Annotated in this window: 100 protein-coding genes (1 of these 100 running past the window's edge); 42 read left to right on the forward strand and 58 right to left on the reverse strand. The window is 41.7% G+C overall.

Translation table 11 applies throughout. The features are described 5' to 3' along the window. From L1286_RS12450 to L1286_RS12495, 10 genes are all read right to left on the reverse strand, one after another. Nucleotides 1-2,674: beta strand repeat-containing protein (locus tag L1286_RS12450; protein WP_235407379.1), on the reverse strand; the 2,674-nt coding region annotated here is incomplete at its 3' end. Then, nucleotides 2,674-3,858: a TIGR03032 family protein gene (locus tag L1286_RS12455; RefSeq protein WP_235407380.1), complete on the reverse strand. Its 1,185-nt coding sequence runs from the start codon at nt 3,856-3,858 to the stop codon at nt 2,674-2,676. The genes L1286_RS12450 and L1286_RS12455, both read right to left, overlap by 1 nt. A 59-nt stretch (nt 3,859-3,917) precedes the next feature. Then, complete coding sequence (locus L1286_RS12460; protein WP_235407381.1) at nt 3,918-5,042, reverse strand: S8 family peptidase; 1,125 nt, start codon at nt 5,040-5,042, stop codon at nt 3,918-3,920. Between the two features lie 40 nt (nt 5,043-5,082). Then, a complete protein-coding gene (locus tag L1286_RS12465; protein ID WP_235407382.1) occupies nt 5,083-5,631 on the reverse strand; it encodes a phage tail protein in 549 nt (182 codons plus the stop codon). 14 nt (nt 5,632-5,645) lie between these two features. Next, complete coding sequence (locus L1286_RS12470; protein ID WP_235407383.1) at nt 5,646-6,173, reverse strand: phage tail protein; 528 nt, start codon at nt 6,171-6,173, stop codon at nt 5,646-5,648. 15 nt (nt 6,174-6,188) lie between these two features. Then, a complete protein-coding gene (locus tag L1286_RS12475; RefSeq protein ID WP_235407384.1) occupies nt 6,189-6,737 on the reverse strand; it encodes a phage tail protein in 549 nt (182 codons plus the stop codon). Between the two features lie 29 nt (nt 6,738-6,766). Continuing rightward, nucleotides 6,767-7,072 (reverse strand): DUF6916 family protein, encoded by a 306-nt coding sequence (locus L1286_RS12480; protein WP_235407385.1) that lies wholly within the window; start codon nt 7,070-7,072, stop codon nt 6,767-6,769. Between the two features lie 57 nt (nt 7,073-7,129). Beyond that, nucleotides 7,130-7,642 (reverse strand): GNAT family N-acetyltransferase, encoded by a 513-nt coding sequence (locus L1286_RS12485; protein WP_235407386.1) that lies wholly within the window; start codon nt 7,640-7,642, stop codon nt 7,130-7,132. 42 nt (nt 7,643-7,684) lie between these two features. Next, nucleotides 7,685-8,299: an aspartyl/asparaginyl beta-hydroxylase domain-containing protein gene (locus tag L1286_RS12490; protein WP_235407387.1), complete on the reverse strand. Its 615-nt coding sequence runs from the start codon at nt 8,297-8,299 to the stop codon at nt 7,685-7,687. A 5-nt stretch (nt 8,300-8,304) separates the two neighbouring features. Further along, nucleotides 8,305-9,024 carry a hypothetical protein gene (locus L1286_RS12495; protein ID WP_235407388.1) on the reverse strand — a complete coding sequence of 240 codons (720 nt, stop codon included), beginning with the start codon at nt 9,022-9,024 and terminating at the stop codon, nt 8,305-8,307. Nucleotides 9,025-9,580: 556 nt separating this feature from the next. Between L1286_RS12495 and L1286_RS12500 the strand changes: the two genes are divergently transcribed. The 7 genes from L1286_RS12500 to L1286_RS12530 all read left to right on the forward strand — a co-directional run bounded on the left by L1286_RS12500 (nt 9,581) and on the right by L1286_RS12530 (nt 19,118). Further along, nucleotides 9,581-13,432, forward strand: a complete 3,852-nt coding sequence (locus L1286_RS12500) for a TOMM system kinase/cyclase fusion protein (protein ID WP_235407389.1) — start codon at nt 9,581-9,583, stop codon at nt 13,430-13,432. A gap of 10 nt (nt 13,433-13,442) precedes the next feature. Further along, nucleotides 13,443-14,930: a hypothetical protein gene (locus tag L1286_RS12505; protein ID WP_235407390.1), complete on the forward strand. Its 1,488-nt coding sequence runs from the start codon at nt 13,443-13,445 to the stop codon at nt 14,928-14,930. Next, nucleotides 14,927-15,172 (forward strand): hypothetical protein, encoded by a 246-nt coding sequence (locus tag L1286_RS12510; protein ID WP_063369451.1) that lies wholly within the window; start codon nt 14,927-14,929, stop codon nt 15,170-15,172. The genes L1286_RS12505 and L1286_RS12510 overlap by 4 nt, the downstream gene beginning before the upstream one ends. Before the next feature lie 20 nt (nt 15,173-15,192). Next, entirely contained in the window at nt 15,193-16,119 is a 927-nt protein-coding gene (locus L1286_RS12515; protein WP_235407391.1) for a hypothetical protein, read from the forward strand. A gap of 166 nt (nt 16,120-16,285) precedes the next feature. Next, complete coding sequence (locus tag L1286_RS12520) at nt 16,286-16,963, forward strand: hypothetical protein (RefSeq protein ID WP_235407392.1); 678 nt, start codon at nt 16,286-16,288, stop codon at nt 16,961-16,963. Next, a complete protein-coding gene (locus L1286_RS12525; protein WP_235407393.1) occupies nt 16,947-18,386 on the forward strand; it encodes a hypothetical protein in 1,440 nt (479 codons plus the stop codon). Before L1286_RS12520 ends, L1286_RS12525 begins: the two co-directional genes overlap by 17 nt. A gap of 126 nt (nt 18,387-18,512) precedes the next feature. Next, nucleotides 18,513-19,118 carry a hypothetical protein gene (locus L1286_RS12530; RefSeq protein WP_235407394.1) on the forward strand — a complete coding sequence of 202 codons (606 nt, stop codon included), beginning with the start codon at nt 18,513-18,515 and terminating at the stop codon, nt 19,116-19,118. Here L1286_RS12530 and L1286_RS12535 read toward each other — a convergent pair. After that, complete coding sequence (locus L1286_RS12535) at nt 19,115-19,996, reverse strand: LysR family transcriptional regulator (protein ID WP_235407395.1); 882 nt, start codon at nt 19,994-19,996, stop codon at nt 19,115-19,117. The two genes, L1286_RS12530 and L1286_RS12535, sit on opposite strands and share 4 nt — an antisense overlap. 105 nt (nt 19,997-20,101) lie before the next feature. Between L1286_RS12535 and L1286_RS12540 the strand changes: the two genes are divergently transcribed. From L1286_RS12540 to L1286_RS12555, 4 genes are all read left to right on the forward strand, one after another. After that, complete coding sequence (locus tag L1286_RS12540; RefSeq protein WP_235407396.1) at nt 20,102-21,304, forward strand: MFS transporter; 1,203 nt, start codon at nt 20,102-20,104, stop codon at nt 21,302-21,304. Further along, complete coding sequence (locus L1286_RS12545) at nt 21,280-21,810, forward strand: GNAT family N-acetyltransferase (RefSeq protein WP_235407397.1); 531 nt, start codon at nt 21,280-21,282, stop codon at nt 21,808-21,810. The genes L1286_RS12540 and L1286_RS12545 overlap by 25 nt, the downstream gene beginning before the upstream one ends. A gap of 165 nt (nt 21,811-21,975) precedes the next feature. Continuing rightward, nucleotides 21,976-23,928: a methyl-accepting chemotaxis protein gene (locus L1286_RS12550; RefSeq protein ID WP_235407398.1), complete on the forward strand. Its 1,953-nt coding sequence runs from the start codon at nt 21,976-21,978 to the stop codon at nt 23,926-23,928. A 231-nt stretch (nt 23,929-24,159) separates the two neighbouring features. After that, nucleotides 24,160-24,516, forward strand: a complete 357-nt coding sequence (locus L1286_RS12555) for a ribosome recycling factor family protein (protein WP_235407399.1) — start codon at nt 24,160-24,162, stop codon at nt 24,514-24,516. Between the two features lie 489 nt (nt 24,517-25,005). On the opposite strand, the gene L1286_RS12560 is transcribed toward L1286_RS12555, so the two are convergent. From L1286_RS12560 to L1286_RS12575, 4 genes are all read right to left on the reverse strand, one after another. After that, on the reverse strand, nt 25,006-26,055 hold the full coding sequence (locus tag L1286_RS12560) for a hypothetical protein (protein ID WP_235407400.1): 1,050 nt from the start codon (nt 26,053-26,055) through the stop codon (nt 25,006-25,008). Nucleotides 26,056-26,062: 7 nt separating this feature from the next. Next, nucleotides 26,063-27,118, reverse strand: coding sequence for a hypothetical protein (locus L1286_RS12565; protein ID WP_235407401.1), 1,056 nt, complete (start codon nt 27,116-27,118; stop codon nt 26,063-26,065). Nucleotides 27,119-27,415: 297 nt separating this feature from the next. Continuing rightward, nucleotides 27,416-28,459 (reverse strand): GGDEF domain-containing protein, encoded by a 1,044-nt coding sequence (locus L1286_RS12570; protein WP_235407402.1) that lies wholly within the window; start codon nt 28,457-28,459, stop codon nt 27,416-27,418. A gap of 246 nt (nt 28,460-28,705) precedes the next feature. Then, on the reverse strand, nt 28,706-29,485 hold the full coding sequence (locus L1286_RS12575) for a helix-turn-helix domain-containing protein (RefSeq protein WP_235407403.1): 780 nt from the start codon (nt 29,483-29,485) through the stop codon (nt 28,706-28,708). Nucleotides 29,486-29,599: 114 nt separating this feature from the next. Here L1286_RS12575 and L1286_RS12580 point away from each other — a divergent pair, with 114 nt between their 5' ends. The 3 genes from L1286_RS12580 to yiaA are packed head-to-tail and all read left to right on the forward strand — an operon-like array spanning nt 29,600 to nt 31,239. Further along, nucleotides 29,600-29,947, forward strand: a complete 348-nt coding sequence (locus L1286_RS12580) for a hypothetical protein (RefSeq protein ID WP_235407404.1) — start codon at nt 29,600-29,602, stop codon at nt 29,945-29,947. 12 nt (nt 29,948-29,959) lie between these two features. Then, nucleotides 29,960-30,775, forward strand: coding sequence for a DUF2145 domain-containing protein (locus L1286_RS12585; protein ID WP_235407405.1), 816 nt, complete (start codon nt 29,960-29,962; stop codon nt 30,773-30,775). 2 nt (nt 30,776-30,777) lie between these two features. Further along, nucleotides 30,778-31,239, forward strand: coding sequence for an inner membrane protein YiaA (gene yiaA, locus L1286_RS12590; RefSeq protein WP_235407406.1), 462 nt, complete (start codon nt 30,778-30,780; stop codon nt 31,237-31,239). Between the two features lie 34 nt (nt 31,240-31,273). Here yiaA and L1286_RS12595 read toward each other — a convergent pair whose 3' ends face one another. Then, nucleotides 31,274-31,699, reverse strand: coding sequence for a GNAT family N-acetyltransferase (locus L1286_RS12595; protein ID WP_235407407.1), 426 nt, complete (start codon nt 31,697-31,699; stop codon nt 31,274-31,276). Nucleotides 31,700-32,351: 652 nt separating this feature from the next. After that, complete coding sequence (locus L1286_RS12600; protein ID WP_235407408.1) at nt 32,352-32,831, reverse strand: nuclear transport factor 2 family protein; 480 nt, start codon at nt 32,829-32,831, stop codon at nt 32,352-32,354. A 127-nt stretch (nt 32,832-32,958) separates the two neighbouring features. On the opposite strand from L1286_RS12600, the gene L1286_RS12605 reads away from it, so the two are divergent. Beyond that, nucleotides 32,959-33,369 (forward strand): winged helix-turn-helix transcriptional regulator, encoded by a 411-nt coding sequence (locus L1286_RS12605; protein WP_235407409.1) that lies wholly within the window; start codon nt 32,959-32,961, stop codon nt 33,367-33,369. Here the strand turns inward: L1286_RS12605 and L1286_RS12610 are convergent. Both L1286_RS12610 and L1286_RS12615 read right to left on the reverse strand, forming a co-directional pair. Continuing rightward, nucleotides 33,366-34,433: a Kelch repeat-containing protein gene (locus L1286_RS12610; protein ID WP_235407410.1), complete on the reverse strand. Its 1,068-nt coding sequence runs from the start codon at nt 34,431-34,433 to the stop codon at nt 33,366-33,368. The two genes, L1286_RS12605 and L1286_RS12610, sit on opposite strands and share 4 nt — an antisense overlap. 132 nt (nt 34,434-34,565) lie before the next feature. Next, entirely contained in the window at nt 34,566-34,955 is a 390-nt protein-coding gene (locus tag L1286_RS12615) for a thiol-disulfide oxidoreductase DCC family protein (RefSeq protein ID WP_235407411.1), read from the reverse strand. 241 nt (nt 34,956-35,196) lie between these two features. Here L1286_RS12615 and arsH point away from each other — a divergent pair, with 241 nt between their 5' ends. Further along, nucleotides 35,197-35,940, forward strand: a complete 744-nt coding sequence (gene arsH, locus L1286_RS12620; RefSeq protein WP_328284215.1) for an arsenical resistance protein ArsH — start codon at nt 35,197-35,199, stop codon at nt 35,938-35,940. A 47-nt stretch (nt 35,941-35,987) separates the two neighbouring features. After that, entirely contained in the window at nt 35,988-36,602 is a 615-nt protein-coding gene (gene sigZ / locus L1286_RS12625; protein ID WP_235407412.1) for an RNA polymerase sigma factor SigZ, read from the forward strand. Between the two features lie 176 nt (nt 36,603-36,778). On the opposite strand, the gene L1286_RS12630 is transcribed toward sigZ, so the two are convergent. Beyond that, nucleotides 36,779-37,072: an ArsR/SmtB family transcription factor gene (locus L1286_RS12630; RefSeq protein WP_235407518.1), complete on the reverse strand. Its 294-nt coding sequence runs from the start codon at nt 37,070-37,072 to the stop codon at nt 36,779-36,781. A 105-nt stretch (nt 37,073-37,177) separates the two neighbouring features. Between L1286_RS12630 and L1286_RS12635 the strand changes: the two genes are divergently transcribed. Next, complete coding sequence (locus L1286_RS12635; protein WP_235407413.1) at nt 37,178-38,092, forward strand: permease; 915 nt, start codon at nt 37,178-37,180, stop codon at nt 38,090-38,092. A gap of 474 nt (nt 38,093-38,566) precedes the next feature. On the opposite strand, the gene L1286_RS12640 is transcribed toward L1286_RS12635, so the two are convergent. Together L1286_RS12640 and L1286_RS12645 are read right to left on the reverse strand one after the other, a co-directional pair. Beyond that, complete coding sequence (locus L1286_RS12640; protein ID WP_176716731.1) at nt 38,567-38,734, reverse strand: hypothetical protein; 168 nt, start codon at nt 38,732-38,734, stop codon at nt 38,567-38,569. Between the two features lie 55 nt (nt 38,735-38,789). Then, a complete protein-coding gene (locus tag L1286_RS12645; protein WP_235407414.1) occupies nt 38,790-38,987 on the reverse strand; it encodes a hypothetical protein in 198 nt (65 codons plus the stop codon). 364 nt (nt 38,988-39,351) lie between these two features. Between L1286_RS12645 and L1286_RS12650 the strand changes: the two genes are divergently transcribed. After that, nucleotides 39,352-40,545, forward strand: a complete 1,194-nt coding sequence (locus tag L1286_RS12650) for a CobW family GTP-binding protein (RefSeq protein ID WP_235407415.1) — start codon at nt 39,352-39,354, stop codon at nt 40,543-40,545. Between the two features lie 98 nt (nt 40,546-40,643). Here the strand turns inward: L1286_RS12650 and L1286_RS12655 are convergent, their stop codons facing one another. The 16 genes from L1286_RS12655 to L1286_RS12730 all read right to left on the reverse strand — a co-directional run bounded on the left by L1286_RS12655 (nt 40,644) and on the right by L1286_RS12730 (nt 62,118). Then, nucleotides 40,644-41,927: a sensor histidine kinase gene (locus L1286_RS12655; RefSeq protein ID WP_235407416.1), complete on the reverse strand. Its 1,284-nt coding sequence runs from the start codon at nt 41,925-41,927 to the stop codon at nt 40,644-40,646. Beyond that, complete coding sequence (locus L1286_RS12660) at nt 41,924-43,249, reverse strand: sigma-54-dependent transcriptional regulator (RefSeq protein WP_235407417.1); 1,326 nt, start codon at nt 43,247-43,249, stop codon at nt 41,924-41,926. The genes L1286_RS12655 and L1286_RS12660 overlap by 4 nt, the downstream gene beginning before the upstream one ends. A 78-nt stretch (nt 43,250-43,327) precedes the next feature. Continuing rightward, entirely contained in the window at nt 43,328-45,760 is a 2,433-nt protein-coding gene (locus L1286_RS12665; RefSeq protein ID WP_235407418.1) for an ABC transporter permease, read from the reverse strand. After that, entirely contained in the window at nt 45,757-46,491 is a 735-nt protein-coding gene (locus L1286_RS12670) for an ABC transporter ATP-binding protein (RefSeq protein WP_235407419.1), read from the reverse strand. Before L1286_RS12670 ends, L1286_RS12665 begins: the two co-directional genes overlap by 4 nt. Nucleotides 46,492-46,505: 14 nt before the next feature. Continuing rightward, nucleotides 46,506-47,762, reverse strand: coding sequence for an efflux RND transporter periplasmic adaptor subunit (locus tag L1286_RS12675; protein WP_235407420.1), 1,257 nt, complete (start codon nt 47,760-47,762; stop codon nt 46,506-46,508). Between the two features lie 261 nt (nt 47,763-48,023). Beyond that, nucleotides 48,024-53,966: a DNA repair ATPase gene (locus L1286_RS12680; protein ID WP_235407421.1), complete on the reverse strand. Its 5,943-nt coding sequence runs from the start codon at nt 53,964-53,966 to the stop codon at nt 48,024-48,026. An 88-nt stretch (nt 53,967-54,054) separates the two neighbouring features. Beyond that, the gene (locus tag L1286_RS12685) at nt 54,055-56,157 is read right to left on the reverse strand and encodes an SPFH domain-containing protein (RefSeq protein WP_235407422.1); all 2,103 of its coding nucleotides are present in this window, start codon (nt 56,155-56,157) and stop codon (nt 54,055-54,057) included. 159 nt (nt 56,158-56,316) lie between these two features. Next, entirely contained in the window at nt 56,317-56,922 is a 606-nt protein-coding gene (locus L1286_RS12690) for an OB-fold-containig protein (RefSeq protein ID WP_235407423.1), read from the reverse strand. 61 nt (nt 56,923-56,983) lie between these two features. After that, nucleotides 56,984-57,304 carry a hypothetical protein gene (locus tag L1286_RS12695; RefSeq protein WP_235407424.1) on the reverse strand — a complete coding sequence of 107 codons (321 nt, stop codon included), beginning with the start codon at nt 57,302-57,304 and terminating at the stop codon, nt 56,984-56,986. A 5-nt stretch (nt 57,305-57,309) separates the two neighbouring features. Further along, entirely contained in the window at nt 57,310-58,002 is a 693-nt protein-coding gene (locus tag L1286_RS12700) for a PspA/IM30 family protein (RefSeq protein ID WP_235407425.1), read from the reverse strand. A 14-nt stretch (nt 58,003-58,016) separates the two neighbouring features. Next, nucleotides 58,017-58,427 (reverse strand): YjfI family protein, encoded by a 411-nt coding sequence (locus L1286_RS12705; protein ID WP_235407426.1) that lies wholly within the window; start codon nt 58,425-58,427, stop codon nt 58,017-58,019. A gap of 490 nt (nt 58,428-58,917) precedes the next feature. Continuing rightward, nucleotides 58,918-59,508, reverse strand: coding sequence for a GNAT family N-acetyltransferase (locus tag L1286_RS12710; RefSeq protein WP_235407427.1), 591 nt, complete (start codon nt 59,506-59,508; stop codon nt 58,918-58,920). Between the two features lie 73 nt (nt 59,509-59,581). After that, nucleotides 59,582-60,328 carry a hypothetical protein gene (locus tag L1286_RS12715; protein ID WP_235407428.1) on the reverse strand — a complete coding sequence of 249 codons (747 nt, stop codon included), beginning with the start codon at nt 60,326-60,328 and terminating at the stop codon, nt 59,582-59,584. A gap of 86 nt (nt 60,329-60,414) precedes the next feature. Beyond that, nucleotides 60,415-60,567: a hypothetical protein gene (locus L1286_RS12720; RefSeq protein ID WP_235407429.1), complete on the reverse strand. Its 153-nt coding sequence runs from the start codon at nt 60,565-60,567 to the stop codon at nt 60,415-60,417. Between the two features lie 526 nt (nt 60,568-61,093). After that, complete coding sequence (locus L1286_RS12725) at nt 61,094-61,333, reverse strand: hypothetical protein (RefSeq protein WP_235407430.1); 240 nt, start codon at nt 61,331-61,333, stop codon at nt 61,094-61,096. 227 nt (nt 61,334-61,560) lie between these two features. After that, nucleotides 61,561-62,118 (reverse strand): hypothetical protein, encoded by a 558-nt coding sequence (locus L1286_RS12730; protein ID WP_235407431.1) that lies wholly within the window; start codon nt 62,116-62,118, stop codon nt 61,561-61,563. Nucleotides 62,119-62,542: 424 nt separating this feature from the next. Here L1286_RS12730 and L1286_RS12735 point away from each other — a divergent pair, with 424 nt between their 5' ends. The 3 genes from L1286_RS12735 (at nt 62,543) to L1286_RS12745 (ending at nt 64,997) form a co-directional block, all read left to right on the forward strand. Then, nucleotides 62,543-63,037 (forward strand): SRPBCC family protein, encoded by a 495-nt coding sequence (locus L1286_RS12735; RefSeq protein ID WP_235407432.1) that lies wholly within the window; start codon nt 62,543-62,545, stop codon nt 63,035-63,037. Nucleotides 63,038-63,073: 36 nt separating this feature from the next. Next, a complete protein-coding gene (locus L1286_RS12740) occupies nt 63,074-63,928 on the forward strand; it encodes an AraC family transcriptional regulator (RefSeq protein ID WP_235407433.1) in 855 nt (284 codons plus the stop codon). Nucleotides 63,929-64,085: 157 nt separating this feature from the next. Then, entirely contained in the window at nt 64,086-64,997 is a 912-nt protein-coding gene (locus L1286_RS12745) for an SDR family NAD(P)-dependent oxidoreductase (protein WP_235407434.1), read from the forward strand. Between the two features lie 790 nt (nt 64,998-65,787). Here the strand turns inward: L1286_RS12745 and L1286_RS12750 are convergent. After that, nucleotides 65,788-66,852, reverse strand: a complete 1,065-nt coding sequence (locus L1286_RS12750) for a hypothetical protein (protein WP_235407435.1) — start codon at nt 66,850-66,852, stop codon at nt 65,788-65,790. A 483-nt stretch (nt 66,853-67,335) separates the two neighbouring features. On the opposite strand from L1286_RS12750, the gene L1286_RS12755 reads away from it, so the two are divergent. Together L1286_RS12755 and L1286_RS12760 are read left to right on the forward strand one after the other, a co-directional pair. After that, nucleotides 67,336-67,647: a hypothetical protein gene (locus tag L1286_RS12755; RefSeq protein WP_235407436.1), complete on the forward strand. Its 312-nt coding sequence runs from the start codon at nt 67,336-67,338 to the stop codon at nt 67,645-67,647. 380 nt (nt 67,648-68,027) lie between these two features. Next, nucleotides 68,028-68,426, forward strand: a complete 399-nt coding sequence (locus tag L1286_RS12760) for a hypothetical protein (protein WP_235407437.1) — start codon at nt 68,028-68,030, stop codon at nt 68,424-68,426. A 62-nt stretch (nt 68,427-68,488) separates the two neighbouring features. Here the strand turns inward: L1286_RS12760 and L1286_RS12765 are convergent, their stop codons facing one another. Beyond that, the gene (locus L1286_RS12765) at nt 68,489-68,935 is read right to left on the reverse strand and encodes a DUF1353 domain-containing protein (RefSeq protein WP_235407438.1); all 447 of its coding nucleotides are present in this window, start codon (nt 68,933-68,935) and stop codon (nt 68,489-68,491) included. Between the two features lie 814 nt (nt 68,936-69,749). Here L1286_RS12765 and L1286_RS12770 point away from each other — a divergent pair. Next, nucleotides 69,750-69,935, forward strand: coding sequence for a hypothetical protein (locus L1286_RS12770; protein ID WP_235407439.1), 186 nt, complete (start codon nt 69,750-69,752; stop codon nt 69,933-69,935). A 67-nt stretch (nt 69,936-70,002) separates the two neighbouring features. On the opposite strand, the gene L1286_RS12775 is transcribed toward L1286_RS12770, so the two are convergent. After that, complete coding sequence (locus L1286_RS12775) at nt 70,003-70,188, reverse strand: hypothetical protein (protein ID WP_235407440.1); 186 nt, start codon at nt 70,186-70,188, stop codon at nt 70,003-70,005. Nucleotides 70,189-70,417: 229 nt separating this feature from the next. On the opposite strand from L1286_RS12775, the gene L1286_RS12780 reads away from it, so the two are divergent. After that, nucleotides 70,418-71,803: a PQQ-dependent sugar dehydrogenase gene (locus L1286_RS12780; protein ID WP_235407441.1), complete on the forward strand. Its 1,386-nt coding sequence runs from the start codon at nt 70,418-70,420 to the stop codon at nt 71,801-71,803. A gap of 412 nt (nt 71,804-72,215) precedes the next feature. Here the strand turns inward: L1286_RS12780 and L1286_RS12785 are convergent, their stop codons facing one another. From L1286_RS12785 to fabI, 4 genes are all read right to left on the reverse strand, one after another. Further along, entirely contained in the window at nt 72,216-73,514 is a 1,299-nt protein-coding gene (locus tag L1286_RS12785) for a methyl-accepting chemotaxis protein (protein WP_235407442.1), read from the reverse strand. Then, on the reverse strand, nt 73,508-74,035 hold the full coding sequence (locus tag L1286_RS12790) for a hypothetical protein (RefSeq protein ID WP_235407443.1): 528 nt from the start codon (nt 74,033-74,035) through the stop codon (nt 73,508-73,510). The genes L1286_RS12785 and L1286_RS12790 overlap by 7 nt, the downstream gene beginning before the upstream one ends. Nucleotides 74,036-74,149: 114 nt before the next feature. After that, nucleotides 74,150-74,629, reverse strand: coding sequence for a MaoC/PaaZ C-terminal domain-containing protein (locus L1286_RS12795; protein ID WP_235407444.1), 480 nt, complete (start codon nt 74,627-74,629; stop codon nt 74,150-74,152). 3 nt (nt 74,630-74,632) lie between these two features. Next, entirely contained in the window at nt 74,633-75,397 is a 765-nt protein-coding gene (gene fabI / locus L1286_RS12800; RefSeq protein WP_235407445.1) for an enoyl-ACP reductase FabI, read from the reverse strand. A 294-nt stretch (nt 75,398-75,691) separates the two neighbouring features. Here fabI and L1286_RS12805 point away from each other — a divergent pair, with 294 nt between their 5' ends. Then, nucleotides 75,692-76,393, forward strand: a complete 702-nt coding sequence (locus tag L1286_RS12805; RefSeq protein ID WP_235407446.1) for a TonB-dependent receptor domain-containing protein — start codon at nt 75,692-75,694, stop codon at nt 76,391-76,393. A 355-nt stretch (nt 76,394-76,748) separates the two neighbouring features. Then, nucleotides 76,749-77,453: a porin family protein gene (locus tag L1286_RS12810; protein ID WP_235407447.1), complete on the forward strand. Its 705-nt coding sequence runs from the start codon at nt 76,749-76,751 to the stop codon at nt 77,451-77,453. Nucleotides 77,454-77,502: 49 nt separating this feature from the next. Here L1286_RS12810 and L1286_RS12815 read toward each other — a convergent pair whose 3' ends face one another. Beyond that, on the reverse strand, nt 77,503-78,336 hold the full coding sequence (locus tag L1286_RS12815) for a mechanosensitive ion channel family protein (RefSeq protein WP_235407448.1): 834 nt from the start codon (nt 78,334-78,336) through the stop codon (nt 77,503-77,505). Nucleotides 78,337-78,601: 265 nt separating this feature from the next. Between L1286_RS12815 and L1286_RS12820 the strand changes: the two genes are divergently transcribed. The 3 genes from L1286_RS12820 to L1286_RS12830 all read left to right on the forward strand — a co-directional run bounded on the left by L1286_RS12820 (nt 78,602) and on the right by L1286_RS12830 (nt 82,638). Next, entirely contained in the window at nt 78,602-80,677 is a 2,076-nt protein-coding gene (locus L1286_RS12820; protein WP_235407449.1) for a c-type cytochrome, read from the forward strand. A gap of 175 nt (nt 80,678-80,852) precedes the next feature. Beyond that, entirely contained in the window at nt 80,853-81,311 is a 459-nt protein-coding gene (locus L1286_RS12825; RefSeq protein ID WP_235407450.1) for a hypothetical protein, read from the forward strand. 217 nt (nt 81,312-81,528) lie between these two features. Next, complete coding sequence (locus L1286_RS12830) at nt 81,529-82,638, forward strand: GGDEF domain-containing protein (protein WP_235407451.1); 1,110 nt, start codon at nt 81,529-81,531, stop codon at nt 82,636-82,638. Between the two features lie 54 nt (nt 82,639-82,692). On the opposite strand, the gene L1286_RS12835 is transcribed toward L1286_RS12830, so the two are convergent. Next, nucleotides 82,693-82,902, reverse strand: a complete 210-nt coding sequence (locus tag L1286_RS12835) for a hypothetical protein (protein WP_235407452.1) — start codon at nt 82,900-82,902, stop codon at nt 82,693-82,695. Between the two features lie 231 nt (nt 82,903-83,133). Continuing rightward, nucleotides 83,134-84,045: a GlxA family transcriptional regulator gene (locus L1286_RS12840; protein ID WP_235407453.1), complete on the reverse strand. Its 912-nt coding sequence runs from the start codon at nt 84,043-84,045 to the stop codon at nt 83,134-83,136. Between the two features lie 125 nt (nt 84,046-84,170). On the opposite strand from L1286_RS12840, the gene L1286_RS12845 reads away from it, so the two are divergent. The 3 genes from L1286_RS12845 to L1286_RS12855 all read left to right on the forward strand — a co-directional run bounded on the left by L1286_RS12845 (nt 84,171) and on the right by L1286_RS12855 (nt 88,166). Next, complete coding sequence (locus L1286_RS12845; protein WP_235407454.1) at nt 84,171-84,695, forward strand: cysteine hydrolase family protein; 525 nt, start codon at nt 84,171-84,173, stop codon at nt 84,693-84,695. A gap of 859 nt (nt 84,696-85,554) precedes the next feature. Continuing rightward, entirely contained in the window at nt 85,555-86,634 is a 1,080-nt protein-coding gene (locus tag L1286_RS12850; protein WP_235407455.1) for an esterase-like activity of phytase family protein, read from the forward strand. A gap of 650 nt (nt 86,635-87,284) precedes the next feature. Next, nucleotides 87,285-88,166: a hypothetical protein gene (locus L1286_RS12855; RefSeq protein ID WP_235407456.1), complete on the forward strand. Its 882-nt coding sequence runs from the start codon at nt 87,285-87,287 to the stop codon at nt 88,164-88,166. A 282-nt stretch (nt 88,167-88,448) separates the two neighbouring features. On the opposite strand, the gene L1286_RS12860 is transcribed toward L1286_RS12855, so the two are convergent. The 3 genes from L1286_RS12860 to L1286_RS12870 all read right to left on the reverse strand — a co-directional run bounded on the left by L1286_RS12860 (nt 88,449) and on the right by L1286_RS12870 (nt 90,558). Then, nucleotides 88,449-88,709, reverse strand: coding sequence for a hypothetical protein (locus tag L1286_RS12860; RefSeq protein ID WP_235407457.1), 261 nt, complete (start codon nt 88,707-88,709; stop codon nt 88,449-88,451). A gap of 753 nt (nt 88,710-89,462) precedes the next feature. Beyond that, nucleotides 89,463-89,984, reverse strand: a complete 522-nt coding sequence (locus L1286_RS12865) for a hypothetical protein (protein ID WP_235407458.1) — start codon at nt 89,982-89,984, stop codon at nt 89,463-89,465. Nucleotides 89,985-90,162: 178 nt separating this feature from the next. Further along, nucleotides 90,163-90,558 carry a hypothetical protein gene (locus tag L1286_RS12870; RefSeq protein WP_235407459.1) on the reverse strand — a complete coding sequence of 132 codons (396 nt, stop codon included), beginning with the start codon at nt 90,556-90,558 and terminating at the stop codon, nt 90,163-90,165. A 202-nt stretch (nt 90,559-90,760) separates the two neighbouring features. Between L1286_RS12870 and L1286_RS12875 the strand changes: the two genes are divergently transcribed. The 5 genes from L1286_RS12875 (at nt 90,761) to L1286_RS12895 (ending at nt 93,674) form a co-directional block, all read left to right on the forward strand. Continuing rightward, nucleotides 90,761-91,027, forward strand: coding sequence for a RebB family R body protein (locus tag L1286_RS12875; RefSeq protein WP_235407460.1), 267 nt, complete (start codon nt 90,761-90,763; stop codon nt 91,025-91,027). A gap of 463 nt (nt 91,028-91,490) precedes the next feature. Further along, nucleotides 91,491-92,141, forward strand: coding sequence for a DUF2589 domain-containing protein (locus L1286_RS12880; protein WP_235407461.1), 651 nt, complete (start codon nt 91,491-91,493; stop codon nt 92,139-92,141). A gap of 72 nt (nt 92,142-92,213) precedes the next feature. After that, entirely contained in the window at nt 92,214-92,708 is a 495-nt protein-coding gene (locus L1286_RS12885) for a DUF2589 domain-containing protein (RefSeq protein ID WP_235407462.1), read from the forward strand. 23 nt (nt 92,709-92,731) lie between these two features. Further along, on the forward strand, nt 92,732-93,442 hold the full coding sequence (locus tag L1286_RS12890; RefSeq protein ID WP_235407463.1) for a DUF2589 domain-containing protein: 711 nt from the start codon (nt 92,732-92,734) through the stop codon (nt 93,440-93,442). Nucleotides 93,443-93,452: 10 nt separating this feature from the next. Then, complete coding sequence (locus L1286_RS12895; protein ID WP_235407464.1) at nt 93,453-93,674, forward strand: hypothetical protein; 222 nt, start codon at nt 93,453-93,455, stop codon at nt 93,672-93,674. Nucleotides 93,675-93,724: 50 nt separating this feature from the next. Here L1286_RS12895 and L1286_RS12900 read toward each other — a convergent pair whose 3' ends face one another. After that, nucleotides 93,725-95,632 carry an alpha/beta hydrolase family protein gene (locus L1286_RS12900; RefSeq protein ID WP_235407465.1) on the reverse strand — a complete coding sequence of 636 codons (1,908 nt, stop codon included), beginning with the start codon at nt 95,630-95,632 and terminating at the stop codon, nt 93,725-93,727. A gap of 187 nt (nt 95,633-95,819) precedes the next feature. Next, on the reverse strand, nt 95,820-97,631 hold the full coding sequence (locus L1286_RS12905; protein WP_235407466.1) for an RICIN domain-containing protein: 1,812 nt from the start codon (nt 97,629-97,631) through the stop codon (nt 95,820-95,822). A gap of 364 nt (nt 97,632-97,995) precedes the next feature. On the opposite strand from L1286_RS12905, the gene L1286_RS12910 reads away from it, so the two are divergent. Continuing rightward, a complete protein-coding gene (locus tag L1286_RS12910; protein ID WP_235407467.1) occupies nt 97,996-98,781 on the forward strand; it encodes a class I SAM-dependent methyltransferase in 786 nt (261 codons plus the stop codon). Between the two features lie 57 nt (nt 98,782-98,838). Here L1286_RS12910 and L1286_RS12915 read toward each other — a convergent pair whose 3' ends face one another. From L1286_RS12915 to L1286_RS12930, 4 genes are all read right to left on the reverse strand, one after another. Further along, nucleotides 98,839-100,218 (reverse strand): hypothetical protein, encoded by a 1,380-nt coding sequence (locus L1286_RS12915; protein WP_235407468.1) that lies wholly within the window; start codon nt 100,216-100,218, stop codon nt 98,839-98,841. Nucleotides 100,219-100,539: 321 nt separating this feature from the next. Beyond that, nucleotides 100,540-103,047: a GH92 family glycosyl hydrolase gene (locus tag L1286_RS12920; protein ID WP_235407469.1), complete on the reverse strand. Its 2,508-nt coding sequence runs from the start codon at nt 103,045-103,047 to the stop codon at nt 100,540-100,542. Between the two features lie 192 nt (nt 103,048-103,239). Continuing rightward, on the reverse strand, nt 103,240-107,376 hold the full coding sequence (locus L1286_RS12925; RefSeq protein WP_235407470.1) for a hybrid sensor histidine kinase/response regulator: 4,137 nt from the start codon (nt 107,374-107,376) through the stop codon (nt 103,240-103,242). An 818-nt stretch (nt 107,377-108,194) separates the two neighbouring features. Beyond that, on the reverse strand, nt 108,195-110,228 hold the full coding sequence (locus L1286_RS12930; RefSeq protein ID WP_235407471.1) for a S9 family peptidase: 2,034 nt from the start codon (nt 110,226-110,228) through the stop codon (nt 108,195-108,197). 402 nt (nt 110,229-110,630) lie between these two features. On the opposite strand from L1286_RS12930, the gene L1286_RS12935 reads away from it, so the two are divergent. Continuing rightward, nucleotides 110,631-111,158, forward strand: a complete 528-nt coding sequence (locus L1286_RS12935; RefSeq protein ID WP_235407472.1) for a TerB family tellurite resistance protein — start codon at nt 110,631-110,633, stop codon at nt 111,156-111,158. A gap of 59 nt (nt 111,159-111,217) precedes the next feature. Here L1286_RS12935 and L1286_RS12940 read toward each other — a convergent pair whose 3' ends face one another. Continuing rightward, the gene (locus tag L1286_RS12940) at nt 111,218-112,984 is read right to left on the reverse strand and encodes a S41 family peptidase (protein ID WP_235407473.1); all 1,767 of its coding nucleotides are present in this window, start codon (nt 112,982-112,984) and stop codon (nt 111,218-111,220) included. A 677-nt stretch (nt 112,985-113,661) separates the two neighbouring features. Here L1286_RS12940 and L1286_RS12945 point away from each other — a divergent pair. Then, a protein-coding gene (locus L1286_RS12945; RefSeq protein ID WP_235407474.1) for a hypothetical protein crosses the window boundary here: on the forward strand, nt 113,662-115,343 show its 5' portion. Its footprint extends 139 nt past the window's final position; only the first 1,682 of its 1,821 coding nucleotides appear in the window; its start codon is at nt 113,662-113,664; the stop codon falls past the right edge of the window.

The raw sequence follows: 115,343 nt of genomic DNA on the forward strand, positions 1-115,343 counted from the left end.
CAATTCCTGATAGCGCAGTAAAATCACCGTCACCTGAGATAACAATCGTTTCAGTGCCTCCTGCGGTAATAGAACCACTAAAACCCTGATGTTGCGGTACGGTCATCGTAACCGATGCCCCCGTAGCGAGAGACAAGTTGGTGACATTTGAAATGGTTGCGCCACTGATATCCGCGCCATTAGACATGTTCAATGTATCTGCAACCGTACTATTTGCCGATATGGTCCCCGTGTACGTCAAAGTACCTACATCAAATGTCACTGCATCCGTTGCACTAGTCGCCGTGACTGAATGTCCAGCTGCAGAGATTGTCACCGTTCTGCTATTACTAGAATCATCTCCGAGCACAAAATGCTCTATGCCAGCTACAGTAGATACGCTTCCATCCCCATTCACAGTGATGGTCTCTGTACCAGCGGCTGTTACAGTACCCGAAAACTGTGATAATTGAGATGCACTAAAAGTTGCTGACGCACCACTGGATAACGTTAAATTCTCAAACCCAGAAACCGTGGCGCCTGAAATACTGCCGCCATTCCCTACAGACAAAGTATCCGTCCCTGCCCCCCCAGTTAATGTACCGACCGCAGTGATTGTACCCACATTAACAACATCGTTATTGCCGCTGCCCGTCACATTTTGCGGCGCAGCGCCTAATGTAAATGTATTCCCAACCGACAGAATATATGATTCAATGGCCGCATTGCCCGTTAAGCCATCTGTTGCAGCAGAAACCGTGATCGTATCTGTGCCTGATGCCGTCACAGAGCTAAAATTATCATGCTGTGCTTCTGTCATCGTCACGGAAGCACCAGAAACGAGCTCTAACACTTCAATATTGGAGACAGTAGCCCCGGCTATATTTGCGCCGTTTGAGAGCTGCAAGGTATCTCCTGTTCCCGCCCCAGTGTTTAACGTACCGGTGGCTGTGAATGCAGCGACATTGACCGTATCATTACTACTGCTACCTGTGACATTTTGCGAGGCACTGCCCAAAGTCAACGTCATCGCAGCACCTAGCACATAGGTTTCAATGTCAGCATCCGCGGTCAATGCCGCATCACCGTTTGCACTAGCAATGGTGAACTGATTGGTACCCACCCCATTTATGGTAGTGAAAGACTCATGCTGCGTCTCACTCAGTGTGAGGTTGCCGTTATTCGCTGCGTCTAATGTCTCAAAATTCGTAAGTGAAGTGAGCCCGCTGATATCCACGCCATCAGAAACATTCAGGGTGTCGGTGCCCCCTCCACCATCTGCAGTTGATCCAGTCGCATGGGACGTTTGCGCTATCGTTAGCGACTCGTTTTCACTGCTAAAGGTGATTGATGGATTTAAATTAGCCCCCGTTGTTGTGTTAAACGACGCTGCTGAGGATGTCGTCGATGTCACATTTGTGACACTTACCGTTGAAGTGCGAGATACGCTGTTGTCCGTGCCGTCATTGACAACCACAGTCACTGTTCTTGCCGTTGTGTTTGGCGTGGATGAGGTATTGTTATACGTAATGGCATCTAAGAATGTTTGAACTTGGCTCAGTGTCGCCGTTGCGCCAGTAATCGAAATGGTATCTTGCAAAGTAATGTCAGAGGCACCACTTATGCCATTCAACGCATTTTGCGCAGACGCAGTCACATTTAATCCCTCTGACGCACCATCTTGGTCATTTGTCAGCGACACGGTGATGGCTTTTATGGTATCCGATTCAGCATCTGTAACGCTGGCACTGTTGGTGATACCAACTCCACCACTTCCCTCTGAAAATGCTGATGCGCGATTATTCCCCCCAGCGGCTGTATCTAAATCAACGACTGGCGCAGTATTTGCGGCCGTCACCGTAGCCCCAACATTAAAAGTATAAGTCCCCTCATTTGGGTCATTACTCGTAATAGTAACGGTGGCGGTAGGCGAGCCCACTGTCGTTGGGTCAAGCTGAACCACAAAGGTCGTGCTGGTCACGCCATTGAGAGAGCTTGATCCAGGCTGACTTGAGATAGAAAAATCACTAGACGCCGAAATGCTTACCAAAGGCGAACCACTCAAAGTGAGTGTAGAAGCGGCAATTACATTTTCTATGGTAAACGTACGTGTGAAGTTACTTCCACCCGTTTGGTGTGAACCAAAATTCGTATGATTACTGGCACTTAAAGCCGTTGTTCCTGATGTAATTGATTGACCGTTCCCCTTTAAGTTAATATCGGGATCAGGTGCAGCCGCGGTACAATCATCTGTATCGGGATACCAAACACCTGGGCCTGGTCCCGCCTCACAACTGGCTTGACTGCCATAGGCCGTGGTACAACCAAAGCTCACTTGGCAAGAAGCTGCCAGCTCTTTCGCAATGCTTACCTCACCATTGATTTGTGTAGCCTGTATACCGCCACTTTCAAGGAGCCCCTGCTCAGCTAGAAAAGCTAGCGTCGCTGATTTAGCATTATCCGCTATGATTTCAACGTTAGTTTGTTTTTCTATATCAAACGCCGCTGACGTTGACTCACCTGTCGATGATAAACGCTGAAAGTCAGTCTCGTTGCCAACTTTGATGGAGTTTAAAGTCGGTACTTCATGCGCAGCCTTAAAATAACTATCGGTAATATTCGGCGAAGGCTTCGCAGCCACAAGCGAGGGGATCATTACACCTAATATTGACGTCGCCATATCAAGCTTTTTCATTACAGTACCTCCTGATTGTAATCATACAAGTGCGCAGAGATTGCATCATCGCCACTTATCAATTCGGGATAAGTAGAGTTTGGGATAATGCACAAGTCATACAGCTGACTCACATCACCTTTGAACGTCAACTTGGATAACACACTGCCGTTGTGTTTATTAATGATCCATACACCACATACGGTATCGCGCTCAGTATGCGACGCGGCTAAGGGAATAGTGCTAAGGGTTTTCGAAGCACGAACATGGCTCGTCGCAACTAACATCAAGTCGCCATAAAAGGCCAAACCACGCGTAAAGCCTGGTAGAGTTACAACCGTCGACTGTTTTTTTGTTGCAGGGTCAAAGCTGACGACTTCACCACATCCAGAGTTGCAAAAATAAACAACGCCATTATGACATCTGGGTGAGTGCGGCATCGAAAGTCCATCAAGCACGATTTCATTTGTTTCCACATCCATCAAAGTCCCATTGAGCGCTGTTCGCCATGAGTCTTGCTGATCTTTAGTATTAAAAGTAGTGACATATCGTGGTTTACCATCAAGCATCGCCATGCCATTTAGGTGGCATCTATCTTCAGGTTGCAATTCGCTGATAAAGTGAGGCTTCCAACGAGCCGTGAAACCGTTCTCGGAAGACAACGTCGCCAAACATGAGAAGCTTGAATTAACCACCCATAAACCTTCGTCTCCCCATGCAATATCGTGGGTATTTAACGTTCCCGTCGTAAGTGAGGAGCGCTCTGTAAACAAAACATCACACTGTTTAATCGCATTGATTTGTTCGCTTCGCAGCTGCTTAAAAGTCGTTGTATCACGCTGCGCATCGCGCAGCTTACTCGCAAGAGTATCAAGGTCATCGAGGCTACCACTCACCACACTGTTGCGTGACATGCCACTTGCTTTAAAGTTAACGATGCGGTTGACTGTACTTACCAGAAGCCTATTGTCGCTGACACTCAAGCCCATGGGTCTCACGAACTTTTTAACGCTACAATTAAGTGCGTCAGCTTTACTTCTTAGCAGCATAACGGCATGAGATTGATAGCTCGAAACGGCCAAAGAAACCCCCAACGCTTGGAGGATTTTAGGAAAGTTCTCGCTATACTCACTGGCAAAATCTAAATTGACGAAGTCCCGTTCGTCGCTTGTGCTTCCGTAGCCTTGTTCCTGATACCCTTGCATGTCTTTACTCCTTAGCGAGTAGCTGCTGACAGCTACCCAACAATCAAACAAGCTTTATTTTAATTTTTATTTATTAGTCCAATCTCACTGCTTGAGAGACCACACCCTAACAAGTACGAAATTTCCCCTGTCACCATGGCTGCGGCAGAGGAAGTACCACTTTGCACTATATGCGTGCTCGTTTTTTGTGATGAAAAGTTGGCTGGCGCATATACATCAACGCACCGGCCATAATTTGAATAAGCCGCGATGCTCCCATCATGGGACAATGCCCCCACTGTTGTAACCCCTTCGATCTCTGATAGCTTGTTCGCTGCACAAGCATCTTTACCATGATTGCCCGCAGACACCACCACATAAGACACCCCGCCATGCGTCAAACCATCTCGAATAACATTTCTCAAGAGCTGAGAAACAAACGGCAAAGTCCAGCTGCTGTTAATTACGTCCACATTCATTTTTTGAGAAACACTAAACGCTAAAATCATCGCTGAATTAAGCGTACTAGCTTGGCGAATGGCAATTAACTCCGCCACTGTTTGTGTGTTGGGGCCATATTTGGACAAAAGTTGATTGGCAATCACCCCAGCGACCATATTGCCGTGCCTGCGCACGTTACTTTGATCATTGATCGCGGCCTGTTGCCGATCAGCATCATACTCGAGTAATACTTTAAATACTGAGAGGTGCGGCTTCGACAAATCAAAACCATCATCAATCACGGCAATCCGTTTAGCTGTTGACTTAATTTCACATTGTGTTGTTTTCAAGCGCGCAATATTTAGTTTTGGGGTGTTTTGTGCGTCATGTTTGAAGGGCTTTGTCGTCGTTCGCACAATTGCGAAATCTGGCTGCACAGCCATAATATGCGGCAAGCTTTCTATGAGAGAGTAACTTTTAGAAAAAGAGTCTGAAAACTTTGATATTAAAACAACTTGGCTGTCTTTGAGCTGCGCAAGCACTTGCACTTTCCCCATTTTTTTTAGGCTATCAAGTACATGCTTTTGGTTTTTCGGGGTTTGAACAATAATTTTGCCATTTAGATAAAACTGAAACCCGATATTGCTATCATATATATTGCTCTGATTTGAGGGAAATAATTCAATCGACTGTGTATGGTTTTTAAAAGTAATAAAAGGCACATGGGAGTTATCTTGTGCGACAACTCCCAGACTTAACAGCATAAAGAAACACCAAAACAGTTTCACTCCCTGCACATCCCTTTTAACTTCGCGGTGGGAAAATACCATCTATACAAATACAGAACTGTACTGCTAAATATGGCTGTCTATTTTCGTGTGCTTGATTTTGACCATTGCTCAACACCGCTTGTGGATTAAGGTAGATATTCGATCCACCTAAATCATCTGACGAATAGACCCGAGCAACCCCCCCGGTTGTGGCTCTAGCAGCAGAGAGTAACCCGGTGCCATTTGACCTATCAACCAAACCATCTTTGATTGTTTTTCCTGCGTACAACTCGTGGGTGTGCGAAGGTAGCTGGCTTTCCATCAGCACCACATCAGGCAAACCCACTCTGTCACCCAAATCCCCTGGAGACAGACCCGGTCCAGTACCAAACATTGTTGGGCTGCGACCTTGTAAGTCTGGCATTTGCATGTTTGTTTGACCATTGCCACCGTACGTAGTACCAATTACAGCGAACAACGCCTGATTTTGAGAAATATCAACAAATTGCCCGTCACAGAATGTATAACCAACGGGAGCGAAGGTATAAGGCAGCATATCAACCTGACCAATAAATGGATCCATTTTCAGTACTCCTTTTAGTTACGAGACGGGTATAAACCGTTCATACAAATGATAAAACCTAGATATAGCATAGGCATTCTATTTTCGTGCGGTTCGTCACCGCCTGTTGTGCCTATGGCGCGACTACTGAACGGGTTAGTTTCTAACCCTGCGGTTGAGTCAGGTAAAAAATGCAATTCACTCCCGACATAAGATTGCCCATGTACCGGAGCTTGCAACTCTGAAGTCGCACTGGTGACTTGCACTGTGTGACTATGTGCTGGTAATTGGGCTGTTGACAAAACAACCTGTTCAATCCCAAAACGCTGACCCAAAACCCTATTTGTCAATCCAGGTCCTTGGCCATCTCCCACAGGGATGCGTCCGCGCATATCTGGTAAACCATAAGTACTGCGACCATCGCCGCCATAATTAGACCCCAATAAGCTAAACAAAGATTGATTGTCAGTTATTGCTTGTAACTGGCCTGCACAGTATGACCAGTGGTAGGGAGAATAAACGCCTGCAAACATGCGAATTTCCCCTAAATATGCATCACTCATATTCTGCTCCTTTGCTTAGTTTCTTGGCGGGTAGGCACCATTAAGTGCAATAATAAAGCCGATGACGGTAGTCGGTTGCATATTGGTATGCGGCGCATTTGACCCCACTGTGCCAATACTCTGAGAAGACAACGTATCTAATCCCCCTGAGTTGTCTGCGTAAAACTCCTTCACCCCCGTAGGAAACTGTGTATTTGCGGTCGATATTGTGTAACGAGCAGTTGGGTTTGAGTTACTAAAAGGCAAAAAACTATCGCCTTCTAACGAGTTAACTTGGAAGTCATGATTATGCCCCGTTTGCGCATTGGTCAATGTCACGTCTTCAAAGCCACTTTTCTGACCCTGTTGAATAATGCCATATTTACCTTGATAGACAGGTGCACGCCCGCGCATATCAGGCAAACCAAAATTGGTGCGTGCATCACCGCCAAACGTATCTCCGAGTAATGAAAATAAAGCTGGGTTGTCATTGACGGCGATGAGTGCGCCGTTACATGCCGCCCAGTGAACTGGTGGAAAGTTAAAGGCAATCATTTGCATCATGCCTAAATAGGGATTAACCATAAAAACCACTCCTTACTTTTGACTTGGGTTTAACCCACTTCTCGATTACGTTGACGAGAAATAATAATCTGATACTTATCAACATCATGTATGCTCATAAACATCGGATACTCACCAAACGCGCTGTGCTTAAACAGGTAATTATCTTGAGGTAGTTGGTTTTTAGGATCTCCAAGCAAAGAAATACTAAAAGAGGAAAACTCTTCTGTATCAATTCTGCCTTTTTCAACTTTAGTGATCGCTAGCTTTCCAACGCGCTGCTCACTTTGTATAGAGAATACGTCGATCTCTTCACCCACCAACGAATGCATTAGCTCTTGTGTGACTTTTTCCATTAATTGCCGCTCTTTATGTTTTGATTAACCAAGGTTCTGAACAATGACAGAACCGAATTAAACGCCTACGATGCGCTTCATCGCTGGGGGATACCAAATCATTAATTCATAGGGAGGCTGAACCTCTGAGATTTGGAAACCAAGTTCTAAATACAAGCGTTTAACGCCCAAATTATGACTCAAAACAGATAAGGTTAATGGCACCGCCGATTGCGCAGCACAGTGTTGAAACGACTGAATAATTGCTCGCCCAAAACCATGTCCTCTAGCGGCGATTAAAAAGCCAATGTCAATCAAACGAATTTCATTATGGCCAAAATCTAATGTCGCTTTACCTATGGATTCTCCATGCTTTTCAATAATGAAGTACATGGCGTTGGGGTACTGAGCACCATAGCCTTGGGTTTGCGCTTTCAGTTGCATATCAACAATTGATTCAATAAAGTCACGCTCGCCATCAATACACTGCAAATCCTGTCTTACTTCTCTGTGCAGCTTTTCAATAAATGGTTTATCGCTCGCTGTTGAAGGGCGAATATGAAGCCCCTCTGGTATGGTAAATTGCACCATATTCCTTATCCTCTTTTGTGCATTTATTGAGTATACGCAGCTTTAAAATTTTTGCTCGGAACTTTTTATGATACTTTCCAGCCAATCTTCTACTTTACAGTCAATAACTAGATTAATTCTTGATTCGGCGCCCAAATTGACAACGCTGTGTTCTAAATGTGCATTCACATACCAAACATCGCCATGCATCATCGGTACTTTTCGACCATCAACAGTAAAGTCAACATCACCAATACCACTGATTGGGATATGAATTCTTGCTTCACCGTATTCCATTGAAACCTGATGATCATTGTGCGGCAGTATGTTGCTTTCCCCTTTCAGTCGCATCAGCCTGACTGACTTGAGTGGGCATTGAAACTGTGCGAGGAAGTTAACCAATGAGGGTAGACTTTTCATTATCGGCAACGGAACAAAGTCGGCGTTGGTTTGCTCAATTGAAAAACATTGCAAGATAGGATGTGCTTCTAGGTGTTCCTCCTTACTATAAAGCGGCAGTACATCCCAAGAGCCGCTGAAGCAAGCTTGATTGACATGCATATGCCACTGCGCGTCACACAACTTTTCTATTTCTGCTCTGATAGGTTCGAATGCAAAGCTCATAGGCAACTTAGCAAACGCGATAGGGTTGTCAAAGTGACCTAATTCTTTCCCCATATTCCTCAACCCACAGGCTTTCCATACACATCAAAGGTATAAACAATATCTCTGAACTTGCCACCCAATATACGAATTGTTTGATATCCATCAATAGATTCCAAGTTCGCTTGTTTGCCAAATGTTCTAGGCGCATAGCTAAATTGATAGACGCCTTGGTCATCAAACACTTTTACGTTGTTTGAGTAGCCATTTAATATATGGACTAGACCTCTATCATCCAACGTAATTGATTTAATACCACTCAACTGTTGGGGTAATTCAATACCAAACTCGCCAAATATATTTTGTATATGTCCATTAAAGTCGATTGTATAAATTGAGTGTGTATTCCCGCTCACGACAAAGATTCGTTGGCGCTTTTCGTCGACTGCAAAATCTTTAATATGGCCGATAACGGATGGGACGGGTATTGCGCCGACTTGCTCACCGACGCGATTAAATATTAAAACTTCTTTTGAAAGTTCAAACAAAATATAAGCTTGATTTGCATAGCGCCTAGCGATTACGGGCTTCAATGTAACTTCTACTGGCGTATTTTGAGGGCTCGATATTAATAAAGTAGGAAACTGAGATTGTAGTTGACGTAAATCATCACCCGACAACCTTTGAGTGTGGCGTTCTAATCTCGTTCCATTTGACTGGGCCCATAAGTACGCAGATGAAAAAAGCGAACTTGTTGCGCATACAGATACCGATGACTTTAAAAATGAACGACGTTCCATAACTTACCCTGCATCTTCATTAAACGACCGAATCGATTATTACAAAATACAAAACAATAATAAATTACACGAGATTACACCAAACCATATCACTATTTAATTGATGGTAAATTTATTACCCAATTAACATTTCGCAATCCATTTGGCTAAGCATACATGGCAACCCTTTTATATACATGGCAACAATTTACAAAATCACAACCATACAGAGTATTGGAAAAAACTTGTTTACATGCTCGATACAACCATGTATATCTAAAAAATAGTTAGCACCACAGACGACAAGGGATTGGAGCAATATATTCAATAATTTTGAAATATAGAGCGTGTAAAATTCTTTTACTATTGCTTTTTCACCAGCTATTTAATACCAAAATTTAGGACAATTAATGTTGCACCATTATTTCTTACTAGGTCAAAAATCGTATATTTTTTCGATGTCAAATTAAATAGAACTTGCCATCGTCATCTTTTAAAAAACGATGTAAGATCCGCACAGGCTAACAATAACAACCGTATTCTGGCAGCAGATAAATAACTCGAAGAAACAATTATCATGTCACTAACTCATTTTTCTGACCCATACATAGAAAACCGCTTCGACTCGACTCAATACGAGCTACTTTATAAAATTGGGGAAGGTGGTTTCGGCAAGGTATATAAAGCGAGAAATAAAAATACTGACCAAACTGTCGCCATTAAGTTTTTGGCGTTAGAGCCACATTTGGAAGACGCTAAAAAGAAGCGATATATTGAACGCTTTAAACGCGAAACAGCATTAAGCGGCCAATTAGAACATCCGCATATTGTTAGGCTACTTGATAAGGGACAGGTTGATGAGCACTTACTATTTGGCGTTTTTGAATATGTAGAAGGGCAATCTTTACGAGAGTATTTAATGCAAGAAGGCGCATTAGATGCTGTCAACGCGACAGATATAATGCTGCAGGTATTAGACGCATTAATTCATGCTCATAAAAAAGGCATTATTCACCGAGATATCAAACCTGCCAACATTATGCTTTCCCAGTCAGGGGCGAAGACGCATGCCAAGATCTTAGATTTTGGTATCGGCACACTTACTCAAGAGAACCGACACCAAGACTTTTCAACGATTACCCTAACGCAAGAAACAATCGGCACCCCTTCATACAGCGCGCCCGAGCAGCTAAGAGGTGAACCAGCCTCAGAGAAAACTGATTTGTACGTATGGGGACTGGTGCTTTTAGAGTGTTTAACAGGTATGCCAGCGGTCACAGGATCCAGTGTTGCATCGATTTATCACAAACAGCTGAGCGATGTACATATTCCTATTCCGAGTGCACTTTTGGGCCACCCACTGTCGGGGTTATTACGTCGAGTTTTACAAAAAAATGCCACAGAGCGTGTGATTTCTGGTCAAGAGATATTTTCAGAACTCAATTTGATGAATGTCTCTAACTTAGTCGGAATTTTAGCTGATGTTCAAGCCCAACATGGCTACGACGACAATACGGTTGTATTAAGAAATGATGACCCAAACAGTCCGCTTGCGCATGACTACACCACACTCACAGAGCGCAAACAAATTACCGTACTGGCACTTAGGTTGAGTGCCAAACGACTCAATGATGGCGCCAAAGATTTAGATATCATAGATACACTTTTCAAATCCCAACGTAACCACTGCATTGATATTGCCACACGATTTGGCGCATATCATGTCGGAAACCTCGCAGATACAATGCTGTTTTATTTTGGCTACCCAGTTGCCAGCGACAATGATACAAGGTTGTGTGCTCGCACCGCGCTTGAGGTAATTAGTGAGCTTTCAAAGCGCAATGCATTAATGCAAGAAGCCCACGGAATTCAGCTTAATGCACATGTTGGAATTCATTCGGGTATTTTTGTGACATACGCAAATGCAGTGCCTGAAGGGAATGTTGCCAATACAGCAATGGCACTCGCGCGCCTTGCTGGCGAGCGCCAAATTTTGTGCTCTGCGGAGTCTCGTTCTATCTTAGAACCCTACAGCGATTTTGACTATTACGATAATATTCAAATTGGTTTATCTTTTGAGCAGCATACTATATACAACCTCAAAGGTGAAAAACGCATAGAAGCGTTTGGTTTTATGCGTGGAACCAAAACCAACCATAAATTGATAGGTCGTCAATTAGAGTTAGATAAAACACTGTCTGTCATTAACGGGGAAAATAACACTCGCATTGCACATATCTATGGCGAAGCGGGTATTGGTAAATCTAGATTACTACAAGAAGTAAGAGACAATGCCAGTAAATACCAGCACTTAGTCGCGCAATGTTTACCGGAACACCAAAATAACGCACTCTACCCTATTCTAAATTTAGTTAGGTACCTATTTAATATAGACGCGCTGAAAAGCGAGGAAGTCGCCCAAATAATCAAAGGGCTATTAGCGTCGCATGTAGATTCTCAAGACACAGATACTATATTGCCAATTATCTTAGTTTGGCTAAACTTGGAGCTGCCAGAAGGCGTTGAGCCATCCTCTTTATCTCCTGATGTGCAAAAACAGTGGTTGTTTAATGGTTTGTCGATCCTACTGATGACAGGGTTAAATAGTATTTTTGACAATAAGCTTTATATATTCGAGGATATTCACTGGGCAGACCTAACCACGCTTGAGTTTATTCATTATTTTGCTACCCAGTTGAAAGGTGGCAATGTCATGATCAACACATCTCGACAAAAAGCGCCAGTATCACTAGCGCCACTATCTCTACTCGAAATAGAACTAAGCAAGCTAACCGCGCAAGCTACAACCGATTTCATCGAGCAGCTATTCGATTGTCAAAAAGTTTCCAGCCGAGTAAGTGATATACTTGTCAACCGAACAGATGGAATCCCATTGTTTATCGAAGAGCTTGTTGCCATGTTGAAAGAGAAGAACCTCGTTCAAGATTTCAAAGGTGTCATTAACTTTGTAAGTCCAGATAAACTAGACCAAATTCCAAGCAGTTTGAGAGAGTCATTACAACAAAAGTTCGATAACCTACTACATGCAAAAGAATCAGCCCAGCTTGCCGCGTCTATTGGTAGAGAGTTTGATTACGATTTTCTGAGAGCGGTTTCACCACTTAGTGATGATCAACTTCAAAGCGATTTGCAAGAATTACTTCAAAAAGGGCTCATTGTTCATCAAAGAAGAGTCAAAAGCGATAGTTACATCTTTAAACATGCATTGGTGCAAAATGCAGTTTTAGATTCCCTGCAGCCAGATTCTAAAGTGCACTTATTTAGCGCTTTGGTCAAAGTGCTCGAGGAAGAAGCTTATACAGAAATTGCTAACAAAGTACCAAATGTAATGAGGGCGAAATATTATATCGGTGCAAATCAATATGAACCCGGTGTCACGCTCATGGCTACTAGTGGAGTTGAGCATAATCAACGAGGCGCTCACTTAGAAGCATTGAATATTTTTTCACAAGCACAAAGTATTTTGGACAATGCCGCGCTAGATAATATTAATTTGCACGCACAGGTTCATTTGGGACTAGCAACCTCATTGTCTTCAACAAGGGGGTTTTCAGATCCTGACGTCGCTCACCACTACAACCAGCTTTCGCAGCTTAATTTAGAAGCAGCAAATATTGAGTTACAAGTGGCTTCTTACTTTGTCAGTGTTGTATTTGGTATTGTGACCTGCCAGCACCAACTCGCTTGCGCACCTTTAGAAAAGCTCTCAAAGATTGCTTTCTCTGACCCTGATAAAGCTTATTTACAAGCGCCTGCTTTGTTCATGCAGGGCCAAATGGCCACAGTACAAGGAGATCCTAAACAGGGCTTAATAAAACTCAAGCAGAGCTTAGAATGTTTGGATATCGACTATAAAACTTATTATCAATCTTTGATTTCTTATGACTTAGAAACAGCCATTTTAATCTACGGCGCACTCAATGCCTTACAAACTGGTGAAATAGCACTTTGTGATGAGTGGCTAGAAAGATCTTTAAATTTGGCAGTAGATAGTAAGCATCCACATTCCATTTCACACAGCTTAACCCGGGCTGCTCAGGTCGCAATTTTACGCGATTGTCCAAAGGAAGCTTTAAATTATTCAGAGCGAGCGTTAGCCATTTCAGAACAATATGGTTATCAACTCTGGATTGCATTTGCTAAATGCTTCAAAGGGTGGGCCATTGCCAAAGTTCAAAAAGATGCCGAAAGTCTTGAATTATTTAATCAGGGTACTGGCTTTTTAGATGCGGTTGGCCTTAAGTCTCACAAAGCTTGGCTGACTACTTTACTCGCAGATATACACCACACATGTGGCCAATCCGATCTCGCAAAAGAAAAGCTACAACAAGCAGAAACTGAATTCGAACAGCTCGATGAAGCACTCTACTTTGAAGAGTTTACGAAGCTACACCGTCAAATAATTTAGCAGGGATTTCATGAACAACCTAATAAGAAGCGCCTTTGCTGCGTGTGCCTTTTTGTCTTTGAATGTGGCCGCTTTTGTCCAAAACAGTACCGTCACAGAATTGCAAAATGAGATATCAAATTTAAAACAAAGTAGTCAAAGCCGGTTTGCTCATTATGAGCATACCAATGCACAGTCCAGATTCCCAAACGTGAGCCGTCAATTCATCTGTCCTTACGGCGACGGGCAGAAGTTATATGACCTCATTAATACTTATAATCAAAAACTAAATGACATCAATGATCTGGCAACACAAACCCAAGTTGTTGAACAGTTGCGTCAATTTGAGCGTGAAATTATGGAAATTTCCGCTTGGGACTTATTTCTTTCTGCAAACAGAAACATCAATGCTTCAACGACTGATTTAGCTGGCGTTTTAAAACACGATAAAAACTATGTGCCGCAATGGGGCGCATGGCTACATGACCACAAAAATAACGAACAACTCATTGATAAAACTACGCTACAGCTAACAGAACAAGCAATTGCTGATAACAAGTGGATATGTGAAGGTGACTGCCTTTCTAATGAACTTGATCTAGAGTTGTTCTCAAAAGAGTCAAAAGTGCTGGGTGGAGGCGTCTTGGTCGATCAAGCTGGTAACCCCGTGTTTTATGAAAGCCGCGCAAATGGGCTGCTATACCAGAATTTACAAGAGGGAAATCAATACAGTGTCCCTATGTTTTTCCCTTTAGGCCAATGTACAGAGTTCATTGATATCGGTTTGCAAGTAGATGGTGTAGTTGGAAAAAAACAAAACATTGAACCAGTACTAACGGTCAAGCTCGCTTGGAAAATATTGACTAATAAAGATGATGAAGACAGGTACTTCACCATCGATAATGTGTCTGTAAATATGGCCGGCAAGGCTCATAAAGTGACACTGGGCATGGTGGGAATGCATGTCGCAATAAAAGAACAAAGACAAGTGCAGTGGCGCTGGACTACTTTCGAACATATAGACAATCTGTACGAGCCAGATCAAGGTAGTACTAAAACGCCCAGTTTCTACAACCCTAAATGTACTGACTGCTGTGAAAATATGCTGCCGGCTGATTCAACTCAACCAGCCCAATTAACGCGAATCGAACCGCTGCAACCTTCAACCATATCTCTAAACGAACGGGTTCAAAAGTTACTTGGAAAATATGACTCTAAATTACAGTATTACAAGTTGGTTGAGACTCAATATACCAGCTTAGTCGCACCATCGATCACTAAGTTCTATTTAGAGCGCACTCCGAATGACGCTAGAAACGCAGTGTTGGAACCATTTGTCGTACCTTCAAAGCCTTCATGTAACAACATTAGCAAATACATCGTCCCGATTCATTATCCAACAACGGGCTGTATGGGGTGTCATAAATATGCAGAATATAAATCTAAAAGTGGGAAGCTTTTAAACGCTGACTTTACTTTCATTCAACCATTAAACCTAACAAAGGAAACGAAAAAATGAGCAACAATAATGTCGACTTCGCTTATGCGGTTATTCACAATATTGACAATGCGACTGAAGACTTCAAAGCAAAGCCTGAAATTTTGATGGCAAAGTTTGAACTTGAAGACGATGCAAAAGCTAAACTGCGTGAAATTGGCCTAGCTTGGAGTAACGGTCAAACTGAAGCAGTTGCGCAAGGTTGGCAAGAATTTGCTTCTGAGTTCATCGGTCCAGAATTAACAGCGTCTATGCGTTGGTAGAAAATTAGGTGGTAAGTAAAGTGTCAAATGTTTCGAATAATGTAACTCTCGTTTTGGAAAACTTAGGATATTCACCTGATGCAATATCCAGCGTACTTGAAACTGTGAAAAACAGCAGACAACTGCCAACAAGTGTCTATTTAGAAACAAGATTAGATGGCTCCGAAACTATTGACGTGACCACCTGCCACCATTTCAGCCAAGACTGGTCAGAATCCATGATAGATTCTGACCTTATTGAAAGTTTAAATTCACTACCGATCAAACATCGTCCTACACATATATGGCTTGAATACGATGAAGCTCAGCTTAGTCTCCAGAGCCCGGGTGTACATTTAACACCTTATAAAGATAACCTAGACTGTCTGGCCGCACTTTATGAAATTCTATTTAGAAGCCCTGAATCGTCACCTATTTTTGATATAGAACTTGTTAACTCAACAGCCAAAATAAGACATATATCAAAGCTGGTTAGAGCGGGAAAATCACACCTAAAAATGCATGTGAAAACGACCACAGCACAACTTAATCAGATTTTATTTTCTCTGGGCTGGCACGGTGACTATGCGCAACTAGAGCGTGTTATTAGTAACTTAGAAAGTCTTGAGCCGGCTATTTTACAACACTGTATATATGCTGATCTGGCATTTTGTGGGGATGAATTAAGCCCTCGGTTAGGGTTGTACTTGTCGAATAAAGAATACCCGCAAATGAGTAACCAACAAATGTATGACACATTTATTGCGCTTGCTGACAAGTTCCCTCATGACAAAAGCACGCATGCAAAATTTGTAAAATTACTCAATGACACCAATCGACATGAATTTATTTGTGATTATAAACTCATGTTAGACGACCAAATCGAGCAAAAAGCCTATTTTTGTATTCAAAAAGACACGCAACAAGAGGTATCTGTGTTTGCTGATTTACTCAAAAATGCGCTTTAACATTTCTTGCAAGCCATTGTGAGCACATATTAACTATTTCATTCACTCGATTGGTGACGTCGTGGTGGGTACACATTGACACCATCAAAAAATAGGGCAAAGATTAACCTCAAGCAGTTATTAACAATAGCAACACCCCGAAAAAAGAATGTATAAGGATATAAACATGAAATTCAAACACCTCGCGTTTGGTCTATCTGCACTGTTGGCAAGCCACTTAGCTATTTCACATGAACAAATGGGCATAACGCAAAGCAATAAGCTTGGCCTGATGCAGTTACTTTACAACCAATCAGCTATTCCAGAATTGAGAAAATCTACAAACGAGTTGTATAGCAAGTTAAACTCCGATAAAGATGTAGCAAATCACTTACTTGTTGACTACTACATGCCATATTCGGCGTATTCGGCACATGATCAAAATGCAGGGATTGATGAGAGCTACGGAAAATTTCTCGTAAAAATCAGCGGTCATAAAGACGCTGAACACCATGTTAGCGAGCACCTTGGGAAGGTGGCTTTCTCCACCGCTCTGTCTTCTAAAACAGCTTCAAATACCATATTTAACATGGATGTCGCTGATTATGGACCTGACTTAGACAATGGGCAAAGGAAAGCACTCGTATTTGCACTTTGGGAGTTATCTTTCAACGATGAACTACGTGGTCGATTATTGAAGACTGAAGGAACTTCAAATAAGGCTACGTTATTATCTACGATAGAAGTAAATGGCTACTCTTTGGACTCAACATCTTCGTCTTGGATAGCACAACAACTGCATACGGGGTCTAAGGGTCAATTAGAAAACTTCCTAGGTTACAATTTATATGCTGCAACTTGGTAGTTTATTACTGCTCTTTGTAATAGCGTTTAGCTGCTCAGCAGCTAAACCATTGCCAAACCATCAACTGCCCAGTGTGAATTGCATAGATTATGCTTCCGTCACAAAAGTACCGAGCCCTTGTTTTCCTGCCGCGATTGGCGGGGGTCAGATAGGCAACGACCAAGGGTTTTTAACCTACTCACTTAAACAGTTTTATGCCATCAATTGGCCAACAGCAGAAGGCAAAACGATAACCAACCCAATTAATCTGAGCCTAAGCTACAAACCATTTTGGTTTAATTGGCCGAGCTATAATGCCGCTGATCGCGACTTTTACTTGCCGTCCGATAACAAGCGCATTCGAAAGTTTGTAAATGAGCATTGCTTTGGCTCAAATTTACCCCCTCAATTTCATACATTGCACGAAAATACACCGTTGCTCGTTGTATCTGCCTCTAAAAACCCTCAAGGTCAGGTGCTCTACGACAGGCAAAAAAAGCCCATTTATTATAAGACACATGTTAATTCAGCTGCTTTTCACACGATTACCCGCTCATCTGACGATATTCCACTAAGGCTACCTACAGGCTCAGAGCGTGCTTCATCGCAAAAACGCGGGGCTATCGTTCTTAAATCAGCATGGAAATTGGTGGATAGAAAAGATCCACACACTTACATCACAACACCAGCTTTGATTGTCTCTAGGCAGTCAAAATACAACTGTGTCCTAAAAGAACTCGCACTGATAGGCCTTCACGTCGCCAGTAAAATGGCTCCTTTAAGGTACAGCGAACGCTTTTACCAATATACAGATGCAACTAAGCGGACATTGTTAACTGCATCTTCTTGGTCTTGGGCTACATATGAGCACAAATTTAATGCACCAACAATCCGTGATTTAACAGACTTAGATTCAAGTAAAAGCACCTATTGGTCTCTCTTTAATACTGAAAATGTTGACTTCAATACAGCAAAAAAAACCTGCTTTAACAGTAATGGTGACTTCGATATAAACCTAAAAGCACAGGCTGCTTGTATCTTTAACAACCCTTTACTGTCCAACACCGCTATAACAAGATTAAAGCAACAAAACCGAGGTATTAAGATGGAAGACGTATCATTAGCGTCTTGTGAAAAGTGCGTGGCGTTAGATAAAAATGGAAATTATGTTAAGCAATGCGATTACTTAGACAATACGGCTTGCAAGCCTGTATTTGATGCAAAAAATAGCTCATACAAACACTTACAGATACTAAGCAACTACATTTTAGGAGATGTACAATGGGTCGACTCCAGAGGTGTGCCTAGGCCAATTGTAAATAATCAAGGTGAAGCATTATTGAGGAATACAGCAGTAGAGCCATTCACGTTAGACTCAAATTGTGTTTCATGCCACACAAGTGCACAAGCAGGTGATTTTATGTTCTCTTTAGTGAACCGTTAAATTAGTTACGATCACGGTAACATCACATAAAAATTAGAATTTGGGACATTGTTTATTTTTTCAGCCTCTCCTTTTATTCATTTAATTATGCCAAAATAACGCCAGACCAGCATATAAGGACAATATATGAAAAAGATTCTTTGCCTAATTACGAGCTTGGGTTTACTAAGTTCTGTTAATCTTGCACACGCTGATGATTCAGGGTTCGGCGTCTCCGTGTTTGGTGGCTACTCGACTAATCATGACCTGACAACAAGCAAAAACTTCAAAATAGACCTTGAAGACAACAGTCATTTCGGTTTTTCTGCGGACCGTATCGTTAACAATACGCGATACGGACTGTTTTACAGCTTTAATGAAACAGAGTTTGCAGATAACGCTGTTGCTAAAGTCGATATGGAATACTTGCTATTTCAGAGTGCAATAGAGAGGCCAATTAGCCAGGACCTGAATTACTACGTTGGTGCTCAAATTGGTGTAAATAGAGTAACGCCAAACTTCGCAGAATCAGATGATTTCTTTGCTTCAGGCCTATTTACCGGTGTTGATTACTCAGTTGGTGCGGGCTTCCATGCATTTACAGAGTTACGCTGGATGGCAACCATCGTGAAAAACTCATCCTCTGTCGTGTGTGATGATGATCCGCAAACGACCGATAACTGTATTTGGCATTTTGATGGTGACGTATTAAACCAGTTTCAGCTAAGTGCGGGCATTAACTACCGCTTTTAACTGCCTAAACTACGTTTCAACTCATCAATAAACAACCGCGTTTTATATGGAGTGAAGCTCGTGTTTGGGTAATACGCCCAAAGTTGCTTCACTTCAGATCTTAAGTTTGGTAACACTGGAACAAGCGCGCCCTGCTTTATTTCTCTTGCAACGTATCGCGGTGAGATAAAAATCAACCCCATCCCCTGAACTGCCGCTTTCATCATGGCATCCAAGTGATCAGACACAAAGTTATAATTATTGAAATCAAATACCGTCCCATCCTCTAAGATTATGCCGCCTTTTTTTTGATAATAATTACTGAGCAGCATTCTATGCGATGCTAAATCGGCTACCGACTTTATTTCATCACACTGCGACAAATAACTTGGCGCACCAAATAACATCATTTGGAAATCAATCAACCTAGTGCCTTTATGGGCAACCGAGTCAAACTCTTCATGGTATCGTGTGATGACTAGGTCATGCTCCAAGTCGGGTGGTGCACCTGGAGTCAATACATTTAAGTGAATCGTCAAATCAGGATATTGCTCTAAAAAACGTTTGATATTTGGCATTAAAACACTGCTGCCTATTGCTTGAGTCGCGGCAATTTTTAACGTGCCTTGCGGCTTTAAATCGCTGCCTTGCGCTTGCTCCAACATATCATCGAACTGGCCAACCCAAAGCCGTGCGTTGGGGAGAAATTGTATGCCATTTTCGTTCAAACTCACCTGTCTTGTAGTTCTTACAAACAGTGTTTGACCCAGCTGTTTTTCCAACCAATCAATTCTCTTACTCATAGCCGATGCAGAAATTCCCACAATATCAGCCGCTTTCGTAAAGCTTTTCATGTCTGCCAACACAACAAAGCTACGAACAGCACTCAACCAGTCCATATTATTTCCTATTAAGAAAAAGTCTTTTAATTATTACCTTATTTTTAGGACATTAAAAGCACGCTATATTAGTCCGGTCTTTTGCAATGGTCACCTTGGAGAGCCATGAACAGGTACATCGCCTTAGCTGCCTTATTAACCGCTTGCTCTCAGCTTGCCAGTCAAATTTTTATGCCTGTCTTGCCGGATATTGCAGACAGTTTGTCCTTATCCGCTGGTGCCAGTCAGGCAATCATTATTAGTTTTTTTCTATCTTTGGGATCTGCGCAATTGCTTGTTGGACCTCTGTGTGACAAATACGGAGAACGACCAATATTTGTCACAGGCCAAGTCATACTCATAATTGGCACTGGGATTTGTGCTTTAGCTCAAGATCCCAACAGCTTTATGGTTGGACGCGTATTACAAGGTGTGGGCTGTGCAGCACCGATTTTAGTTAGCCGTGCCGTATTATATGCGTGTTTTCAGGGAGCAAAGCTGCATAGCGCAATGGGCACGCTCGCTATTTCAGCAAGCGTAGTCGCACTGACAACGCCATTAATCGCAGGTACACTGGCCGAGCAATTCTCTTGGCAAGGCATGTCATTTGTTTTAATTGGTTTTTACATCTGTATCTTTATCTTTGGTCTAGCCGTCTTTCCAAAGCCTGAGAAAAAAGTCGTATCACTGCGCCCTAACGCCTTGATAATATCGTATAAAAATATTGCAAAAAGCCCTGCCTTTATTCCCGTTGCGTCTCTAAAGTGGGCACCCACATTTTTGTATTTAACCTTACAGCTCTATTTACCTTTTTTCTTGCGCAACGAATTTGCTTTTACCTCAGAGCAAATTGGTCAAGCGATGATGATTTCTATGTCTGGATTGTTGATAGGGTCAACACTTGCCAAATTTATGCAAAAGCGCACGCATCATTTGCAAATCGCTATTTACTTGTGGCCAGCACTGCCAACCAGTGCCCTGACCTTTTTATTACTTAGTGAACATGTATATGCTGTTATTTTTGCTCACTGCGCCATCATGTTTATTTTTGGTAGTTATTTCCCAAGTTATATGTATTACGTTGGCTATTTTTATAAGTCTCGTTCAAGCACTGCCAATGCTCTTGTTGGCGCTACCGAATTGCTTTTATTTTCGAGTATTGCATGGGCCGCCAACCAGTACTTGATTTCTGGCCCTGAATCCATTGCCCTGTTGACAGCGGGGTGTGCATTCTTTGTTCTGGTTTGTTTAAGGGCGCTTAAAAAGTTAAGCAATATAAAAATTGCGCATAAAGGAGATGAGTTATGCAATTCGAAACAGCACGGTTAATCATTAGGCCACTCCAATATGACGACTTGAATGATGTATATGAGTCGCGAAAAAACCCAGAAACATCAAAGTATATTGGACCCCCAGCATCACGTAAAGAGGCCGAAAAGCGGATTGAAGAAGCGTTATTACCATGGCGTGAAACCGATCACCACAGATTGATGCTCGCCATTATCTGTAAAACAACTCGCCAATTTATCGGCGAATTAGTCTTCAAATATGTTCATAAAAACTGCAATATCGGTGAAATTGGGTATCGTCTCAGTTCACAGCACATAGGAAAAGGATATGCATTTGAAGCGACTCACGAGTTCATTCGATGCTTATTCGATAGATTTTCGCTCAATAAAATTAACGCAATTTGCGCTACCGACAATCAAGCTTCTTGGCAGCTGATGGAAAAGCTCGGCATGAAAAAAGAGGGACTGTTAAGAGAAAATATGTATTTACACGGCCAATATCAGGATAGTTTTATTTACTCGATACTAAAGCGAGAGATGCAATAATAGATAAAAATGTACACCTGTTTGCATGGTTTTACTTAGATTGAATATCTTTAAACTAATCATCTATTTGGTGCTGTCTATTCTGGTTAAATTCTTTTAAACTCAATTACACAGGTCACAAAACAACATCTATACTGTTTAAGAGCTATGTAGTTGGAGGCATCTATGAGAATGCGACAGAAGCTGATCGGCAGCTTTGTACTAACAGTCATTATTCCTATTCTTGCAATATCAATAATGAGTATCACCCGCACTAAGCAGGAGTCGAACACCAGCTTTATTGCAACCTCTGATAATGAAATCAGACAGGTTGAAAACGCGTTCATTTTATTCTTCGACCAAATGAAGAACAACGCACGCTTTTTGGCGCAAAGCCAAGCGGTAGTTAATGTTGCCGAAGATACTACGACCTACTTTGGTGATGAAAAAATGATGATGCCAGAGTCCTCTGGAGACGAAGAAGCCGCCATATTCAAACTATTCGAAAGCTTTGGCGTTACTCATCCGGAACTATTGTTTGTTTATTTGGGGACCGAACAAGGTGGGTTTATTCAATACCCAGCAGAGCCACTAGGTGGCTATGACCCAAGAAAAAGACCTTGGTATCAAGAAGTTACGCAGTCTTCATCCGATGTGGTGATCACAGAACCATATCAAGGGGTAACTGGACAAGCAATGGTATCAATTGCAACGGCAATTAAACGCACAGGTTCGCTTGTGGGCGTACAGTCTCTGGATGTCACATTGGCCACGTTGACCGACATCGTCAGTAATATTCGGCTGGGCCAAACTGGTTACCTGATGTTGTTGGATGGCAATGGCACCATTTTGGCCGACCCTAAAAACCCCGACAGTAACTTCAAAAATATTACCTCTTTAAGCGGGGCTAAATACCAAGCAATCAACCAAAACTCTGATGATGCACTAATCCATATTGATACTGGGGACAAAATTCTTCAAGCGAGAAGGTATCACTCCAAAGCCTTAAACTGGACATTTATCGCGCTAATTGAAGAAGATGAGATTCTCTCTTCAGCCTATGCCATGTCTTACAACATAGGGATTATTTCAATTGTAATGCTGGTGCTATTCGTATTTATCGCTATCGCGCTGGCAAACAAAATCGTTTACCCCATCGAAATGGTCTCAGATGGACTCAAAGAAATTGCCCAAGGTGAAGGTAACTTGTCGAAAAGATTAAAGGTAATAGGGAATGATGAAATAAGTGAACTTGCTTCATGGTTTAATCAGTTTTTGAACTCTATCAACGGACTGGTTCGTGATATAAAAAGTAATGCAAGTAACCTAAACGCCCAAGCACAGCAATCCCATGGCAGTGTTGATGAAATTCGTAGCCAATGTCATCACCAAGCCAGTACGTCTCAGCAGACAGCAGAGCATACGCAAGCTATGGAAAATATGGCCATGACCGTTAACGACAATTGCACGCAAGCACTGCATGAAATTTCAAATACGGACGATCATGCAAAGCAAGGTAACGCACTCATACAAAATACGGTAAGCCAGGTCGCAACACTCAATGACTCTCTCGATAGCTCGGCCAATGCAATGAATGAACTGGAAGGACAAAGCAAAGACATCACAAATATTCTGGAAGTAATTAGAACCATCGCCGAGCAAACCAACCTACTCGCGTTAAACGCTGCCATTGAGGCTGCGCGAGCGGGAGAACAAGGCCGTGGTTTTGCTGTTGTCGCAGATGAAGTCCGTACGCTGGCGCAACGTTCACACGACGCCACGCAAGATATCGAAAAAGTACTTACAAAACTGACTGACCAAACTCGCGCAGTGTCAAAACACATGACGTTGAGCGTAGAAGAGTCGAAGACAGCGATAGAGCAATCTGAACAAGCCCATCGGGCATTTGAAGAAATTGCTGCATCCATTGAAAGAGTGAAGCCAATCATTGCCAATATATCCGACCAAGCGGAGCAACAAGGTACCTACGCAAGTGATAGTAAGACACAAATTGAAGGTATTAATCAATCTATACACCAAGTCAGTGGTTCTGCGGATTCTCTATATGACGGCGCTAAACAATTGGTTAAATTTGCCAACAACCTTGACGAATTGGTTGGGCGATTTAATGTGGACTAGAGCCAAGTATTAACAGCGCAAAAATAAAGCAGTTGTTGTGGCCATAACTTGGCCGCAACAACCAGTGACCGGCATTATGTGCAATCACTCAGCATGCGTAGCCTGCATAAAAACCATTTGAGCACCTATAAGCGATTCATAAATATTTGAAATCGCCTGTAATTAAATACAACGACCCCATTGAACACTTGTTTTGATAAACTGTTCGCTAAATTTGTCATGAATGCCCATATGTTTGATATTCAATTAAATAGTTTTATTCGCCGTGTTGAACAGGCAAACGAATTTAAAGCCCTGATAAAATCGTCAGGTGCTCAATTAAACCGAAAAGGTCGTTCACGACACTGGCGGCTAGCTGGCAACTGGTCACAATTTGAATTCATTATTCATCATGCCCAACTACGCGATGAGCCGAGCTGGCAATGGGTGATTGCGCAATTGAGTGAGTATAAACCTAAGCCCAATATGGCGGATTTAGTGGCGATAGTAAGGCACAACCCAACTATCACACTACAACAGCTCATCACCGAAACTGATTGCACGCTGGTCGAAGCCAGAAAGGCTTTTGATATTGTGGCGTGGGAATAACAATTACATCTAACGATTTATAATTAAATCAAAGCCTTATCCACAAGACATACTGACCATCAATGAGAGGGCAGAATCGTCATGCATTTACCCTGTTTGACGTGATTTGCCCGCCATTCTATCTCGAATAAGCTCAGAAGTTACCGAATGCAAATAGTGACACATGTAAGTGGAATGGATAAATTTGAACCGCATCACCGCGCGCAACTTCGTCAAGGTTTGCAATATTGATAAAATCACTTTTTTATGACTGCACACTTTTTTGTTGTTACTTCAGTCAAACTGATACGCACTGACTTCAAATCCCAAATAACACAAATTAATTATGATGAAATGACAGGCATAGTGCGGCGCCAAAGTGCGCTTCTAAAGTATGTCAGCCCAACCATCTAATGACCTTAAAAGAAAAGCAGCAACTCTTACAATGAAAGCATCAGACCCACTACCAAACACTTTATAACACTCACCCGTATATTCAGAACGGAATGGTTACTCTTTAGCACCAGCTAACTTCTCCAAAAATGCCAAACTCGCCAACTCTTTTTCATCCGGTGTGTATGGCGCCCGATCTAGTTGTGACATATCAACTCCCAATAGAGGCGCTTCCATGATATCGCTGGTGCCATAGCGAGTCCCTTCCCCAGGGATAGATGACATCCGCTCTACCACAAATGTTTTCAAGTTGAGTGCTTTGGTGTTCTGCGGTATCACGCTTTGGTGTGCTTTAAGTGTGATTAGCTCCAAGCCAGATCCCAATTTACTTTTACTCACTAAATGAGCCAGCGGCACGTCGCCCTCATAAAGATTGGCTCGCACACGATAAATGCCAGCCTCTTGAACATCCAACTGCAATGAAATCAACAAATCACTTTGCTCAACACGCGTACTGACCACGCTAAGCAAGCGCGCACTTGGCTGCAAATATTTTGCATGGGCAACCAAAATAACTTCTTCGCCATTAATATCAGCAGTGGCTTTAATGCTGATGTCGCCGACAGGTAAATGTATCGCTGTCAGTTTTGCTTGAGCACGCCCGCCAATCATATGCATTTCAGTGCTGTGAAGCACTTTCTTTGCGCCAACGATACCTACGTGTAATTGCGCACTTTGAATATCCCCCCCTTCTAAACTGACTTCGACAGATTCTGGTTTAATATACCTAAATTTGTTTAAAGACAGAGAGACAGATTGTTCTTGCCCAATTAAAGGGGTAGACACAGGGATAAATTTATTAGGATGAAGCCTATCCTCATCATTGGCGGTGAGCGGTTGTGAGTATGGTGCAAACTTCAATGACTCACGAAAACCAATCGCTATATTCTGAGCCGCCGTTTCTACTTGCATTTTTTCAATGGGGTCATTTTGCGAGTCTTTCACTTCTTCAGATACAATCACTGCTGGAGCCAATTTGGGCGAAGGTGCCATCAGTGTCACTTCTTTCTCCATCATGGACTCTGCGCTTACTTCAGGCGTCATTGAAAGCCAGATGAAAAGTGCGATTAACGCACTTATCATCATTGATAAAACCAGAATTCTCATGATTTTATTACTCAGGTAAAGCTGCAAACATCAATGCAGACATACTGTTGTTATCCGAATGACGTACATAAGTGTATTGCTTTTTCCAAAGCCAGAAGCCTTCATTTTTTGTGTAAGTATCAAAAGCAACGCGCTTGTTTGGTGCAATATCAATGGCAGTATTCGCCGCTGTGACCTTCCCTTTCGCATTATCAATGATAATAGAAAGATGGTCATAGTTGTCGCTCATAAGCATCGGATAGTGGTAAGGTAAAAAGTGTCTAACCCCTTTGTCCTGCGTACCGACTTTGCCATCAGTGGCAATATTCAAACTGCAGCTGTCAAAAGACCCAGCCTGATTGGCACCACATGCAGAATGTGTTGCAACAACACTGTCGTCTTTACCGGGTAAAAACAACTTCGTTGCACCTAAAAATAAATCGCCATCGGCAACAAAACGTAGTCTTGGTGTGCGGCTATCAGGAAAGCTGGCAATTTGGCGGGCATTATTGACTTTTAAATCATTCAGCACGCCGAGCGTTTCACCAATTGAACGCCCTAACCACGCTCTAATTGCCGCTTCTGTCAGTGGGTTAGATGCGCCATTTGCAACATTCACAGCGACATCTGCAAGTTCACTGCCACCACCAGCGCCAGCAACATCAAATGTAGCCACAATATTCAAAGGTTGCAGCCCTGCATTCTCTAGCCAGTTTGCTTGATTATCAATAATATATCTCGCGATCAAGTCGCCTGTTGAATGAGTTAAAAAAATACAGCCAGAGGCACATGTTCCCTGCTCTGACATTTTTTTCAATTTAGGCCAAAGATAATCACTGGCAATCTTTCCTTCGACTCGTTCGAAGGAAGGCCAATCAATGCGTTCATCAGCTAGGGCGCCCCAATAGTCCGCCCAGTAGGACTCTGCGTCGCTTTCTAATTTGCCTGAATCAATGGTAAACAGCTGCTGAGCTTGAAAACCATGGATCAAAACAGTCTTATATGCTTTTGCTTTAGTATGCGTACTTACGCACAGTATCGTTACTAAAAAACTAATAATGAGTATGTGGTTTGGTAATTTCACTATTTATGCTCCTATTGTTGTATCCAATACGCCAACACACAACATAACTTCGTGTTCAACTCATCAAGGTTTATCAAGTAAATACTCAAAAATCAAACTTTATAAACAATTTTGTTACGTATTTATTAACTAAAATGCATCTAAAGTTTATGAAAAACTGGTCTAATGTCTTGATTTATAGATGTATAAAATTCAACCACCCAAAGTCCTAATCGGGTACTTTAATTTTGAAATATAATGGCAGAAAGGTTAATTTAGGGCCTCCGAGAGGTGAGAGGCCGTGTGAGAGTGAAAAAATTAGCCCGCAACTTCTACGCGATTACGACCATGTGATTTGGCCAAATAAAGTGCACGATCAGCACATTCAACCAAGCTGTGCCAGCTCATTTCTTTACCGTAGAGTGCAATACCAAAACTTGCAGTAATATGCTTTAAAACTTCGCCAGATTCTTTGTCTTTAATAGATAACTTTGCTACATCCTGCCGGATTTTATTTGAAAACCCAACCGCCTCACTAATGCTAGAGAACGAGATTAAGATGCAAAATTCTTCTCCGCCGTAACGGTATGCCTGGCCCGTCGTTTCTGTATGAAGCCTCAGTTTTTCAGCCACCTTTCGTAGCACGTCGTCGCCACGTTGGTGCCCAAATTCGTCATTGAACTGTTTGAAATGATCAATATCGATAAAAATCATTACTTTTTGAAACGAGCTGGGCTCATTGCAAAACTTAACAATGTCATCGTCAAACTTGCCTCTGTTATAAAGCTCTGTCAGCTTGTCAGTGCTTGCTTTGGCTTGTGCGTCACACAAAGTTTCTTGCAGTTGTTTAATTTCACTGTATGCGACTTCTAATTTCTTTTGAAAACACAGCGCATTATGCTGCATCACAATAGATTCTTGCGTGAGTTTCGACACGTAGTTGAGTACGTCATTGTAAATCTCTGGACCCGCTTCAACATTCTGCTTTTTTAGTTGGTGTAAACCAACATGACATTCTGATAAAACAGCGGAAAAGTCCTCAGAACGGCTTAGTGTGTTATTTATCTCAACCTCTACAGTGCTCAGAGTGTCTTTGACCAAGTCTGACATCTCATGAAACAGTGCCAAGTCTTGCTCACTGAGAAATTCATCAAACAATGCTTTTGCTTGCTCAGGAGGGCATGTACTGTGCTCTGCAAGTACTTGTTCTAATTTCTTATTTAATTCAGGTTCTTTTCCCAAAACATAACAATACCAGATCGCATAATTCATTGGCGATAATGGTATTTGGTACTTAACCATAAAAGGTACAGCTTGTTTTAAACAACTTGCCGATTGAGCAAAGGAGCTATTTTGTTCCATAAGAGACCCATCAAGCCGTTTCGCGCAAAAAACGGCATGTATTATTAATTTTTGTTCTGCATTGAGAGCCAATAAATTCAATACTAAATAATTAGAAAAAATTAATCAATCCTGTTTTTTACACTCTAATAACAATGGCTAACCACATGAAAATTGCATACGAATTAAGTACAAAGAATTACGTAAGAATAATTTATCTATACCTTTTCAACATAAGCCCCCATTAAAGGAACTGCTAGTTGCATTTTATTCAACAAAAGGCGATGCATCATTTTCAGGCTCTAGATCGGGGGAGTTACGCAGCATGCTTTTAAACTGACCTAACTGCCAAGGTCTCATTGCCAACAGCAACCCGACACCTTGCCGTTTGTTTAATGGCAACTTTATATCTTGCTCGTTCAGTTGGGCCACCTCTTTTGTAAGCTGCTGCAATCGACGTTTGATAGTGGCTATGGTGGCATCGCTATAACTGCCTCTTAAATAAAACCGATAACATTCCTCTTGGTTAAAGTCTCCTTGCAAGAACTTGCCAATGACTTGTTGTTCAATATAGCGTTCAAGCGGACCGCCCGGGATCCAATTAAAGTCCTGCGCAATTAACAATTTATAGTTATTGTTAGGGAGCAACTGAATCATACTTAATTTATCAAGCCGCGCCATTAGTCGAACACATTCCAATTCCTCAATACAATATTGAGAAATAATGTCTTCAAACAACCAACCATCTCTAACACATACCGCAACTAAGAATAACTTGGGGTTATCCATAAGTTCTTGCTCTTGTTGTACAGTAAGCTGGCTGATTTGCGCTTGCTGCGTTTGAGAAATGTCGAATAAGTCACAGAGTGTAAGCTGCAATAACTCACACATGCTCTCCAGCTTTTGCAAAGAGAACTGTTCATTAGAAAACATCCGTTTGACGGAAGCTTCACTTAACTGAAGGTGCTCAGCAACATCTTTATAGGTCAGTTTTTGCTGCTTTAGTAATTGCTTAATGGTGCTTGAAACGAGTGGGATCTGACTCATAGTATTATATTTTGATACCTTTGGTTTCTAATATTAATACAAATTATCTTTTGGTATACAACTCCGTCCAGTTTGTTAGTTTAGTTTCCATCAACGAGAAATTGGAGTTTTCAGATGTTCAAACAAAAGTTAAAACATACATTCACAATCAGCATGACGTTATTCGCTATGCAGGTGGCGCCACAGAGTATCGCCTCTGATAATGCATCAAACGCAAGCCATCATGCCAGTCAGGGAAGTAAATACAGTGCGTTAACAATCGGTGATAGCGCAGTCGCTGGTGCTCAAGTATCAACAGCAGTTGTCGCGGTCCCTCTGGTCATCTCAGGTGGATTAACAATGAGCGCCGGATCTGCAAGTGTCTCTGCTGCTGAATCTATAATGGACTCTGCAAGCAACCAACCGTTACCAATTTGCGAAGAGGTCGTTATCGCAGGTCCTCCTCCTTCAGCATCACTGTAAGGAGCCATCGCCATGCGTAAACTTTTATTTATTGTACTCGCGGCACTGTCGCTGAAAAGCGCTCAAGTCCATGCTGGCAGTACACAAACTGGTGAACCTAAATTTCAACCCAAAGAAATTGCACATTTTGCTAAACAGGTTGAACGCTATAGTGCAGCTAAACGTGCCCATGTATTTATCATTGCCAGGGTGGGACAACCTCAAGACTCTTTGCCAAAAGGGGTCGAATTTACGCATGTCGCCTTAGCTGTTTATTCTCAAATAACAATGGCAAACGGGGAGAAAAAGCCCGGCTATGCTATCCACAATTTATATCAATTGCACGATGACCCAGCCAAAAGCAGCTTGATTATCGATTACCCAACAGATTTTTTCTGGGCGGTTGAAGAATTAAAAGCAGGTATTGCGATTCCTACGTTAGCCGTACAAAAACAGCTGTTAGACGCTATCAATGATGAGGTACCAAAAAAAGTGCATAACCCACGTTACTCACTGATCGCAAACCCATTTAATAACCAAAGGCAAAATTGCACTGAGCATACACTCAATATCATTAATGCAGCCCTATACAAGACAACCGATATGGCACAATTAAAAGCAAATACGCAAGCTTATTTCGAAGCACAGTCACTGTCTGTCAGTCCATTTAAGCTATTTTTGGGCAGTGTTTTCAGAGATGAAATTTACAAAAAGGACCATAAGGGCGCAGTTAACATCGCGACTTTTACAACCATTAAAAACTACTTGGCAAAGCACAACTTACTCGCACATTCAGCGATTATTACACCCGATATGCTACTCAATGCTCAGAATTCACAGGAGATGTAATCATGGAACAATCAAGCAACTCACTTTATATACCAAGTAAAGCCTTTAGTATCGCGTCAGTCGCCGTCTTGATAATCGGCATCACTACCTACATGGTTGGTCTATTTAATGCGAAAATGTTATTGAATGAAAAAGGTTACTACTTAATCGTATTGATGTATGGGTTATTTTCGGCTGTGTCATTGCAAAAAAGCATCCGTGATAAACAAGAACACATCCCGACTTCAAAGGTTTATCATCTTCTTTGTATGATATCCACCGCTGCGGCAATCGGATTGTTAGGTGTTGGGCTATTTAACGCAGATCTGCTGCTCAGTGAGAAAGGGTTTTATGGTATCGCCTATTTAATGAGTCTTTATGCTGCGGTTGCAGTACAAAAAAATATCCGTGACAAAGCAACTTTAAAACAAAACATGCCTGAAGAAAGTACCGTTCTCAATACTGATACCATGGACAAAGAATAAATACGGGGTTGGCTAACCCCATAGCTGACTGTCATCACACGCACTTCATTATGGACTTGCCACCCTCTATGGCTGTGCGTGTAAATCCATTCTTTTCATACAACCCCACCAAATGAGATTCGCACTTTAAATAGAGTGGTTGCCAGTTAAGACTTACTGATTTCTTTTTCGCATACTGGACTAACGTGTTAGATATCCCCAACCCTCTATACTGCGCATCGACATACACGCCATCAAGCCATGCACATCCTTGTTGATACTTTATCTCCGCAGCCCCAACAGGGTTACCATCAAGGCACACATAAAACCCAACCTTGTTATCTGTTGCCGTGACGAGTGCCAAAACTTCGTCATAACTTGCCCCTTCTCGATGCCTATCCCATTGCTCAAAATACCATTTTGCTATTTGTACAGCGTCTTGATGACACGGTGTTATTTCCTTTACTTCTATATGTGGCATAACCTATTTCCAGTGACAACGATGTTTATACATTGCCTAGTGAACTAATCCGCTTAAAGTTTGTCCGTATTGTACAATTGTACCTAAATTTAAGGGTTGTCAAAAAGGATAAGTATAAAGATATTCGATTGGGTGGACTTTTCGGTAAGCTTAAAAAGAGAAACGCGCTCGTGAGAGCGCGTGTTCAGTGCCGTGGCGAAGGGGTAGACTCCGACTGCGCTTAGCGCATTTCAAACCCTTCACGTATTGAAACGTCACAAACGGGTTGTCGGATCACTACCTGTGCATTTTATTCTGTACGCATTCGCTGACCAACCATGCCCAGGTTCCTAAAACTTGAAATAATGCACAAAAGTATTGAACAAATGACTGATAATGCTTGTCTGAGATAGTCGAGCACTATCACACGAGATTATCAAACTTTCACAGACAGTAAGGAAAAATAAAAAGTGAAAAGTAAAGTTAAAAAGATACTTACATATTCAATCACTACGGTCATTCTGCTGGGCGCTGCTTTGTATGCTTCAATGGAAGAATACCAAAAAGACAACTTATCACGTTTTCTAGAACAGGCGGTTGCACAGAGCTGACATGCAACCTGATTTATTCTTGTGGTGATACTATTAGGCTATTCGTATCACCACGCTTATCTTTAAAACACACCGTTTGAGTTGTTAACTTTACCGCCAGCAAAAAGGTTGTACAACCGCATCGACAAGTCGAGCGCCTGAATCGAATCCCAATGCTCTACGAGTTTTCCATCAACAACCTTCCACGTGTCAATGATGTTCATCCCCCTAGAGTCATCGCCCCGATGTTTCGCTTTTAACGTGGCGTGAGAATGGACAATCACATGATCACCATCCACAAAGACATGCTTAACATCGTAGCTAAATTCCGGTGCGAGTTTTGTAAAGTCGCGCAATGTGGTAACAACGCCCGAAATACCGTCAGCCATACTTCTATTGTGTTGCTTATAGATGTTTTGGCTATAACGTTCAATGATCAAATCGAAGTTGTGGTCGTTCATCAGTAACTGCACAAACTCAATCACCGCTGTGGCTTTTTCGATCTGAGCGTCACTCCAGTGCGGTTTGGTCAATGTTTTAATATCAATGTTCGGTGTCTGCATTTGGCTATCCAATTCTTTTTTGCGTATCAATCGCGCGCACATTTAACTTTTAAAATGCAAGTTAAATTATTTGATTGCAAAATGCAAGTGAATTATGATGGGAAAATAAATATCGAAGAGACACACTATGCCAACACGCTCGCAATGCCCTATCTCCAATGTGCTAGATCATGTAGGAGACAAATGGAGTTTACTCATTATCAGAGATCTCATGTTTTTCAATAAACACGCTTATTCAGATCTTCAGAATTCAGATGAAAAAATGGCGACCAATATCCTATCCAGTCGATTAGAAAAGTTAGAGGGCGATGGGCTCATCAGTAAAAGAGTTGACCCAAATGATAAAAGAAAAAAAGTGTATCGCCTTACGCCTGCAGGGGTTGATATGTTACCCATTTTGATTGAAATGATTGTATGGAGTAGTAATCACGCACCAGATCTCAATATCCCCACAGAGCTTGTCGCCAAAGCGCGAAGCGACCGCGCTGGCTTGATACAAGATTTGACATCAAGATTGACGGCGCAATTGAATACTTAGCGAATGGTTAAACGCTCGACAATGGCGGTTGTGCCTGTGGCTCCCGCTTCTACAGCGCCACCTAAAAGATAGATCTGTTGGTCGAGTGATACGGCACCAAGCCCATGGCGCGTCGAAGTCATGGGCACACGCGCTGTTGACCAAACATTCGCTTTTGGATCATAACGCCAAATTTGGTCAAAAGTGCGAGTTTTCATTTCTCGTTTACCGTCTTCCTTCCCCTCAAACGTGTACTCCTCACCACCAAAGACGTATATTTGCCCATTCATGTGTGCACTAGCAAGCCCTGCACTTGCTTGAGGCATGGACGCTAATTGGTCCCATTTATTTCGCGTACTATCATATCGCCACACGGTATTTAAATTTTTAAAATCCTGCGCATTGACCCTTCCCCCCATGACATACCAGTGATTGTCGACGACCACCGAGGCTGCTGAATTACTCGCTATGGGAAGCGGCGCAGCTTTGTGCCACTGACCTGATTTCAGTACCCAATGCGCGCTCGTATCAATCAACTTTCCATCTCTTTTCGTACGACCACCAGCGACATGAATTTGGCCATCAATCACGCCATAAACGGATTCTCCCATTGGGATCGGTAGCTCAGGTCCTTTATGCCATGCCCCATCAACGTCATTCAGCACGAATACCGAAGACTTTATCTGCCATGGATCAGATTTGATGGCATTAAAACCTCCGATTGCGTATAGCTTACCGTGATTTACAATCAAGCCTAAATGGTGACGTGGTTCAGGCAGGGCTGGGCCACTTTTCCAGTTTTGTGCATTTTGATCAAATATATACGTCTTGTCTGACGCGGTAAGGTGAGCAAGCACTGCCTGCCCTTCTTGAGCCTGCTCAAAAGCGCCAGCCACGACTATTTTGTCTTTGTACACTGCGGGATAAACTTCTTGTAAGGGTACTGGTAGCATCACACTAAGCTGCCAATGTAGTCGCTCAGCATCCGAATTTTGAGCGACGCGCTTGCTGTCTGATGTGCAGGATTGGAGCGCAAAACAAGCCAAACTGATAATGACGAACTTAAAGATGTGCTTGATAGACATGACTATCCCAATAAGCGAAAATATTTCACCGCAGTTAAGCATATCCACTTAACTTAAGTTCTTACTATTTTCTTACGTTTACCTGAAATAGCTTTTGTCCAACAAAATTAATTATTTAGCTAAAAAGTCAAATCAATCACGACGACAGACACCGCTTTCACAACGTGACTTGCCTGTAAGCCAATACGAAATCCGATATCGGTTTTTAGCAAATACTAGGTATAGTTTATCCGCGACGGGCCTTAAGACAGGCCAACGTAGCGGTGCATATAACCACCCCATACCCACCAATTGCCACGCTTTATGTGTCACATCAAGTCCCAACAACAGGTCCCCATCTTTATTGAGCGCATGTAAAATTGTGTTTGCCTTGTTTGGGTCTATGTTCGGATAGCGCGCGAACTCTTCTGAGTAAATGTCTACAGTTTTAATACTTCCTTTTTTATCCTTGCGTGTCAGCGCTGCCATTTCTTTAACGCAAAGTGGGCATGTGCCGTCATAAAATATTGTGAGTTCACTCATACTTGCTTCCTATACTTTGGTGACTGATACGCGATTGCGCGACAATCAGATCACCACTAATAACGACGCATCCAATGCCCCGTTAGATTGATAACACATACTTTAGACTATGCCAGTATCACAACCACGCGTCCACATAACTTAGCGACTGGCACACTACGATTTTAAAAAGTTGATGATTTATTTCGTCCTTTTTTATATCGGCGCGTCTTATTGAGTGTTATTAACTTAGGAGACGTATATGAATTACCTGAATAGTGCCGAATTTAACCTTCTTCCACCGACAATGCCGCAGAGTACTCACAAGCCTCGAGTATTAATCTTGTATGGTTCACTTAGAGCGCAGTCCTACAGTAAGAAAACGGCAATGGAAGCAAAACAAATACTGACTCATATGGGTGCTGAAGTAAACATGTTTGACCCGACAGGCTTGCCGCTTTTTGACAACGGCAATAGTGCCCAGCATAAAAAAGTGCAAGAGCTTAGAGAGCTGGTTAATTGGTCAGAAGCGCAAGTATGGAGCTCGCCCGAGTTGCACGGCAATATGTCTGCGGTAATGAAAAATCAAATTGATTGGATCCCATTGTCTTTGGGCGCAGTTCGCCCTACACAAGGTAAAGTACTGGCGGTGATGCAGGTCAGTGGCGGTTCTCAAAGTTTTAATGCCGTGAACAATATGCGAATTTTAGGTCGTTGGATGCGAATGCTGACTATTCCAAACCAGTCTTCAATTGCCAAAGCAATGAACGAGTTCAACCCAGATGGCACGATGAAAGCCAGCCACTTTAGAAACCGGGTTGTAGATGTGATGGAAGAACTAATGCGATTTACATATCTAACCAGAGACAGTACACAATTTATGGTTGACCGATACAGTGAGCGCCAAGTAGCGCAACAAGCCCAGATTAATGACAGTAAAGGCTTGGCTGATATATTAGAGTCGCCACCAAAAGCCAAACCGGCTTCTCGGGCTAGATGCTGCTAAACTAGGCTGGCAGCATGCTTTTTTGCTGCCACTTTTGAGATGACGATATGACTATTGAACAAATTTGGGCACAGTACAGACAAAGTTTAAAAGCATTTTTGCACACAAAAGTCGCAAATCCAGAAGACGTCGAAGATTTACTACAAGACGTATTGCTTAAAACCCATTTAGCCATTGAAAATCTGCACAACCCAACCAGTGTAAAAGCGTGGCTGTTTCAAATTGCACATAACACGGTCATGGATTACTATCGAAAAAGTGGCACAAGCCACACCGCGCAACAAGAAATAGCTTGGTACAAAGAAGAAGAGCGTAACATTAAAAAAGAGCTCGCAAAGTGTATCAAACCCTTTATCCAAGAACTGCCCGAACACAGTGCTTTTCTTCTTGAAGTCATTGAATTAGAGGGGAAGACACAAAAGCAGCTGGCAAATGAAATGGATGTCAGCTATTCCACTCTCAAATCTCAAGTCCAAAAAGCCCGAAAAGAGCTGCACGATGTGTTCAATGCCTGCTGTCAATACGATATCGATAAGCAGGGCAACCTGATTGAATACCATAAAAAACAGCTCAAAGACATAAATTCATCAAGCCATGTTAACGAAGAAATTGATACGCTCAGAGAGCGTAAAGCCAATTGTACTGACTGTGGTCGACGCTAATTTAGCAAGTGAAAAACTGACATACTAAATAGTCATGTTATAAGGTTTAATGCAAGCAAGCCTGAAAAATCTCTTTTTTAGGTAAACAAACAAAAGTCTGTGCATTCTGCACAGCCCCTAACAAAGGGTAGAGGCACCATAAACCTTGCAAGCATTATGCTTAATAGACACACTGGTTATTTGGTTTCGTCAATGCAACACTCATCTTGTAAAAAAGATATGACAGACAGTAACTTATCGTATTCAACTGAACAGTATAACACGCGACCTTCTCTTTGTTGCTTTATCAAACCAGCGGATACCAGGCTGGAAATATGATGCGACAACGTTGAGTTTGGAATACCTAATTCATCTTTTAGGGTTCCTACACTCACGCCTTTTTCGCCTGCTTTTACTAGTCTTTTAAAAACCAGTAACCTAGTTGCATGGCCTAACTCTTTAAATGCCTTAGCTATTTCTTCAATTGTCATAATCATTGTTCTCCAAAAACATTTCGATAATACTAGAAATATATTGACACGTCCAATAACACGCCCTAACATTTCCACATTACTAGAAATATAGGATTGTTAAATATGTCTATAAACCAAGAAATGATAGTCAGTACTATCAACATGTTTGCTTTTTTAGCTGTAGAACTCACCCTACTCTTTTTACTTATTAGTTATGTCGTTGGCGTTTTGCAAGCATACATACCGCCTGCAAAAATACAGAGCATCTTGAGCAGTAAAAAAGGTAAAGGATACTTTATTGCTGGCTTTCTTGGCGCAATCACGCCATTTTGCTCATGTTCTACGATCCCTTTTTTAAAAGGACTGCTTCGCGCCAAAGCAGGGTTCGGAACGATGATGGTTTTCTTATTCGCCAGTCCTTTACTTAACCCGATTATTATTGGGTTGTTTGCGATTACATTTGGTGTAAAAGTCACGCTGTTTTACTTTGCGATAGCAATGGGAGTTTCAATTATTGCTGGAATAGCACTTGAAAAGCTCGGATTTGAAAAATATGTCAAACCCGAAGCGTATGTTGAACCCGATAAAAAAGGATGTGGCACGACTTGTGGAAACAATGCTCAACCTGAAAATAGATGGTTAAAAATTTGGATAAGTACTTGGAAAGATTTTAAAAAGGTACTGCCCTATTTATTCGGAGGTATCGCGTTAGGTTCTCTTATTTATGGCTTTATGCCAACTGAGTTTGTCGCGAGCGTAGCCAGCGAGAATAACCCATTTGCGATTCCTTTTGCGGCAGTGATTGGCATTCCACTATATATAAGAGCTGAAGCAGTCATTCCATTAAGCGCTGCATTGGCAGAAAAAGGAATGGGGCTCGGAGCGGTGATGGCATTGATTATAGGAAGTGCCGGTGCAAGTTTAACGGAAGTGATACTACTTAAGTCAATTTTCAAAAATAAAATGATCTGGGCATTTCTATTTGTGATTCTATCTATGGCGATCAGCGCGGGTTTTTTATATCAGTATCTCTTTTAATTTCGATAAACGCGCTCTTTCTGAGCGCGTTAAAAGTATGAGCGAGTCGTAAAAAACTCAAAGTTAAGAGGTATTTAAAAGCCCATGACATGCCATGAAAAAAGAAAACAATAAATACACAGCAAACTTATCGATACACCAAGGACAACCGCAGATCTATGACCTCTCATCAGTCTTGGCGCGTTTACTACCCCTCTCGTACAAGAAAAAGTACACAGTAAAACACCAATTAGTATGAATAGATCCGTCGCACTCTTCTCAACTAGATAAAAGGGACATCTTGTGCCCATAGACCACTTTGTGGCGAAGAAAATAGACTAATCACATCACTAATCAAAGTTGCCATAGCTTGCGAAGCATTGAAATTTTCATCGCTCACTTTAGTCATAAACATCACAAGCAACGACATTGTCGCCGAGAGCGAACTTAGTAACTTCCAATGTGTCTGATTAAACGCAGTTAAAACTTACTTATCTAACTTGCACTCTTTTTTCGGCCAAACAGCTTTAACCAAAATGCGCCTTCAAACACAAATCCAAGAATAATAAAACCAAAAAGGCCCGCGCTATTTCCATAGCTATACGCACTAATCGCGCAAATCAATAACACCAAAGCAATTAATATTCGATATACAACACTCATTGTTCATTTCTCCCTACTTACATAAACATCAGTTTATATCAGATATACGTTATTATCATACATATGCATGCAATTGCGCTGCAAACTCTTTTGGCAACTCAAACACGCGAAATTGTCCGTCAAATTGACACTTAAACTTTGACCTGTTCATTTTTACAATACATAGCGACGTACGCTGTCTATCAGTAGGTAAATCATCATGAGGGGACCAGTGACAGTCTTCTATCGGGTAGCAAATATGAAACATGCTCATGTATTTCTCCTTTAAGTGTAATCGTGCTCCAAGATCACACTTTGCGGTGAACTAAAGCTAAAATACAATTTCGTAGTATTACTAAAGTTTGTCCACGGTTTATAAATTTCAAGTCTTGCAAAGACAGTGAGTGATGTTAGATTCGCGTACAAACTAACAATATTAATGTGAGATAAGCCCCAGACACTGAAAATACCAATTAAGCAAAAATGTAACCAAACAAAATAGCTTTCCAAACTACAGATATATCAACTTATGTTATAACATATCAGTTTTTAACCCATTCCAATCAAACACCAACTCGTGTCTTTTGAACATTCTGTTTTTCTAAGAAACCGGTTTTTGGTGTGATAAGGTAAAGTTGATGTCAATTCCAGTTACAATCTTGCATGGATTTTTAGGCTCAGGAAAAACCACACTGCTGCGAAGCCTCTTGGCACAGTCAGCTAAAAGTGGTGTCATACCAGGTGTCATTGTCAATGATATGAGTGAGCTTGATGTAGACGGTGTCCTGATCAAAAATACAGAAGTCTTCGACGATGAAAGTAACCATTTTTTTACCATTAGTGGACACAGTATCAGCAGTGCAAAAGGCCTAAAGGCACTAAAACCAGCGTTGAAGACGCTAAAAAAGGAAGTACACCCACCGTGGCTCCTCATTGAAACTTCAGGCAGCAGCCACCCCCTCCCTTTAATTGAGTTTTTTAAAGGTAACAAAGACTTTGCTTTAAAAGGGGTTGTGACACTGGTCGATGCCACTTGGCTCAAAGATGATTATCAGTTTGCTCAATCCTTGGTGCCAAAATGGCAAGAAAACTTAAGTAATCAAGTACGTGGGATAGAAAACTTACTGGTAGAACAAATCTTGTTTTCAAACCAAATATTTTTAACCAAAACCGATAAGCTCACAGACAAAGCTGTAGAGCAGATCGCACAAGCTATTCACCCGATTAACCCTTACGCTGCCATCTCAGCGACAGCTTGGGGTAATATGGACGTGGCACAATTTCATCAATTTCCTGACTACAACTTCTTTTTAGTTGAACAGCTACTTTCTGAGCTTCGCAGTACTGTTAACGCCCCCCTTACGCTCTCAGGTAAAGAGAATCAAAAAATAGTCTCCAAAGTGATTCGTGACGATAGGCCATTTCACCCGACCCGCTTATGGGAGGTGTGTCACCAGCACCTTACACACGGTGTATTTCGCAGTAAAGGGTTCTTTTGGTTACCTACACGAGATGACATGTCTTTGCTTTGGAGCCAAGCAAATGGCAGTGTCGGATTAGAAGTTATCGGCTTTTGGCGTGCACCGATATTAAAAGACGAAACACAAGATCTTGAACAAGCGCACTATGATATCCTTAAAAAGAAAATCGATAAGATCGATAGCCGATTTGGCGACAGACGTTGTCGTCTCACTGTCATAGGTCAAAAAGACGAAGCGTCGAGCTTTGTAAAAGCCTTAGAAGCCTGCTTTTTAACCGAAGAAGAGCTCAACTTTTGGCGAAATGGCGGCTCTTTCGAAGATCCATGGCCAACGAATGTAGCCAAAGTTTAACGCACTTTTGACGACACACGCATCAACCGAGCAGGGCTGAATTGAAACAGCACTGCTTGAGACGCCATTTAATCTGACCAATCATATTTCGTTCAACATTATATCGGTAAGCATATCCGCGCAACTGCGCCCTGCTTGTCTTGACGGTTTTCGAGTGTCAATTCTCCAGCTTGACCACGCACAATTTCGCGACTCAAGACCAATCCAATACCATTGCCTTGCTCTTTAGTAGAGTAAAACGGCACAAACAAGTTATCAGATTGACTCACGCCATTACCATTATCAATGACATCTAAACACCAATACGTGTCACTACGACCAATTGCCAAAGTTATGTCACTTTCTCCAGCAAGCGCATTCGCTTGCTCTGCATTCTTTACCAAGTTCAACAATGCTTGTTCAAGTTGTTCCACATCACAATAGATAGATGGCGTCCCCTCAAACAAACGCTGAACGTTCACCTTTGGAAATAAAGCCTGCAATCTATCACTTAATCCAGCGACACAAGTAGACACCTTATGAGGCTTGGGTAATTGCGACAACTGAGAATAACTGGCCACAAACCCAAGTAAGTGCTCTGAGCGCTTTTCTATTACGTCTAGCATGGTATCTCTTAACTCTATTTCGCCTTGCACAGGAAGCGCTTTAAGAGATTGGGCCATTGAGTATATTGGCGTAAGCGAATTTCTCACTTCGTGATTCAGCACGCGCACGAGCTTCTGCCATGCCTCTTGTTCATTGCGCCTTAGGGAAAGCTCAATTGATACGTATACCATTAAATGGTATTTTCGCCCACCTCTGTACAACTCATGTTCAACCACTTTAAAACGCTGATTTTTATGATTCACCTGCCATTTGCCATTGTTTCGCTCTAATTTAAGTGCATGAATATCACGCCCGGCAATTTCAAAGCCTTCATAAAACTCATTGGCAGCCCCGTTAAAGTGGTAAACTTGGTAGTGGTGATCAAGCACTAATATGGGTAGCTCCAGCTCATTGATAAAGTCAAAGACAAACGCTTCATTTTGCGCATACTCGTAGCGTTTGTTTTGGATCCGTTGCGCGATTGTTTTTAAATCACTTTTTAAGTTCGCAATACTACCTTGGCGATATTGTGCCAACTGCCATACTGTAAATTCCTCGTTGGCGATGCTGTCGAGCTGCACAGCAATTCGGGCAATTGTATTAAAGACACTTTGATACGCTTTGTATAACGCAATTACACTGGGGAGTAGTATTACCATCACCAACGTCAACAATTCTAGCCAGTCCAAAGTAAAATAAAGAGAAACGCCAATCACCATTATTGCAACCGTGATTATAGGCACAACAAATAACTTAATCAGGTTTGCCTCGAGTGAATGAGATGAAAACCTCATCATATTTCTTTCACTTGAATATTATACTTTTCAATTCGGCGATATATGGCTGACTTACTCAATCCTAAAAACTCGCCTGCTTTGACTACATGCCCATCAAAATGACTGATGGCCTTGGCAATGAGCTTTTGCTCGGCTTCTTCCAAACTCATTAATGGTAACGCACCCGATTCTTCCCCATGATTGTCGAGAACAATGTCATGCGCATCTATGGTATTTGCGTCTGCCATTATCACGGCACGCTCTAACACATGAGACAGCTCTCTGATATTACCTGGCCAGTGATACGCCAACAATTTATTACAAGCCTGTTCACTTAAAGTCAGTGCCGTTAATCCATATTTTTTAGTATGTGACGCCACAAAAAAAGCCGCAAATTCAGGTAACTCCGAAAGGCGAGCGCGCAAGGGAGGAAGCTCAATTACCAGCGTATTCAATCTAAATAGTAAGTCCCGACGGAAAGTGCCTTGTTCAATGAGTTTATTTAAATCTGCATTAGTTGCAGATATGATCCGAGCATTACTCGTGAGTGTGGCAGAGCCGCCAACTTCTTCATATTCACCACTTTCGAGTACGCGTAACAACTTCGCTTGCAACGCTATCGGCAGGCAACCCACCTCATCCAAAAAGAGACTTGCATCATGTGCTAGGGTAAAGCGTCCTTTTCGGTGGGCTTTGGCATCTGTAAATGCCCCTTTTCGATGACCAAACAACTCACTTTCGAACAAGTTTTCAGGTATCGCCGCCATGTTAATGCTTACCATAGCTTGAGCGTTGCGCTGACTATGCTGATGAATATAGGCTGCTAGCATGCTCTTACCTGTCCCATTTTCACCCGTGATCAACACATTGGCATTCGTTTTGGCAATACGCCGAGCTTTTTCAAGCAGCTGCTTATTATTCGTTTCAAAAGCAAGAGGAGACGTTTCACTTTTATTATTGTTGGCACTAACCAGCGGCAGTAGTTTCTGAACCGACTCTAGTAAACGGGTGTTTTTCCATGGCTTCTCGATAAAGTCACATGCCCCATACTGCATCGCTTGAACAGCCAAATCAATTTTTGCCCAAGCGGTAATCACAACAACTGGAATGGAATAATTCAACGATTTTAATTGCGTCAAAAACGCCAGACCTTCCTGTCCCGAAGTCGTGTCTTGACTGAAATTCATGTCCAGTAATATCAGGTCAACATGATTCTGCCTGATGGACGCAATGGCAGAGTCAGGGTGATCTGCTTCAATACAACGATAGCCATGAGATTCCAACACAATACGTGCACTTAAACGCACGTCAATTAAATCATCCACTATTAAAACTGTTTTCATATTTCCTTACTGACTCTGTGATTTCAGCGGTCGGCCCTATAAAGCAGAGATACATCTCAGTACCTCTGCAGTCGTATTTTATTCCTGACGTAGTGACGCCATAGGTTTAGCCCGCAGGACTTTGCTCATTGGATACAAAGTTGCAAACAAAGCAAACCCCAATATACCAATACACACTCCCGATAACCATAATGGATTGAGCAACATATAGTCCTCAACTTGCTTTCCAAACAACCGATAACCTAATACACACAAAATCACCGCGAAGCCAAATGCAGCAGCAAGCGGGACGATGGTATCTTGGTATAACTGTTTATAGAGTTTTTTGTTTTTCGCACCCAGTGCCATGCGAATACCCAGCTCATAACGTCGCAGCCCCAAGTTATAGCTCAGTACCCCATAGATACCAATGCCAGCTAAAAGCAGGGTAAATAATGCCAACATGATGCATAAGTTTCGTGTGATTCGCTCCATGTACGTCATTAAATCGTATTCCTTTTCGAAGTCTGTTAGCCGCCACAAGCCTGCTCGTTCGTCTACGGTATGTGCAGCTTGGAAAACGAGCTCGCGATTGAGGACTTTGCCTTCTTCCATTTTTACAATATACGGAAATGCATAAGCCTGCGATGCCCACCAGAAGTGACGACCTCGATGTTTGCCAAATGATTTCGGGTGGTTAAAGTTTTCAGTGATCCCAACCACTTCCACAGGGTTATCAGGATCAAAACTTAAAAACTTTTCACCTAATAAACTACCACCGGGTTTCAGTAGGTCGTTAACGGCTTTAGTCACTAAAAACTCGTGTTTCTCTCCTCGCAGTGCCGCTTCACTAAAAGTACGCCCTTCAATGATCTTAAGGCCCGTCATATCAAAGTAATCTTGTCCAACCCACGCTTGTGGAATAAACACGCTTTCTTTACCTGACATATCTGTGACCGTACTAGCACGAATATTGTATTCTACGGGGCTCCCACCATGACCTACCTTGGTAACACCATCGATTTGATAAAGCGCTTGTCGATATAACTCTATGTATTTATACCGCGCGCTTAATTCCTCATCTAATCCAGGCACATAAATTTGCACCGCATATAAATTATCTATGTCACTACCCAGTGGTCTGTGAAGCGTTTCAAGACTTTTACTTAACACCATGGTTGAACCAATCACTAGACAAGAGGCCACAAATAGCTGCACCGCAATCATGACTTTGACAGTTTTACCGCTAATCTGGCTCACTGCACCTTTGCCTGAAGACTGAACTTGAGACCTTAACTGCGAGAAATTAATTAGTCGGCTCGAAACCCACGCAAATAGCCAAGCAAACACGACACAACATAATAAAGCACTCACTAATACCATAGAATCAAGCGACAAGCTGGACACCAGTGGCAAAAATCCCATGCCTAACGATTTAAAAAGCTTGATGCCCCACGCCGCCAAAAAGAGGGCGATGACAACAGACAACACCATAAGCACTGATGTCTCTAGTAAAATACTTTGAAATATCACTCGGCGTTTAGCGCCAAGCACGGCTTGCAATGCAAGTTGCTTGTGCTTTACCACAGCGCGTGAGACGAATAAATTGCTGACATTAAGCAGTGCAATTAAGACTAACCCCGTCACCCCAGCAAACAGTAATATTGCCAAATAATTATTGTCACCCAACTCCGCCTTTCTAAAACTCGTGACAATGGGCACCAAGTCCACAATATTTGGAAACGCCGCTTTCCATTGGGCTTTTATTGCAAGCAACGATTGATGTAATTGTACTTGTGCGGAACTATTCGTCTCCCCTTCTTTTAACACACCCACTAATTTGAGTGTGCCAAAAAGATTGTACCAGGGGCTTGGGTTTTCTTCGTTGTAGTAACGATTATCTGCACTGAATTTAAACCAAATTTGCCCTTTACCTTTGTTAAACATAAAAGGGTCACTAAAGCTTTTTTCTGCAACACCAACAATGGTGAACTGCGCCTCATTGGTCTGTATCGTCTTCCCAATTACCGTACTTTCACCGTCGAAATATTTTTGCCAAAAGTTATAAGCGATCACCACTTCTTGTCGCTTTTCACCCAAATGACTCACAGCTTCAGTATGTCTGCCGAGTAGGATAGGCATTTTAAACAGCTCATAGTATTCATCTGACGCAAAAGTGACTTCAACCTTAGGCTGGCCAGGCAAATTCCTGATAATTTTTTGCCCTGAGACAACCGCCGCGGCCTTTTCAAATACTTGATTATTTTTATACCAGTGCTCTATAGATTGGAAGCTTTGATATCCAGGGCTATTATTATCCTCATAGACATTGTCTTGCTCAACAATCACTAAACGCGGTTCATTTTCGACGTTTAGCGGTTTAACAAAGTAACTGCTAACAAGACTCATCACGACAAAGAAACACGCCAACGTCAGTGACAAGGTTAGAATAATTGCACTGGAAAACCCTTTTGCCTGTCGTAGTGACTGAATAGCCAGCTTCAATTGATTGTTGAAACGGATTAAGTTCATAACACCTCCTCCGCTTGGTAGTCTTTGGCTCGTTGATCTACAGATTGGTCCTGCAGTACTGCACCATCTAACAATTTAACTTGTCTCTTCGCGTAGCCTGCGTAGCGCGGGTCGTGAGTTACCATACAAATGGTCGTGCCTTGTTCATTTAAGCTGTCTAAAATTGCCATGACGGCATCGCCATTTTTTGAATCTAAGTTACCTGTTGGTTCATCCACCAACAAGATACTTGGTTTTCCCGCTAGCGCCCGAGCAATGGCAACCCGCTGCTGTTGACCGCCAGACAGTTGATTAGGCTTATGCTGTGAACGGTGAGCAATTTCTACTTTTGACAGTGCTTTATTCACTCTGTCCGCGATTTCTTGCTGACTCAACGACTCTTCACGATAGATTAAAGGTAGGGCAACGTTGTCAAATACACTCAACTCATCAATTAAGTTAAATGATTGAAATATAAAACCGATGTGTAGATTTCTGAGTTCAGCCAACGTGTCCATGTCAAGGCTTTGCGTATCCACGCCTTCGATTTTATAGCACCCTTCGGTAATATCGTCGAGTAGTCCCATCAAACTTAAGAGAGTCGATTTTCCACAGCCTGATGGGCCGCTGATTGCCACATAATCGCCTTGATGAATACTTAAACTAATATCACTCAGTGCCTGTGTTTCGACACCGCCACTGACATAGACTTTTGATACATTGATTAACTCGATTACAGGTGTGTTAGCCATGATTGATTCCTTTATTACTGGTGATTTATTGTTATTTGCGCGAGATGTTTAAAATCAGACATATCCGAAATTACGACGTGCTCGCCGGCCTTGACACCTGATCGAATTTCGATGGCGTTGCCTGCGAGTTTACCAAACTCCAATTGAGTTTTAACTAGTTGATTTGTGTCGGGGTTGAGAACAAACATTGCGCTACTGCTCAGCTCAGAGACATAACTGGGCTTTTGTATAGAAAGTGCTGATGCACGTTTTTCAGTGAGCACTTTACCTTCTATAGATAGCGCTGGCCGCGCGTTATCCGGCAGCGCTCCTATCAATTCGAGCTCAACTAAGATGCGCCCTTCTCTGACCACTGGGTCAATTCGATTGACCTTTGCACTGACTTCTCCACTGAAGGTATTGATCGTCCCCAGCTGCCCTATTTCGATTCGACTTGCTTGTTTCTCAGGTACATGTAGATCAGCTAATAACGCTCGCTCGCTGCCAACTAAGGCCAGAGGTGCACCAATTTGCACTGATTGTCCTTGTTCGATATTTACTTCCATCAGCATGCCATTAATGCCCGCTCTTACTTGTAACTTGTCAACATCGTCTTTGGCTGCCTGATAGCTCAACTCCAGTTCATTTATTAATTTTCGCTCAACATTCAGTCGCTGAGCATGTAATGCTCTAGTTTGTTCTAGTTGCTGTTTGGCAAGTTCAACCCGCTCACTGAGCTGCTCCACCGCCAGCTCAGAGCGACGATGGTCTAATGTTGAAACTATCCCACTGGAGATCAACTTTGCTTCTGCTTCCTCTCTTAATTGCGCGTTAACAAGCTCGCTACTTAATAATGTTAGCTGTCCTTGTAAGGACAAAAGCTCACTTTTTTGGCTCAGATTTAATGCTTCAAAACTTGCAGTTTGCCTTGCCAATGCCAATCGGCTGCGCATCAGTGCCTGCTGTAGTACTGGATTTGATAAACGCATGATGATCGAGTCAGAGGTCACACGGCTGCCGGGTAACAGCAAAACCTCCTCGACTTGGGCTAGTCGACTCGAGGTAATAAACCGGCTATTTTTAGAACGTAAATGGCCAAACCCCGACACAACCAATTCCAAAGGACCACTTTGTACTTGCGCAAATACTAAGTCACGCTGCTCTACACTTTCCTCACGAAGATCTGTAAATGCAAATGCGACAAATACCACGATACTCGCTAACCCGACAACGCCTTGCTTGAAAGGCATTGCTCGCTTATTACTTTTTGCTATTGAGTCTTTGATTTCCATACTCGCCCTTACTAATCAAAATTTAAAGGACAAGAGCGAAATGCGTACCAAAATGTAAGCACCTGTTTTTTATATTGTTTAAGTGTTTTTAAATCCGTTTTTAATCCCATATATGGGACTAATAAATAAAAATGGGAAATACACAGGCCGTGAGAGGACGAGAAAATTCAAACGCCGATACAGGCGTTATCATTTACTTTAATGTGGCTTTACATACAAAAAAAACCGGCTAAAGTGCCGGCTTTTTTATTTCCTAATGCGTTAAAGCATATATGGATTATCCCCACCTTGAGCTGGGGGTTGACTGCCTGATGGCATACGCTCTATGCGCGCAAGGCGCTCCAAGATAACATCCACCTTGCGGCCAAGCTCGGGGCCGAGCCCATTTGGCTCGTTGGCACTGGCAATCAACTGAGGCAGCGTGCTATTGACTAGTTCACTCAACGCAACCGCGACCTCATCACTTGGCGTAGATTGACGCGCATTGGCAATTTCACTCACCTGCGCAATCTGCACTGCTAACTGCTCTAACGCCGTGCTGTGCACTTGCGCTTTAGTCGAAAACGCTTGCTGATTTTCTTTAAGCACATTGACTAACTGCGACTCAAGTGTACTTTGAGACTGCGCTAATCGTTCGGTCAATGCCATGATGCCCTGCTGTGTCCCTTGCTGAGACGCGACATCTTGTAAAGATTCATTGATTTGCAGTAGCAAGTCTGCTTGCTTTGCTTGGTGCTGAGCAGGGTTTTGCGCTTCATGTAGACGGGCTATTTTAGCCAACTGTTCAATGATACTCTCACGAACAGTTTCTTGCTTTTTAGCATGCTCAACCTGCGCCTGTTGCGATTCACACAGCTTGTTCAATGCATCACTGACTTTAGATACCGCCACAGAATGTGCCTGTTGCGTATCCGCAACATCCACCTCTTTTTGTTTTGCTTGCTCCACTTGCACTTGCTGTAGCTCTGACTGCTTCGCTAATGCTTGAGACACCTGATTCAGTTCACTACCTAGTCGCGTGAATAGTGCTTCTTGCTTGTCCATCGCATGCTCAGCACTGTGCACTTTTTGTGTGAGCGATTCGCTGTGTTGATTGCCTAACAATTCAGTCAACTTTTCAAATGACGTTGTTAAAGGTGAATACTGAGTACCTCTATCGAGTGTTTTGGTAAGCGTCTCTATGCTTGGCTTAAGATCTTGAGTTTTCACCGTACTCGTCAAGCTTTCGAGTAACTGAGAATAATCATGACTCAACTGCTCTTTATCTAACTTTGTTGCGATACTCGACAATGACGCATTTAGCTCGCCTAGTTGCTCAACGGCTAACAATACTGGGCTACCCGCATCATTTGCCCTATTTAACAACGCATAGTCCGCTAAAATTTGCGCCCACCTTGTGCGTTCTTCATCCGTTAATGTCTCCCTTAGCTCAGCCAGCTTCAGTAAATTCTCTTCACTGCCTTTACTTAAGGTTTGCGCTTCACCGCGATAGTGATCTTGAATAAGATTTTCAAGTTCCACTTCATTCATCGCAGCGACCACCTTTTCCGCCATCTTATTCATGTTACGGTAGCTCCCCTGCAACTTGAATGGTGGCTCAGTTCGGTAATCGTCATCTTGCGCTGCTGAAGCGATGTATTGCGCATTGACTTTCAACACCGTATTTCTGATGGTGATCAGTTTTTGTAACACTGAGACGATTTCATTGGCCTGCGCTTGGGAGTAATTGTGCTCAAGCTCATTTAAAGAAATGTCTTCCCCTTCACTGATCCTAACTAGCTTATATAAGTCCGCCATATTGCGGTTCGCTAAAGGCGCCAACACCGGATTGGAAGTCAGTGCATTTTCAATGAAGCTCATTGCAAATTCCTGCTCACACCCAGACAGCGTATCGCCCAAATTATATATATCGGCACGGTTCGCCAACATGTCTGGAATTTTAAAACTTTCACCCGATTCGGTGTACGGGTTACCCGCCATCACGACAGCAAACTTTTTACCGCGCAAGTCATAAGTTTTGCTTTGCCCATTCCAAACGCCGTCAATGCGTCTTGAGCCATCACACAGAGAGATAAATTTCTGCAAAAACTCTGGGTTGGTATGTTGAATATCATCCAAGTAGAGCATGACATTATTGCCCATCTCAAAGCTCTGATTGATTTTCTCAATTTCTTTTGCAGCCGTGGCATTAATCGCTTGCGCCGGATCCAGTGAAACCTGATCGTGGCCAATAGACGGACAATTCACTTTAACAAAGGTCAACCCCAACCGGTTTGCAACATATTCTATGAGCGTCGTCTTACCATAACCCGGGGGTGAAATAAGCAGTAACATCCCCATCAAATCGGTTCGCTTATTGCTGCCTGACGCACCAATTTGCTTGGCGAGGTTGTCTCCAATAATTGGAAAATACACTTTGTCGATAAGTTGATTGCGAACAAATGAGCTCAGCGGTCTTGGCTTAAATTCATCTAGCTGTAGACGCGCTTTCTGCTCCACCAGAATCTCAGATTTAATTTCATGATAATGCGTAAATCCAGCAACATGCTGCATCAGATAATCTGACGTTCGAGCGTAAAATTCTGAATAATCCAGCGTGAGTGCTTGTTCATCAATTCTACTATGCTGCCCAAGCAGCCCATTAATAAAGTTTGAAATAGCGACGTCTTGAGCAACAAACTTGGCAACCTTAAGGTGTTGTAAGAGTAATACGTTCGCCGCTTCAAGCAAAACATCTTGAGCAATTTCGGTATTGGAAGCTTGCTGCAGCCCATAGGCATTTAACCAGCTGGCCATCATAATCGCTTGCTCTTGTATACATGCGAGCGTATTCAGTGTCTCATTGAGAGAGTTGGTGAACCCTTTGGTTTTGGCCACACTCGTAAACTGCTCTGATACTTTTTTAACTTTATCAGACATTACAAAACAGACGTCTTTTTGCTGATTTGCGAGTTCTTTAACTAGGTACTCTGCGCTCAAATTAGCAGAGAGCTTAGGTAAGTAAGCCAAGTACTGTACTAATTGTGTGCGCGCAAAGGCATCAATTTCAGTGCTCAAAGAATCTACGAGTTGGGCTTGGAAACGCGTATCTCCGAGCATGCGAGACATTAATTCAGCTTGCTTTGATTGTTCTGTCCACTTGGCCTGTATTTGGGGCTCAATTTGGCAGAAAAACAAGTGTGCAACAATACGCGCTGAGCTGGGGTAAATAAGCAGTCCCAAGGCTTTCTTTTGCCCCAGTAAGTTACTCAAAATCATCGCTGCATCATGATCATGAATGCCTTTTTCATAGCCTTCCTGATAGCGAGGTTCAGCAAATTTTTGCACCAGAGGCAAAATGCGCTCTTCTTGGATTGCCGTCTCGAGTTCAGTAAAAGTCAGACTATGCTCTGCCTCATTCGCAGCTTTTAATACTTGGGCTGCTAAGAACTCGCCCCGATAAATATCGTGGTTTTCAGAAACTAAGTTTTGCTGCCAATAAGGGCGATAAGTGAGTAGTTTTTCCCGAATCTGTTTGTCTTGAATTGACTCGAAGTACTCCGTGCCAGTCAAATGGAACATCAAGTCTTCATCACGAGGTAGCAAAGTAAGGTCTAGCAACTGTTTGTTCACACCAAAACTGTGTTTACCAATTTTGACCGAGTTTCCACCATCACTATATATATCCTGCTTATCTCGCAGTGAACGTATGCCTTGATCTTTACACGCTTTCAGTTTCGCTTGGATGTCGTCCGCTTTGATCTCATCGCCCAGCTCTTTGAGTTCTTGAGTCAAACTGCGCAACTTGCTGATCATCGGATCCGATGCAAAATAGCTGTTGATCTCATCTATCTCAGCAAAGCTTTGAGCGCGTCTAGTTACACCTTGAAGAATTCGCTCTGCGGCATTTGCAAGGTTTAGCGCTCTGCGCTGCCTTTCATCAATCAGTTGCTGTTTGTGCGCTTCAAAACTTTCATAAACATCATCACGCTTAGCCATGATTTCAGCGAGATATTCATCGTATTCGCTAAATTGTGACTCCAACTCTTCGAGTTGGATCAGCAAACGTGACAGCTGTTCATCACATTGCTCTGGTGTACGTGCATTGTTTAAGCTGCTGGTAATACTTTGGCTGAACAACTTGAAACGAGCCGCGAATTCGGCCTTGGCTTCTACGCTACCTAAGCTCTTTCTGCGAATTTCGATACTGGCTTTGGCTCGATTGACCAGCGCATAGACTCCACTGACATCTTCTAAGATTTGAGTCCTAACTCGGCTGTCATCTATTTCAAGATCTAGCATTGTGTGATTGAGCAGGTCAAGCTCTCCACCCAGCGTATCAAGTGCTTCCAAAAAGCCATTTAATTCAGTGACACTGTCACTTTTTTCGCTCAGTTCAGTCAGCTCATCTAACTTTTCGTGATAGGGCGCCAATGCTGTATCTTGCTGCAAGAACTGCGCAGTTGCCTGGCTTAAATCAAGTGTTTTTTCATCCAACTGCTGTTGCAGTTCACCAAGCGCCTCAAGATTAATATACTTAACGTCTTCGAGGCTAATAATCTTGCCTTTGAGCTGTTTTAAGGACTCAAGGCCGGTGACAAATTCGGTGGCAAGTTTAAAGCTATCTGGACGTATTTCTTTGGTGATATCTTTATACTGAGCTTGAATATCCGCCAATGCTTTTTTGGCAGTCTCTTGAATTTGACTTACTTTTTCAAATTCATCCAGCACTTGCTCTGAGGTTTCAAAGATTTCATGAAGTTGCCCATTGAGTGCAGAGAAGTCGCTTTCCACCAACCAGTGATATCTGTCCAATATACTGCGCGTGAGGGAGATAAGGCTTTCGTAGTGCGATACGTTCGGGTTTTGTTCACTGATCGCTTTACATACACTGTACAGGTCTGAGATCCCGCGGACCAAATCTGGGTTACCAATCTTGCCCAGCATACTTGTCGGCGTCGGAGCATTGGCCGCATATTCGACAGAGCAAAATGGGCTATCCCAAACCTGAATCGGGTGTACACGCTCAGCTTCTTCTTTTTCAGCTTTGAACGTAATAGTCAAACCATCATCATATACGCCGTAGCCATGACAATAAATCGGATTTTGCAGGTTTTTCTCAATAAGGTTGTACGCAAACAGCGCGTAACGACCTTCTGTTGGTTCATAAAAGACGTACAGTACATCTTCGCCGTTAGGCGACTTGATTTGTTTATGAAACTCTAAATTTTCAATTTGGTCATCAAAATGCCGTGTTTGTCCAGACTGCAAATAGTAGCCACCCGGATAGATCACCCCATGATCGTCGGGCAACTGCACACACGCATCTGAAATTGCATCTTGGCGAATCACCTTTTGAGTAATGCAGTTGAAAATATAGTGACGCCATACTTTTTCTCGATATGGTAGCACCTTCAGCAGAATGATTTCACCCAGCTGCGCATACTCAACGTCACAATCTGCCAGCGATTGATTTTTATCATCGACGGGGTCAGCATAGATCCCTTCGCCACTTTCTGTGTTGCTCTCAATTTTAATGGTTAAGTCGCCACCAACCGTTTCAACAAAAACACGGTCAAGAATATTAATATGTGGGTGGCGCCCTTCCACATGATCAGAGCGATCGGTCTTTATCCATTCAAAATCATAATCTTGATTGCCCTTGATATCTCGCTCACCACGGTTATCAATGTAATCTAGGGTATTATCCGCAGCGATTTCCCAACGAAATACTCGTACATCAGTGAGCTTATCGCCAATCTGAAATACAGCGAACAATTTACCATTTTGCTGATATAAGTGTTGGAGGTGCGTTTCTTTGTAATACGTATAAAGCTCTTCAAAATCGCGTAAAAAGCGATTATCAGTCAGAAACTTTGTTTCACTCGGGTAGTCTTCAACTTCATAGTGGTCATCCTGATAAACCAGTTTTTGAACACTAAACACATCGCTGACATGAATATTTTTTTTGAGACCTAAGAAAACGTTGTAGGCAAATATCAATTTATCGCCAATGAGTACGATATCACGAGGAGTACAGTTATGTTCGGTTCTTACTCTGGCACGCCCTTTTACTTTGATCTCGGTGCTGCCAAATGTGTCGATTCGGTTTTGATTTAAGGTGTCAATGTCTTTGCGAAGCTGAGCACCTGAGTTGCTCAATCGGCGCTTGATTAGGTCGTAAGAGCCTTGCTCAAGTGCGGCATTGTTTGCAGAATCCGTCATAGTTTACTGTCCTGTTGTACACGGAGGGTAAATGGAAAGGTAAGTTGGGTGTGCGTTTGGCCGCACACCCAGAATACGTCTGCTGAGTTTATTCTTGGCCTTCTGACTGACCAACAGACTTGGCGTTACCATTTAAGGTGTTGCCTAACATCGCCAATAACTGTTGTTTTTCAGCGTCTGAAGTATTGCCTAGTTGCTGAAAAAACTTGCTCATTGCGACGTTTTTCATTGTCTCTGACGACACATTTGCACCACTTAACACCCCTTTCAAATCATCCATGATGTTTCTTTCACCGGCTAGGTGATCTTTAAATAACGTTTGTACTGTGTCACTTTCACCCACGAGTCCGTCAATTGATTTACCTAACGTGATTGCCTTCATAAACTGGTTAAAGAATTGACCGTCACCACCCATGATATTGATATCTGCATTGCCTAACGTTTTCGCTAAGATCTCAGATTGGTGTGCAGCAATTTCTTTCTCTGCTTCTAATTTAGCCAGCGTTAGCTCTTTTTGTTGATTCAATTTCAGCGTAAAGCCTTCATAATCTCTCGCGTCCTTGTCCATCGCATTTAGCGCTTCAAGCTTCTCTTCAAGACCTTTCGCTTCGGCTGTCATACGACGCTCTAACGTAATCGCCTCGGCTTCACCTTGTTTCTCGATTGACTCAGCCATCGCCGTTTGCACTTCGGCTTCTGCAAAGCCAATGTCTCGCTTGCCTTTCGCCTCTGCCGCCAGTTTTTGCTCTAGGACTTGTGCTTCAGTTTCACCTTGCTTTGCATTTGCTTCAGCTTTGGCTTTGATAACTTCAGCTTCAGCCAATCCAGAAGCCGCTTTTTCAACTTGCTCAGCTTCTGCAAGGATCTTCTTCGACTCGGCGCTTTGGTTAGCAATACGTAGCTCTGCCTCGGCCATTTTTTCCAGTTCACGTGCCTTAAACTCAGCTGCTTGTTCTTGCGCTTTCGCTGCTTCAATATCTTTTACAAGCGCTTCCTCAGCTTCAGCTTTCGCTCGAATAACAATGGCTTCTTTCTCACGCTCGGCAGCTGCCAGCGTTTGAACATCTTTGATACGCTCTTGCTCTTCAGCTACGGTTTTCTCAACCGCCACTCTGTCACGCTGTACCTCAGCGATTTCTTTACGCTCAACTTCTAGCGCTTTTTCTTTATTGATGCGCATGATTTCAGTTTCTTTCTCGCGCTCAATCACCTCGATTTCGCGAGAACGGGCAACTTTTTCTTCTTCGATTGCAAGTACACGTAGCCGGTTTTGTTCAGCAATATCAATCTCACGCTGTTTGTTTTGCTCTGCAATTTCAAGCGCTTCGTCGGCTTTAAGTCGCGCATCTTCTGCTTTCATGCGTTCTTCTTGTTTAACGCGCTCAGCTTCTGCCGACTCTCTCGCACGTACAGTTTCAATCTCACGCTGCTGCTTTGCTTTGGCATCTTCTTTTTGACGCTCAATTTCTAGAGATTTCTCAAGCGCAGCTTGATTTTGAATTTCGATTTGTGCTTGTTCGTCACATTTTAACTGATTAGTTTGAACATTCTGCTCAGCTGTTTTCTCTGTAATACGACGAATACCCTCAGCATCTAAGATATTGTTTTCATCCAATTTATGAATAGAAGTTTGCTCCAAGTAATCAATGGCCACGTCTTCTAACGTGTAGCCCGATAGGTCCTGACCAATCACTTCTTTAATCGCGTCTCTGAATTCGTTACGATGAGTAAATAGCTCTTCAAAATTCATTTGTTTACCAACCGTCTTTAACGCTTCAGAGAACTTTGCTTCAAATAGCTCTTGGAGGGTTTCAGGCTGAGAAGCACGGGCACACCCAACTTGTTTTGCAACGCGTAGAATATCTTGCTTGTTTTCGTTTACACGGATATAGAAAGTAATGGCAATATCCGCACGAATATTATCTTTACAAATTAGGCCACTATTTTCTCTGCGCTCTAACACCATACGCTTAGTAGAAATATCCATGACTTCCATTTTATGAATCACTGGATAAACGATGCCTCCCGTGGTGGTTACATCTGGCTCATTCTTCATCTTGTTAATGATTAGCGCATGTCCCTGGTCAACTTTTCGATAAAACTTACCAACGATCAAAATCATCGCAAATATAACGGCGATTGACACTCCAACAACTGTTAAAATAGGTCCTAGATTATCTAAAAATTCCATGTGTGTTCCTAACTAATATATTGATTTCCCGATGTGACATTACACTTAGCTGTTTTCACCAAAGCGAATGTAATGCCAATAATAATTAATTTTGTTGTAGTCCAACTGAGACCACTGTTTTTGATGACGCCTTGTGGCGATTACTATCTTATTGATTTATTACCAAGGCTTGACCACCACCACATAGCTATTTCGCAACTCATCATGTTCGATTAACAAACCGGCATCCCCAATTGAGAATTCATTTTCCTCTTCACAACGTACTTCAATTAACTGCTCGGTTCCTTGGAACTGTACTTTTGCTTGTCCAAAATTAGCGGTGACTTTGCTGGTTGCAATCACACACTCAAGTCCAATAAATTCACTTTTAGACGCGGTTTCTTTACTATCAAAAAAGCGTCTCAGGGGCTTTACGAGCATCGCCGTAAGTGGTATCGAGATCACAAAACAGCCAAACATCACCGCAGCACCAAGCAAATAAAAGACAACCCCTTCACCAAGTACATACTCAAATAGCTGGTGAGAATAAAAACTAATCACCCAACTAATTAGGATCACCAGACTGATCGAGATTGTCAGTGGTACGCCACCAAACCCCATCTGAAACAGGGAGTCAGCACCATCAGCTTCAATCTCAACATCTCCTTCGAACATATCGATATCCGCAAAACCCAACAATGCAATGCACCAAAAGCCAATGACGATAAGCAGCAACGTTGTAAATACAACGGTGGGGAAAGTAAAAATGGTATTGAGAAAGTCCATAGTTTTCCGTATACCTCCAATTATGTGTACCGGTTGCGTTTATTAAAATGGTTAAACGCACTTATTTTGAGTCTGTAACGTGCTTAATTAGTAGGTCGGCAACTTTTTGTTTCACCAAGCGTTTGTCAGCATCTGGAATATCGAATTGCTGAGCTAACAAAGCGATCTCTTCATCACTCAAGTTAAAGCTCAGCCTTTGACGCGTTTTCTTCGACTTAACTTCGAGCCCTAAGATCCGGCGGATCATATCTGAGGGAGTAAGCTCTTCATCAATCGCACTTTTTTTAATGAACTTCTGTACTTCGGAGCTCAAGTCAAAAGCAAGTTGCGTCGCACGAACGGCTTTTTCTTGCTTTTGCCAAGCACTTTTATTATCAGTCATAGCGGTTAGTTACTCTGCTTCGCCTTGATACGCGCAAGAATGTCAGCACTTTTCGCAGCATCATCACCGATTCCAGCTGCGCGCATTTTATCATGCAACGATTTATCAGCATTTTCGTCCGCCAATTGTTGCGCTGCATCCAGCTGATCTTGTTTATCCATTTGACGCTGCTTGATACGCTCTAGAGACTGCTTTGCAGACGCCATCGCGGAGTCACCTGCAAGCATATTATCGTTAACAGCCATTGTCGCTTTTTGTACACTTTCAGTGGTCTTGACCATACTGAGTTGACGCTGGTTCTCAACAATGGTTTTTTCGGCAAGCTTTATCTGCTGTTTAAGTTTCGTGACATGGGTCGTAAAAGTACTCAGCACCTGTTGTTGCTCAGATTTTTTCTGTTCAAACTCGGCTATCTTTCCCGCAATTTCTAGTGCCAGTGTCTCTTCACCTTTTTCTAAAGCTTGGCCAGCGTAGACTTCATGCTTCTCTATCTCACTATCTAGCGACTTGATAGCTCGTGTTGCTTGCATTTCTTTAGCCATGACTTCTGTCAGGCTGCGTTTAGCGTCGGACAAAGCCGTTTGAGCGTCTCTTATCTCTTGTTCAAAAATGCGAATAGCATTGGCATCTACGATGTTTTCACCCACTTCATTGACACCGCCTTTCACTGCGGTGAATAACTTTTTAAAAATACTCATTGTGAATACTCCTTTTATTCAGTCAAGTAATCGCTAATAGCCTCTAAAGCGTCTATTGAATTTGCTGATAACGTGATGATTTCATGACTTAATTGTTCGATGGTTGAACTTGTCGACAACGCGCCAAACACAGCATATCTGTCGTCTATCTTTGCGAATGCACTCAGCGGCATCGGCACGTTTAAACGTAATAAAGTGTCATTTAACTCTGCGTGTTTATCCGTGTTGATTTCAGCTTCAGAAAAGAGATAGCAAATACATAATATTTGTTCATCAGTACGCGTCACGAAGATCGGTAGCTCGTCGTTACCGTCTACAATAACTTGAAGGACCTCTTGACCTACGTGGTTGATAAAAAAAGACTCGAAACTTGATCCCTCAGTTTCATACTGAGACAGTTTTAATGAAAGCTCATTCAATTCCATGTAAGAAATTCCTTATGTCCGTTAGCGTATTATAATGGTTCAATTACGCTGTATTGATTGTATGAGTTATGGATACACTTTGCCCAGCAAGACATATTATGTCAACTATGCTTTCTCATTTTAATTGTAAAAAACAGTTCAAAATACAATCCGATATACACTTTAAATCATTAAAATCAATAACCTAATAAAACTTAATGAAAGTATTCATTTTTTGAAATTTCACTTCTTAATTAAGAAAGATAAGCACAACTTCATCACATTAGGCGGGGATAACACCTATAAATCGATGGGCTAAAAAAGATTGATAAACGTCCAAGCCCAAGTTTCTACGCACTTTTTGTTCAGTAAAACAGAATGACTTTGCTTCTATATAGTAGGGATCCAGCAACTTTGATGGCCTTGCATCGGTGTTGAAAGGTTTTCGTTGAAACGGCCCTCGCTCATTTTGACTAGGGCCTTGTGTTTAGCTATTTAAAATTCTTCCTATTTAGACTCTATTCGCTAATTTAGCAAGCAAATGATTTTTAACAGTTGGCCATTCATGGGCCAAAATAGAATAGACAGCGGTGTCTCTTATGGACCCATCACGCATAATTTGATGGCTGCGCAACACACCATCTAACTTTGCGCCCAAACGCTCTATGGCTGCTCGAGATGTTTGGTTGAAATAATGGGTTTTAAATTCGAGCGAAAGCGCCTCACTTGATTCAAACAAGTACTTCATTAGTAAATACTTACATTCCGTATTGACGGCGGTTTTCTTCACCGAATTAGCATACCAAGTGTACCCAATGGATGCTCTGCGGTGCTGGGCTTTTACATCATAAAATCGCGTTGTACCCACAATTCTCCTGTCAGCTTTCGTTCTCACCACATATGCAGGTTGCCCATTTTTTGCGGACTCCACTGCTGTTTCAACATATTTGTACATGCCCTCGGGTGAAGGTACCGACGCATACCAAAGCTTCCAACTTTGACCATCTTGAACCGCACTCACCAGAGAATCTGCATGCGCTAACTGCATTGGTTCAAGCAAGACAACATCCCCTTCTAAGGCAACACTTTTTAGCCACGTCATTTTTATCCCTCTTACGACCACTCACAAAGTCAATTTAAAAATAGCCTTGTATAATACTTGATATTGAACGCCGTCATGCTCGGACACGACGTTTGATCGTCCTCTTTAGCTGTTTATCTTGCTGTGCAAAGCGAGACTGGTAAACATATTCATACAAATCTAAATGTCCACCTTCGCCCAACTGATATTTTGTATAATTCAAAATGGTATTGAGGTACGTTTTGGTGTTCACATGCGCTTGCCATCGTTCATTTCTTAACATGTCGTAATCGTCTTTGCATTCATCGCCGATAATACGTTTAACATCTGAAATTTCTGCAACTTTAACCGCAGAATCATGTGAAATCCTAAGCCGTGTTTCGCGATTGTTACTTTCAAAAAGTCGGTGCTCTCCACACTGCATAGCGAGCTCATCAACATCTCTCATCAAAATCGTATTCAGACACCTAAGTACCTGAACTTCAATTAGCTCAAACAACGCTTCGACAGACTCACCAGAGTATTTGGCGAGCTCTTCAAGGAGCAACGCAAAAGCATCGCTATACAGGGTATCTTTCTCTAGTGTTAGACCGTTGTCAGGGTCATCAATGATTAAAAACTCGCATAAACGCTGAGTGCAAGTTGGGAGCATATTTGCAAGTTCACCCACACCAGGACAAGAACTCAAGAACTCAATAAACCCACTTTTAAATATGCATCGATATTTTGACGGTGCTTCGTAACAGACCTCGACGCTATAGCTGGATTTCAACTCTCTTTCAATACCCCGCCCAAGCGCAGTGACTTGTTCACTCACTTCAAAACAATATTCATTGTTCACGACAACAAATTCCTATGTCTTTATACTATAAAAAAGCGCCCTTTAGGCGCTCTATCTCTTCATCATTACCAATTAGAAAGGCTTACTTAGTGGCAGCGTGCAAAACTCGTGCAGCCCGCTGCGGTATTAAAACCGATTGTGTTTCCACCACCTGCAATTTCCTTTGTTTGGCCTTTTACGAGGGATTTGTTGTTTTCAGATAGTTTTTTGATATTTTTCTTATTGAATGATAGCTGCATCGTTCGCTCCTTTTTTATTTTTATTAAGCTACTTTATAAATCTAATACCTACCGTCCAAAATGTAAACAAAAAGTTCATTTTGAAATATCGATTTACTGTCATCAAATATAGATGAATTTATATGCATTTAAAAAGTTAATTCTACATTTTATGGAATGTCAAATACAATGATATATTACAATATATAACCAAATTATATATGGCACATTTTTATATACTTACCCTATCCATAGATAACTGATAAATATAGAGAAAAATAATAAAATACTACTAAGTGGTGAGAAAACTCAATTTACGCCTTAGTAAGGGTAAAACAAAGAGCTGGTCGTTCGAGATCTAATTATAACCCCTATCAAAAGAGGCTTTTAAGCAATGCACCATTCTTAAAGCAGTGCATTTAACCCGATATTGCTATACATGTCTTCCTAGCGAGATCAGGTTACCGCTCCATAAAACCAAGCAAGCCATTGATACAACCATACAAAAATGACGTAACTTGCTACGAAAAAACATTAAGAAGGTTGCTTAATTCAGCAATGCAAAGCGCAAGTTATAAACGCCTTCAGTTACCTCTTCTACTTCGATAGAGGCAGAATTTCTATACAAATTCAGTTCCGTAAGCAGCTTAATGCGATCTTGCTCTGACACAGAGTCTTGATCAACCAGCAAAGTGGCATTGATATGGTGCTTATTAATGTCTGTACGTTCACCAATATCTGTAGCGTATTCGTCAAAGTTTATTTGCTCAATTAATTTTTGGTCCATAGCATGTCTTTATTGCAAGTTACTAAACAACAATAACTATATAAAAGTCCTTTATTTCCAACTATTACAAAGTATTACACGTGAGTAAAAAATAGTCTACAAACAATTACTTCCGGTTAAATACAGCCTAACTCACACAAAATTGCTAATATTAAATTCTCTATGTAATAACATTGTCGAATGTAGTTTGATTAAAGAAATATAAAAAGAAATTAAAAATCATACTGTTACTTGGTAATAGTATTTTTAGTATGCAACTCAGTTTTAATGATTTCATTTGTTTGTGGTAAAAAATAGAGTAAAAGTGCAAGATGCGGCGCGCCACTTTGATGCACAGACTCGAAAGTAATGCGTACGATATCTCGGTTGAAACTTCGCTCAACCAACACCACTGTCTCGGAGCCTTTATTATCTACAAACCAATCGACTTTTTCTTTTAATTGAGCAAATTTCAATGAGAACCTTAACCCCAACTTATTGGGAGCATGATAAATGCCAAAATAATTGGCTAGCGCCAATACTTTAGATTGTTCTTCATCATCAAGGTTGTCCGCTTTGAGAGGAGGTTTGCTGGCTTTATCTTCACAACTATCGAAGCCATACATGAGTACCGTGAACTTAAGTGCTGTTTTTTGCTGGCGAATGTGATATCCCCTGCAAATTGAGTACTCTGAAACAATAGGCAAAACATCAATCGCCACCTCGTGACCACTGAGCCGAAGCTCTAAGCCTTCAGAGTCATTGCTTATAAAATTCAGAAGTAACAAGAAAGTAGCTGACCACATTACCTTTTTTGCCGTTTTGACGCGTAAGCAAGTGACAACCTTGTTGCTTGGTTTAAGGTCAAGATAAGATTAAATTCGTCTTTATGTCAGTGTATTTATAATGCGATAAAAAGCAAGTAACGGATAAGGCCTTAACGCCGATATTACGTCATCAATAAACCTATCATGCGAGACGCATTTGAACCCAATCATGCTGACAGCGTGTCTCTAGACGTATTGTTCGTCAGCTAATTAAGACCCGTGACAATCACCTAGCCCCCCAGCACGTCACTTTACTCAACATCTCCAAGTCACCTTGGTATTATGCCCCTCAATCGGCTGAACTTAAAAAGGGTCAATACAGCAAAAAATATCAAAAAAAGCGTGGCGCGTTTATCTAAAGTAACCACATCAAAACAGCCACACTCAGAGAAGAGAGTTACTTATGAAAATCACTAAAAAAGTCGTAATCAATAAACCAGCAGAACAAGTTTGGGACCTTGTCGCAACCCAATTTGACAAAGCGTATCTTTGGATGGGTCCTATTCCAAAATCTGTCGCCGTGGGCAAAGGGCATGGATTATCTGGTGCCCCCATGGAAGGCCGAATTTGTGACCTCAGCGAAAACCCCAATGGCGCTAAAGTGAAAGAGGTGATCACTGAATATAATGACGCTATGAAAACACTCGCTTTTGACGTACTACCGGTGAATAACCCTAAAATCGTCCCGATCAAACAAAATCATGTGAAGATGACAGTACGTGTGATCAGCACTAACAAGTCTGAGGTGATCTGGACCGCTGAGCCACAACTTAAAGCGCTTGCTTATCCGTTTTACCCGATACTAAGGTTGGTCTTTCCGGTTGCATTTGGCAAACTACTCACTGGGCTCAAAGAGTATGCAGAAAAGCATACGCTCAGAAACACGCAAGCAGCCTAATCTATTGGCAACGATGAAATTAACGAGGGTATTGAGATGGATCGCTTTTTAAAGAGTATTGAATATATAGAAGCACATATAAATGAAAAAATCAGTGTGCATCAAATCGCTACGGCCTCTCATTATTCAACGTACCATTACAGTAGGGTATTTAAAGCATTGGTTGGAGATACACCCAAAGAGTATTTGCGCAAACGACGTTTAACCATGGCAGCCAAAAGATTACTTACAGACGACGTGGGTATTTTAGAGCTCGCCTTGGAATGCCAATTTGAATCACAAGAGGCTTTTACTCGCGCATTTAAAGCATTATTTGACATGACGCCAGCGCAGTATCGAAAAATTAACGAGCCCTTTCGGCTGCTTTATAAAAAACCATTTAATGGAGATGACTTACACTTTTTACAAAACAATATCAGCATGGAACCAGAAATTATCTCTCAGCCGGCCATGAAAATTGTTGGGATCGCCACTCAGTATGATGATGGAGATTTAAGTTTGCCCAAACTATGGTCAGGGTTTCGACCATACCGAGATAAAATTCCCAACCGGGTCGGCAGCGATTTTTTCGGCATTTATGAATGTTACGAAGAATCAGAGGAAGTAACACGATTCGTTTATATTTGTTCAGCACAGGTTGAGAACTTTGATAATGTGCCTGAAGGCCTTATTACTCGTGAGCTTGAGGCACAAACTTACGCACGTTTTACGCATATAGGCCCTCTGTCAAAGTTAGAGGATACATTGCGGTATATTTGGGGTAGCTGGTTACCCAAAAGTGCTTATGAGTACGCGGACAAGCCGGATTTCGAACTTCTGCCTGCCAGTTTCAATGATGCCGATCCCAATAATAAAATTTACTTAAATATACCAGTTACTTTAAAAGCCTGATTCGTTCAGGCTTTTTATCGAGCTTCACTCAATTTATCTCGTTCCCCTCTTTAGCTTTTTCAATAGATAGCAAGAAATATCAAAAAACGGCACTGGCAATCCCCTACTATTACCCCATCCGCAAGACCTCGTTTTAAAACATATTAAAGGTGAAACAATGATTAAGCGCGTATTAATAACCGGTGCCAATGCAGGTTTAGGTAAAGAGACTGCCAAGCAGCTGACAAACAATCCTCAGATAGAAAAAGTTTATTTAGGGTGTCGAAACAAAGAGAAAGCACAGGCCGCTAAAATGGAGTTAGAGCAATCGACTGGCAAGCACATTTTCGAAATACTGATTATCGATGTCAGCAATCAAGAATCAGTCATTGAAGCCGTTCAAAAACTCGAGTGCAGTGTGGATGCCTTAATTATGAATGCAGGGGGCACTGGCGGTCAAAACTTCAATAAGTTAACGCCTGATGGCGTTACAGAAATTTTTGCCGTCAACTTACTGGGGCATTGTCTATTGACACAAGCGTTATTAAAATCTGGGAAATTGACGCAAGTCGCCATTTATGCAGGTTCAGAGGCTGCAAGGGGGGTCAAAGAAATGGGAATGAAACGACCCCACTTACCAACTTCATCTGAAGAGGAATTTGCTGCTATTTGCGATGGCTCATTTTTTGGAGAGGTCAAAGACGCAACTATCCCATACGGCACGATAAAGTACATGGGCGCCCTATGGATGTCAGCCATGGCCAGACGCCACCCACATGTAAAATTTGTGACCATGAGCCCTGGGGCAACGACAGGCACAGAGGGATTTAATACACTGCCTTGGTTCAAACAATACTTCATGAAAAGCATGATGCGAATAATGCTATTGCTCAATAAAGTACATACGGTTGAAGTGGGGGCCAACCGCTATCTACAAGGTTTATTTAATCATGATCTTGAATCGGGATTATTTTATGCGAGCGAGAGAGGATTAACCGGCAATTTATCCGATCAAAGTTTGTTGTTCCCTGATTTAAAAATTGAACGTTACCAAGAAAATGCGTATCTAGCTATTCAAAGATTCCTATGAGTTTAGACAGTGGGCTAAAATACGCGCTAGCCCACACTTTCAACCATTACACGTTGTTATACATGATCCATAAATAGCTTTTCGCGTTTTTATTTGCTTTTGCACGAACACCGAGAGCTCTTAATACTTTTTTCTTTAAAATAGCCATAATTTTTCCTTAAACTGTGTTAATCGTTTTATTAATACCTTCTAATACTATTTAATTCACGATTTAATGAAGGTATGTAATTATATAGTCATAAAACCATCACAATTTGAAATACACTTTTGGAATATACATATAATTAAATTTAAGCATATGATGAAACATGACTATTTAATAAATGCTCAATTGCACTCACATGTGTAGAAAAAGTATAACACGCATTTTCGAAACGTATGATGGTGTTAAAAAATGTAATAAACCATTGATATAAAATATTAATCTATAGAAAATTTGCGTTATTGGACGATTAATTAGCAAGCCTAATTACAGGACCAAATGACCCAGCAATGACGCATTGGAGGGTTGAATGACGTACAAGTTAGCATATGGCACTACATCACCTTTATCTCAGTCAATACTTGATGCCTGATCGCTTTTTTATGTTCTACATTCATGATTTTAGTCCATTGAAAAACATCTTTAAAAATAACACCTAAACAAGATGTAGGGTCTCACCCGTGAGACCCTATCAACATAGAATCGACAGTATCAAAAAGGCTGACAAAGATATGAGATATTAGCAACGTCAAAGGCCCACGCTTGGTTTCTACATCAAGCTTAGGCCTAGTATTGATTTAATGGATGTTAGTCTAGCTTTTCAATAAGTGTTGTGAGCTGGCGATTAACCTCTTCATGATCATCCCAATTTACATTCTGCCAATCAATGTCTAGATCTAGCTGAGAGACGTCTTTGAATAAAATTGTTTTTAAAACTTGTAAACTTGGGATTTCTTTCATTTTATACGTGGGTGGTTTTTTAGCTGATGCGCCTCGCTTGCCAGATAATCGCTCTAGGATTTTCTCACCTACATTTTTTTTATCCGTGATATTCAGTTGTTTCTTGTCATGTTCTTCTTTGTACTTGGTTTCACATTCAAGTACGATCTTTTTGACTTTAAGAAAAGGCGCGCTCAGACCATCCTCATATGCTTTGATAACCTCTGTATATCGCGTCAAAACATTGTAATTGTCATAGGCTCCCATTGAGATACCTAGATTTTTTGCCTTTTCTTTTACTGTGAGGCGCTTTTCACCGACCTTTAATCTCGCTTGATCTAAACCATCTATTTCTAACATTGCTGACAAAAATGCCTGCAACTTACCATATTGTGGTAAATCTTCACGGCTCGCGTTCTCTTGGAACTGTTTAACCTTGTACAAAAGTGGCTTTGAATCATAGACCTTAAACTGGGCAGCATGATCATAGCCATAGCTAAAAAGCAATGCAAAAAATCGCCTGTGGCCTGTCAAAATCCTGTATTTTCCGCGCTCCACAGGATAGACGGTAGGTACTTGGATCATTTCAGAGACAGAGATATTCTCACCAAGCTCAATGATGGACTCTATCGTCTGGTTCGCTTTTTTCCAATCATGGGATCCAAATGTTAAGCAGTTTATTATGCAACCTTTTCCTAAAATGACTTTACCTTCAGCATCATAGAGGTTAGTTAGTTGTTTTTTGCTTAGTTTATTGTCGCTAAACTGTCTAGCGTGCTCATTCTCAATAAACACCACTGGAAAAAATCTAGCGTTCGTTTCGTCTGGGAAAATAGAGTTTAAGAATAAAGATTTATACTCATACGTTTCACTATGCACTTTTTCAGCATTGTTCAAGGTAGCTAAAATTAAATCATTAGCATTGTCTATCATTTTAATATTAACCTTTATACTTCTATTTTATCTCGATAATTTTGATATGCCGCCACTTAAACCAGTGCCACATATGTGCATTCTATTCACAAAAAACCAAATGACGGGCACTTAGCGGATGAAAAGCCCCCCAAGTATAGCAAAATCATTTTTTTTTCATAGCGCACTTAATTGTCTCAGTATGCGTAACCTTTATAACAAAAAGCTCTTCGTTGTATCCTACCTCCGTAACCGAGCCATCCACTGTATTAGGCGATTCTACGCATATCCACGAATACACTGCGACACGCACTCACATCGTGCAAACACTACCTCTCGTTCATAAAAGCAAAGCAACAATAACACCCAAAGCCCACATTGTATTGGTGTAACCCATTCACTTTTAAGAATATTAATACTTGAAATCAAAAAATATATAAATAAAATACCCCTAAATAGAGTGGTAACTCTATTTTTTAAAAATTATTTTATTAAGGATGAATTGTGAAAAAATTATTAATTGGATTAGCCGCACTGTGCGCATTGAATGCTTCGGCACAATCAGATGAGCTAACTGCAAAAATCATGTCAAACAAAATTAAGATTGTTGCCTTTGGCGAAAGCGGTTGGGACGCACGATGGAGAGAGCCTACATGTAGCGTCACTAAAACGGAAAAAGACGAACTAGGGCGCCCGTATATGTATAGCCACTACGATATGTGTACCTGTCAAAATAGCATCGCTGCCAAGTATCTTATTGAAGACACGCAAGACAATCCTCAGCATGAGTTATTTGTTTGCTACGTCAACAACTGATTAGCCAAGCTCTGGGTCAAGTACAATGCTTGACCTTTTATTTAAATTGTTCCTTCGCTTATCAGCGTAATAAGCGCCATCAAAGTCAGCGTTTATTACGTGCAGGCTTGCCCGGGGATGCATCTTGGTTTTACATTTTATCGATTTTCAAGACTCCCGCTAATAGACTCAACCATCTCACTTGATGTCCCACCCCAAAAATTATATAACATAATGAAAATTGGTGTTTTTTATTTTTAATCCTTTTTATCACCATATAAAAAAGTTATAACTTAAAATAATTAGGAATAAAAATTGCCTACACCTTGCACTAGATGTTACATTATAACGAGTAAAACCCCTTTATTGGGTACAAACAATTTGCAAAATACAGGTTTAAAATGGCACTACTTCAACTTGAAACATATATAAAACACAGCCGAATCATCGCACTTCTAGCGATTATTATCAGTATAACAGCCTGGGCAGTAGAGTTTGCGGGAGTCGTGTATATATGCCCGTATTGTCGAACCCAACGCACAGTTATCGGTTTACTAGGCATTTTGCTTCTACTCCCTATAGCGTCTCACTGGATAGCCAAATACGTCGCTTTAGTTCTCGGCTTTTTTGGCGCGGTTGTCGCTGCAAATCAACACTTTATGGGCTGGAAAAAAATCTCAGCTGGGACGTTTAACTTCCATGAGACGATCGCAATGGATCCTTTCCTACTCTCTGGCTTAGCCTTAACAGGGATCATTGGTCTCACGTTCCTTATATTACAACAGACTAAAGCGGAATAATGTCCTCACGTTGACCAAGCCAAGGTAATGCCAGTGGCTTGGTCAAATTCATGTCTATAAACTCAAAGGCCATACACACTTGGTTGCCGACCATCATTCACTATTCTATCGATTAATTCTGCTTTATATGCCTCGTCTTCCACATCATTGTGCCAATACCAACTCCCAAATTTTTCAACGGCGAATTTCATCATGACAGCTTTGGTATTTCCAACGCCTGCATCACATAGCATCTGATAAAATAGTTTATCCGCAGATGCTCGATGAATTTCATGGGTATGATATAGCCAATCATGCACCAAAGCCGCCTTCATATATCTTGGATTAAATGGTGTACCAACCAAGTAATAAGCAACAGCGGGAATGCTCGCACCATCATATTGAAAGTACTTTGGTACCCAGCGTATTTTACCATTATGCTCGTAAGGGAAATCTTCTATTAGCTCATAAGCAGTTTCAAGCTTGTTAGTGTGCGTTTTTAAAACAGGTCTCAAATGGAGTGTTTCCATGTTATACCTTCGTTTTATTTAAAAGCAGTTAATAAGACCATTTAAACACATTGATATGTCACTTTTTGTACGCTCAGTTCGCGTGAAAAGATGTCGTGTTATAAGACAAAAACGTGAAAAGAAAGTAGCCCTAACTTAGGGCTACCAAATCGGCTAAATATCTAAGCAAGTCACTGTTATTATATTTCTTTTAACCATCAACAATACTCCCCGAAATAGCGCTTGTTGGCAGTTAGATCCTTCGCTTTGATTTGCGCCCAACTAAACGCCTAAAACGTAATAGATGAACCAAAAACCTATAATAGGTACACCTTAAAACACATGTCAACATATTGTTTTCATTTTGCACCACTAACCATCATTTTATTGTGTGTACAGGTGTGCAAACCGGACACTCGACGGCCGCTTTGTCACAATGAGAAATGATAATATTCAATAAAAATCATAAGAGTAGAACAATGTCGACTAACCAAGAAATCACTCGCTGTTTGCATCCAATCACAAAAATTACCAACTCACAATTACGAAGATCACATGAATACGACTCACCTCAAACAATTGAAAAGCTGCCAGCTGAGGATTTTTTGTGGCAGCTGACCTTAGATCCTTGTCATCATAAAGATGCTTTTCTTCATAGTATTCAAATCGGTCCCAATACAACTTTTCAAAATAGGCAGGATATATCGCAGCCAGCAAACCTTCGAGTAAAGCTTTACTTACAAGATCCCCACTGGGAGCTAACCGAAATTATATTTAATCCCACAGCGGCTACACAGGTCATAAAAATGAAGGCTCACCTTTAGAGGATCACCCAGTGACAGCAAGCATCGACTTGTCTAATAAAAAGCGGGCGATTATTGATATTAATGTGCCAGCGCGACACCCGCTTACCGACTTTTCAATGGGTTCTCCGATTTTAGAATTTTACATACGAGGAAGGCATTTAGAATCTGGAAAGACATTTTGTACCGCACTGCCAAATGTGTTGTCGCAAAGCTGAACAAATGGTTTAGTTTGGATATTGTGAAAGGCGTATTATCATACGCCCCAAACACGACTGCCTATCATTAACACCGTCGTGAACCACAAGCTCTGCAAGTCATCGTTGCAGGGCAATCTCTACCGGTGATGTCACAATTTACGTCTGAATGATATAACGTCCCGCCAGCAATCTGAGGTGTCTTCTCTTTTGCGATACCTGCACTATTTAAGTTCAGTTGTTTAAAGTTCTTTTTTTTAATCTGAAGTTTCATTTGTAATTATTCCTTATAATAACCGTCTATTTTTTAGACAAACCCACCTTATCAAGTATGTTTCATCTGCACAACTACGTCGTAAATCCAATTCACCAGCGCAGCTTACACCCGTTCTATCGATTAAACTGTTTTTTATTCATCAGCAACGATTATACTTGTTAAGTACTTAACAAAATGCGGGCCTATCACAATGAAAAAGAACAACTATTTAGCAGTTTTACTAAGCATGCTTAGTATCATTCCGCTAACAGCTGCCGCGACGGCCAAAGTAGAGGATGTCTTCAAAGCCAATTGTGCCTCATGTCATGGCGAAAAACTGCAAGGCGGCATGGCTGGTTCACTATTAGACTCAACATGGCTATCGGATGGTTCTGATAAATCTCTAGCCGAAGCGATTAAACAGGGTGTAAAGGAACGAGGTATGCCCGCTTTTGGCGCCTCATTGTCGGATGAAGCAATTCGTACATTGGTTGTTTTCATCAGAGAAGCAGGCTACCGCGCAGATACTCAAACCATTCAGACCCCAACGCTCAATACACATTTCAAGACCGATTATCACAGTGTCAACACACGTGAAATAACATCAACAACTGGTATTATTTGGGCAATGGATTTCTTGCCAGATGGTAAATTGCTGTACACCCTCAGACAGGGCGAACTCTGGATGATAAATAAAAACGGCAAGCGCGTTCAGATTAAAAATACGCCGCAAGTTTGGCATCGAGGACAAGGCGGCATGCTCGATGTAATGCCTGATCCTGATTATGTTCAAAATGGTTGGATCTACCTCTCATACAGTAAAAAAACAGGTAAAAATGGTTCAGGTCAAGACATTGGTATTACGGCTATTGTGCGCGGTAAAATCAAAAATAACCAGTGGGTAGATCAACAGACTCTCTTTGAAGCACCCACAAAAACGCATAAAAACCGCGGCTGGCACTTTGGTTCGCGGTTTGCGATCTCGGGGGAGTATTTATTTTTTAGTAATGGGGATGAAGGCCACCAAAATGATGCACAAGACCTCAAAACACAAAATGGTAAAATCCACCGCATATATAAGAATGGACAAATTCCAAAAGACAACCCTTTTTATGAGCAAGCTGGGGCACTAAAAACAATATGGACGTATGGTAATCGAAACCCTCAGGGGTTGGTTAAGCATCCCACAACACATCAGATCTGGTCAACTGAACATGGCCCTCGCGGGGGAGATGAGCTTAATTTAATTACCAAAGGGCTAAACTACGGGTGGCCGAAAGTCACTTTTGGTATGAATTATGATGGTACGCCGATTACACCACATACTAGCTTACCAGGTATGCAACAACCCATACATCAATGGACGCCTTCAATCGCTGTCGCGGGCATGAACTTCTATACAAATGCGCTTTTTGACAAGTGGCAAGGCGATCTGTTTGTAGGCAGCCTAGCTAAAAAGCAGCTTCACCGCTTGCGTATTAAAGGTAACCAAGTCATTGAAGATGAGATTATTTTAAAGGGCTTGGGACGGATCCGAGATGTAGTTACAGCACCAAGTGGCGAGATCTATATTACGATGAACGACAGACAAGCAAATGAAAGTAAAGTCATCGCCCTATCCCCAAGCCAATGAATATCGAAACCGAATAACAAACAAGTGATGACCGACAGGCAGTTAAACAGCTGCCTCTTGGTTACCGTGCGATGCTTACCGCACGTTAGCAATGCCAGCGCACACAATCACATCGGTGCCAAACTCGCGCACTTTTTTTATCACACCACAAAGCTTATTAAATCAGCATCTCTTAGTACACATTACCCCTGACGTTCCCGCAATGAAATCGACGATAAGATATATCCATGAGTGGCTACGGTCGAAAAACTAGGCATTTTGGTACTTATGAAAGTGGTGCTACTCGTCCACATTTAGACAATGACAATTGTCAGTCATCACCGTAACAGATTACATCAAACCATAAACACGTACACGATAAGAACACGTTCGAGTTTCGTCCGACACCGTATCGCCACACGACAAACTCAGCTTAGAGCTTAAAAAACGCTGCACTGGCCTGTAAGTTTTGCGACACACGTACGATATCCTGTACTGAGTGCGTTAAACTGCCACTGGCTTGAGAGTTTCTATATGACGCGACTTCTACCGATTTGACGGTGTGATTTATTTGTTCAAGTCCAGCCTGTTGCTGCCCCGAAATATTCATCATATTTTGTACAAGTTCAGACGTTTTGTTTGCCGCCGGTATGATTGTCTCAAGTTGTTTTCCTGCGATCTCTACTAAATTGACACTTTCTACGGCTGTTTCGCCAATTCTTTCGGAAGCCTGCTGACAGCGCTCAGCCAACTTTCGCACTTCGCTTGCGACAACAGCAAAACCTCGACCATGGGCACCCGCCCTTGATGCCTCTATCGTCGCATTTAACGCTAGTAAATTTGTTTGGTAAGCGATCTCATCAATTATCTTTATTTGATCTGCAATCACTCTCATGGCGTCTATCGTCTGCTTGACCTTACCACCACCGTCTTCTGCCTCTGCGGTGGTATTAATTGCCATACGGTCCGTTTCCAGCGCGTATTCACTATTGATCTTTATTGATTCGCCCATTTTCAATGTGGCGCGTTTTGTATCTGAGACACTTTTCTCTTGTTCTGATGTAGAATTTGCAATTTCTTTGGCCGTTCTCGTGACCAAGATCGAAACTTTCTCCAAGGCGGCCGAGCTCTGTTTTACCTCTTTAACAACAGTCGAAAACTGGATAGACATATCTTGTAATGCGCGCAACAAACGAGCGGTCTCACTATCTCCTTTTATTTTTTTCCCAATAGTCAACTTACCTCGCGCCAAGGCATTGGCAATCGACACAGCTTCATTAATAGGCTTTGTAATTGATCTGTAAATCAGCATCGCAAGTAATATTGCAACAATGAAACTCACAACACTGACCGAGACCACAAGCGTTTGCGAGTTCATATTATCTTGTTGAAGTAGTGGGCCCAGATGATCTTGCCGATCTTTGATCCCCAGTTTAAGTTCTTCTATTTGTCGTGCGGCTTGTCGGCCGATCACATCCAAGTATTCACGTTTTAAATGGTTGCGCGATGCTATGACGTGCACCAACTGGTTAAAATATTCAATGTATTTTGGCGAAAGGTTTTGAAGGCTAAAGAAATGGCTTTGTCGTTTTTGATCTTGTAGTAATGCGCCTAAAGCCCTCAAGTTAGTATTGAAATGCGTGTATTCTGACTGAACACGTTTTGCATCGAGTACATCGTTTGTATCTAAAAACTTCGCGACATAAAGCCACGCTAATAGCAAGTTTAGCAAAGACGTGGCTGCAAAAATGCCGTTTCCATGTCATTATCTGTTCGCGCATTCAATAAGATCTGAGACAGTTCTTTCTCCATTCTGGGTCCGATCACGTTCAGATTGTCGTGCACTAAATTGTTGCGCTCAGAAATCTTTGCAGCGACTTTTTCGAAGGTAGATGCGTATTGGTCCGCCAATTGCTCCACTTCATTAAACGTACTTATCTGCTCCTGACTAATGGCATCTTGATGCGCACTTTGCAAAAGCGCTTTGAGAGCAGCCATACGGGCTAACTCCTCCCGTAAAGCCTCAGCTTTTCCATTATTAATGTAATGCAATGCTGCAATGCGTAGGCTCAGTAGATTTGCCTGAACTCTGCCAGCATTATTGGTATTGCGAGCAAGTGAACGGTAATCTCTAAACCCATCAGAAGCTGTATTAAGCGCTTGTATCGAAACTAAAACAGCACAGCAGAAAAGTAGTAGTAAGACAAAAAAGCCAATACCAAGACGATTTGAAATTTTTAGCTCCGCAAACATACCTACCTTCTGGTGCCATACAGCATCCTCTGTGCGCGATTCTAAAAATATACTACAAACAATAATACTTGCTTGTTTATTGATATAAAAACAACAACCCTATGTATTTTTACTTCAGCTTATCTTGTCGAAGGCTTCAATAACAGGTGTATTCACATCAACATATTGCTTTTCTTTCGGTGCAAGTATAGTCGCAATCCCAAATACAACCTCTTGTTTTTTTTGATTTGTGCATTGGCAGTCCAATGTAATAACCCCATGCTCAAAGTCTTTATCAATGACAGTGACCTTTGTTGTAATTATGTCACCAATCATCACTGGCGCAACAAATTTTAGTTCTTGAGATAAATAAATAGATCCCGGCCCTGGAAGTCGAGTGCCAATCAAGGCTGAAATATGAGCTGCCGTCCACATACCATGTGCTACCACACCATGAAAGCGCGTATTTTTTGCATACTCTTCATTTAAGTGTATTGGGTTACAGTCCCCAGTTAAGGCTGCAAAACCGATCACATCACTGGTTTTTACGGATCTCACAATTGACGCATTTTGGCCAATTTCTATAGCTTCAAACACAACATTTTCTAACATCATTATTTAGTCCACCACATGATAACCATTGTCCACGTAGAGCGTAGCCCCTGTGACAGCCTGTGATAAATCACTGACCAAATACAACACAGCACCCGCAACATCTTCTGCCGACAACGCTCGCTTTAAGGGCGCTCTCTCAGCACTTTTGTCCAGTAACGTATCAAAGTCGTTCAAACCAGATGCAGCACGCGTTTTTATTGGCCCCGGAGAAACAGCATTCACTCTATGTCCTTGCTCACCAAGCTCGAGTGCCAAGTATCGAACCGAAGATTCTAACGCCGACTTTACAGGTCCCATCAGATTGTAATTTTGCACCGCTCGTTCACTCCCCAAATAGGACATAGTGATAAGGCTTGAAGAAGGGTTTAACAGCGGTTCTGCAATTTTAACGATACGAATTAATGACCAACAAGAAATTTCCATGGCTAAGAGAAACCCCTCTCGGTGCGCCTCCAATATTCGCCCATGTAAATCTTCCAAGGGTGCATACGCAACTGAGTGAATGATAAAATCAATTCGACCCAATTTAGCTTCAGCAAGCTCAATCAAGCTCATGAGTTGTTTATCACAACGTACGTCACATTGTGTGAATATAACTTCAGGTAGTTCGGTTTTAAGAGGCAAAACATATGGCGCGGCTTTTTCGTTCGCATAGCTGACAATTAAGTGCGCCCCTACGCTATGTAACAGTTGGGCACAAGAAAAGGCAAGACTATGTTTATTTGCAACCCCGACAATGAGGCCTTTTTTTCCCGTTAGATTAAACATCACAAAACCTTATTCATTTTTCATCCGAAGTTTAAAGGCACACCTCCCTTAACAATTTATCCAATCATAAGCATTAGACTTTTCATAAATAAGACAAGTGAAAAACAAGAAGATGAAACCACCAACATTAAGCGAACATTCAGGCTATGCTCCATTTAAAAGTCACGTTGCAACATAAAAAATACATAAATAAAACACAATTAAAACATAATATTTTTTATAAAAAACAGTGCTTTACATTACAAAAAGTCCATGTATTATGCTTGCGTTTTTGTAGATAAAATAGGGACTTTTATGAAACGTTCACTTCTAGCACTCTCAATCGCACTCCTTTCAAGCAATGCAATTGCAAATGATGCGATCAACTTCGACTACGTTGGTGCAGGCTATGGTAAATTCAAAATAGATGGTTCATCTACCCATGTAAGTTTTAATGGATTTGCTATCGAAGCGAGTAAAAAAATCAGTGATGACTGGGTGATATCTGCACAGTATTTAGATACTTCCCGTGACCATTCTCGATCATCTGAATATTACTCTCAGGGTGCGGAATTCGCTTTAGAATCAAATCAGGAGTTCGACATTAGTCAGTGGAACCTTGGTGCAGCTTATGTGATAAACCTAGAAGAGAATTCGGTTTTAGAACTTGCAGCACACATTGGTAGACTAGAAGCTGACACAACCATTGTTTCAAGACACACGGTGCAAGACTCAAGCCCGTTTAATGTTGAAGCAGACAGATCAACAGTGTACGAAAGTAAAGCCCACACCACAACTTATGGCTTTAACATAAATTACCACTATGCGTTTTCTGACTTTTTCACCGCAGAAGCCGGCATTGGTTACGAGCACAATGACGAGGCAGCACAAGAAAATGAGTTTGTCTACCAATTGGGGCTAAACTACAACATCACACCAGATTTCACTGTCAGTGCACTATATCGTAACGTAGATGCTTACGAAAACCATCAGGTTACTTTACGTTACAACTTCTAAGCGAAGTCAAACAATGAGGGAACAAAGTGTTCCCTTACAAATTACCATTTAAACGCCGATAGTAGTTTCCCAGCCGCTCCTGACTTCTAACTTTTTCTCCGACTAATTAACGTCCCCTGTTATCACCACGCCTAAAGCGACTAATAAACATTCAACGTTACACGTCCAATTTTGAAATGATCAACTGGCAAGCCCCCCCAAAAAAAACAACACAAAAAATACACATAATAGGAACAATAAAAAAACGAAACAAACAATAATTTAAAATAAAAACCAAATAAAATCATAGCTTTACATGTGTTGCAAAAAATGTATGATGCGCCTAGATTTTTATGCAATTAAATTATGGATTATTATGAAACAAACACTTCTTGCCCTTTCCGTTGCACTGCTCTCTTCAAATGCGATTGCTAACGATGCCATTAGTTTCGACTACGTGGGTGCAGGGTACGCAGAATTCAAAGCCTCAAACAGCAATATTGAGAATAGCTTTGACGGTTTTGCGATAGAGGCGAGCAAAAAATTGAATGAAAAATGGGTTGTGTCGGGCTTATATGCTGATACTTCGTACGATAAAAACGACTCACGTACTATTCAATACAACAATGCAGTTCAAAAAATCACTGGCCATAAAGACTATGATGTTGCTCAATGGGAACTTGGTATTTCTCATTTAGTATCAGTAGAAGAAAACTCAGTGGTCGAGTTTAAAGGATTCTTTGGTCGTTTTGACTTAGAGAGTACGCACAAGGGCGCTAGTCATTTTCAAAACAAAAACACACCAAATTCAGTTTATGATGTAACTGTTTATGATACCAACGCGACAGCTCACAATCGTACATATGGTTTACAGGCAAAATACCACTACGCATTTTCTGACTCTGTAAGCGGTATTGCAGGTGTTGGTTACCAGCACATTAACGATGCTAACTCTGAAAATAACTTTTCTTATCAGTTAGGTCTGCAGTATAAAATCATTGATGGCTTTACAATCAGTGCACTATTTAGCGATGCTGATGTATTCGAAACACGTCAAATTACTCTACGTTATAATTTCTAACGTAAGTAAAAACGGGCGCTGACTTGTCGCCCGTTTCACGTTTTTTAGCTTATGCACCCTTGTCAATAATATGTACATCACGTTGAGGGAACGGAATTGAGACATTGGCGCCATCTAGCGCAGGTTTTATTGCTCGATTAGTATCGAAATACACATCCCAATAGTCGTCTGTTTTACACCAAACCCAAACCGTCAAATCAATGGAGTTATCGCCATATCCAACCACCCCCACGAAAGGGGCTGGCTCTTGCAAAATACGGCTATCACTTTTAGCCATCTCAACAAGTGCCTTTTCAGCTTCATCCACACTGTTGTTGTAACTGATACCGACAGACAAATCCACCCGGCGTATTTGTTCATGAGTAACGTTGTTTACTTTTTCACTCGCCAAAGGACCGTTAGGTAAAATGATACGTCGGTTGTCCAGTGTGGTGAGAAATGTACAGAAGACGTCAATAGCTTCAACAACCCCCTCCTCGCCTTGAGCAACAATATAGTCCCCCACTTGAAAAGGCTTGAAGATTAAAATCAGTACCCCACCTGCAAAGTTTGAAAGACTACCTTGTAGCGCAAGCCCAACCGCTAAACCGGCTGCGCCAAGAATAGCAATGAAAGACGTAGTTTTGACGCCAAGCATTGATATTACAGAAATAAATAAACATGCTTTTAACAGCACAGTCGCAACGCTACTCAACCACTTTCTGAGAGAGACATTGAAATCACGTTTTTCTAACACATAATCTATTGCTTTCCCAACAATAGAAATCAGCCATAAACCTACAATTAAAGTAATGATCGCTAACGCCAATTTCGGCGCGAACTCCACCGCATGCACGGTAATCAAATCGATAATTTTTTGTACATCTGTATCACTAACTGCCATAACCCTTTCCAATTTAAATTAACACTTAAGACTTAATCTTAGTTAATAAAATGATTTTTATGCTAAGTTTTTATTAATTGCTGTTTCTCCTTATCTTTGGCGGGTTAATTAAGGGCCATCAACCTCTCGTCATACCTAATGCTCACACAGCGCTTTTCAGTCATGACCCCAAATGATTGCGGCATCCACAGTGTAATTGGTTGTAATTTTTAGCATTAAGTAAGTATGCGAAAATGTTAATAAACCAATACCGTCAGAGAACCTTATGTCACGTAATTACCCAATTGTCCTAGGATGGCTACGCAAAAAATGGCCATGGATAGTATCAGCGGTCATTGTCTTTGCATTGACTGCCTTTGTGTTTCGTACCTTTACAGCGTTAAGTGAACTCAAATATGGATTAACCCCTCCAAAGCTACCTGAATATCAAAAACTTGAAACACAGTTTCTCAATCAGAATGGCTGGCAATCCAAAGATAAACCCGACAGCCACCAGTGGCCTTACCATGCGTCGCAGGGGACTGCGACGCTACCTATTCCTTATGAATGGCTCAGCGCGCTGGAAGCACCCAACGATGTCCCATGGTTTATTTTTTTCAGTCAAGAAGAGGCATTTCTTTTGGAGTATATTTATCGCCTGGGTTTTATAAATCTTAATGACGTCAGCCAAGGCGTTAACTCGGTTAATGCCTATTCCGATGCTCAGCAGCTCCCTTTAGGCTTGGCCAAAACCGCAAGTATCCCTATGCCAGGGTTAGGCCGTAAAGCAACGGCTGTAGGATTTACCTGCACCGCCTGTCACACAGGTCAGTTTACATACAATAATACTCGTTATGTCGTTGACGGGGGTCCTGCAGTGACAGATCTCGGCCTCTTGACCAAAGCATTAGGGGCAGCCATTGGACAAACCGTTTTATCAAGTAAATTAGCGCCTTTTGACGGGCGCTTTGAGCGATTCGCACGTAAAGTATTAGGCAGTAATTATAACGTTGTGAGTAAAGCAAAGCTCAAAAATGCACTACAAGATACGGTAGCACAGCTTGCCCAGGGGCAAGATACCATCAATGTGACAGAAGGGTTTACCCGTCTCGATGCGCTCAATCGCATTGGAAACAAGGTATTTGCAGACAACATGAACCGTCCAGAAAACTACAACCCCATTGAGGCCCCTGTCAACTATCCTCATATCTGGACCACGTCCTGGTTTGACTGGGTTCAGTATGACGGCTCTATCATGCAACCTCTCGTTAGAAATGCGGGAGAGGCACTGGGCGTTGCAGCTTTTGTCGATATGAATGTACCGAAAACATTATTGGCGCAACCCGCGACATTTTCTAGTTCAATTCCAATTGATACACTTTACGATATTGAGCAATGGTTGGCTGGCGATTACCCACTAACTGACTACCAACCTGGTCAGCTTGGTAAAATCACCGGACTTAAAGCCCCCAAATGGCCCAATACCTTGCCGAGCATCAATAGTGAATTGGCAATGAAAGGTAAAAAGCTGTACGAACAAAACTGCCAAGGCTGTCATCTCGCCCCGATGGATAGCCCAGCATTTTGGCGAGATAATTGGCACGCGATAAAGTATGAGAAAGCGGGGAAGATTGAGCAAACAGCGCAAAAATACCTAAAACTAAAAATAGTTGATATTGATACAATTGGCACAGATCCAGCTCAAGCTGAGGTCCTCGTTAAGCGCACGGTCAACACTAAGGAGCTTGGTTTAAATACAGAGCTTTGCGCCAAAATCGATAACAATCAAAAGACCTCTCAAATGCAATCTTACTTGCAATTTGTCAGGGTGCAAGACAGTGCAACCAATAACTTTGCACTGGCATTGGGGGCCGTGGTTCAACAAACTAACGACCAATGGTTTGCGCAAAACTACATTACCAAATCAGCGCAAAATAAGCTTGAAGGCGGCAGACCCAATTGCTTAAGAAGTGGCGCTGGCTATAAAGCACGTCCATTGAATGGTATTTGGGCAACGGCACCATTTTTACATAATGGCTCTGTTCCTAACCTCTACAGTTTACTTTCCGAACCAGCTGATAGACCAACCTTTGTTGAATTAGGCGGGCTTGAGTTCGACCCTATCAATGTCGGACTTACTCAAAGTAAACGAGTGAAACGATTAAACAATACGGTACATACGAGACCCGCCAACCAAACGGACGATTATCAAGCTGGACTATTTATTCTTGATACGCGCCAAGCTGGCAACTTTAACACTGGCCACGCGTTCACAGATGACCCTAACGTCCCCGGTAAAATAGGTAAAAGGCTAAATCACGAAGAAAAAATGGCACTTATCGAATACCTAAAAACACTGTAGCAAGCCGGTGGTGCACATCCTCCTATGTGCACCACTGATCTTTGCATCAAACTGCGACTTTACCCACTTACATGATCAATTTTTTAATGTCGCAGCCCCCGCCCGACATGATCAAATAATGAACTAAACAATGACGCAAAACGTATAGAGCATTATCTAGCAGGTAGGAGGTGGTATGAATCATTATGTAATCAAGGGTCACGACTACGACGCCTTTCGTGACGCGCAAGACGAGCTTGTAGACCTCAAAGTCGACAATGAAGACATCAGTGCAATCTGCGACAGCAACACACACCCTTTGCACGACTTTTTAACGAATCATGTCGTTAAAATCATTAAATCCGAGTGCGTATTTTTATTTGTGCTGATGATTGGCGCATATACAGCGGTAAACATCGGTACAATTCCGATGGCAGCAATCGTGGTCGCGACCATTGTTTTGGGTATGTTTAGTATTTGGGTAAGTGGCATGCTCGGGTCTGACTTAATTAGACATTACGCACTCTGTAAAGAAACCACATTGGGCGAGAAGCACCCTTTGGTTTTGCATGTAGAAATCGAAGACGGACAAAGAGAAACACTCAGAAAAGTGGTCGAAAAAAGGCCTCAACTACAAATGCAACGCGTTTGCTGAGTAGGGTAAAGCAACATTTCGAACTTATCTTAGTACAACCAATAAGTTACTGGTTCATCTGGAGCCAAGGGAAAGGGCTCCTCCAAATTCACGCGTCCTTCAAAAGTTGGCCTACAATATATATCAATCACGTCCTCTAGCCTCAATTACATGGCCGCATTCACCCACTGTTCGAAAATTCCTCTATACTAACCAGATAGCGTTCGTGAGGTACCCTATGTTTAGTTCGCTCCAAACTCTTTCCTATAACGCCATCAATATTGGCTGTAATAGTGATGAAGCCAATATACACAAAGTCCGCGTTACAAACACACTTGCCTTTGTCGCCTCGATTATTGCATGCATCAATATCATTTTATTTGGAATGCTGTCACACTCACTGATCACCGCGATTATGAATATTGGTTTGTTAACCATTTGCCTCTCTGCTGTTTATTTACAACATCGAAGACTTTACTACATAGGCCGGATGGTTTTGCTACTTAGTATCATCAGTTATATTTTTATCCATGCTAACTGGGTAGTCGGAACGCACCTTGGTGTTCAAAGTACATTCTTTACGCTACTGCCGCTTCCTTGGTTGTTACTCGAAGATCACCGTAAAAGAACCAAAGTCGTGCTCTCATTTTTATGTTGTAGTTGTTACTTCTACATTCAATATCACCAACCTGTTACACCGTTTATCGCATTTAGCCATGACTATCAAAGCATTCTGCAAATTGGTTCTGAGCTACTCGCGATGCTGGTTTTAATTGTGCTGGCAATTACGTTTGATAACGACCGAAACAAATATGAAAACAGGCTAAAAAAGTTGGCAACAGAAGATCCTTTAACCGGTCTCGCCAATAGAACTAAATTGCTTAATGAAGGCAACAGAGTGCTCGCATATGCCAAGCGCCACCAAGAACCTTTATGCGTCGCTTTACTGGATATTGATCACTTCAAGCGTGTCAACGATAAGTATGGCCATAGCCATGGAGATACCTCACTTAAAATCATAGCAAAACTCCTAACAAGCAATTTACGAGAAAGTGATCTAATAGCACGTTACGGAGGAGAGGAGTTTGCACTTATCTTACCCAGGGTAAACCTACTTCAAGCAACTAATATCTTAAATAAATTAAGGGAGCAAATTGCATTAACGCCGATTTGTTACAGTGACGTGTGTATTAATTGTAGTGCAAGTTTTGGGGTCACCCAGCTCAACAACCCAACGCAACAATTAACGGAACTCTTTGATCAGGCCGATGAAGCTCTTTATATCGCAAAAAATCAGGGCAGAAATTGCGTTGCCACTTTTCAACTGTCTAACCCGAACCAGGTATAAAACTCAATTAGAAAGCCAAGTTTAAAAACACTTGGCTTTTTGGTGTCGCTTTAATTAGCAAGCACAGGTGTGTATTTCACGTGTCTTTTCAATGCACTCTGATTCATTAGTATTGCAGTAAAACGGGCCGAATGAATGCTCTTGGCAAAACATATTTTTTGTGTGAGGTGCCCAACCACCAGCAACCTTAGGTGTTGCTTCAGCTGGTACAGACTTTGAGAATGACAGTGACTTGATTTTCTTTTTATTTAATTTTAATTGCATGATCAATTCCTTGTTGATTTATTGTTTAGCTTCATAATAAAGCAATTAAAAATTAACAAAAAACAAATAATCGAACAAGCCTTGAACAATAAATTATTCAACCAAATTCAGCTTTACCACTTTATTTATTCACAAATTAAGCAGCGTTGCCCGCAAAACTTTAGGTGCACAATTTAGTACTCCTTGGGATATGGCCGCTATCAGCTCACAACTATGAGGCACCCAATTAATCTACACCGTAAAGCGTTTTCGGTAGTCTGTTGGGGTGAGCCCATACTCTCGATAAAATAGTTTTCTTAATGCGCCGACGTTTTGATATCCCACCAGATAGGCTATTTCAACAACACTCTTGTGACTTAGCTCGAGATACTGACAAGCATGGTGGAGTCTCAACTTTTGAACATACGCCACAACACTCAATCCCACTGCTTTTTGAAATCGCCTTTGTAATGTTCTGGCACTCATATGGAACTGTTGAGCCAGAGTAGGGAGCAATATTTGGTTCGCATGATGCTCGCTAAGGTATTCTTGCACACACAACACCACTTCATCACCATGATCGAGCTTAGGCATGAATTGACGATAAAACTTTTGCTCACGGTGACCAATATCGACGACCATTTCCTTCGATAGCATTGATACTACAGTTGGTGGGCAATAAAAGGAGATAATTTCAATGGCTAAGTCAAGCCATGCCATTCGCCCACCAGCAGTGATTACATTACCTTCATTGATAATAATGGCGTTAATGTTGAGTTTTGCTTTAGGAAAACACTGACTGAACTGCTGAGCCAAGCGCCAATGCGTAGTACAAAACTTACCATCTAAGAAACCACCATTGGCTAAAATAAAAGACCCGACACAAGCCGATGCTAAGATTGCACCGTTTCTTTGTACCGCACGAAGGTAGTCATTTAACTCATCGCACTTTTGCATATAAAACTCATCGCTCGTGCTTGGCGGCAAGGCAACGACTTGCGTTTCAATGTTGTTATCTAGTTCATCCAACTTATACGTATGAACCTTAAATAAAGTTGGGATACCCAAACTTTGGCACACTGAGTTTGTGACTTTAATTACCTCGATAAAGCCGTATACAGCGGATTGACTGGCTGAGGGGTAATCAATAATGGTTAGATTCACTTTTTTGATCATAAAAATGGCGTAATTGGCGTGCTCTATGTCATTTTAGACACTGCTGAGTATAAAATAAAGCAGGCAAAATACCCGTGTTGATTTACATAAGAAAACGACACGAGGAAAACACCATGGCTAAAAAAGCACTGATCGTAATTGACATTCAAAATGACTACTTTGAGAGCGGCGCATACCCTTTGCATGGCACTGAGCATACGATGCAAAAAAATCTAGAAGCGATGGCTATCGCTAAGCGCAAACAGATCCCCATTATCCACGTACAACATTTTGTTTCACCTGAGGCTGGAGATGGGCTATTTTTTTATGACAACACGTATGGCGCTGAAATTCACAAAGACATTTTGGCAGCCGCGCCTGATGCGCCCGTGGTATTAAAACGCCACGCAGACAGTTTCGAAAAAACGAATCTAGACAAATTACTACAAGAATTACACGTAAAAGAAATTCTCATTGCAGGTATGATGACCCATAACTGTGTTACCCATACGGCTTTATCGCCAGCCGCCGCCAAATATACTCCTAAAGTAATCGAGGCATGTACTTGCACCACTGATCCAATAACCCACGCCCTAGCATTGGATGCCATGCAAGTAAGAGGCATTGAAATGCGCACGATTGATGCCGCATTTGCTTAACCAAGCTATCACCACTGTGGTGCACTTTAAGCTCCTGAAGGCTCAACTCTATACATAACCCAAACTCAGCGAGGCCATACGGGAGATCTCGATAAGCGTGCACAATATGATTAAAAATATTGAGATGAAAAGGACAATTCATCGTTTTAATCGCGTGACTGTGATTATGCACAGGGAACATATTGTCATCATACTTGTCTTGGTACCCTGATTTCACACAGAGTTCACGGCTAGCAAGTATAGGACTACTCATTTCGTGCTAGCCTTACTTCTCTTGTACTAACCGAATATAGCTTTGAACTTTACGATACAGCACATACCCCTTGGAGTACCATTCCACCATGCCAGAATCGTGGTGCGATATATTAAGAAATTGAAGCTGCTTACCAAGTTTTCAATGTTCATTGTTCGTAGAGAGCTCACTTTTAATATAAGTTAAATGTGCGACATGCACTGAACAAAAAAAGCTGACAATTCATGTCAGCTTTTTTGATCAAATGAGTGCCACCACAACAATTACGTTGTTGTCATGGTGATCGCTTGCCTGTTTGAGGCATGTAATGTCATTTGATACGTGGTAAATAATACTCTCTGTGCTGAGCGTATTATAAAGATATTTACTAAATCAATAAGCGGACGCGCTTTATGAATAATTTAATTGTAATAGCAATTTAAGTACGACAAGCTCAATGTGAACACATATCATGCATCCAACGCTCTTGATCTTACCTGTAGACTCAATACCAACAAGAAATAATGTACTTAGCGTAAAAATTATAAATTTTTTTGCGTAATGTGATGCTAATTTCATATTACCCGCGTATATTTCAGTGTTCTATTTATTTTGTATTAGAAAGCTATGCGCAAATATTTATTCTTGGCCTTGTTGGCACCTTTTTTCGTTCACAGTGCACAGATGCAGCTTACATTTTTAGACGAATTTATTATCCCTGAGGATTTGACCGTTGACGGTGATAGAGTTGGTGGGCTTTCAAGTATCGAATACACGAACGGAAAGTATCTGCTAATAGCCGACGATGCAGACAATCCTCGGTATTTCCAAGCAAATATCAATATAAACGGGGATAAGATAAAGCACGTTCGATTCGAAAAGTCCCTCTCATTGGTCAAAAACAAATCGAAGTCTGGGGTCGTAGATCCAGAAAGCCTTCGTGCAGTCCCTAACAGTCATGCCATCGTATGGAGCAGTGAAGGCAGCATAAAATACAATCAACCGCCAGCTATCTTTTTACAAACCGAAGACAAACTTACCGCGTTTAAACTGCCGAAAATGTTCAACATTAGTAACACGTCTGGTCCGAGACATAATGCCGTTTTTGAAGGGTTGACACTGGCGCACTCAAAAAAAGGCGTGTGGGTCTCAATGGAAGGTGCACTTAAACAAGATGGTGAAGAAGCGTCGGTTGAACACGGCAGCGTGGTACGCATTTCCTATTTTGACTTTGCAAGCAAACAACTGCAAAAACAATTTGCCTACTACCTCGAGCCGCTTGTAAAACGCCCTGAAGCAAAACCAGATGCATTTCGTACGACTGGGCTTGTAGAACTTCTGCAAATAAGTGAACACCAGTTTTTAACAATGGAGCGCTCCTATACTTCTGGCCTTAAAGATGGCGGTAACAGCGTGAATATTTACCTTGTTGACACAACACATGCCTCGGATACATCACACATCACTTCTTTATCAAAGCAGCGTTATACTCTAGCCCAAAAAACATTGGTTTTGAACTTAAACACAATCAAACAGCAATTGAACTCACGCCATATTGATAACCTTGAAGGAATGACTTTTGGTCCGCGATTAAAAAATGGTAATCCAAGTTTATTAATGGTGTCCGACAATAACTTCAATATTCATGGCAAACAACTCAGCCAGGTGCTTCTGTTTGAAGTAACAACCAACGACACCACATTGTAAGGACCTAAGTAAGATGAAATTTGAAAGCTGCTTTGTCGACTTTCAAATTTCAAGTTCAACGCACTACACCACTGCGGGTGACGCACCTTAAAAAAGCACAGAACCAATTCTCTTTTTACCTAATATGAAAAGTTTGTTTTGTCAGCTTCTTACGCAACGGTTGTTCTCTAATAAAGCCGAATTCGACAAGTTGTATATCTCATTTTTCCATGACACAGCGCAGCTTAATAAAGCAATTCAATAGGTCCAGACAGGCAGTTTATAGCACACATACTATACAGAGGCCGAGCTCTTAGTAACAAAAACAAAGCTCATGTTCATCATGCCTATAACGTGCGGCGCCAACTCGGCTGTGAAGCTTGCACTTTGAGAAATTTAAGTTTGAATAACTATTAAATTTAATATTAAAACTTAGTTTATTAAATAAAAACAATCTAAAAATTAACAATATCCGATTAATTGAAGCTCCCTCCTAGTCACCTTCCTCTTTTCAAGGCGCCCTAAAACCCCATGAAAAATAACTATAAAAAATTAATAAAAGTCAAAAAAACCTTAACAAAACCTCAAATAATCATTTTAAATAAAAATAAAATTGACACAGGGGTAATATTAATAAAATATAAAAACACAATTTAAATAAAGGAGTTATTATGAAAATAAATAAAAAGTCTATCGCGTTATCCCTAGCCCTTGGTAGCGCCTTTTCGGCACATTCAGTTGAATATCTATTTAGCTACGACAACGTATTAGATGGCATAGATCAAAAAGCAAACTCGACTTATATCAATATCAGCCAACAAGGAGATATTTTACATGGCACGAGTCCAGATGGAGGCGTGTTAACAGGTACAATTGAACAAAAGAACAATGTTTTTACTGGCTCAGGTGAAATGGAGCGCTTTTCTTTTAAATTACTCGAAAATGGTGCCATTAAGTGGTTTACCGGCCAAGTTACTAACACAGGCTGGAAAGGCGTGTGGTATGGCCCAAATGGTGAGCAAGGTGACTTTTCAATCGGCGGTAACGAGCCATCGATAACCTTACCTACCGCAGCAGATATCATTGAATTTAAAGCAGATCCCACATTCTCTGGCGCACGCTTCGACAAACACAATCCGTGGAATGAGGACTTTTTAGTCCCTTTACACGACGTCGGCTCAATTCCATTTGCAAGTGTTGACCAAACAAAAGGAATTTTTGTACAGTCCGATAGTGGCGGCTTACCCTTCCCAATGTCATTTGAACTTACATTCTCAAACTCTTTCACACTGCAGACGTTTAGGCTTGGTTCTTTTAATAATGGACAAGGTACTCGACTCAAAACCTTTAATTTAGATGTATGGGAACGCGGTCAGTGGGTCACCAAAGGTTCATTTGAGTTCCCAACAATTGCTGCCAATAGAACATTTGAAATGCATGAATTCATGCTGGACCAAAAAGTAACCGCAAACAGAGTACGAATTTCTGCGACGGGTACACGCGATATGTATAACGGTGGACGAATACTCATGTGGGGGTTGTCTTTCCACTAATCGCTTAACGTATAATATAAGGTTGGCCCGCTTTAATACGCGCCAGCCTTATTATGGTAGATCTAAAAACCACGAAGCGAATCAAGTTACTTTAGATTATAATTATCAAAGAAAAGGGGGTTATAAAGACTATTCAACATGCTAAACAATAGTGCGGTTACGGCTAGTCGCACACAGTAAACCAGCCTCATATATGAACCCCACTCTTTTAATGAGGATCAAGTTTAGAACAACACTTCGATTTTAAGTTACTCCGGCATAGCCTAAGGTTTCACCTAATAGTTAATGCTGCCCAACGTACTCTTCCCCTCGGTCTCTTTTAGCCCTTTCCTCATGGACATCAATTTTTTTAATGTTAAATACATCAGGGTTATTAAAAACCACAACAAATGAAAAAAACAACATAAAGAAGAGTAAAAAAGCAAATATTATTCTTTTAACCTTGATATTTTCTCGCCTAATAACACTGCCCAAAAGCATCATAAAATTGCGTATGGTGACCAATGTTAAAATACCTAAAACAATGATAAGTAAAATATTCAATGGCAATTTACTCCACAGCGTTCATTAAATATAAAAAAGTATAACATAAAAGCGCAATAAATAACTTGAGACACTTCGAATTGGCACCGGCTGATAGTGTCAGTCCAACCTTGCTGCAATGGCCTTAAATAACGATGCAAACCATACGTACTGACAAAGCATACTCTGTTTTACCTGTTCACAGACAAAATAGACTTTCTGTCAATGGCGTTTTCATAGCTACCGGCGGTTATTTCTTTAATCGTTTGATTTTCATATAGCACTGCTCGCTTTAAACCAGTCTCCTAATGCCAGTACGAGTGTGGTAATTGAGCCAATACGTGAGTACGCGCTATTGGGTAAAAAAGTTAGTGTAAAGAGAGGCCCATTGGTAGATATGTTTCGTGGTGTACTTTTAGTGTAGCCTGTACCTTTTGCTTTCTGATTTTCCCAGTCGTCTTTACCCATAAGCCCCCCAATTCACTTAAACAGGTCGTAGGTAGCTCAGCCGAACAGGCCTAGATGGCAAAAAGCATTGCAAAATAATTAAGTGCAGCCAATATGAATTGAGACATAAAGCACCATAACGGTGCACTGACCATTTAACGTCCCTTACGCTCGAACTTGCCCTTAGTAACATACCAGTGCTTTATGCCATCGCTGTGGCAAGCAAGGCTCTCCCAGTCAGCATGTTGAAATTGAGTGTTGATGATTGCTTAGGTGCAGCCACCCCCTGCTTTTTAAAGCAACCACACAACATACGAAAAAGCAGGCTTATATTGCATGAAACAATTCCGTCGGCGCAACATACATCCAAAATGATTCACCAGCAATAAAAATTAACAGCGCACACAACAGCATCGCAAAGATGCATACACCAGACAGCGTCATGATAGCTTTAGTCATCCCTGTCGTAGATACAAGTTCATGGCTATTTATGGTTAATACTATGATTGGAGAAATACCAATCAGCAGTACAATCCCCGTGAAATAATGAAATTTCTCAGGTAAATGGAAAAAGTCTGAACATGCCACAAAGAGTGAGAGCTTTAGTAACATCACATCAAAAACTAGCTGATAGTTCGTGTCCTCTTTTTCTTTTATTAAATTGCTCTCAACGCCCTCACTAAACATAATAGCCGAGCACACAATTATATTTAGGTAGAGTAAGGCTGAAAGCGCCGTAATACTATTGGGGTCCCAAACTAAAAATTCTAACACTAAAACAAACAGTACGATCCCTATCGCGGCGGAAATCGCTTTAAAATTATAGTAGCGACTAGATTCTTGAACCATTTATACCTCTTTGTTGTCGAACAGCTCATCATTAATATCAGGGCAACTGTTTTATTCAATCAAATATGGGCGCTAACCTATTTTTAGCCTAGGTGATAAAGCTCCATACACTCCTTAACCAATCCACCGTTCTGTGGCGTTGGACCGACCCAAGCGCCGGGTATCCCCCTAAACGGTATCAGTCTAACATACGTTGTGAAATCGGGGATTTTTTAAGCCCTCCCAAAATCGCTGCATCCACAACGAAAATGAAGTGAGCGTGTATAACATACGACAAACATCGTTCGAACAACCATTGGACGTGTGTCACCGGTATATCAGCCTGAGATGCAATCTTTGCATATGTCGTGCTATCTGAATAAATCTCCAACGTTTTGTCGACAAGACCTCCAAACTCGCTCGTGAATGTGTCAACTAACAATTCATACTGCGCTTGTAACTTCAATGAATCGTCGAAATTGTAAGCTCCTTTATATAAAAGTCGCCCAGATTCATCTTCAAGTATGTCTGGAAAGTGCTGGAACGGGTAGCTTTGAGGGCTATCATAGTAATTCCCCGTTGTTTCAATTCGCATGTCCAAGTCACGTGCGTTGTTGTATTCACGAAACCCGTGCAAATCATCGGGAAATTCATTCTCTGTATTTCGTTGAAAGCTGCTGATTCAGTATCTTTGATTTTCACTTTTCATATTTCAAACAGCGGCCGTAACAACCTGTAATTGTTATTTCCTGCACAAAGCACTACAGTTAAACAACTAGGGCATAAGGAGTCGCACCATGGCATTTCCAACCGCAGTAAACAGTCAAATTACAGATTCAGTTTCACAAGTTAACACTAAAGTACTGGGCGATGCCCCAGCAGTTGCCACGGGCAACTTTATGATTGCAACAAGCCAAGCGCTCGCAAATGCGGCGCATAATGCAACCTCGGGGCAACAAAATAATAGCATCACAGCCCAAGCGGCATTAACTCAGGGGGTCAATACTTTATATTGTGTTGATACCAAAATGACCGCAACGGGAATGACTAAAATATACAAATAAAATTGGCGGCACATGATTGTACCACCAAAAAGGTAATGCGAATAAGTCAAATGCCGACGACAGCATGAGGCCATTAATGGTTAGCAGAATCAGGGTACCTAACAGTGAGTACACCAACGATCAACTTTCTACTTGTCTAACCATTATGTTTGCAAGCACTTAACCAGATATTTCTCATCACCCAAGATAAAAAATACACCCGCACTAAACACCCACCTTCTATGCGCTTTACTTAACATACAAGCACAAACGAACCCGTGTGTTTTAAACTTCGCGCTCGTGTTAAACGTTTTTTACCCCATATATTTCCCCGTATTTTTCCAGATTTTCACCAATTCCAAGCACACCATGGCTTTTATCATGGCTGACTAAACGTGCGACGCAAACATGACCCCTTCGCGCAGCTTTTGAAAGGTCACTTAGCAAGCACTGTTTTAAAATCTCGAAGACTAGGAGAAACAATATGGCAGGACTCGTATCGATGGCCCAGCAATTTAGCGGCCTACCGATGAAATCTCTCATTGGTGGGCCCCTGAAGGCTGCGACAGATGCAAATGGAATGATGGCACGTACACAAACTCAGTTTATGCTGAGTACGTGCTTTGAAAATGGCGGCGGTGGCGGTGGCGGCGGCACCCCGCCCCAATCAAGCGGCGGAAAGCTCACCCCCATCATGGTGGAATTCGAACTTAGCCGCCCAGTGATAAAGGCTGATGGTACTAACGGAGATGATGCTAAAATCACATTAAAACTCCCCTTACTCACGTTAATTCCGCTCAATTCATTGGCCGTGGATGATGTGAAAATTCACTTTGAAATGGAAGTATCCAGCTCAACGTCAACGGACAATGAAAAAAGTAGCGAGCAAGAAACAGCAGCCAAAGCAGACATCACGGCAAAGTACAACGCAGGCCTTTTTTCTGTTGAAGTGCATGGCTCGGTTTCTCACAGTAGCAAGTCAACGTCAAAGCAAAAAGAGCACTACGAAGCATCGAACAAAGCCAAATATGAGGTCGACGTTCATGCCGGGCAGCTGCCACTTCCAACTGGGGTGACAACAATTATTAACGCCTTTACCAAGAACATAGACCCTATTATTGAAAAAGAAGCGTAGCGTCTGAGTTCATAGCTTAAATGAGGAAGTTCATCACTTCCTCTCATTCATAATGATAATAAGAGAAATACCATGATCGAGTTTCAATCACTAATGAAAGCCATACACAAAGGTGTGAAAGACGCCGCGAAATCGGTGGAAGGGGAAACCATAGACTTTGTTAAACGCTTCTTTGATGAACATGAAAATGACGAAGGACTACCTTCAAGCTACGCCCCCAAAACATGCACCATGCAATTTCCAAGTCGAACAGAAGATGGCATTGATACCATTGAAGCACAGGTGCCACTGTTAGCACTCGTCCCTATTTCATCTCCACGCATTACGGAAGTAAAGTTTAAAACCGACCTAGAAATTAGTACTAATGAACACGACAAGCTGATGGTCACATTTGCAAAGAATACCAACAAGTCTGGCCTTAGAGACAAAATTATGGGGCCTAGTCATGGGGAGAATACCGCCAATGCCCATTTAGAAATTGTCATGACTGGTAATGAGCCCCCTGAAGGCCTAAAAAAACTCATCGAGGGTTACGAGCGTGCACTTAGAGCGCAAATCCCTGGGTAACTAATCGTAAGGAAGGACTCAGCATGAACAGCAATATTGCTTCTCAATTTTCTGGACTACCGATGAAGGCACTCATTGGCGCCCCTCTCAAAGCGGCAACTGATGCCAATGCAATGATAGCAAATGCACAAACCCAGTTTCTCCTAACAACCTGCTTCGAGAAAAGCACAGATGATGAGAATCAACTAGTACCTACTATGGTTAACTTTACATTGTCTCGATCTGTAATTGATAAAGACGGGGCGATCAGTAGTACGCCTTTAAAAATGAACATTTCTATCCCGCTAATGACCTTGATACCGATAAACTCGCTCGCCATCGAAAAGCTCAAAGTCTCATTTAATATGGAGGTGAAAAGCTCTCGTGAAATCAAGAAAAAAGACACATTCGATCAGCAAAGCAGCAGCGTCAGCAAAGCCAGTCATGGTCCCGAGCGATCAAGTGGACGTAGAACACGAGTGCAAGGCCGAGTGCAACGGCGCAGGCAACGCAGTGCGCACGAGCAATTAAGCGCCAATGAACAACTCAGTAAACCTGAACAGGCGCATGATTTTGAAACTGAGTTGCACGGCTCTTTGGCCAAATCCTCCCTAGGAGAACAACAACAATCAAATGCTGCCCATGCCAGCTACGAAGTCACCCTGGAGGCGGGTCAACTCCCTCTTCCTAACGGGATAACCACGATATTAGACATTTTCTCAAAAAATATGATGCCACTACCTAGCAAAAAATAAGGAAAAGCCCATGAGTATCAAATCAAAGCTCGATTGCCCAGAGTGCAATATGCCCATTTATTTTGAATCAAATCTGCTTTTATCTGGGCAGTCATTTTCATGCTCTAACCCCCATTGCGATGTGTCTATCGCACTTACTGCGACCGACAAAGATGTCGTCTCGGATGCATTCACTAAATTTGAACAGATCCGCCACACCGCCACATCACAGGCAGGTCATCATGACACCTAAACCAATCACGCAACTTGAAATGAAGTGCTGTTAAACCTAGTTAAACATCACTACATCAATTGCTTATCAAAAAACGCTAACATGGACTCAAGCGTCTTAATTCGATGAGGTTGGTAACTCAAATGGTGATCACCCTCGTCTAATTCTATATATTTAAAATCTTTTCCAGCCGATTCGAGCGCCTTCGCCATATTGCGGCTATGCCTGACAGGCACGACAGAGTCTTCACTCCCATGAATTAACAACACCGGTTTTTTTATGACTTTGGCAAAATTAACTGGAGAAACAGTGTCAAGTTGTGCTCTGTCACCTCCAAGTTGTTTGCGTACGATATCCTTATTAGTAAAACGCGCAGCCTCCCAGTAAATTAATCCCAAATCACTCACACCAGCAAAGCTCGCTGCACATCTATATGTATCGGGATGTTTCACTAAGGCCATGAGTGCTGCATAACCGCCATAACTTCCTCCAGCAATGCACATTTTGTCCTGTTTGCTGTAATTATTCGCCACCAACCAATTTGCTGCATCTTCTAAATCGTTTTGCATTGCTTTACCCCATCCACCGATAGCGGCCTTAGCAAATTCAAACCCATAGCCATATGAGCCTCGATAGTTTGGTTGAAAGACAATGTAGCCATTGTGTGCAAAAAACTCAGACCAATAATCGAAGGTTTCGTCGTCTCGGCTGTAAGGTCCTCCATGAGGTAAAATGATTGCTGGGTATTGTACGTTTGCTTGGTACCCTCTTGGCAAGGTTATATAGGCTTCGATTTCGATATCATCTCTTGCTTTATATACGATTAACTCTTTGCCGAGGTAAGTTTCACCATGGATATATGGATATTGTTGATCTAGGTACTTAATTGTATTTTTTTCGCGATTTCCTAATAAATAGCTGCCAGCATCTGTTTCGGATTCACTATAAACAACATAACTATTTCCTCGGCTATCGATATCCTGAATGGAGTTGTTCGCATCTGGCAATGCGTGATCTATTGAAGTTTGCAGTGCTTTTAAATCTTCATCCCAATATTCCGAGCCAGATACCGCCGCTACAGCACCTGAAAAAGGTGAGTAATACAATCGACTGCCAACATCATAGTCGGGGTTATGAGAGACAAGCGTTCGTGGCAAGGCAGGATCTGAGGCATCTACTTTAAAAATAGATGCCTTATCATTGTGGATTGCTTTGATATAAAAAATATTGGGGTCTTTATCAAATCCTAAAACCGTAACTTGGTCATTAGAAAATGCTTCATAGTCGAAAATAGTCCGCCATTTTTCCGTTTTAAGATCACGTAACTGATAGTAAATATGTGTACCATCAACATGGTATGACACCCTCACATTGCCTTGTCTATCCGCAACCCAATCTTCTACATGCGACTTATAGCTCATAACACGTTTTAATTTTGATGTTCTTACGTTTAATTTATAAACATCTGGTAAGTTTGCCTTTCTGAGGTCAATAGATAGCAATACATGTTCAGGATCATTTGGAAGCATACTGATCACATTGTCTTTAATTTGAGCATTATGCTGATTTCTGCCTGGGCGAATCACAATCTTTGTCGATTTACGCTTACTATTTAGGTCATAACTAAGCAACTCAGTGCGCGTGTATCGGATGTGTCCTCTCGATTCGGTATATGAAACGCCCAGTACTAACAAGCTATCATTTACCCAGTCAAACCAATTAAGCTTAATATTTAGATTATCTGTTTTTGTGACAGGATAGACCTTTCCTGTATTTAGATCTTTAACAACTAAATACAAGTCACCTTTGCCATTGGCAACATAAGCATATTTAGAACCTTGAGGAGAGAGTTTATATTGGCTTACCATGGGTAAACTTGCAAACGCTTCGATCGGTAACGCAGCAGTCTCTTTAGCAGAAGAAGAAATATGTAACGTTGCTGCCCCCAATGCAAAAATAAACCATAACAAACGCGCCATAGTGATCCTTTCGTTTTTTAAAACTATTTTCCCTAAATTACTCGAAACAGCGTCGCGCTTCAATGTTAATTGGTCTGATAAATTACCCAGTGCACTCTTTCACAAGGGTTTGCTGCCTATCAATTCTCAATTTGCTCTAGATAGAAAAGTCACGCACACCGTGAGTGACTTTTTGTATTCAAAGGGCTTATTGCGACACTACGACCGTATTATTCGGATGCAATACTGGGCAATCCCACAAATGTGTTCTTGTTCCGTTTTGCGCAGAAGGTGCGTCAACGCAACGTGAAGGCGCTAATACCGTTTTAAGCTGACTATTGGCATATGTAAATGCTTGCGTTGGACTGGTGTTGCAGTCCCAAACCATCAACCTTTCACCATTACTAGTTGCAAAGTTTCTGTAGTCTAAGCATTTGTTATAGTTCATCTTACTTCGTACTTTGCCCTCATTTGTGAATAACCACTTCTGATTAGAGCCGCCATGGCAATCATGCACTACAACATCCTGACCATTGGCGGGATGCGCCAACCAAATATCCAAACACTTGCCATGGATTTTTAATTCTACGTGTTTTTCAATGCCGAGGTAATTGTCATGCCAAGTATGGGGATCTGCAGATTCGTGCCACCTTACCGTTTTTTTCATATTCGCTTTACCTGCACTGCTCCATGAAAACAAAAAGTCTGAGTTTTGAGGTAAGCAAAGATAATTATCTTCCCAAGTGTAAGGGTCCGCAGATTCTTGGATTTGTGTACAACGCATGCCATCAATAGGACCAGCATAAGACCACTTCATACCAATATCTTGAGAGGCGCAAAAATAGTTATCATGCCATGTGTGAGGATCAGCAGGTTCCACGGTTTGTACACAATACATCCCAGACACTGCGCCGAATGACTTGAATACAAACGACACGCCACCAACAGAAGTAGACTGATCTGTCTGACTTACGCCTGATATTGCACTCAATGACAAGTCTTCGTGTACGTTGTTGCAATTGCCATTGGACACTTGTAAACGACCATTTTGACATTGTTTAAATACCACTTGCCTTGCAGTACCACCTACTTGCATATTGATAGATTTGCTGCTGGCACCAACAGCCGTCATTCGATGCTGATTTCTAAGTGCAGTGATATCGAAATAACTTAGTAAATTGCTTGTCCCCTGTGACGCAAAAGCCAAGGTCACTTTGAGATTCTTAACGGTGTTAGCGATGCTGAAGCTGTTGCCGGATACCTCTTTTGGTAAACTTTTATGGTATCCAATGGCAAACTTAACTGCATTATCTGGCGTGCCTGGGTTAACTGCTTGTACAAAAAAGCTCATTATTGGCTGATCACGGTGTGTGTGATGACCATGCTTTATGCGCTCTAGTTCATTAATATCAACGGCAACGCCGACACCCACATTCCCTTTATTCACCATAAACATCAGTGACTGAGCATTGTCGCGGTTTTTAACGTCATCTGCGACACGCTTGAGGTTGGTGTAATCTACATCTCGGATCAGCGTGTAGACAACCTCTTTTGCCAACCCAACATTATTAGAATTTATCCCATCAAGCAGTGATTCAAGCTGCGACAGGTGATGTGCACTGCCCACCACGGTACCTGCAAAATGCTCCAATTGTGCCAATTTTCTTTGCTCTTCAATAAAGTAAGTACCCAATTGATTAATTGACGTGAGACTTTGAGCGACTGCAATGGCTTGATCTGTGATTGCACTTGAGTCAACGCCAACCGCATTAGTTGCTTGATTGACAACATTAGCTCCCTCTTTGAGAGCCGTGATAGCCACATGAGTAACTGGGCTTGTCACATGATGTACTACATTAGCAACTTGGCTAACAGCACTCCCCACCGAGCCAACAGGATCCTTGAAAAAGTCGCCAATGCTTCCCCAGCCAAATGCGTTAGCTTGTTCAGTAAAAGCGACTGAACCTGTTACCAATGACGCGACCACCGCTGTGCTTATCACCCCTTTTCGTGAACCCATTTTTATACTCCAAGATTAATACAATTAAATATCGTCAGGCATTCTTATTTTCACACCCGCCTGAATCGTTAAATAAAGTACATTAATGAGTTACCCAAAACCATTACACACCATTACAGATGAAAAAAATACGTTAATTTAAAATAAAAAAACCATACTAAAAACTTATTTTTTATTTCCTCTTAATTTATAAATGAAATTAAAAATGCCAACGTTATCTTTTCTTTTATACAGACCGCCACACTAGCTAGGCAACATGATGCCGATCAAACGCAAGCACTCATCCACGTTTTAAGATACAGGCTACAGCAGGGGTCACACCCAGTTTAAAAAGATTAAATATCAACACGGTAGAGGACTTTCTATGAACCACCAACTATGGAGTGACAGTGCGAAGCAATATGCCGAATCAGCCCCTAAAATCTCTTTTTACAAAGACACAGCCAAATACATTGCGGAAATTGTGGACAAGTATGAATATCACAACTTTGTCGATTTAGGCTGTGGCTCCGCAAATTTGGTTTTGAACGCGTTATTAGAAGGCTATCCGAGGAGAAGTGTTACCTGTACCGACGCAGCAAAAGGAATGATTGCGGTCGCAGAGCACAATAATAAGTTTAACAATGCGACCTTTTTATCGACAGCCGCTGAAAACATAAACTTTGCGCCAGACTCGATATGTTGCTTTCTTGCCAATTCGGCCTTTTGGATGTTCAATTTCGAAAAAGCCTTATCACGTATTCATTCTCAGCTAAAACACAACGGCGGCTTACTGATTAATTTCTCTGAATGGGATTTACAAGGCAGTAAGTATGAAACATTAAAGTATTCACTGATTGATTCGCAGCTAGAGAAAAGCGGCTATGCCAAAAAAGAATATAAAGGAACCCCAATAAAATACAGCAAAAATACACTGCTTGCGATGATTGAAAGTGCCGGTTTTGAAGTATCAAAGGTCATAACAAAAACCATTTGTGTGACAAAGCAAGATTGGATCGAATTCTATAAAGTGCCAGCCATCGCAGCCAAAAGTCTTCCACATCTCGATTTGTCCGAGGCGCTTTCAACACTAAACTTAGCTATGAATGCCCTTCCTCAGGACTATACCCACCAGATGAAATGGCTTTTTATTAAGGCCGTAAAAATATAGGCTCTCATAGCGCTTTAATTAAAAAGCGCTATGTCTACTAAAGTCAAAACACTACAATTAATTTGCCTTTTTAACTTCTAAAATCAAGTTATCTTTATGATAACTAAAGTTTGTATGGCTAAGATTACTGCCACTTACAGCATAAACCTTATCAAATGGTGTTGATACAGAGTTTGGATTAAATGCTGATGTAAAGTCATTCGTATTTAAGTCTAATGCACTTGCTGTAGTAATAAATGTTGGTTTTTTATTATTGGAGAGCAAGTTATTAGTGACCCGACGAATATTTCCGTTGTCGTCAAAGAACGCTTTCAACATCTGTCCCGTGATAGCATACGATCCTGGCGCGTTATCAAAGTTATGACTTCTATAGTAGTGTCCCATTTTATATTGGCGACTAATGCTAAGAGACTTCAACGTATAATAAGTGTCTCCATAGACCTTGTAGTCAGCTTCAAACCTCGCCATTTGACTGTTGGTAGGTAAGCCTGTTGATGTCCCCGTGTAGCTCCCGTTAGAAAATGCGACATTGTAAGTTGACGGGTAGCCCTCATCGGCTAACTTTCTAAAGTATTGAAAACTATCATTACCCGTAACCAGTAATTTGGCAGCCAGTCCTTCTGTCAAACTAGCATACATACGTCGTGCATTTTTGCGTGCTTTATCGCAGGCGCTACTCCAAGAGCAGCCTCTGGCATCTTCAAGCCGCCCTTTGATTCTGCCAATTGTATCCGTAATGGTATAAGGGATATTGGCCCCTTTATGCGGTGCATCAATAGAAATATAATTAAAAAACTCGTGGTTATAACGACTTGACTCCATTAAGTTTAAGGCTTGTTTTGCTATCAAGCCGCCGTAGCTATACCCCATCATTGTACTTTGATGGTTACCGGCCTTCAGTTGAGTTTCTACGAAATGGATTAACTGTGAGGATTGTGGGATTACACTTTCTTCAGCCTTTGTATAGTCAATAAAAACGATGTCTCTGCCAGTTTCAAGTAACGGTTTGAAGACATCTTTAAGGTTGTAATCATTCCAATACTTATTAAACTCGCCACCACTGGCATTGATGCCGCCCGCTGTAACATTCAAGCCTTTTATAAAATAAACCGGTTTATCAAAAACACCATCTTTCGATTTTACGACATGAGCAGTAACGGCTGGTATAGGCATACACATGTATTGCATCGTATCTCGACACGCTGGGTAAGAAGAATACGATAAGTCTAGTTGTTGGTCATTTTGTACCTTATATTGTTGACCATTTTCAGACTCAATATATTGCCCGTCACTCAGCGGGTGAGACATGTTGTTGTACCACACAAAGTTTGCAATATAAGTCACTTTACTTGAAGGGTAACCATCTACCGTCGTTGCCCAATTGAATTGAGAATACAATGCGAGCGCCACTACTGAGAGTTTTTTAATACTAATCATTTTTTGTTCCTTGCGAATGAGTCGCTATAAAATATATATGCAAAGCTGGTTTTAATTTAACCAGCTAAAGTTGGGACGCGTCTCTTACAATTAAATTTAAAAAATAGCCTCATCATTTTGATAAAATAAATGGGTTATTGAGCACCGCCATTTACAATCAATCAAGCGCAAAGCAACTTATAAATTCTTTATGAATTGCTATGGTTTTCACCACATTGTTAACTTTTACAAAAAGGCGCTGAGTGAATTAAAAAAGGAGCCTAATGTAGGCTCCTCTAACAAGGGGAATGCGCCATGTACTAATACACTTAGCGCAATCGCTTACAACATCGTGGTAGGCGTATAACTTGGCGGTCTGTTTTCAGCGGCATTGCCGAATGCCATATTTGGCTTTTCACTTAGTACAAAGTCTAAAGTTACCGGTTGATTGATATAGGACTCATCGATCCAGCTATTCAGTGTAGATTTGCCATTCACCTTAAGGGATTCAATAAAAATATGCTGATTAGACGCACCTGGCGCATTGATCGTTATATTCGCGATTTTTGCTTTCGAAAATTGAGGGCTCGATATCACTAGGTCAGCTCTGCCAGGGTACTTAGGGTAAAGACCCAAGCTACTGAATACATACCACGACGACATTTGACCTAAGTCATCTTGACCAGGTATCCCATCTGGCGCGTCTAGCCAAAGCTGTGCCATGGTCTCGCGAACAGTTTGTTGTGTTTTATAGGCATCACCTGTGTGCAAGTACATCCATGGAGATAAAATCGAGGGTTGATTTGATACATCAGAAAACTCTGCGGAGTCACGATACAGTACCCAAGTGCCATCAGGCTTTCTAAAATGACTGTCCAACCTGTCACTCATCACCTGCTCCCCTCCTAACACGCGCGCAAGACCAGCACCGTCGTGAGGGATCATCCACAAGTATTGTGCTGGGCTGCCTTCAACAAATAAGTGCCCAGAAAATGGGTCAAAATCTTCTTTCCAGCTCTTATCCTTGTTGCGACCTTGAATATAGCCAAGCGATTCTGTCGCCGCAGGGTTGTAAATATTTCGCCAAAAGCCGGCCTCATTGACGAATCGCGTAGCATCCTCACTTTTTCCAAGACGCTTAGCAAGCTGTCCCAAAGAGAAGTAACTAGACGCTTGCTCTAACGTTTCTGACGCACCTTCCCAGCTATTGGACTGCGCTGAAATATATCCGAGACTTTGCCACTCATCCAGAGATGGTTTTTGTCCACGACAAAATACTGGGCAACCAACATTGGATAAGTCAAACTCCGTTGGTTGTGTCGCGGCTTTACGAAGCGATTGATAGGCCCCGGAAACATCAAAATCATTTGCACCAAAAGCCACAAAATTGGCGATCGCTATCGTCGAAGGGTCCCCACTCATAACCCCTGTTGGACCCGCATTATGAGTCCAACGATCCCACACGCCATCAAACTGATTGGCTTGATTGAAAAGAGATTGGGCAATATCACTGCCGCGTTTTTTATCCAGTAAGGTCACTAGCTGTAATTGAGAGCGATATACATCCCATCCTGAGAAATTAGCATACTGGACTTGTTGTGTCTCTGACACTCTATGTACTTTTTGATCAAACCCCGTGTACTCTCCATTTACGTCAGAAAAGATATTGGGATGAAACAAGCTATGGTATAGGGCAGTATAAAAAACACGTAATTTGCTTGTATCATCGGAGGCAACTTGTACCTTGGATAACGCTTGCTCCCATATACTGTGCGATTTTTGTCGTAAGGCTGCAAAGCTCGACTCAGCCTGCTCTTTCTCCAAATTTTCTCGCGCATTTTCTAAACTCACATAGGAAATACCCACTCGCATCTGGGCTGTTTCACCATCTTTAAGATTTAGATTTACCCACAGGCCAGCGCCTTTTCCAATGTCTGGCCACCCATTATCGCCATAGCCCATACCGCCTTTTGACGATGCAGCTCCCAGTGTGACTTGATCATCATGCCAAGCACCTGAGCCTGAAATTGGCTTGTTAATTTTTGCTACGAAATGCAAAGTATAATAATCGCGTTGATTGTATTCGCCTAAATAGCCACAAAAATTGCCAGACGTAACATAACCTGTTACCTCGCCTTTTTCTTTGTCGACTTTAGCAAAGGCATCACCACTGCCCAATTGCGAATAAGATGTTCTAAATAACAATTTGGCATTGTTAGCCTCAGCAAAAGTGAAATTAGCGATCCCTGTTCGCGCTGTTGCAGTGAGCTCAACATTCACGCCATTATCAAGCCCAACCTGATAATAACCAGGAATGGCCGTTTCATCGTCGTGGCTAAAGCCGGCACTGTAATAGGCATTGATGGGATCCGTCGCTGGAGAGAAAGTGATATCTTGTGTGAAAGGCATCACGGGTACATCGCCAGAAGCTCCCAAACAGCCCGTGCCGGACAACCGCGTGAAAGAAAACCCCTTAACGCGACTTGCTTGATAATTGTAACCCCCCGGAGAAACAGGCACCCGTTTATTTTCTTCTAAGATTTTTTTTGAAATCCCTTCTGATTCTGCCAGCAACTCTTTTGTGTAAGCATGCTCGGGCCCAAAATTAAACATTCCAAATGGCACTACCGCACCAGGCGTTACATTGCCAGCCTGCCTATGGTTGAATGGGCCCTTTGTCCCTATCAAGGGATCTACATACGATACGACATCTGAGACGTAAGCAGGATTAGATACTACTTGCTTATCGGTAGTTTGATTGGTTTCATTTGGTGCTTTGTCGCATGCAGTCAATATTGCACATGAAAATGATAAAACAGCCAAATGCCTCATTTTGTTGTTATGAATCATGTTTCTTTTCCTGATTTTGGATCGTTCCAATTTTAAGTCTAGGCTAATCTGAAAACTTATCTACCTTGCCATTATTTTGGAGGTTTGTACAATTTTAATGCGTTTATTTAAAGGTAATTAGCGATGGTTGACATCGTTATGATATTTGCAGGACAACGCAGATGAGCGACAATACGCATGAAAGCTGAACGACTATCGTGTTTTTAACACCCACTCTTTGAGCTTTTCTTTCACTTTACTTGCTTCTATTGGTTTGGTGATGTAATCATCCATACCTGCATTTAAACATTTTTGCTTATCCCCTTGCATCGCATTGGCCGTCATGGCAACAATTGGGATCCTGACATGGCGCTCGCCAGCTTTAGCCGCTCGGATGTTTTGTGTGGTTTCATACCCATCCATTTTTGGCATTTGACAGTCCATTAACACAATGTGGTAAGGCTGAGTGCAGTCTGCATCAGCTAATTTTTCAATCGCTTCAACGCCATTTTCGGCAACTTCAGTCGTCACGCCAATGCCGTTCAAAATTCGCATTGCCACAATCTGATTCACTTTATTATCTTCAACGAGAAGGACACGAGTATGCGTTGCCCACGCCTCGTCATTAATATCGCCCGTATTTGCTAGCTTTTCAGCCTCACTCTGAATATTGTGCCGCACCAAAATGTCGGCATTAACGGCAGACAAAGCCATCAGCAGATCATTCATAGTGGCGGGTTTTGAGAAATGACCATCCAGAGGCACTGAGCTGTTTTCAATTGCATCATAATGTTCGTTTAGCAGGTTCATCATAATGAGTTTTATATGTTCATTTTGTTTTTTTATTTCCTTCGCCAGTGATTCGCCGCTCATATCAGGCAAAGTCTTGTTAAAAAATACAATATCAACCTCATTTTCTTCGAGTTCCTTCAAAGCTTGCCCAGCATTGGTAGTGTCTATGGCGGTTATTCCCCAACGCTGCAACTGCTTGCAAATCGCTTTGTTGCTTGAGTTTGTAGGGTCCACAATCAGTGCTCTTAGATTCAAATGCGCAAATGCGTGTTCTTTTTGCACCTGATGCGCGCTTTGGGTCACAGTGCAATGAAATTCAAATCGACTCCCTAAACCAACTGTACTTGAGACCTGCACATCTCCGTTTAAAAGCTGACACAATTTTTTAGTAATGCTAAGCCCAAGGCCTGTCCCACCGTATTTTCGCGTTGTTGATGCATCAACTTGTATGAATGAGTCGAACAAGCTCGACAGCTTTTCTTCTGGAATACCTATCCCCGTATCTTGGATCTGGCAGGTAAATACTTTTTCATTCGCGACGGGCGTGGACTCAAGTCTAGCAGTAATCACGATTTCACCGTGCTCAGTAAACTTAATGGCATTACTCAAAATATTGGTAATAATTTGTCTAATTCTTCCAGGATCGGAGTTTACCATCGGTGATTCGATGTCGACCAAATCAACGATTATGCTGACGCCTTTTGTCTGAGCAGACAATGCCATTGACTCACACAAAAGCTCAATTAACTGCTTTAAATCAAAATCAATAAACTCTAGCTCTAGCTTATCAGCTTCAATTTTCGAAAAGTCCAAAATATCATTTATCAAGGTGAGTAACGAGTGTGCGCTGGTACTTGCTATGGTCACCGAATGGGCTTGTTCGGGCGTGAGTTCACTGTGCTTCAAAAGCTCTAACATCCCCAACACACCGTTCATCGGTGTTCTTATTTCATGGCTCATGTTGGCCAAAAACTCAGATTTCAACCGAGTTACTTCTTCTGCTTTTTTGAGCGCTTTTTCGAGATCAATTGCCTGCATCTTCAATGATGCTGTTTTTTCGGTTACCTGCTTCTCAAGTTGAATGACAAATTGCTTTTGCCTGTGGATCTCTGCTTTTTGTAACTTGGTGCGTAAATAAATCACCATGAAAATGATTGCTACAATCGCGAACACATACAAACAATATGCCCACCATGTTTTCCAAGGGGGTGGAGAAACATGCAACTTGATCGACAGAATATTGGACCCCCAAAGCCCGTTACTGTTGGTTGCTTTGACTTGAAAGGTGTATGTCCCACCGTCTAAATTTGTGAATGACGCCGTATTTCTATTGCCGATTTCTATCCAGTTATCATCGTATCCTTCAAGTTTATATGCATATATATTTTTATTAGGAGAGATAAAATCTAACACCGAAAATTCAAATGAAAAAATATAATCTAAATACGAAATATGAATATCTTCAACATATGAATAGGGCATACCAAGGTCAATGGCTTGTCCCATTTTATTGAACCCGGTCAACACCAGATTTGGGTCACTTAAGTCAGACTCAAGAGGTTGGGTACTAAAGTATTCGATACCGCGTTGGCTACTGGTAAATAGCGTATTATTTTTGCCTTTAATCAAACTGCTAGGGTAATAATTTAAACCCAGTAAGCCATTTCGACTATCAAAATTGCCAATTTTACCAGTTAACGGAGAAAACTTCGTAATGCCTTTATTTGTCGTCAGCCAAAGGTTTCCTTGTGGGTCGTCAGATATTGCACGGATCAGATTACTCGGCAATCCGTCTTTCATGCTAAAGTGTTTAAAGTTTTTTGTCTCCGCTTGATATAAGTTCAAGCCCTGTTGCGTGGCGATCCAAATACTGCCATCGCTTGATTGATGAATATCTTGAACGATACTCCCTAGCAGGCTATCGGGGTCATCTTTATTACTCATGTATGATCGGAATTTTTGACTACTCTCATCCCATACATTTACGCCGTCCCCCGTTCCGACCCAGATATTTTGAGCTCTGTCGGTATAAATAGCCAATACCTCTGGGTGAGATAAACCATGTGATGCATCTAAATGCTTAAATTTATTTTCGCTAGGATAATAAATATAAACACCATTTTTATACGTCCCGATCCATAAATTTCCGTAAACATCTGCCGTCAACGCTCTGATTTCTCTGAACTCCTGATAGTGCGTTTCGGTCTTGGGGTATGTAATTAATTCACTGCGTCCTGTGTCCAAATTAATTTTGGCAATGCCACGGTCTTGCGCCAGCCAGAGAGAGTGATGCGGATCTAAATACAACACAGGACGCTCTAGCAGCGTATTTTCCCCAAACCCATTTTCCTCATTAAAAATCGGCTGAGATACACGCTGCAATGATTGTGATGAGACTTCCCACTTCAGCAATTGAGAGGTCACATTTGCGATAAAAATATCTCCATTAGCATCTGCCACAATACCATTTGGTGCCACCAATTCAGGGCTATTAATAGATTTGAATTTGCGATGCGGCACCAATTTGAAGATGCCATGAATTTCATTTGTAATCCAAATCGTCTTTGCACTGTCTTCAAAAATGATTCTTAAACCATTGTTGTGCTCAAGGTCTAACTGCACAAGCTGTTCACTCACACCTGACTTTCTAAACACACCTTTACTGGTAACAAACCAGACAAACCCATCTTGATCTTCGATCATCGAATTGACTTGCCCTAGATGCACACCATCAATCACACCAATTTCGGTGAACTCTCCCGTTTCTGGGTCAAAGGCGAATGGTCCTTGTTGCGTACCAACAAATAACGCTCCCGAGGACGTTTTTAATACGTGTCTGATTTCATTGGCTCCGGTAGGTGTATCGTTAACAGGATCCGGAAAAAAATATCGAAAGGTCTTTTGCTCTTTGTTGTACAGATTCAAGCCGTAACTTGTTGCTATCCACAGGCTCTGTTCATCGTTATTCTCAATATCCCAAATACGGTTGTGAGAAAGCCCATGGGCGATGCTAGTGCCAACTTGGATATGTTCGAACTGATTGTGGGCTAAATACCGATTAAGGCCTTTGTCATACGAGCCCAACCAAATGGAGCCGTCCAAGTCGTGATAAAGAGACTGAATTCTGTTTGCTGAGATGGAGTCCGCACGTTTGGGGTCGTGAATAAAACTCTCAAACTGTCCCGTTTTTGGGTTGTATCGATTTGCGCCCCCACCCCAAGTGCCCACCCAAATGTTTCCATTTCTGTCTAGCATCAAGTTACCGGCATCATTGTGAGATAGCCCATTTACATTTTTACTATCAAACTCAAACAGCGTTACTTTTCGACCATCGTAACGCATCACACCGTTCTCGGCAGTGCCAAACCAAAGGAACCCTTGTTGATCTTGGATAATTGAATAAATCTCTGAAGATGCGAATCCATCTTCTGCGGTGAGCTTTTTGACTGAGTACTGGTTTGCCAGTATCGGAATTTTTCCTAGGCAAGTACCTGGAATGACAGCCACTAATATCCATGTGATATATAGAATGAGTGAAAGCTGTTTTTCCATAGGCATTTAGGCAACCATAAAAAGTATCTAAAGTGAGTGTTACGCTTTAATAGGCTAGTTTAAAATGTCCACTATTTCTACGCATTTTGTTGTTTATCCTATAAAAATGTACAAATAGTTTGAACCTGCTTTGGGATTTCCTTCGACACTATACGGTCGCTAACGTCTTGTTTACTGCAACATGGGGGTTTTGTAGAGTCATAAATCAATCACCTTTGGGATATTGATATCAGTATCTAGATTAACCACCATGGTCCTTTCTAAATTCACTCACCACCCCCCTACGATGGCATACAACCCACTACATAAAAATAACGTAGTGACAGCTAGCATGAAGGCAATATGGAAAAACTGATGTATCCTCAGTCTCCATATAATTAACTAAAGGACTGAGTAATGAAATGAAAACGCGCGACAGAGAATATCAAAAAGTCTTCTCTGTTAATAAAAATTTGCACAAGGGGCTTTGAAACTTGTCCAGGTAGACCGAGTTGCGTTATGGACACTCCACCATATGGCCCACCCACCGCGCCAGTCACATTCTACTATTATCAGAAACAGGTAGTGTGTACATGCTAAAACCCTTTCTTGATTCCTCAGCACTTATTGCAACCGCAAACAACATTAAAACCGCTTTGACACCGTCTCTTATTTTTTCTAAAGACACCACAGAGGTAGATAACCCAAATGAAAAAGCCAACCTCTGCTGCCGCCCGTAAATAAGCGATTCATGCTTAGTTTACTGCGTTATCACAACCAGAGTTACATGGCGATAGAACATCATAAAAAAACAGCCCCAAACACGAGTGTGAGGGGCACATGACTTATTGGTGTCGTTCAAACCAATCAATAATACGAGTTAGCCTTTCCACTAAGTTTGTGGGTGTACCACTACGAGACAAAGAATGTGTTTCGCCTTTGAATATGACCATTTCAACGGGAACATCGTTGGCCTTCAAAGCATAAAACCATTCTTGTCCCTGCCCAAGTGGGGTTATCATGTCTGCATCACTGTGAATAATTAACGTAGGTGTAGATACTTTGTCAGCATATTTTAGCGGTGACCTGTCCCAATATGCATCGAAGTTATTCCATAGGTTGCCGCCAAACTCTTTTGTCATCTGATTCGGGGTGTACTCTTGCGTGCCAGCTTCAGAAATCCATGAACTCACACTGCGCTGCGTAACGGCTGCTTTAAATCTATCGGTTTTGGTGGTAATCCAATTCGTTAAAAAGCCGCCATGGCTACCTCCTGTAATATAAAGTCGTTCAGCATCAACCCATTTGTTGTCAGACAATACTTTGTCTAGGAATTGGACATTATCTCGATAATCTGCCCCTCCATAATCCTTTCGAACTGCTTTGCTGTGTGCAATACCATAACCACTGCTGCCACGATAGTTCACATAAGCAACGGCATATCCTTTGGCTGCGTACATTTGGTTTTCATGAAACCACTGATGACCCCACATTCCGCCCGGGCCCCCCTTAATATTCAACACCAGAGGATAGGATTTATGTTTATCAAAATTGAGTGGCTTGTGGATAAAGCCTTGTACGCGCATGCCCTTTTCATTTGTAAACCACACTTCTTGAGCGGGTGAAAGGCGCTTATCCGCTAACACTGGGTCATTAAAACGGGTTAGCTTCGTGACTAGCTTAGAATCTAAATTAAGACGATACAACTCAGGTAACTGGGTGGCGCTCTCCATCGTAAACACCAAAAACTGGCCATCATGAGAAAGCACAAGGTTTTTTATGGTTGTGTTCTGTTCCATTAACTTTGTGACTTTGCCAGACCTTGATACAGAAAACAGTCGATTTGCGCCATGATCGTTTGCAGTAAAATACAGTGTTTTGTTATCCGGTGCCCAAATTGCTTGGGAGACATTTCTATCAAAGTCAGCTGTCAAGTTTTGCAACTGACCATTGGGGCCTTGCAACATTAGATCAGCCTGCGCATATGTGTCTTCATAATGTACATACGATAAAAGTGTATTGTCTCGAGATAAACTGGCACTGACTTGAGCCCCTGCATGATCTGTTAATGCGGTTATCTCCTGAGTCTTTACATCTAGGTGATATATCTCTGAATTCGTATTGCCTTCATATTCTAATCCGGTTCTATTGGCGTGAAAATAAATGTGTTTACCATCTTTTGAAACAACGGGGCTATTCGCGTTCCAATCTGGGCCAGAAGTAAGCTGGGTGAGCTCATTTTTCTGCATATCAAATAAAAACAGATGACGACGTTTATCACTCAAATAACCACTGCCATTGGCGATATACTTTGCTTGATTCACGACCACGATATTTGGTTCTGCGCGCTTGTTAGATTCACCGGATCCATTCACATCTTTTTGAGTTTTTGCGCTTTTGGGACTGACACTTAGCGTTAACAATAGTTTGTCTCCACTTGGAAACCATTCAAAGCCCGTTAGGCTTTGATCTAGCGTTGTCACTTGTTTCGCTTCTCCACCATCTGCTGGCATCACAAATACCTGTGCTTTCTCATCAACAGTTCGAATAAAGGCAACATGGCGACCATCTTCTGACCATTGAGGTCCACGATCTCCTTTCCCCTGAGTAAACTCTGAAATAACCCCACTTTTATTAATTTTAAATATTTGGCTATTTCGACCGCTGGCGTCCTCATTCACCGTAGTTTTAACAAATAATGTTACCTCATTATTCGGCGAGATCTGTGGGTCTCCCATAAATACAAAATCAAAATAGTCTTGCGGTACTAGGCCATTCTGATTTTGTTCATGTGCAAATATTCCCGAGCTAGCCGTCATCAAAACGGCGGAGAGTAACAAACAACCTAATGGTTTTTTTGACTTTATTTTTTTTGTCATACCAATACTTCCAAGAAACTAAACCTGATGTTCAGGTCAACATGTTATGGTTAAAATTATTTCGGATACCTAAATTAGCGCGAATAGTAATCTGGTGGAAAGTCATAGCCTATTACAAAGACATTCGCTCGTCCTAAAAACACTGTGAACGGTAGATAAATTAGGATTTATCGCCCAAAAGTTAAATCGGCTATTCCGAATCGACCAGCCAGTTTGCCTGATGATAAGGGCATGAGTGCAGGGCGATCATGTGACTGTTAGTAAAAAATCTATCGCAGTATGGGCACAACCCTTACGATTCCCTGTTTAATACGATACAAAAACCAACCTTTAAGCATTAATGATCACATTAGTATCATAATAGGAACGCATAATGGGAAGTTTTATTAGGGATACAAAACAATGCATATTATTTTGGGCGTACTTGGCGCACTGCTCACCATACTGTTCTTGCTGAATCGACTAAGTGAGACAGGGTTCGATATTGGGTGGTTAAACCCTTTCTCATGGCACAGAAGAAGAAAGTTTCGCAAACACCACGACCTGAACCCTGTGTTCAAATTGGACTCTCCTCTAGATGTTGCAGCATTGCTTGCAACGGGTGTCGTCAAAGTAGATGGCGATATCACCGCAACACAAAAAGCGGCACTCCTGCAAACATTTGAATCAGAGTTTCGAGTAGACAAGGAAGAAGCAAAAGATTTACTCACATCCAGTGTGTATTTAATTGGCAATGGACAGGCATTCTTTTCCAAACCGGCGAAAAGTATTGAGCGTAGCTTTGATAAATTTACCCCGGAGCAGGTATCTTCCGTAATTAGGCTTCTGGATAAAATGAGCCAAATTGATGGGCCTGCCACAGCAATACAAACTCAATATATAAAAAATGCCGTTAAAGGGCTGCCAACTCACTCATCAAATAAATGGTAATAAAACGAGGCGAGTAATTAGCTTGCCCCGTTTTCGTTTCTACTAACGAACAATGGCGATTACTGAATCAACGTTTCAAGGTATTTTTTCGCTGTGTCTTTAATCGTATCATGGTTATTTCTGATGTCATCCAAAGTAGGCGAGACTAAAATGTCCGGCTGTACCCCTACACCGATCAGCTTGCTGCCATCAGCTTGTCGTACTTCTGCTCCGGTAAAACCAATTGCCAGATGATATGGGACATCGCCATATAAAACGTAGGTCAAATCACCATTAATGCCTTTAGTGGCTTCCCCCACCACAGGGATATTCAAGTTTTGAAAAAAAGCGAGCACAAATTCATTGCGGCTAATACTATATCGGCTGCTCAACACCACCATCGGCTTATTCAACCTCTGGCTCGTCCCCTGTCTTGATAAATCAAGGTTAAAAACATGTCTTTGTTCATAATCGGGATGATTAGATACGCGAATTTTGTATACGGGACCTTCGATTTTTCCATCATGTATTGACGTTAAAAAGTTCTGCCAAGCAAACCAGTCACTCGGATAGTTACGTAAGTCAACGATGATGCCACGGGCTGTTTCAAGCTTTTTCATCAAACCAGGTAACGCCTCATTTGTTACCTTACTTAAATCCAAATAATGGATGTGTTTGTCTAAGACTTGATGCGTTGCTTGACTACTGTGCGTATAATTATCGATCGTGTTGTAGTAACTCTCATACCGTAATTTGTCTGTTACCAATTGCACTGAATACGGTTGATTATCGCGATTTACGATGTCTAGCGTTACGGTATCTGTTGGGTTCTCTCTAAGTAACACTTCATTGCCCAACACATCGCTTGCGGCCGTGTTTGCTGCAGACAAAGAGTAAGGTATTTTTTCATTTATCAAAGTTCGAATGTCCTGGCCATCCACAGCCACGAGTTCATCACCGACTTCCAGCTCATCGACTTTGCTCCCTTTGTAAATCAAAACAGGCTTACCTTCTACCATCTCAAAGCCAACGTCTGGCCAATAACGTGCTGCTGGCACGTCCCGTAAATATAAGTAAACATGATTGTCTTGCAACTTAGTGAGGGTGTACTTAAGTGCGTTTTCAATCTTCCTTGCGTCTTGAGTCTGACAAACACTCAGTAGTGGCCTGAGCTCTGCTCCCCAGTTAACAGGTACATGATGAAAGTACTGCCCGAAATGCGCCATCACACCCCAAACTTTACTCATCACACTGAAGCAATAAAAAGGGTTTTCAAGGGTGTCTGGAATATTGACATGAGCAGGCACTATATAGGCCCCACCATCCTTAGCCGTCTTATTTGCTTCTAAAAGCATTGGGACCCGAACATAGACACCATTTAACTGCGCATAATAAACTTGCTGCTGTGGCAGAAATGGCTCTGTGTGTAACTGACCATAGTTTATCGTATTCACTTCCCTACGAAATGAATAATGGCCCAACTTACTTGGATACCCTAAATTTATCCAACCGCTGACTTTGTCATGCTCTCTTAACCTCTCCGGTTCTGTTAGGTAGTCATTAAAAGTGACATGAGGCGCAACTTCATTGAACAAATACTTTAGCTGTGATGCAAAATCCTGAGATGTATTCTGTTGTATATAGTGAGCACCATATTTAGAAAATTGCTCCCAGTCTGTTGCTTGAACCGATTCACTTGGGTGATAAAACTCAACCAAATTTGCGATTTTTGAGAATGCTTCAATTCTATCAAGTGCGTAATCACCCGAATTATCACTACTGGCATGCACCGCTGTTGCTGTCATAAGCAGAGCCGTAATGATGGCTTTCATATTATTATTCATCATAATTTCCATATATTTTTAGGCGTAATTAAATTACTCACAACATTTCTAGCTCGTCAATCCCTAACAAAAAAAGATAAAAACATTAATCGAAGCCATATAAAACAAAAATATAAACACATATTACAAACAGTTAAAAACAAAATATTAAAAAACAAAAATATAGAAACCACACCCAGACAAAATTAAAAAACAAATACAAATAAAACTAAAAAACAAAATCAATTAGATAGATTATAAAAATCACCTAACAAAAAGATTAATAAAATTTATTAAAACAAAATTTAACCATCATTTTCTTTGTCATTTATTGCTCGCCTATTATTGCACGCCTATACCAAGGCATGATTAGGGATATAAAAAGACGGTGTTCATACCTTCCCTAAATAACACAACGCATTGAGCAACTTGAAATTAGCCACCAACCAAGTTGGTTTTTTAGCAAAAAAACGAGCTAAAACAATATCTTTCAATAATCAAACCGACGACACTACTTGTTCTAAACCGCCCTTAATCGGGCGAGTCGCAATACCGTTGGCGTGATGAGCCACCTTTTCAAGATTAAGGCCTTTACGCATTCAATATCATTTAGCTTGTTTTTTATACATTAGATTGTATATTTTATACTGACAGCGATGTCATCCATATTTCAAATACAACATGAAAAGAGTAACCACGATATGATAATTACCTCAAAAAAAGCCGTGTATGGCGTTATCTTTTGTGCCCTGAGCGAGCATGCTTCTGCAATACAAACCATTGACTTAGAACAATACAGGCAACTTATGCCAATTTTTCAAGGTGCGATTGATTACCGAATTTTGCTCGCAGACAATGTGACCGTCAATTACCACTGCGAAATCATAGAAACGCCAGATGGGGGATATGATATTGATAGGAAAAGCTGCAATAAACCTGGGCAGTTTTACCATATCGATTGGCAAGGGGAGTTTCCAAATGAGATTAATCTCAGTGTCAATGGCACTTCGACTTCGGATACTATTGTCGAACATAAATTATGGGCAATCGCTTTTGCACATGCGAGTGCTTCTAGCCGTATACAAATGCAGTATGGTTTAAGAAAGGGCCGCAACGGCACATTTGATTTAAGTAAGCCTTTTGCAACTGGAGAGCAATTTGGAGATTACTTCCAACGACAAATGAATCCAAACTACTTTGTCTCCAAAGGGCTTCAAGAAAGCTCTCTTGGTAAAGATTTACCACCAGAAGCTGACGAAGATGATGGCGTGCTGCAAATTGAATATCCAGGCAGTGCTTGGGCAGAGCTACAAGGCGTTGTTGGCGGCGGTTTTCCTCTTCCCTTCAAAGCTCTTGACCCAAAAACTGTGCTCAGTTCTCATTCTGGGCCTGCGCGGAACATACTCGGCTCTTCTCTAAGTAGCGGGTTTTACAATGGCTCAGCACTGGCAATTGTCAGTGGTTCTCTACCATGGAACCAAGGTTCAGACTTATCTCAGGATTCCATGCATTTATTTTTACAGCAATCCAAAGACCCTGATGCACTCTCTATGCTTATGTCCTTTATGTATAATCGGGGCCCCTATGCAGCCAAAGACCAGATACTACGCACTCAAGAAGTTTTTGACCATTGTGTGTCTATCGAGGAAGATCTTGAAGATGATTGGACTTGTTTTCAAAAACAAAATGATTTTGGTGCGCGTTATATCAGACAAATCCCCGACGTCACCAATACGCTTACACAGGCTGCTGGTCAAGGACACACATATGATGCGCAATTAAGTTGGCAAGACATCCTAAATTATCTCACTTTGCTACAGAATTACGGGTTCTACTCGAACACGATTGTCGATAACGCGAAATCAGCAGCAAAGATCGTATTCGACGAATTAAAAAGCGACGACACGATTTCTTATAAAACGCAATTTGGCCGCATACTTGAACAAATCATGGTCAACCTTCCAATCTATGAATTAGGTGAGGGCGGTCCATACGACGAACAAGGAAAAAAGCAATTTTATTTGTATAACTATACAAATGAAACCGTTTTAGTCATTGCGAATAATGAAGCAGCACAAGCTGATGTCAATGAGTTTATATTGCCTCAAAACCGCATAGCAATTGATATTAACGGCCAATTTCTCGAACTTAAATCTAGTGATGGGTCCTATCACTGTACCGAAGAAGCAAATACGGCACTTGCTGCGCTCAAGGCAACAACAGATGACACTTATCTATCGCTTAGTGCGCAACTTAAGCTCACTATTGCACAGGGCCGCTGCGTGTTTGAATCTGGCCCTCACACTCCCCCACCGCCAGTTCAAGACGGATATTGGGACGCAAGCAAATTATATGACCAACCTGGAGAAATGGTAATTGATTC

Origin of the sequence: Pseudoalteromonas sp. SMS1 (assembly GCF_021530565.1) — a bacterium.
In the GTDB taxonomy this organism is placed as follows: Bacteria; Pseudomonadota; Gammaproteobacteria; order Enterobacterales; family Alteromonadaceae; genus Pseudoalteromonas.

What these genes read in the sequence shown, in the direction of transcription:
- L1286_RS12455 (WP_235407380.1), bottom strand. Translation starts at nt 3,858, where the DNA reads ATGCAAGGGTATCAGGAACAAGGCTACGGAAGCACAAGCGACGAACGG.
- L1286_RS12460 (WP_235407381.1), bottom strand. Translation starts at nt 5,042, where the DNA reads ATGCTGTTAAGTCTGGGAGTTGTCGCACAAGATAACTCCCATGTGCCT.
- L1286_RS12465 (WP_235407382.1), bottom strand. Translation starts at nt 5,631, where the DNA reads ATGGATCCATTTATTGGTCAGGTTGATATGCTGCCTTATACCTTCGCT.
- L1286_RS12470 (WP_235407383.1), bottom strand. Translation starts at nt 6,173, where the DNA reads ATGAGTGATGCATATTTAGGGGAAATTCGCATGTTTGCAGGCGTTTAT.
- L1286_RS12475 (WP_235407384.1), bottom strand. Translation starts at nt 6,737, where the DNA reads ATGGTTAATCCCTATTTAGGCATGATGCAAATGATTGCCTTTAACTTT.
- L1286_RS12480 (WP_235407385.1), bottom strand. Translation starts at nt 7,072, where the DNA reads ATGGAAAAAGTCACACAAGAGCTAATGCATTCGTTGGTGGGTGAAGAG.
- L1286_RS12485 (WP_235407386.1), bottom strand. Translation starts at nt 7,642, where the DNA reads ATGGTGCAATTTACCATACCAGAGGGGCTTCATATTCGCCCTTCAACA.
- L1286_RS12490 (WP_235407387.1), bottom strand. Translation starts at nt 8,299, where the DNA reads ATGGGGAAAGAATTAGGTCACTTTGACAACCCTATCGCGTTTGCTAAG.
- L1286_RS12495 (WP_235407388.1), bottom strand. Translation starts at nt 9,024, where the DNA reads ATGGAACGTCGTTCATTTTTAAAGTCATCGGTATCTGTATGCGCAACA.
- L1286_RS12500 (WP_235407389.1), top strand. Translation starts at nt 9,581, where the DNA reads ATGTCACTAACTCATTTTTCTGACCCATACATAGAAAACCGCTTCGAC.
- L1286_RS12505 (WP_235407390.1), top strand. Translation starts at nt 13,443, where the DNA reads ATGAACAACCTAATAAGAAGCGCCTTTGCTGCGTGTGCCTTTTTGTCT.
- L1286_RS12510 (WP_063369451.1), top strand. Translation starts at nt 14,927, where the DNA reads ATGAGCAACAATAATGTCGACTTCGCTTATGCGGTTATTCACAATATT.
- L1286_RS12520 (WP_235407392.1), top strand. Translation starts at nt 16,286, where the DNA reads ATGAAATTCAAACACCTCGCGTTTGGTCTATCTGCACTGTTGGCAAGC.
- L1286_RS12525 (WP_235407393.1), top strand. Translation starts at nt 16,947, where the DNA reads ATGCTGCAACTTGGTAGTTTATTACTGCTCTTTGTAATAGCGTTTAGC.
- L1286_RS12530 (WP_235407394.1), top strand. Translation starts at nt 18,513, where the DNA reads ATGAAAAAGATTCTTTGCCTAATTACGAGCTTGGGTTTACTAAGTTCT.
- L1286_RS12535 (WP_235407395.1), bottom strand. Translation starts at nt 19,996, where the DNA reads ATGGACTGGTTGAGTGCTGTTCGTAGCTTTGTTGTGTTGGCAGACATG.
- L1286_RS12540 (WP_235407396.1), top strand. Translation starts at nt 20,102, where the DNA reads ATGAACAGGTACATCGCCTTAGCTGCCTTATTAACCGCTTGCTCTCAG.
- L1286_RS12545 (WP_235407397.1), top strand. Translation starts at nt 21,280, where the DNA reads ATGCAATTCGAAACAGCACGGTTAATCATTAGGCCACTCCAATATGAC.
- L1286_RS12550 (WP_235407398.1), top strand. Translation starts at nt 21,976, where the DNA reads ATGAGAATGCGACAGAAGCTGATCGGCAGCTTTGTACTAACAGTCATT.
- L1286_RS12555 (WP_235407399.1), top strand. Translation starts at nt 24,160, where the DNA reads ATGTTTGATATTCAATTAAATAGTTTTATTCGCCGTGTTGAACAGGCA.
- L1286_RS12560 (WP_235407400.1), bottom strand. Translation starts at nt 26,055, where the DNA reads ATGAGAATTCTGGTTTTATCAATGATGATAAGTGCGTTAATCGCACTT.
- L1286_RS12570 (WP_235407402.1), bottom strand. Translation starts at nt 28,459, where the DNA reads ATGGAACAAAATAGCTCCTTTGCTCAATCGGCAAGTTGTTTAAAACAA.
- L1286_RS12575 (WP_235407403.1), bottom strand. Translation starts at nt 29,485, where the DNA reads ATGAGTCAGATCCCACTCGTTTCAAGCACCATTAAGCAATTACTAAAG.
- L1286_RS12580 (WP_235407404.1), top strand. Translation starts at nt 29,600, where the DNA reads ATGTTCAAACAAAAGTTAAAACATACATTCACAATCAGCATGACGTTA.
- L1286_RS12585 (WP_235407405.1), top strand. Translation starts at nt 29,960, where the DNA reads ATGCGTAAACTTTTATTTATTGTACTCGCGGCACTGTCGCTGAAAAGC.
- yiaA (WP_235407406.1), top strand. Translation starts at nt 30,778, where the DNA reads ATGGAACAATCAAGCAACTCACTTTATATACCAAGTAAAGCCTTTAGT.
- L1286_RS12595 (WP_235407407.1), bottom strand. Translation starts at nt 31,699, where the DNA reads ATGCCACATATAGAAGTAAAGGAAATAACACCGTGTCATCAAGACGCT.
- L1286_RS12600 (WP_235407408.1), bottom strand. Translation starts at nt 32,831, where the DNA reads ATGCAGACACCGAACATTGATATTAAAACATTGACCAAACCGCACTGG.
- L1286_RS12605 (WP_235407409.1), top strand. Translation starts at nt 32,959, where the DNA reads ATGCCAACACGCTCGCAATGCCCTATCTCCAATGTGCTAGATCATGTA.
- L1286_RS12610 (WP_235407410.1), bottom strand. Translation starts at nt 34,433, where the DNA reads ATGTCTATCAAGCACATCTTTAAGTTCGTCATTATCAGTTTGGCTTGT.
- L1286_RS12615 (WP_235407411.1), bottom strand. Translation starts at nt 34,955, where the DNA reads ATGAGTGAACTCACAATATTTTATGACGGCACATGCCCACTTTGCGTT.
- arsH (WP_328284215.1), top strand. Translation starts at nt 35,197, where the DNA reads ATGAATTACCTGAATAGTGCCGAATTTAACCTTCTTCCACCGACAATG.
- sigZ (WP_235407412.1), top strand. Translation starts at nt 35,988, where the DNA reads ATGACTATTGAACAAATTTGGGCACAGTACAGACAAAGTTTAAAAGCA.
- L1286_RS12630 (WP_235407518.1), bottom strand. Translation starts at nt 37,072, where the DNA reads ATGACAATTGAAGAAATAGCTAAGGCATTTAAAGAGTTAGGCCATGCA.
- L1286_RS12635 (WP_235407413.1), top strand. Translation starts at nt 37,178, where the DNA reads ATGTCTATAAACCAAGAAATGATAGTCAGTACTATCAACATGTTTGCT.
- L1286_RS12640 (WP_176716731.1), bottom strand. Translation starts at nt 38,734, where the DNA reads ATGAGTGTTGTATATCGAATATTAATTGCTTTGGTGTTATTGATTTGC.
- L1286_RS12645 (WP_235407414.1), bottom strand. Translation starts at nt 38,987, where the DNA reads ATGAGCATGTTTCATATTTGCTACCCGATAGAAGACTGTCACTGGTCC.
- L1286_RS12650 (WP_235407415.1), top strand. Translation starts at nt 39,352, where the DNA reads ATGTCAATTCCAGTTACAATCTTGCATGGATTTTTAGGCTCAGGAAAA.
- L1286_RS12655 (WP_235407416.1), bottom strand. Translation starts at nt 41,927, where the DNA reads ATGATGAGGTTTTCATCTCATTCACTCGAGGCAAACCTGATTAAGTTA.
- L1286_RS12660 (WP_235407417.1), bottom strand. Translation starts at nt 43,249, where the DNA reads ATGAAAACAGTTTTAATAGTGGATGATTTAATTGACGTGCGTTTAAGT.
- L1286_RS12665 (WP_235407418.1), bottom strand. Translation starts at nt 45,760, where the DNA reads ATGAACTTAATCCGTTTCAACAATCAATTGAAGCTGGCTATTCAGTCA.
- L1286_RS12670 (WP_235407419.1), bottom strand. Translation starts at nt 46,491, where the DNA reads ATGGCTAACACACCTGTAATCGAGTTAATCAATGTATCAAAAGTCTAT.
- L1286_RS12675 (WP_235407420.1), bottom strand. Translation starts at nt 47,762, where the DNA reads ATGGAAATCAAAGACTCAATAGCAAAAAGTAATAAGCGAGCAATGCCT.
- L1286_RS12680 (WP_235407421.1), bottom strand. Translation starts at nt 53,966, where the DNA reads ATGACGGATTCTGCAAACAATGCCGCACTTGAGCAAGGCTCTTACGAC.
- L1286_RS12685 (WP_235407422.1), bottom strand. Translation starts at nt 56,157, where the DNA reads ATGGAATTTTTAGATAATCTAGGACCTATTTTAACAGTTGTTGGAGTG.
- L1286_RS12690 (WP_235407423.1), bottom strand. Translation starts at nt 56,922, where the DNA reads ATGGACTTTCTCAATACCATTTTTACTTTCCCCACCGTTGTATTTACA.
- L1286_RS12695 (WP_235407424.1), bottom strand. Translation starts at nt 57,304, where the DNA reads ATGACTGATAATAAAAGTGCTTGGCAAAAGCAAGAAAAAGCCGTTCGT.
- L1286_RS12700 (WP_235407425.1), bottom strand. Translation starts at nt 58,002, where the DNA reads ATGAGTATTTTTAAAAAGTTATTCACCGCAGTGAAAGGCGGTGTCAAT.
- L1286_RS12705 (WP_235407426.1), bottom strand. Translation starts at nt 58,427, where the DNA reads ATGGAATTGAATGAGCTTTCATTAAAACTGTCTCAGTATGAAACTGAG.
- L1286_RS12710 (WP_235407427.1), bottom strand. Translation starts at nt 59,508, where the DNA reads ATGACGTGGCTAAAAAGTGTTGCCTTAGAAGGGGATGTTGTCTTGCTT.
- L1286_RS12720 (WP_235407429.1), bottom strand. Translation starts at nt 60,567, where the DNA reads ATGCAGCTATCATTCAATAAGAAAAATATCAAAAAACTATCTGAAAAC.
- L1286_RS12725 (WP_235407430.1), bottom strand. Translation starts at nt 61,333, where the DNA reads ATGGACCAAAAATTAATTGAGCAAATAAACTTTGACGAATACGCTACA.
- L1286_RS12730 (WP_235407431.1), bottom strand. Translation starts at nt 62,118, where the DNA reads ATGTGGTCAGCTACTTTCTTGTTACTTCTGAATTTTATAAGCAATGAC.
- L1286_RS12735 (WP_235407432.1), top strand. Translation starts at nt 62,543, where the DNA reads ATGAAAATCACTAAAAAAGTCGTAATCAATAAACCAGCAGAACAAGTT.
- L1286_RS12740 (WP_235407433.1), top strand. Translation starts at nt 63,074, where the DNA reads ATGGATCGCTTTTTAAAGAGTATTGAATATATAGAAGCACATATAAAT.
- L1286_RS12745 (WP_235407434.1), top strand. Translation starts at nt 64,086, where the DNA reads ATGATTAAGCGCGTATTAATAACCGGTGCCAATGCAGGTTTAGGTAAA.
- L1286_RS12750 (WP_235407435.1), bottom strand. Translation starts at nt 66,852, where the DNA reads ATGATAGACAATGCTAATGATTTAATTTTAGCTACCTTGAACAATGCT.
- L1286_RS12760 (WP_235407437.1), top strand. Translation starts at nt 68,028, where the DNA reads ATGGCACTACTTCAACTTGAAACATATATAAAACACAGCCGAATCATC.
- L1286_RS12765 (WP_235407438.1), bottom strand. Translation starts at nt 68,935, where the DNA reads ATGGAAACACTCCATTTGAGACCTGTTTTAAAAACGCACACTAACAAG.
- L1286_RS12775 (WP_235407440.1), bottom strand. Translation starts at nt 70,188, where the DNA reads ATGAAACTTCAGATTAAAAAAAAGAACTTTAAACAACTGAACTTAAAT.
- L1286_RS12780 (WP_235407441.1), top strand. Translation starts at nt 70,418, where the DNA reads ATGCTTAGTATCATTCCGCTAACAGCTGCCGCGACGGCCAAAGTAGAG.
- L1286_RS12790 (WP_235407443.1), bottom strand. Translation starts at nt 74,035, where the DNA reads ATGTTTGCGGAGCTAAAAATTTCAAATCGTCTTGGTATTGGCTTTTTT.
- L1286_RS12795 (WP_235407444.1), bottom strand. Translation starts at nt 74,629, where the DNA reads ATGATGTTAGAAAATGTTGTGTTTGAAGCTATAGAAATTGGCCAAAAT.
- fabI (WP_235407445.1), bottom strand. Translation starts at nt 75,397, where the DNA reads ATGTTTAATCTAACGGGAAAAAAAGGCCTCATTGTCGGGGTTGCAAAT.
- L1286_RS12805 (WP_235407446.1), top strand. Translation starts at nt 75,692, where the DNA reads ATGAAACGTTCACTTCTAGCACTCTCAATCGCACTCCTTTCAAGCAAT.
- L1286_RS12810 (WP_235407447.1), top strand. Translation starts at nt 76,749, where the DNA reads ATGAAACAAACACTTCTTGCCCTTTCCGTTGCACTGCTCTCTTCAAAT.
- L1286_RS12815 (WP_235407448.1), bottom strand. Translation starts at nt 78,336, where the DNA reads ATGGCAGTTAGTGATACAGATGTACAAAAAATTATCGATTTGATTACC.
- L1286_RS12820 (WP_235407449.1), top strand. Translation starts at nt 78,602, where the DNA reads ATGTCACGTAATTACCCAATTGTCCTAGGATGGCTACGCAAAAAATGG.
- L1286_RS12825 (WP_235407450.1), top strand. Translation starts at nt 80,853, where the DNA reads ATGAATCATTATGTAATCAAGGGTCACGACTACGACGCCTTTCGTGAC.
- L1286_RS12830 (WP_235407451.1), top strand. Translation starts at nt 81,529, where the DNA reads ATGTTTAGTTCGCTCCAAACTCTTTCCTATAACGCCATCAATATTGGC.
- L1286_RS12835 (WP_235407452.1), bottom strand. Translation starts at nt 82,902, where the DNA reads ATGCAATTAAAATTAAATAAAAAGAAAATCAAGTCACTGTCATTCTCA.
- L1286_RS12845 (WP_235407454.1), top strand. Translation starts at nt 84,171, where the DNA reads ATGGCTAAAAAAGCACTGATCGTAATTGACATTCAAAATGACTACTTT.
- L1286_RS12850 (WP_235407455.1), top strand. Translation starts at nt 85,555, where the DNA reads ATGCGCAAATATTTATTCTTGGCCTTGTTGGCACCTTTTTTCGTTCAC.
- L1286_RS12855 (WP_235407456.1), top strand. Translation starts at nt 87,285, where the DNA reads ATGAAAATAAATAAAAAGTCTATCGCGTTATCCCTAGCCCTTGGTAGC.
- L1286_RS12865 (WP_235407458.1), bottom strand. Translation starts at nt 89,984, where the DNA reads ATGGTTCAAGAATCTAGTCGCTACTATAATTTTAAAGCGATTTCCGCC.
- L1286_RS12870 (WP_235407459.1), bottom strand. Translation starts at nt 90,558, where the DNA reads ATGCGAATTGAAACAACGGGGAATTACTATGATAGCCCTCAAAGCTAC.
- L1286_RS12875 (WP_235407460.1), top strand. Translation starts at nt 90,761, where the DNA reads ATGGCATTTCCAACCGCAGTAAACAGTCAAATTACAGATTCAGTTTCA.
- L1286_RS12880 (WP_235407461.1), top strand. Translation starts at nt 91,491, where the DNA reads ATGGCAGGACTCGTATCGATGGCCCAGCAATTTAGCGGCCTACCGATG.
- L1286_RS12885 (WP_235407462.1), top strand. Translation starts at nt 92,214, where the DNA reads ATGATCGAGTTTCAATCACTAATGAAAGCCATACACAAAGGTGTGAAA.
- L1286_RS12890 (WP_235407463.1), top strand. Translation starts at nt 92,732, where the DNA reads ATGAACAGCAATATTGCTTCTCAATTTTCTGGACTACCGATGAAGGCA.
- L1286_RS12895 (WP_235407464.1), top strand. Translation starts at nt 93,453, where the DNA reads ATGAGTATCAAATCAAAGCTCGATTGCCCAGAGTGCAATATGCCCATT.
- L1286_RS12900 (WP_235407465.1), bottom strand. Translation starts at nt 95,632, where the DNA reads ATGGCGCGTTTGTTATGGTTTATTTTTGCATTGGGGGCAGCAACGTTA.
- L1286_RS12905 (WP_235407466.1), bottom strand. Translation starts at nt 97,631, where the DNA reads ATGGGTTCACGAAAAGGGGTGATAAGCACAGCGGTGGTCGCGTCATTG.
- L1286_RS12910 (WP_235407467.1), top strand. Translation starts at nt 97,996, where the DNA reads ATGAACCACCAACTATGGAGTGACAGTGCGAAGCAATATGCCGAATCA.
- L1286_RS12915 (WP_235407468.1), bottom strand. Translation starts at nt 100,218, where the DNA reads ATGATTAGTATTAAAAAACTCTCAGTAGTGGCGCTCGCATTGTATTCT.
- L1286_RS12920 (WP_235407469.1), bottom strand. Translation starts at nt 103,047, where the DNA reads ATGATTCATAACAACAAAATGAGGCATTTGGCTGTTTTATCATTTTCA.
- L1286_RS12925 (WP_235407470.1), bottom strand. Translation starts at nt 107,376, where the DNA reads ATGCCTATGGAAAAACAGCTTTCACTCATTCTATATATCACATGGATA.
- L1286_RS12930 (WP_235407471.1), bottom strand. Translation starts at nt 110,228, where the DNA reads ATGACAAAAAAAATAAAGTCAAAAAAACCATTAGGTTGTTTGTTACTC.
- L1286_RS12935 (WP_235407472.1), top strand. Translation starts at nt 110,631, where the DNA reads ATGCATATTATTTTGGGCGTACTTGGCGCACTGCTCACCATACTGTTC.
- L1286_RS12940 (WP_235407473.1), bottom strand. Translation starts at nt 112,984, where the DNA reads ATGATGAATAATAATATGAAAGCCATCATTACGGCTCTGCTTATGACA.